The organism is Paenibacillus suaedae (assembly GCF_032337355.1).
Classification (GTDB): domain Bacteria; phylum Bacillota; class Bacilli; order Paenibacillales; family Paenibacillaceae; genus Paenibacillus_B; species Paenibacillus_B suaedae.
The window spans coordinates 922747-1038089 of the sequence record NZ_JAVYAA010000002.1 but is presented as its reverse complement, the minus strand read 5'-3'; the positions used below and the strand labels follow the sequence as shown (position 1 = coordinate 1038089).

At 48.8% G+C, this 115343-nt stretch carries 102 protein-coding genes, 1 other RNA gene and 1 other annotated feature (2 of these 104 only partly in view); of the genes, 94 read left to right on the top strand and 9 right to left on the bottom strand.

Going from position 1 to position 115343, the window contains the following annotated elements; translation table 11 throughout:
* The 15 genes from spoVAD to leuS all read left to right on the top strand — a co-directional run.
* Window positions 1–892 carry the 3' portion of a stage V sporulation protein AD gene (spoVAD, locus tag RQP50_RS12530; RefSeq protein ID WP_021256861.1) on the top strand. Its footprint begins 131 nt before the window's first position, so 892 of the gene's 1023 nt are visible here — the last part of the coding sequence; its start codon lies beyond the left edge, outside the window; its stop codon occupies window positions 890–892.
* 6 nt (window positions 893–898) lie between these two features.
* Entirely contained in the window at window positions 899–1249 is a 351-nt protein-coding gene (gene spoVAE, locus RQP50_RS12525; RefSeq protein WP_021256860.1) for a stage V sporulation protein AE, read from the top strand.
* 276 nt (window positions 1250–1525) lie between these two features.
* Window positions 1526–2482 carry an AAA family ATPase gene (locus tag RQP50_RS12520; RefSeq protein WP_072728932.1) on the top strand — a complete coding sequence of 319 codons (957 nt, stop codon included), beginning with the start codon at window positions 1526–1528 and terminating at the stop codon, window positions 2480–2482.
* Between the two features lie 3 nt (window positions 2483–2485).
* Window positions 2486–3760, top strand: coding sequence for a DUF58 domain-containing protein (locus RQP50_RS12515; RefSeq protein ID WP_315745646.1), 1275 nt, complete (start codon window positions 2486–2488; stop codon window positions 3758–3760).
* The gene (locus tag RQP50_RS12510; protein WP_315745645.1) at window positions 3757–6024 is read left to right on the top strand and encodes a transglutaminase TgpA family protein; all 2268 of its coding nucleotides are present in this window, start codon (window positions 3757–3759) and stop codon (window positions 6022–6024) included. The genes RQP50_RS12515 and RQP50_RS12510 overlap by 4 nt, the downstream gene beginning before the upstream one ends.
* A gap of 176 nt (window positions 6025–6200) precedes the next feature.
* Window positions 6201–6725 carry a YqeG family HAD IIIA-type phosphatase gene (locus tag RQP50_RS12505; RefSeq protein WP_028531308.1) on the top strand — a complete coding sequence of 175 codons (525 nt, stop codon included), beginning with the start codon at window positions 6201–6203 and terminating at the stop codon, window positions 6723–6725.
* Window positions 6726–6736: 11 nt separating this feature from the next.
* Window positions 6737–7840: a ribosome biogenesis GTPase YqeH gene (gene yqeH / locus RQP50_RS12500; RefSeq protein WP_315745754.1), complete on the top strand. Its 1104-nt coding sequence runs from the start codon at window positions 6737–6739 to the stop codon at window positions 7838–7840.
* A 45-nt stretch (window positions 7841–7885) separates the two neighbouring features.
* Window positions 7886–8776 carry a shikimate dehydrogenase gene (aroE, locus tag RQP50_RS12495; protein ID WP_072728929.1) on the top strand — a complete coding sequence of 297 codons (891 nt, stop codon included), beginning with the start codon at window positions 7886–7888 and terminating at the stop codon, window positions 8774–8776.
* Between the two features lie 120 nt (window positions 8777–8896).
* Window positions 8897–9187: a ribosome assembly RNA-binding protein YhbY gene (yhbY, locus tag RQP50_RS12490; protein WP_021256853.1), complete on the top strand. Its 291-nt coding sequence runs from the start codon at window positions 8897–8899 to the stop codon at window positions 9185–9187.
* Window positions 9188–9208: 21 nt separating this feature from the next.
* Complete coding sequence (gene nadD, locus RQP50_RS12485) at window positions 9209–9817, top strand: nicotinate-nucleotide adenylyltransferase (RefSeq protein WP_315745644.1); 609 nt, start codon at window positions 9209–9211, stop codon at window positions 9815–9817.
* Window positions 9789–10382 carry a bis(5'-nucleosyl)-tetraphosphatase (symmetrical) YqeK gene (gene yqeK / locus RQP50_RS12480; protein ID WP_315745643.1) on the top strand — a complete coding sequence of 198 codons (594 nt, stop codon included), beginning with the start codon at window positions 9789–9791 and terminating at the stop codon, window positions 10380–10382. Before nadD ends, yqeK begins: the two co-directional genes overlap by 29 nt.
* 63 nt (window positions 10383–10445) lie before the next feature.
* The gene (rsfS, locus tag RQP50_RS12475; protein ID WP_021256850.1) at window positions 10446–10793 is read left to right on the top strand and encodes a ribosome silencing factor; all 348 of its coding nucleotides are present in this window, start codon (window positions 10446–10448) and stop codon (window positions 10791–10793) included.
* Window positions 10790–11773: a CvfB family protein gene (locus RQP50_RS12470; protein WP_072728926.1), complete on the top strand. Its 984-nt coding sequence runs from the start codon at window positions 10790–10792 to the stop codon at window positions 11771–11773. The genes rsfS and RQP50_RS12470 overlap by 4 nt, the downstream gene beginning before the upstream one ends.
* A gap of 78 nt (window positions 11774–11851) precedes the next feature.
* A complete protein-coding gene (locus RQP50_RS12465; protein WP_021257759.1) occupies window positions 11852–12613 on the top strand; it encodes a class I SAM-dependent DNA methyltransferase in 762 nt (253 codons plus the stop codon).
* A gap of 218 nt (window positions 12614–12831) precedes the next feature.
* Window positions 12832–13061, top strand: a binding site (T-box leader).
* Window positions 13062–13165: 104 nt separating this feature from the next.
* Entirely contained in the window at window positions 13166–15616 is a 2451-nt protein-coding gene (gene leuS / locus RQP50_RS12460; protein WP_174810700.1) for a leucine--tRNA ligase, read from the top strand.
* Here the strand turns inward: leuS and comER are convergent.
* Window positions 15597–16442: a late competence protein ComER gene (comER, locus tag RQP50_RS12455; RefSeq protein WP_315745642.1), complete on the bottom strand. Its 846-nt coding sequence runs from the start codon at window positions 16440–16442 to the stop codon at window positions 15597–15599. The genes leuS and comER overlap by 20 nt on opposite strands.
* A 165-nt stretch (window positions 16443–16607) precedes the next feature.
* Between comER and RQP50_RS12450 the strand changes: the two genes are divergently transcribed.
* The 6 genes from RQP50_RS12450 (at window position 16608) to holA (ending at window position 24025) form a co-directional block, all read left to right on the top strand.
* Window positions 16608–17222 carry a ComEA family DNA-binding protein gene (locus tag RQP50_RS12450; protein WP_315745641.1) on the top strand — a complete coding sequence of 205 codons (615 nt, stop codon included), beginning with the start codon at window positions 16608–16610 and terminating at the stop codon, window positions 17220–17222.
* Between the two features lie 115 nt (window positions 17223–17337).
* Window positions 17338–17859, top strand: a complete 522-nt coding sequence (locus RQP50_RS12445) for a deoxycytidylate deaminase (RefSeq protein ID WP_021256844.1) — start codon at window positions 17338–17340, stop codon at window positions 17857–17859.
* Window positions 17860–17995: 136 nt separating this feature from the next.
* Window positions 17996–20620, top strand: coding sequence for a ComEC/Rec2 family competence protein (locus RQP50_RS12440; protein ID WP_315745640.1), 2625 nt, complete (start codon window positions 17996–17998; stop codon window positions 20618–20620).
* Window positions 20621–20848: 228 nt separating this feature from the next.
* Window positions 20849–21397: an RNA polymerase sigma factor gene (locus RQP50_RS12435; protein ID WP_021256842.1), complete on the top strand. Its 549-nt coding sequence runs from the start codon at window positions 20849–20851 to the stop codon at window positions 21395–21397.
* The gene (locus RQP50_RS12430) at window positions 21394–22716 is read left to right on the top strand and encodes an anti-sigma factor family protein (RefSeq protein ID WP_315745639.1); all 1323 of its coding nucleotides are present in this window, start codon (window positions 21394–21396) and stop codon (window positions 22714–22716) included. Before RQP50_RS12435 ends, RQP50_RS12430 begins: the two co-directional genes overlap by 4 nt.
* A gap of 256 nt (window positions 22717–22972) precedes the next feature.
* Window positions 22973–24025, top strand: coding sequence for a DNA polymerase III subunit delta (gene holA, locus RQP50_RS12425; protein WP_315745638.1), 1053 nt, complete (start codon window positions 22973–22975; stop codon window positions 24023–24025).
* Window positions 24026–24085: 60 nt separating this feature from the next.
* On the opposite strand, the gene rpsT is transcribed toward holA, so the two are convergent.
* On the bottom strand, window positions 24086–24358 hold the full coding sequence (rpsT, locus tag RQP50_RS12420; RefSeq protein WP_021256839.1) for a 30S ribosomal protein S20: 273 nt from the start codon (window positions 24356–24358) through the stop codon (window positions 24086–24088).
* A 272-nt stretch (window positions 24359–24630) separates the two neighbouring features.
* On the opposite strand from rpsT, the gene gpr reads away from it, so the two are divergent.
* Complete coding sequence (gpr, locus tag RQP50_RS12415; protein WP_315745637.1) at window positions 24631–25632, top strand: GPR endopeptidase; 1002 nt, start codon at window positions 24631–24633, stop codon at window positions 25630–25632.
* A 211-nt stretch (window positions 25633–25843) separates the two neighbouring features.
* Here gpr and RQP50_RS12410 read toward each other — a convergent pair whose 3' ends face one another.
* On the bottom strand, window positions 25844–26875 hold the full coding sequence (locus tag RQP50_RS12410) for a M23 family metallopeptidase (RefSeq protein ID WP_315745636.1): 1032 nt from the start codon (window positions 26873–26875) through the stop codon (window positions 25844–25846).
* Between the two features lie 243 nt (window positions 26876–27118).
* On the opposite strand from RQP50_RS12410, the gene RQP50_RS12405 reads away from it, so the two are divergent.
* The 20 genes from RQP50_RS12405 to deoC all read left to right on the top strand — a co-directional run bounded on the left by RQP50_RS12405 (window position 27119) and on the right by deoC (window position 49283).
* On the top strand, window positions 27119–27898 hold the full coding sequence (locus RQP50_RS12405; protein WP_072728992.1) for a response regulator transcription factor: 780 nt from the start codon (window positions 27119–27121) through the stop codon (window positions 27896–27898).
* The gene (locus RQP50_RS12400; RefSeq protein ID WP_315745635.1) at window positions 27895–29655 is read left to right on the top strand and encodes a sensor histidine kinase; all 1761 of its coding nucleotides are present in this window, start codon (window positions 27895–27897) and stop codon (window positions 29653–29655) included. The genes RQP50_RS12405 and RQP50_RS12400 overlap by 4 nt, the downstream gene beginning before the upstream one ends.
* 151 nt (window positions 29656–29806) lie before the next feature.
* Entirely contained in the window at window positions 29807–31156 is a 1350-nt protein-coding gene (locus RQP50_RS12395; protein WP_315745634.1) for a stage II sporulation protein P, read from the top strand.
* Between the two features lie 18 nt (window positions 31157–31174).
* On the top strand, window positions 31175–31648 hold the full coding sequence (locus RQP50_RS12390) for a translation initiation factor 2 (RefSeq protein WP_174808593.1): 474 nt from the start codon (window positions 31175–31177) through the stop codon (window positions 31646–31648).
* A 126-nt stretch (window positions 31649–31774) separates the two neighbouring features.
* A complete protein-coding gene (gene lepA, locus RQP50_RS12385) occupies window positions 31775–33592 on the top strand; it encodes a translation elongation factor 4 (protein ID WP_021256832.1) in 1818 nt (605 codons plus the stop codon).
* Window positions 33593–33685: 93 nt separating this feature from the next.
* Entirely contained in the window at window positions 33686–34888 is a 1203-nt protein-coding gene (gene hemW / locus RQP50_RS12380) for a radical SAM family heme chaperone HemW (RefSeq protein ID WP_021258158.1), read from the top strand.
* A gap of 445 nt (window positions 34889–35333) precedes the next feature.
* Entirely contained in the window at window positions 35334–35795 is a 462-nt protein-coding gene (locus RQP50_RS12375; protein ID WP_044356348.1) for an N-acetyltransferase, read from the top strand.
* Window positions 35796–36658: 863 nt separating this feature from the next.
* On the top strand, window positions 36659–37687 hold the full coding sequence (hrcA, locus tag RQP50_RS12370) for a heat-inducible transcriptional repressor HrcA (RefSeq protein WP_021256828.1): 1029 nt from the start codon (window positions 36659–36661) through the stop codon (window positions 37685–37687).
* Window positions 37688–37713: 26 nt separating this feature from the next.
* Window positions 37714–39309 (top strand): TCP-1/cpn60 chaperonin family protein, encoded by a 1596-nt coding sequence (locus RQP50_RS12365; protein ID WP_315745633.1) that lies wholly within the window; start codon window positions 37714–37716, stop codon window positions 39307–39309.
* A gap of 53 nt (window positions 39310–39362) precedes the next feature.
* Window positions 39363–40004 carry a nucleotide exchange factor GrpE gene (grpE, locus tag RQP50_RS12360; protein WP_065290474.1) on the top strand — a complete coding sequence of 214 codons (642 nt, stop codon included), beginning with the start codon at window positions 39363–39365 and terminating at the stop codon, window positions 40002–40004.
* A gap of 101 nt (window positions 40005–40105) precedes the next feature.
* Window positions 40106–41944: a molecular chaperone DnaK gene (gene dnaK, locus RQP50_RS12355; RefSeq protein ID WP_021256825.1), complete on the top strand. Its 1839-nt coding sequence runs from the start codon at window positions 40106–40108 to the stop codon at window positions 41942–41944.
* 110 nt (window positions 41945–42054) lie between these two features.
* Entirely contained in the window at window positions 42055–43176 is a 1122-nt protein-coding gene (gene dnaJ / locus RQP50_RS12350) for a molecular chaperone DnaJ (RefSeq protein ID WP_036592446.1), read from the top strand.
* 257 nt (window positions 43177–43433) lie between these two features.
* Entirely contained in the window at window positions 43434–43631 is a 198-nt protein-coding gene (locus RQP50_RS12345) for a YfhD family protein (protein ID WP_021256823.1), read from the top strand.
* Complete coding sequence (locus RQP50_RS12340) at window positions 43628–43825, top strand: hypothetical protein (RefSeq protein WP_315745632.1); 198 nt, start codon at window positions 43628–43630, stop codon at window positions 43823–43825. Before RQP50_RS12345 ends, RQP50_RS12340 begins: the two co-directional genes overlap by 4 nt.
* Before the next feature lie 160 nt (window positions 43826–43985).
* Entirely contained in the window at window positions 43986–44966 is a 981-nt protein-coding gene (prmA, locus tag RQP50_RS12335) for a 50S ribosomal protein L11 methyltransferase (RefSeq protein ID WP_021256821.1), read from the top strand.
* 17 nt (window positions 44967–44983) lie between these two features.
* Window positions 44984–45667 (top strand): site-2 protease family protein, encoded by a 684-nt coding sequence (locus RQP50_RS12330; protein ID WP_315745631.1) that lies wholly within the window; start codon window positions 44984–44986, stop codon window positions 45665–45667.
* 119 nt (window positions 45668–45786) lie between these two features.
* Entirely contained in the window at window positions 45787–46566 is a 780-nt protein-coding gene (locus RQP50_RS12325; protein WP_315745630.1) for a 16S rRNA (uracil(1498)-N(3))-methyltransferase, read from the top strand.
* 3 nt (window positions 46567–46569) lie between these two features.
* The gene (gene mtaB / locus RQP50_RS12320; RefSeq protein ID WP_021256818.1) at window positions 46570–47910 is read left to right on the top strand and encodes a tRNA (N(6)-L-threonylcarbamoyladenosine(37)-C(2))-methylthiotransferase MtaB; all 1341 of its coding nucleotides are present in this window, start codon (window positions 46570–46572) and stop codon (window positions 47908–47910) included.
* A 194-nt stretch (window positions 47911–48104) separates the two neighbouring features.
* The gene (locus tag RQP50_RS12315; protein ID WP_028531296.1) at window positions 48105–48536 is read left to right on the top strand and encodes an NUDIX hydrolase; all 432 of its coding nucleotides are present in this window, start codon (window positions 48105–48107) and stop codon (window positions 48534–48536) included.
* A gap of 33 nt (window positions 48537–48569) precedes the next feature.
* Window positions 48570–49283 (top strand): deoxyribose-phosphate aldolase, encoded by a 714-nt coding sequence (deoC, locus tag RQP50_RS12310; protein WP_072728909.1) that lies wholly within the window; start codon window positions 48570–48572, stop codon window positions 49281–49283.
* Here deoC and RQP50_RS12305 read toward each other — a convergent pair.
* On the bottom strand, window positions 49216–50181 hold the full coding sequence (locus RQP50_RS12305; protein ID WP_072728908.1) for a Na/Pi cotransporter family protein: 966 nt from the start codon (window positions 50179–50181) through the stop codon (window positions 49216–49218). The genes deoC and RQP50_RS12305 overlap by 68 nt on opposite strands.
* A gap of 105 nt (window positions 50182–50286) precedes the next feature.
* Between RQP50_RS12305 and RQP50_RS12300 the strand changes: the two genes are divergently transcribed.
* Window positions 50287–51669, top strand: a complete 1383-nt coding sequence (locus RQP50_RS12300) for a class I SAM-dependent rRNA methyltransferase (protein ID WP_072728907.1) — start codon at window positions 50287–50289, stop codon at window positions 51667–51669.
* A gap of 156 nt (window positions 51670–51825) precedes the next feature.
* Here the strand turns inward: RQP50_RS12300 and RQP50_RS12295 are convergent, their stop codons facing one another.
* Window positions 51826–52803, bottom strand: a complete 978-nt coding sequence (locus RQP50_RS12295) for a DUF1835 domain-containing protein (protein WP_072728906.1) — start codon at window positions 52801–52803, stop codon at window positions 51826–51828.
* 282 nt (window positions 52804–53085) lie between these two features.
* On the opposite strand from RQP50_RS12295, the gene addB reads away from it, so the two are divergent.
* The 28 genes from addB (at window position 53086) to rnpB (ending at window position 89107) form a co-directional block, all read left to right on the top strand.
* Complete coding sequence (gene addB / locus RQP50_RS12290; RefSeq protein WP_072728905.1) at window positions 53086–56688, top strand: helicase-exonuclease AddAB subunit AddB; 3603 nt, start codon at window positions 53086–53088, stop codon at window positions 56686–56688.
* Entirely contained in the window at window positions 56666–60997 is a 4332-nt protein-coding gene (locus tag RQP50_RS12285) for a UvrD-helicase domain-containing protein (RefSeq protein WP_315745629.1), read from the top strand. Before addB ends, RQP50_RS12285 begins: the two co-directional genes overlap by 23 nt.
* Window positions 60998–61032: 35 nt before the next feature.
* Window positions 61033–62232, top strand: coding sequence for an exonuclease SbcCD subunit D (locus RQP50_RS12280; protein WP_315745628.1), 1200 nt, complete (start codon window positions 61033–61035; stop codon window positions 62230–62232).
* A complete protein-coding gene (locus RQP50_RS12275; protein ID WP_315745627.1) occupies window positions 62229–65828 on the top strand; it encodes an AAA family ATPase in 3600 nt (1199 codons plus the stop codon). The genes RQP50_RS12280 and RQP50_RS12275 overlap by 4 nt, the downstream gene beginning before the upstream one ends.
* 395 nt (window positions 65829–66223) lie before the next feature.
* Window positions 66224–66565: a histidine triad nucleotide-binding protein gene (locus RQP50_RS12270; protein WP_315745626.1), complete on the top strand. Its 342-nt coding sequence runs from the start codon at window positions 66224–66226 to the stop codon at window positions 66563–66565.
* A gap of 189 nt (window positions 66566–66754) precedes the next feature.
* Window positions 66755–66928 (top strand): 30S ribosomal protein S21, encoded by a 174-nt coding sequence (rpsU, locus tag RQP50_RS12265; RefSeq protein ID WP_005547957.1) that lies wholly within the window; start codon window positions 66755–66757, stop codon window positions 66926–66928.
* Window positions 66929–66943: 15 nt separating this feature from the next.
* A complete protein-coding gene (locus tag RQP50_RS12260) occupies window positions 66944–67387 on the top strand; it encodes a GatB/YqeY domain-containing protein (RefSeq protein ID WP_021256807.1) in 444 nt (147 codons plus the stop codon).
* Between the two features lie 233 nt (window positions 67388–67620).
* Window positions 67621–68988, top strand: a complete 1368-nt coding sequence (locus RQP50_RS12255) for an NfeD family protein (RefSeq protein ID WP_315745625.1) — start codon at window positions 67621–67623, stop codon at window positions 68986–68988.
* A 76-nt stretch (window positions 68989–69064) separates the two neighbouring features.
* Complete coding sequence (floA, locus tag RQP50_RS12250; protein WP_028531291.1) at window positions 69065–70072, top strand: flotillin-like protein FloA; 1008 nt, start codon at window positions 69065–69067, stop codon at window positions 70070–70072.
* A gap of 10 nt (window positions 70073–70082) precedes the next feature.
* Window positions 70083–70634, top strand: a complete 552-nt coding sequence (locus RQP50_RS12245) for a hypothetical protein (RefSeq protein ID WP_315745624.1) — start codon at window positions 70083–70085, stop codon at window positions 70632–70634.
* Window positions 70635–70890: 256 nt separating this feature from the next.
* Window positions 70891–71184 (top strand): sporulation protein YqfC, encoded by a 294-nt coding sequence (yqfC, locus tag RQP50_RS12240; RefSeq protein ID WP_021256803.1) that lies wholly within the window; start codon window positions 70891–70893, stop codon window positions 71182–71184.
* Window positions 71181–72413, top strand: a complete 1233-nt coding sequence (yqfD, locus tag RQP50_RS12235; RefSeq protein WP_065290489.1) for a sporulation protein YqfD — start codon at window positions 71181–71183, stop codon at window positions 72411–72413. Before yqfC ends, yqfD begins: the two co-directional genes overlap by 4 nt.
* A gap of 20 nt (window positions 72414–72433) precedes the next feature.
* On the top strand, window positions 72434–73402 hold the full coding sequence (locus RQP50_RS12230; protein WP_021256801.1) for a PhoH family protein: 969 nt from the start codon (window positions 72434–72436) through the stop codon (window positions 73400–73402).
* Between the two features lie 15 nt (window positions 73403–73417).
* Window positions 73418–75688 (top strand): HD family phosphohydrolase, encoded by a 2271-nt coding sequence (locus tag RQP50_RS12225; RefSeq protein ID WP_072728897.1) that lies wholly within the window; start codon window positions 73418–73420, stop codon window positions 75686–75688.
* A gap of 57 nt (window positions 75689–75745) precedes the next feature.
* The gene (ybeY, locus tag RQP50_RS12220) at window positions 75746–76246 is read left to right on the top strand and encodes an rRNA maturation RNase YbeY (protein ID WP_021256799.1); all 501 of its coding nucleotides are present in this window, start codon (window positions 75746–75748) and stop codon (window positions 76244–76246) included.
* On the top strand, window positions 76246–76632 hold the full coding sequence (locus RQP50_RS12215; RefSeq protein ID WP_072728895.1) for a diacylglycerol kinase family protein: 387 nt from the start codon (window positions 76246–76248) through the stop codon (window positions 76630–76632). Before ybeY ends, RQP50_RS12215 begins: the two co-directional genes overlap by 1 nt.
* 84 nt (window positions 76633–76716) lie before the next feature.
* A complete protein-coding gene (gene era / locus RQP50_RS12210) occupies window positions 76717–77637 on the top strand; it encodes a GTPase Era (protein ID WP_370510413.1) in 921 nt (306 codons plus the stop codon).
* Window positions 77638–77870: 233 nt separating this feature from the next.
* Window positions 77871–78011 (top strand): YqzL family protein, encoded by a 141-nt coding sequence (locus RQP50_RS12205; RefSeq protein WP_072728894.1) that lies wholly within the window; start codon window positions 77871–77873, stop codon window positions 78009–78011.
* Between the two features lie 36 nt (window positions 78012–78047).
* Entirely contained in the window at window positions 78048–78812 is a 765-nt protein-coding gene (gene recO, locus RQP50_RS12200) for a DNA repair protein RecO (RefSeq protein WP_021256796.1), read from the top strand.
* Between the two features lie 301 nt (window positions 78813–79113).
* Window positions 79114–80001 (top strand): glycine--tRNA ligase subunit alpha, encoded by an 888-nt coding sequence (gene glyQ, locus RQP50_RS12195; protein ID WP_021258134.1) that lies wholly within the window; start codon window positions 79114–79116, stop codon window positions 79999–80001.
* A complete protein-coding gene (glyS, locus tag RQP50_RS12190) occupies window positions 79994–82063 on the top strand; it encodes a glycine--tRNA ligase subunit beta (RefSeq protein ID WP_072728893.1) in 2070 nt (689 codons plus the stop codon). The genes glyQ and glyS overlap by 8 nt, the downstream gene beginning before the upstream one ends.
* Window positions 82064–82311: 248 nt before the next feature.
* Window positions 82312–82791, top strand: coding sequence for a YaiI/YqxD family protein (locus tag RQP50_RS12185; RefSeq protein WP_028531288.1), 480 nt, complete (start codon window positions 82312–82314; stop codon window positions 82789–82791).
* Window positions 82792–82829: 38 nt separating this feature from the next.
* A complete protein-coding gene (gene dnaG, locus RQP50_RS12180; RefSeq protein ID WP_315745623.1) occupies window positions 82830–84677 on the top strand; it encodes a DNA primase in 1848 nt (615 codons plus the stop codon).
* Window positions 84678–84712: 35 nt separating this feature from the next.
* Window positions 84713–85843 carry an RNA polymerase sigma factor RpoD gene (gene rpoD, locus RQP50_RS12175; RefSeq protein ID WP_021256791.1) on the top strand — a complete coding sequence of 377 codons (1131 nt, stop codon included), beginning with the start codon at window positions 84713–84715 and terminating at the stop codon, window positions 85841–85843.
* A gap of 94 nt (window positions 85844–85937) precedes the next feature.
* Window positions 85938–86849, top strand: a complete 912-nt coding sequence (locus RQP50_RS12170; protein ID WP_315745622.1) for a hypothetical protein — start codon at window positions 85938–85940, stop codon at window positions 86847–86849.
* Window positions 86797–87564, top strand: coding sequence for a tRNA (adenine(22)-N(1))-methyltransferase (locus RQP50_RS12165; protein WP_072728891.1), 768 nt, complete (start codon window positions 86797–86799; stop codon window positions 87562–87564). The genes RQP50_RS12170 and RQP50_RS12165 overlap by 53 nt, the downstream gene beginning before the upstream one ends.
* Window positions 87540–88655, top strand: a complete 1116-nt coding sequence (locus RQP50_RS12160; RefSeq protein WP_315745621.1) for a Nif3-like dinuclear metal center hexameric protein — start codon at window positions 87540–87542, stop codon at window positions 88653–88655. Before RQP50_RS12165 ends, RQP50_RS12160 begins: the two co-directional genes overlap by 25 nt.
* A gap of 54 nt (window positions 88656–88709) precedes the next feature.
* Window positions 88710–89107, top strand: an RNA gene (rnpB, locus tag RQP50_RS12155) — RNase P RNA component class A.
* Between the two features lie 202 nt (window positions 89108–89309).
* On the opposite strand, the gene RQP50_RS12150 is transcribed toward rnpB, so the two are convergent.
* Window positions 89310–91265 (bottom strand): S8 family peptidase, encoded by a 1956-nt coding sequence (locus RQP50_RS12150; RefSeq protein ID WP_065290498.1) that lies wholly within the window; start codon window positions 91263–91265, stop codon window positions 89310–89312.
* 257 nt (window positions 91266–91522) lie between these two features.
* Between RQP50_RS12150 and RQP50_RS12145 the strand changes: the two genes are divergently transcribed.
* The 12 genes from RQP50_RS12145 to RQP50_RS12090 all read left to right on the top strand — a co-directional run bounded on the left by RQP50_RS12145 (window position 91523) and on the right by RQP50_RS12090 (window position 101107).
* Entirely contained in the window at window positions 91523–92023 is a 501-nt protein-coding gene (locus RQP50_RS12145; protein WP_028531285.1) for a DUF3907 family protein, read from the top strand.
* Between the two features lie 128 nt (window positions 92024–92151).
* A complete protein-coding gene (locus RQP50_RS12140) occupies window positions 92152–92370 on the top strand; it encodes a DUF1540 domain-containing protein (RefSeq protein WP_028531284.1) in 219 nt (72 codons plus the stop codon).
* A 29-nt stretch (window positions 92371–92399) separates the two neighbouring features.
* Window positions 92400–92756, top strand: a complete 357-nt coding sequence (locus RQP50_RS12135) for a hypothetical protein (protein WP_315745620.1) — start codon at window positions 92400–92402, stop codon at window positions 92754–92756.
* Between the two features lie 239 nt (window positions 92757–92995).
* Window positions 92996–94162, top strand: coding sequence for a cysteine desulfurase family protein (locus RQP50_RS12130; protein WP_315745619.1), 1167 nt, complete (start codon window positions 92996–92998; stop codon window positions 94160–94162).
* Between the two features lie 49 nt (window positions 94163–94211).
* Window positions 94212–95525 carry a tRNA uracil 4-sulfurtransferase ThiI gene (gene thiI / locus RQP50_RS12125; protein WP_315745618.1) on the top strand — a complete coding sequence of 438 codons (1314 nt, stop codon included), beginning with the start codon at window positions 94212–94214 and terminating at the stop codon, window positions 95523–95525.
* Between the two features lie 95 nt (window positions 95526–95620).
* Complete coding sequence (locus RQP50_RS12120; RefSeq protein ID WP_315745617.1) at window positions 95621–96280, top strand: TerC family protein; 660 nt, start codon at window positions 95621–95623, stop codon at window positions 96278–96280.
* Between the two features lie 252 nt (window positions 96281–96532).
* Window positions 96533–97021 carry a hypothetical protein gene (locus RQP50_RS12115; RefSeq protein WP_021256780.1) on the top strand — a complete coding sequence of 163 codons (489 nt, stop codon included), beginning with the start codon at window positions 96533–96535 and terminating at the stop codon, window positions 97019–97021.
* A gap of 173 nt (window positions 97022–97194) precedes the next feature.
* The gene (typA, locus tag RQP50_RS12110) at window positions 97195–99042 is read left to right on the top strand and encodes a translational GTPase TypA (RefSeq protein WP_021256779.1); all 1848 of its coding nucleotides are present in this window, start codon (window positions 97195–97197) and stop codon (window positions 99040–99042) included.
* A gap of 40 nt (window positions 99043–99082) precedes the next feature.
* The gene (locus tag RQP50_RS12105) at window positions 99083–99367 is read left to right on the top strand and encodes a YlaH-like family protein (protein WP_021256778.1); all 285 of its coding nucleotides are present in this window, start codon (window positions 99083–99085) and stop codon (window positions 99365–99367) included.
* A gap of 60 nt (window positions 99368–99427) precedes the next feature.
* Window positions 99428–99706: a hypothetical protein gene (locus RQP50_RS12100; RefSeq protein WP_028531282.1), complete on the top strand. Its 279-nt coding sequence runs from the start codon at window positions 99428–99430 to the stop codon at window positions 99704–99706.
* A 12-nt stretch (window positions 99707–99718) separates the two neighbouring features.
* Window positions 99719–100864: an LCP family protein gene (locus RQP50_RS12095; RefSeq protein WP_072728882.1), complete on the top strand. Its 1146-nt coding sequence runs from the start codon at window positions 99719–99721 to the stop codon at window positions 100862–100864.
* A gap of 81 nt (window positions 100865–100945) precedes the next feature.
* The gene (locus RQP50_RS12090) at window positions 100946–101107 is read left to right on the top strand and encodes a hypothetical protein (RefSeq protein ID WP_155987174.1); all 162 of its coding nucleotides are present in this window, start codon (window positions 100946–100948) and stop codon (window positions 101105–101107) included.
* A gap of 73 nt (window positions 101108–101180) precedes the next feature.
* On the opposite strand, the gene RQP50_RS12085 is transcribed toward RQP50_RS12090, so the two are convergent.
* Complete coding sequence (locus RQP50_RS12085; protein WP_065290505.1) at window positions 101181–101714, bottom strand: YhcN/YlaJ family sporulation lipoprotein; 534 nt, start codon at window positions 101712–101714, stop codon at window positions 101181–101183.
* Window positions 101715–101870: 156 nt separating this feature from the next.
* On the opposite strand from RQP50_RS12085, the gene RQP50_RS12080 reads away from it, so the two are divergent.
* Window positions 101871–103208, top strand: coding sequence for a PhoH family protein (locus RQP50_RS12080; RefSeq protein ID WP_072728881.1), 1338 nt, complete (start codon window positions 101871–101873; stop codon window positions 103206–103208).
* A gap of 154 nt (window positions 103209–103362) precedes the next feature.
* Window positions 103363–104727, top strand: coding sequence for an extracellular solute-binding protein (locus RQP50_RS12075; RefSeq protein WP_072728880.1), 1365 nt, complete (start codon window positions 103363–103365; stop codon window positions 104725–104727).
* 88 nt (window positions 104728–104815) lie between these two features.
* Here RQP50_RS12075 and RQP50_RS12070 read toward each other — a convergent pair whose 3' ends face one another.
* A complete protein-coding gene (locus RQP50_RS12070; RefSeq protein WP_072728879.1) occupies window positions 104816–105928 on the bottom strand; it encodes a coiled-coil domain-containing protein in 1113 nt (370 codons plus the stop codon).
* Between the two features lie 165 nt (window positions 105929–106093).
* On the opposite strand from RQP50_RS12070, the gene RQP50_RS12065 reads away from it, so the two are divergent.
* Window positions 106094–107227 (top strand): class I SAM-dependent methyltransferase, encoded by a 1134-nt coding sequence (locus RQP50_RS12065; protein ID WP_072728878.1) that lies wholly within the window; start codon window positions 106094–106096, stop codon window positions 107225–107227.
* A gap of 115 nt (window positions 107228–107342) precedes the next feature.
* Here the strand turns inward: RQP50_RS12065 and RQP50_RS12060 are convergent, their stop codons facing one another.
* Window positions 107343–107579: a DUF2626 domain-containing protein gene (locus tag RQP50_RS12060; RefSeq protein ID WP_021256770.1), complete on the bottom strand. Its 237-nt coding sequence runs from the start codon at window positions 107577–107579 to the stop codon at window positions 107343–107345.
* Window positions 107580–107915: 336 nt separating this feature from the next.
* On the opposite strand from RQP50_RS12060, the gene RQP50_RS12055 reads away from it, so the two are divergent.
* From RQP50_RS12055 to rsmH, 8 genes are all read left to right on the top strand, one after another.
* On the top strand, window positions 107916–108560 hold the full coding sequence (locus RQP50_RS12055; RefSeq protein WP_315745616.1) for an RsfA family transcriptional regulator: 645 nt from the start codon (window positions 107916–107918) through the stop codon (window positions 108558–108560).
* Window positions 108561–108681: 121 nt separating this feature from the next.
* Window positions 108682–109671, top strand: coding sequence for a ketopantoate reductase family protein (locus tag RQP50_RS12050; RefSeq protein ID WP_315745615.1), 990 nt, complete (start codon window positions 108682–108684; stop codon window positions 109669–109671).
* Window positions 109672–109718: 47 nt separating this feature from the next.
* Window positions 109719–110105 (top strand): DUF3397 domain-containing protein, encoded by a 387-nt coding sequence (locus tag RQP50_RS12045; protein ID WP_021256767.1) that lies wholly within the window; start codon window positions 109719–109721, stop codon window positions 110103–110105.
* A 176-nt stretch (window positions 110106–110281) separates the two neighbouring features.
* Entirely contained in the window at window positions 110282–111913 is a 1632-nt protein-coding gene (bshC, locus tag RQP50_RS12040; RefSeq protein ID WP_072728876.1) for a bacillithiol biosynthesis cysteine-adding enzyme BshC, read from the top strand.
* A 99-nt stretch (window positions 111914–112012) separates the two neighbouring features.
* Window positions 112013–113299 carry an adenosylhomocysteinase gene (locus RQP50_RS12035; RefSeq protein ID WP_315745614.1) on the top strand — a complete coding sequence of 429 codons (1287 nt, stop codon included), beginning with the start codon at window positions 112013–112015 and terminating at the stop codon, window positions 113297–113299.
* A 196-nt stretch (window positions 113300–113495) separates the two neighbouring features.
* Complete coding sequence (locus RQP50_RS12030; RefSeq protein WP_083545099.1) at window positions 113496–114560, top strand: DUF4349 domain-containing protein; 1065 nt, start codon at window positions 113496–113498, stop codon at window positions 114558–114560.
* 190 nt (window positions 114561–114750) lie between these two features.
* On the top strand, window positions 114751–115182 hold the full coding sequence (gene mraZ / locus RQP50_RS12025) for a division/cell wall cluster transcriptional repressor MraZ (protein WP_044356991.1): 432 nt from the start codon (window positions 114751–114753) through the stop codon (window positions 115180–115182).
* Window positions 115183–115246: 64 nt separating this feature from the next.
* Window positions 115247–115343 carry the start of a 16S rRNA (cytosine(1402)-N(4))-methyltransferase RsmH gene (gene rsmH / locus RQP50_RS12020; RefSeq protein ID WP_138184891.1) on the top strand. Its footprint extends 857 nt past the window's final position, so only the first 97 of its 954 coding nucleotides appear in the window; the start codon lies at window positions 115247–115249; the stop codon falls past the right edge of the window.

Below are 115343 nucleotides of genomic sequence, written 5' to 3'. Positions count from 1 at the left end.
TATGCAGGAGAAAAGCTGGGAGAAAGCCGAACGTAAACTATTGGAGCAGGCGACGCAGCTTGCAATTGTTAATTCCCATATTACGCAGGACGATCTGAACTTTTTTGTCGGCGGGGATTTGCTTAATCAGATTATTAGCAATTCCTTCGCAGCGCGTACCCTGGGAGTTCCTTATATTGGCGTATTTGGTGCTTGTTCGACATCGATGGAATCGCTTGCGATTGCCTCTCTGCTTGTAGATTCGGGCAATGCGAACAAGGTGATGGCAGCTACTTGCAGCCATAACTGCACAGCGGAGAAGCAGTTCCGCTATCCGACCGAATATGGTTCCCAGAAGCCGCCTACGGCGCAATATACAGTAACAGGTGCTGGAGCAGCTGTAGTTGCCAAGGCAGAGAAGCAATACTCATCCATGCCTCGTGTGATTGCAGCTACGATCGGCAAGATTGTCGATCTCGGAATTAAGGATCCATTCAATATGGGGGCGGCAATGGCTCCAGCCGCAGTCGATACGATCCAGACTCACTTAAGCGATCTGGATCGCAAGCCTCAGGATTATGACTTGATTGTCACGGGCGACTTGGCATCCATCGGTCTGTCGATCGCCAATGATCTGTTCCAACAGAACGGACTGCATATGGAGCGGACAACTTTCAATGATTGCGGCCTTATGGTCTATGACTTGAACAAGCAGGCCGTACAAGCAGGGGGCAGTGGCTGCGGATGCTCGGCAGTCGTTACATACGGCCACATTCTGAAGCGTTTGCGCGAACGGAAGCTGAGACGTGTGCTTGTAGCTGCTACGGGAGCACTGCTCTCGCCGCTATCCTTCCAGCAAGGGGAGACGATTCCTTGCATTGCACACGCAGTAACGATTGAAATGAAGGGATGAAGCAGGATGATATATGTATGGGCATTTGTCATAGGCGGGTTAATCTGTGTAATCGGTCAGCTCATGTTCGATGTTGCCAAGCTGACTCCGGCGCACACGATGACGATTCTTGTTGTCGCAGGAGCGATTATCGACGGACTTGGCTGGTATGAGCCGCTTATTAAATTTGCAGGAGCAGGGGTAACCGTTCCGATTACGAGCTTCGGCAACTCTCTTGTACATGGAGCCTTGACCGAGATTAAAGCTTCCGGGTGGGTAGCACCTGTCAGCGGTATGTTCAAGACAACAAGTGCAGGCATTTCCGCTGCGATTGTGTTTTCCTTTTTAGCTGCTCTTGTCATTCGACCTAAGGGATGAGTGGAAGTTCTATTCAGATCTCGTCAATCGAATAAGGATACATGTAAAGTTCTGACGCTATTTCGATGGTGTCAGAGCTTTTTTTGTTGGTGATCACAATCCATGGTTTTAGCGATAAAACGAAGATATTTGACAAGATTCACCATGAATGGACATGTACGTTATTCCTTGAATGGTGTAAAATGAAAAAATGCATGAATTTTTAAAACGTTATCACGTGGAAAGTTACTAATTCTTCTACAAAATAATGAATGAACCCAATAGGAGGTCGTTGCCATGTCATCCTACCAATCATTGCATGCCCTAATGCGAAAGATGCAATCGACATTGGAACGATGTATTTTAGGTAAATCCCAAGAAATTGAACTTCTGCTGACAGCGATGCTGGCCGGAGGGCACGTTCTTATTGAAGATGTTCCCGGGACAGGCAAGACGCAACTTGTCAAATCATTAGCTCGTACGATGAATGGTTTATTTCGGCGAGTGCAGTGCAACCCGGATTTGCTTCCAACTGATATTACAGGTGTATTCATCTTCCATCCTAAGGATCAGCAATTTGTCTATCGTCCGGGCCCAATCATGGCGAATGTCCTGCTGGTAGACGAAATTAACCGTGCTACTACAAAGACACAATCTGCATTGCTTGAAGCAATGGAGGAACATCATATTACGGTAGATGGGCAGACTTTCTCTCTTCCTTCACCTTTTGTTATGTTTGCAACACAAAATCCGATTGAATTTGAAGGTACTTATGTACTTCCGGAAGCACAGCTGGATCGTTTCATGTTCAAGCTTAAGCTGGGGTATCCGGATGAGCAGACAGAGCGTACGATGCTGATTCGCCATGCGGAAGGTCTGCCATCGGAGAGAGCGGAGACTGTCACGGATATTGCCTCCATCAAGCTGATGCAGGAGGAAGTTCGCAATGTATATGTGGATGATGCAGTCGCGGCCTATATGATTGAGATCGTGCGGGCTACACGTGAACAAGCACATGTCCTGCTCGGAGCGAGCCCGCGCGCTTCCGTTGCCTTGATGCAGGCTGCGAAGGCGAGAGCATGGATGCATGAGCGGAATTTCGTTACGCCTGATGATGTGAAGGAACTGCTTCCTTTTGTATTGACGCACCGGATTGTATTGCGCATGGAGGCGAAAATGGAGGGCATTACAGCTCAGCATATTGTAAGCGGTATTACGGAGCGTGTTCGTGTACCAATCCGATTGGGGACGTAGCATATGAATCATTCGCAACGTATGTGGCAACGCAAAGGAGCTCGCAAGCGAACGATTATAGCTGTAGCCAGCATGTACGTCTCGTGTTTGTTCTATTTCTTATTTCAAGGCGGCAAGACGTCAGTCATGCTGCTAGCTATGGCGACTGTGCTGCTAGTGTATTGGGGTGTAGTGTTAGTTGGCGGCATTCGCAGCGTACGGGGAACAAGAATGCTTGGCGATGGATCAGGTGTCTTCTTTCCCGCCAATTCGCAATTATACGTTAACATCCGAGTCACTGTACCAGGTTGGCTCCCCATTCCTTACCTCGTCGTCCGTGATGAGCTCTGTCGCTTCGGCAGCAGCTGTAATACGATGGAGTCTGCAGTTGCTTTAGGTGCTGGCCGTTCGGCTGCAGTCACTTACCGGACTCCGTCTTTGGCAAGAGGATATTATGAATTTGCTCCAGCGATATGCAGTTCTAAGGATCTGTTCGGGTTGTTCGAGCAGTGTAGAAGCTTGAATGCGCCATCCGCCTTCTATGTGATGCCAACTGTCATACCTATTCCGAGGTGGACACACGCGGAGCGACAGGTAGGTCACGGTGTGCATGCAGCATCTTCTGTCCGTCATCACAGAGAATCTTCACAACAAAACGGTGTGCGTGAGTATGTGTACGGAGATAAATTATCTCGCATTCACTGGAATGCAACTGCGAAGACGGGGATGTTGAAGACAAGACAGTTCGATCCAGAGTCCCAATCGCCTATCATTGTTGTGTTGGATTGCCGTTCACTTTCCTATGAGGGAAATAAAACAGTGGCGGATGAAAAATTTGAAGCTGCTGTATCTACGATGGCATCTCTTGTACAATACGGTGCTCAGTGTCAACGCCCAACCTATGTGGCGGCTATCGGGGAGCGATTGAATTGGTGGACGGCTGATCAGGCCAAACCAGAAATTGCTGTATTTCGACAATGGATGTCTACTGTGCAGCTGGAATCATCAGAAGAGCAAGAACAACTGCTTGCAGCACTTACTGAGCATGCATTGATGCTTCACGGAGCCTCACTTGCTTTCATTAGCGGACATGCCTCTTCAGATGTGTTGATATATACGCGGACATTATCGAAGCTGGGGTGTTCCGGGAGCTTTATTCATGTGAAGGAAGAGGTGTCAGCCCCGCATAACGAGAGGAGTCAATCTCTTATACGCTTGCTGGCCTCTCAGCGCTTGCACTACATTTCCTTGTCTCAAGTACAAGATCTGCCGAAGCTTCTAGGAGGTGGGGCCGCATGAAGACGGAACAGCCGTACTCCGCTCCTTCACGTACCTCAACCGTACAGAAGGCTGCAGATGATCGAATACAAGTGTGGTTATCCTCCTATTGGACAGAGCGGATGATCTGGACCTGTATGATTGTGATGGTCTGGCAATGGCTTGTCATGCTGGAACCGTATTGGTACGACGAGACGTTAGCCATGTCGCGCATGTTCATGATTGGATTATGGGGTGCAGTTATGCTCTTCCCATGCCAATTCATAGGTAGACTGATCATAGCCCTCCCAGCTTTATGCTATATCGTGTATCGGAACCTCGTACAATTTGATATATGGACAGATGGTGGTGAACGGTGGGACAAGCTCCTTCAATTTCACCCTTACATCTGGTTTCTGCTAGGACTGTGGTTATGCTGCGAATCTCTTGTAGTGCTCGTGCAAGGCAAGGCGCGTGTTCTCTTATGGCTGCTTGTCCAAATTATGATCTTCGGCATACTGGATTCATTTACCGACGAAATATTGTGGATGCAGGTGGCGTGGATTGTTGGCGCGTCATTGATTTGGCTCATTTGTATTCACTATAAACAAATGAACACGGACTATCCGAACATATGGCGCGGATCCGTACGTTACCCGCTGCAAATGGGGCTGCTCGCTGTGTTCGTGATTTCTCTCATTATTTCTGTAGGGGTTAGTGTACCGGAAGTCAAGCCAATCTTGACTGACCCGTATACCGCTTGGAGCAATCGCTATGGCGATGGGAATAACCCGATGTCGGATCTCGTATCGAAGGTTACGGGTAGCGGGAGCGGATCTCGTACGAGCACGTCCGGTTACAGCCATTCGGATGCAGAGCTGGGCAATGGCTTTAACATGGACTATATGCCTGTTATGTCCGTAACAACGGAAATGCGCGGCTACTGGCGAGGGGAATCGAAGGACTGGTACACTGGACAGGGCTGGGATAAAACACCAAGACGCAATCCCATTTTTAGTCTTCGACAACAGCTCACAGCAGCGGATCAGCCTGCTCGAAACATTCCTACAAGAATGATTCAACAAACAATTACGATGCAAAATAAGGACTTGTATCCCGTGTTATTCGGTTTAGGAATGATTGAGTCGGTGGAGTCAATTAGTAATTCTCTTGAGGCGGTTCTGCGTTGGAACGAGCAGGAAGGGGAAGTCAGGTATGAAGATCCGAAGACAGATAAATACCCGACTAGCTACACTCTAACTTCGCGAGTCCCGATTTTTACCGAGGAAGATTTGCGCAAGTCATCACAGACAATATCTACAGATGCGGATCGATTCCAGAGATATTTGCAAATTCCAAATACGCTTCCGCAGCGAGTCAAGGATTTGGCGCAGGAATTAACACATGACGAAACTAACTATTACGACAAGGTAAAAAAGGTAGAAAATTATTTGCGTACGCAGTATCGATATACGAATGCGCCGAATTTATCCTTGCGCAAGAGCGAGGATTTCGTCGATGCCTTTTTGTTCGAAATCAAGGAAGGGTATTGCGATCACTTCTCAACATCGATGGCCATTCTTCTTCGTTCTGCTGGCATCCCAACACGCTGGGTGAAGGGATACGCACCAGGAACGCGTCAGAACGGGGACGCTCCCACTCATGAGCTGGCCGAGCAATCGCAGGACAGTGGAGCTGGCACGTATCAGGTGACGAATGCAGAGGCTCATTCCTGGGTCGAAGTATACATGGGTGACTATGGCTGGGTTGCGTTTGAGCCGACGCCTGGCTTCACCTATCCGCGTCTGCAACAGGAAGAGAAGAAGCCGGAGCCAGAGAAGAAGGAAGAACAGAAGCCGGAAGAGAAGCAAGAGGAGAAGAAGCCAGAACCGAAGCAGGAGCGGCAAGACGCATCACTTCCAGCTTGGCTCGTTCAGGGGGCGAAGTGGATTGTTATCGTGATGGCGGCCGTATGTTTTCTTCTATTATTGTGGAAATGGAGAACGATCGGCTTCTCCCTGCGGTTCTTCTGGCTGCTGAAGCGTAATTTAACCTACAAGGAACAGATCATTTTGCATACAGACTTGTGGCTAAGCTATTGCAGATGGAAGGGCATGCGCAAGGGAGCGCATGAGACTGTGCGTGAAGCTGCCAAGAGATGGTCGGATCAGCGAGAGGGCAGAAGCGCTCCAGCGGCAGTGATCGTCAATAAGTTCGAGCAGGCGAAGTATGGCGGGCATCCTGTAATGGAATCAGATGTGAAGCAACTGAAAGAAGCAATTCGGGCGTACAAACACATCGGATAACAGGTTATATAGCATGTGACCATTTTCCAATAAGTAGTTGTTTTTGCGAATCCAATGCGAGGAAGATGTATCCGTAAATGTGGCAAATGAAAGTCGTTCCGCATAGGAACGGCTTTTTTTTGCACGAAAAACAAAGAATATGGTATAGTTTTTCGTATGAAAACGAGGTGACCGCTTTGTTGGAAAGGCTTATTCCCCGTCTTCGGGTTCGTACGGTGTACGATATTAACCTTGCGGAGCTGATGGACAAAGGATACAAGGGAATTATTACGGATTTGGATAATACGCTTGTAGGCGCGAAGGAACCTTTGGCAACGCCCGAATTAACGGCTTGGCTTGAACAAGCCCAGCAAATGGGGTTTCAAGTGGTGATTGTGTCGAATAACGATCATCCGCGAGTATCCCGGTTTGCGACGCCGCTCAATATTCCGTTTGTGAATTCAGCACGGAAGCCTTCGCAACGGGCCTTTCATCAAGCATTGAAGCTGATGGGGCTGACACCTGAGCAAGCGGTGGTAGTTGGAGATCAAATGTTGACCGATGTGCTCGGAGGCAACCGCATCGGGATGTATACGATATTAGTTGATCCAATCGCAATCCAAGATGAGGGTTGGATGACACGCATTAATCGGCGAGTCGAACGCATCGTAACGAAACGTTTTCGTAAAAAAGGAATGTGGCACGAGGAGGAACGACATTGACAGAAGAACAAATGGCACGGAAATGCAGCGGCTGCGGTACAGCTCTGCAAACGGAGAGTCCGGAAGCATCCGGGTACGTGCCGGCAAAAGCGTTGGAACGGACGCCTGTAATTTGCCAGCGCTGCTTTCGGATAAAAAATTATAATGAAGCAATATCCGTCGCATTCGATCAGGACGAGTTTCTTCGCCTATTGGGACGTATCGGCGAGGAAGACGCGCTCGTCATACACATTGTCGATCTATTCGACTTTGACGGCAGTATTATTTCCGGCTTGCAGCGATTTGTGGGGACTAACCCAGTACTGCTCGTCGTGAACAAAATCGATTTGCTGCCGAAGGTAACGAATTGGAATCGCATCATCAATTGGGTACAGCGCCAAGCGAAGGAACACGGCATTCGGATTGTAGACATTGCGCTCGTGAGCGCGAAGCGCAATCTTGGCTTCGACCGGTTGATCGATCAGGTTTCCGAGTGGCGCGGCAATCGCGATGTCTATGTCGTTGGTGCAACGAATGTAGGCAAGTCAACATTAATTAACCGCTTGATTCGGGACTATAGCGATTTGGACGGCGAGCTTACCACTTCTCGCTACCCGGGAACGACGCTTGATATGATCCATATCCCGCTTGACGATGGTAAGCATATCATTGATACACCGGGGATTGTGTACAAGAGCCGCTTGACGGAGCTTGCGAGCCGTGAGGACTTATCTTCCCTGCTGCCGGACAAATCATTGAAGCCACTGGTATACCAATTAAATGAAGGGCAAACGTTGTTCTTTGGCGCGTTCGCTCGATTTGATTTCGTGGAAGGCGAGCGTCAATCCTTCACTTGCTACTTGTCGAACGATCTTCCGATCCATCGGACGAAGCTGGAACGTGCGGACGAGCTCTATCGTGATCACCGCGGCGAGCTGCTCGCTCCACCGACTCGCGAACGAATTGACGAGCTTCCAGCATGGACGAAGCACCAGCTTCGCATTGGGCGTGGAGGAGATACAGACGTGTTCATTTCCGGCTTGGGCTGGATCAAGTGCAACGGTACAACTGGCGCGCTGGTTGAGATCCATGCGCCTAAGGGAGTTAAGGTGCTGGCACGCCACTCCTTAATTTAATTTTCGAAAGAGAAGAGACAGTCAATAAGCAGGGGGATGGGGTTCATGCCGGATAAGGATGCATCATATTCGAACAATCTTGTAATGAACATGAATAGCAGTTCCAAGGTGTATGCGGTAATCGGGGATCCGATTGCACATTCCAAGTCGCCGCTCATGCACAATGCAGCCTTGCAGGCGATGGACGTGAACGGGATATATACTGCATTTCATGTAAGGCCAGAACAGCTTGAATATGCCGTAGCAGGCATTCGCGCACTTGGTCTCGGAGGGGTGAACGTTACCATTCCGCATAAGGAGCGGGTGATGGCTTATTTGGATGAGGTTGATGGCAGCGCTCTGGTGATTGGTGCGGTCAATACGATTGTCCAACGTGACGGCAAGCTGCATGGTTACAACACGGATGGTCTTGGATATGTTCGTTCCTTGAAGGAAGAGATGCAAGCAGATATCCCATCCTCCCGCATTGTAATTATAGGGGCTGGCGGTGCGGCTCGGGGGATTGCGCACGCTCTTCTTACAGAGGGCTGCAAGGAGCTCATCATTGCAAATCGTACGGTGGAGCGAGCGCAGTCACTTGCGGACGACTTGTCGGGACTCGGCAATGTAAGAGCAGTTATGTTGGGCGATGCGCCTGCAATTGCGCCGAACGATGTTGACATCGTCATTCAGACAACTTCCGTCGGTATGCATCCCCATATAGAGGCGTCACCCGTGTCCGCGGAATGGCTGCAAGCCCATATGCTTGTAAGTGACATCATCTATAATCCACTAGAGACAGCCCTGCTGCAAGCAGCAAAGGCGAAGGGGTGCCGGATTCATAATGGGCTCGGCATGTTCGTTCATCAAGGGGCAATCGCATTTGAATTGTGGACAGGCTTGAAGGCCCCGACAGCGCTTATGCGGCAGCGCGTACTTGAGACGCTGCAATCCTAATTTCAAGATGTGGATACTCTAATACAGAAGCCATTAAGGCACGAAGGAGTCGCACGTTCCAGATATGGAGAGTAGGCTCATTACTATCACTCATGAATAGATAAGGCAGGTTAAACTTATATGCTAACGGGTAAACAAAAACGCTATCTTCGCTCTCTTGCACATCATCTGCAGCCTATTTTCCAAGTAGGCAAGGGCGGTATGAATGATCAACTCGTACGTCACGTTGAGGATGCAATCGAGAAACGCGAATTGATGAAAGTATCGGTATTGAACAATTGTTTGGAAGATCCGCGCGAAATCGCAGAGGAGCTTGCTTCACGCTCCGGATCCGAACTTGTTCAAGTCATAGGCAAAACGATCGTGCTGTACAAGGAATCGACAGATAACAAGCAGATTGAACTGCCATAACGATCACTGGAGGGCTACCGAATGAAGTTCGTAGGGATCATGGGCGGGACTTTTGACCCTATTCATCTCGGGCATCTAGTGGCAGCGGAATGCGCTAGGGAGACAGCTTCCTTAGATGAGGTATGGTTCATGCCAGCGCATGTGCCGCCGCATAAAGCGCATCGACCAGCTGCTTCTGCGGAGCAGCGCTTGGAAATGGCGAGGCTGGCGGTGCAAAGTAATCCGCATTTTCGAGTGTGCGACTGGGAGATTAAGCATGGCGGTGTATCCTACACGCTAGACACTGTCCAAGGGTTGCGCCGGGAGTATCCCGACGTCAAGTGGGCGTGGATTATCGGCGGCGATATGGTCGCTTACTTGCCCCAGTGGCATCACATCGATGAGCTGATGGAACAGATTCGATTTGTTGGATTGCATCGTCCTGGATCAAGCTGGGATGCTGCCAAGCTGCCTGCTGCGTGGTCTTCTCGGCTCATCGAGAGCGAGATGCCGCAGATGGATATCTCATCGACCGATATTCGGCAGCGATTGGCCGAAGGGCGATCGATCAAGTATATTGTGCCGGACGAGGTTCAACAGTATATAGCAAGGTGGGGTCTATATGAATCGGACGCGCGAACAACTGATTGAGGCTGTACAATCCCAGATGCCAGCTGTAAGATGGCAGCATACGCAAGGGGTTATGACAACAGCCGTTCAACTGGCCAAGAAGTATGGAGCAGACCCGAATAAGGCGGATATCGCGGCCATACTGCACGATGTAGCAAAGTACTGGCAGACAGATCGAATGGAACAGATGATTCGGGAACATAGCATGCCATCCGAATTGCTGGAGTATGACAAGCAATTATGGCATGCGCCTGTGGGCGCACATGTGGCGCAGCATGAATATGGAATTGAAGATGTAGAAATACTGGATGCAATCAAGTACCATACTTCCGGCAGAGAGAAGATGACCCTGTTGGATAAGGTAGTGTGTCTGGCAGATTACATCGAGCCGGGGCGGGATTTCCCTGGAGTTGATCATATACGTGAACTGGCGGAGCAGAATCTAAATACGGCGTTAATTGCCGGATTTGACTCGACCATTCGATTCTTGATTGAGCGCCGCCGCCGGGTATTCCCGCTGACGATCCTTGCTCGCAATGGGCTGATCCTCGAACTGGAGGCAGAACTTGAACTGTCAGCAACTTAATCACGAAATGGGCTTAGAAATACAAGAATAAGAATGGCTCAAACACAATGTGGAGGTAATTGAATGGCAGACAACATTAAACAATTGCTCGAAATCGCCGTAAGTGCGGCTGAAGATAAGAAAGCGATGGATCTTATTGCGCTTGACCTGCAAGGCATATCCCTTATTGCAGATTACTTCGTAATCTGCCACGGCAACTCGGATACACAAGTTCAAGCGATTACGAACGAAATTCGCAAGCGTGTGCATGAGGTAGGCGGACATGTGCGTGGTACAGAAGGATTTGACTCCGCACGCTGGGTTCTCATTGATTTGGGTGACGTAATCGTGCACGTGTTCCACCGCGAAGAACGCGAGTACTACAACATTGAGAAGCTGTGGTCCGATGCGAAAGTTGTGGAGTTTGCATGATTTGGGAAGCAGGAACGATTCAACGATTAATAATCGACCGTGAAGTATCTCCGTACGGATATTTCTTGACGAACGGAGAGCAGGACGTGTTGCTGCATTATACAGAGCTTACGGGCAAAGTAGAGCCTGGCGATTACGTGGAAGTGTTTTTATACTATGACACGGAAGATCGCATTGCTGCGACAATGAAGCGTCCGCTGTTGACACTCGGAGAGATTGCTAAGCTTACGGTAGCGGATATTCATCCGAAGTACGGCTGCTTCCTGGAGATGGGGATTGGGCGTCAGCTGTTGCTTCCGAAGGGAGAGCTTCCCGAGTTCGAGCCGCTTCACCCGAAGGTTGGCGATGAGGTATATGTCCGGATGGAACAGGATCGCTACGGACGACTTATTGCACTGCCAGCTCGTGAAGATGATTTGGTTCCTTATATGTTCGCAGCTCCTGAGTCTTGGAACAACACATGGCGCGATGCGGTCGTGTACCGTCCTCTCAAGATGGGAACGTTCGTAGTTGTAGACGGCGCGCCTGTTGGAGAAGGTGTTATTGGATTCATACATGAATCGCTTCGTCCGCGCCTGCTTCGTCTAGGTGAGTCTGTCCGTGTTCGCATTACGCATGTGCGTGAGGATGGCCGCGTTAACGTTACGATGGCAGAACGCAAAGAAGTCGGCATGGATCAAGATGCTGAACGCTTGTTCACCTTCTTGAAGGAGCGTCCGAACGGCACAATGCCATATTCCGATGAGACGCCTGCCGATATTGTGAAGCAGCGCTTTGGCATTAGCAAGTCAGCATTCAAGCGTGCTATCGGCCGCTTGCTGAAGGCAGGTCTCATTCGTCAAAATGGGAATTGGACCGAATTGACGGAAACGGCTGCTGCAATGGATACGGCACAGCTTCACAAGGCACTGTCGGCGGCACAAGCCGAAGCGCGTGAAGCACATAAGGCTCGCTCGCACGGCACCGACAATGCACGCTAAGTCCTTCGTTCAACATGCATTACGAATGATGGAATGATGGAATGAGGGAACAACCTCCGGCAGGGGAAGTGAAAATAGATGATTTCATATGGGCGTGTAGCGGAGGTCTATGACCGCTTAATGGAGGACATGCCATACGACCAGTGGGTGTCATTTGCTCGGCAGGCCTGGGAACGATTTGGAAGCGGCGAGGTTCGTTCTATCGTTGACCTTGGCTGTGGAACCGGGAGTACGGCATTGCCACTGGCGAAGCTCGGTTATGATGTAATCGGCATCGATATTTCAGAATCGATGCTGTCAATTGCGAGCAGCAAGGGAATAGAGGCTGGACCGCTGAAGGGCGACGTGCGTTGGGTGAATCAGGATATGTGCGATTGGGCCATGCCTGGAGAAGCGGATGCCGTCGTTTCGTTCTGTGACAGCTTGAACTATGTGACAGAAGAGGACGACGTGAAACGTGCTTTTCAAGCTACCTATAACAACTTGAGATCTGGCGGCGTTTTCTTGTTCGATGTGCTTCATGTCCGTCAATTCGAACATTATGCGGAGACCCAGCCTTTTGCCTATGATGATGAAGATATCTCTTACATTTGGTTTTCGGATTATGATGAAGAACGCCAGGAGATTGAGCACCAGCTGACCTTGTTCGTTCGTCAGCAGTCCGGAGGCTTGTACGAGCGTATTGACGAGGAGCATGTTGAACGCGCCTATGATCCAGACTGGTTAGAACGTATGCTGAAAGAAGCTGGTTTCGATCATGTCGAGCAATTTGCGGACTTTGAATGGCAGTCGCCGGACGAAGAGTCGCGCCGAATCTTTTTTGTTGCAGTGAAGCCATAAAGATAGATGTGCATAGTTTCTGAAGATGCATGTGATATGCACATTGATCCGTCGTGAGATGTAGAATTCGGTGTTACTTTCTCAATTCAAGGCGAATGAACAAGAAAGATTTGGAGTTGCATGGCGATCATTGACAATAAGAAAATTTTTCATTATGATATAGCTACTTGCATCTATTTGGATGCATCATAATCATATTCAAGCTGAATAGGTAGAATGGAAAGACTTCGAAGAGGAATAGTACCTTAGGTCCCATCTTCAGAGAGCCGGCGGTTGGTGCAAGCCGGTGATGGTGCAGAAGCGAACTCGCCTCAGAGTCGCGCAGCAGAATCGGGAGCGGTAAGCTGCGACGTATTGCCAGCGTTAATGGTGTAAAGGGAGTGGATAGCAAAGCATGCTGTCCGCTAACTAGGGTGGTACCACGGGAATAATGCCTCTCGTCCCTAGCGATAATCGCTAAGGATGGGAGGCTTTTTTAATCACATTTATTCATTGCCACAAGTATGACGGACATGCGCGAGCAGCCGTCTGGGCATCGTAGGAGGAGTAAGCATGAGTCAAGAAGCGAAGCAGCCGCACGGTTACGTGCCGCAGCAGATCGAGCCGAAATGGCAATCCTATTGGGATGAACATAAGACATTTGCAACGACAGAAGATGAGAACAAGCCGAATTTCTATGCACTGGATATGTTCCCATATCCATCTGGCGCCGGACTTCATGTAGGACACCCGGAAGGATATACGGCTACAGATATCATGTCTCGTTACAAGCGCATGCAAGGATACAATGTCCTTCATCCGATGGCATGGGACGCATTCGGCCTTCCAGCTGAGCAATATGCGATCGATACGGGACAGCATCCGCGTGAATTCACGGTAAAGAATATCGACAACTTCCGTCGTCAGATCAAGTCCTTGGGCTTCTCTTATGATTGGGATCGTGAGTTCAGCACAACTGATCCGGAATATTACAAGTGGACGCAGTGGATCTTTATTCAATTGTACAAGAGAGGACTCGCTTACGTTGCAGAAGTTCCTGTTAACTGGTGTCCAGCCCTCGGTACAGTACTTGCGAATGAGGAAGTCATCGATGGCCGTTCGGAGCGTGGTAACCACCCAGTTATTCGTAAGCCAATGCGTCAGTGGGTATTGAAGATTACGGAGTATGCAGAGCGTTTGTTGCAAGATCTGGATGAGCTTGACTGGCCGGAGAGCTTGAAAGACATGCAGCGCAATTGGATTGGGAAGTCCAAGGGAGCTGAAGTTCGCTTTGTAATCGACGGTCACGAAGAGGAACTGGTTGTATTTACAACTCGTCCAGATACGCTGTTCGGTGCAACTTACTGTGTCATGGCTCCTGAGCATGAGCTTGTCGAACGCATCACGACAGCTGAACAGCAGGCTGCTGTGAAGGCATATCAAGAGCAGGCGGCACGCAAGAGCGATCTGGAACGTACGGATTTGGCGAAGGATAAGACGGGTGTATTCACAGGCAGCTATGCGGTGAACCCGGCGAATGGAGCGAAGCTTCCAATCTGGATCTCGGATTATGTGCTTGCTGGATACGGTACAGGTGCAATTATGGCTGTTCCTGGACATGATCAGCGCGACTGGGAATTTGCGAAGCAATTTGACCTGCCGATCATCGAAGTGATTGAAGGCGGCAATGTGCAGGAAGAAGCATATTCCGGCGATGGAGCTCATGTGAATTCAGAATTCCTGAACGGAATGGACAATGCGGCTGCAATGGCGCGCATGATTGAATGGCTTGAAGCAGAAGGCAAGGGCGAAGGCAAGGTAACGTATCGCCTGCGCGACTGGTTGTTCAGCCGTCAACGCTACTGGGGAGAGCCGATTCCAATTCTTCATCTGGAAGACGGAACAATGAAGCCTGTACCGGAATCCGAACTTCCGCTTACACTGCCGGATGTCGATCAGATTCGTCCATCGGGTACTGGAGAATCTCCGCTTGCGAACGTAGACGAATGGGTGAACACAGTTGATCCGGAGACAGGCATGAAGGCTCGCCGTGAAACGAATACAATGCCGCAATGGGCGGGAAGCAGCTGGTACTACCTGCGCTACATCGATCCGCACAATAACGATGAAATCTGCTCCAAAGAGAAGCAAAAGAAATGGCTTCCAGTTGATTTGTACATTGGCGGCGTTGAGCATGCGGTTCTTCACTTGCTGTATGCACGCTTCTGGCACAAGGTATTGTTCGACCTTGGTGTCGTAGATACGAAGGAGCCATTCCAGAAGCTTGTTAACCAAGGGATGATCCTTGGTACAAATGGTGAGAAAATGTCTAAGTCCCGCGGCAATGTCATCAATCCAGATGATATTGTGAACGAGTTCGGCGGCGATACGCTGCGCATCTATGAAATGTTCATGGGTCCACTGGAAGCGACGAAGCCATGGAACACGAATGGTGTAGAAGGAAGCTACCGATTCTTGAGCCGCATCTGGCGCTTGTTCATTAACGAGGAGACAGGAGCCCTGAACAGCAAGATTGCTGACGGAACGGATGGAGCAGATCCGGCCTTCGTTCGTACATGGCACAAGACCATCAAGAAGGTGACGGAAGACATCGAAGGATTCCGCTTCAATACGGCAATCAGTCAATTGATGATCTTCATCAATGAGGCGTATAAGACAGAGGTTCTTCCACGCCAAGCGATGGAGAACTTCGTTCAATTGCTGGCACCGCTCGCGCCACATATCGCGGAAGAATTGTGGCAGCGTCTTGGCTACCAAGAGTCGATTACGTACGCTGCGTGGCCGACTTATGATGAGTCGCTTACAGTTGATGCGGAAGCAGAAATTGTTATTCAAGTGAATGGCAAGATTGTATGCCGTGCAAATGTAGCAGCAGATGCTGACGAAGAAGCAATGCAGCAAAAAGCGATGTCCCTCACGAACGTTCAGGATGCCATCGCTGGCAAGACGGTTCGCAAAGTCATCGCAGTAAAAGGCAGACTTGTTAACATTGTGGTCGGTTAAGTTCTTCGCCAAATAGTTGGGATTCGACCTTGTGTAGATCCTCCTCATATTTGGCATGGGTGACTTGAATGAGCTGCTGGAATACCCCATCCAGCTCACCATCCAACAGACGGAGCGCCTCGGCGGTAATGCCGCCGGGGACTGCTACCCGCTGTCTCAAGTGCTCAAGGCTGAATCCTCCCTCCGTTAGCAGCTTGCCAGTACCAAGCAGCATCTCGCTGGCCAGGCGCTCTGCCTCATTCCTTTCGATTCCTGTAACTTCAACTGCAGCCTCTATCCATTTCTGCGCGAAAAAGGCGATAAATGCCGGCCCACAGCTTGAGATATCCGAAGTGATGCGCGTATACTGCTCGGATACCTGAACTGGACGGCTAATGGACATCATCAACTGTTCCAATAGCAGCCTGTCTTCTGTTTGAATTCTGCTTCCATACATACATAAGGATGCTCCGCTCCATACATAATTCGTAACACTTGGTATAATTTTTGCTATCTTGCAGGACAGCTGCCGCTCCAAATGGCTAATGAGCACTGGACTCGTTATCGATACAACGATGAGAGAAGGCTTTACATATTGTGCGATTTCGTTCAGAACGGCTTTGAATTCTGAAGGCTTCACACATAAAAAGACGATATCGCTTTCTTGTACAGTTTCTACATTGCAGCTGGCCAATTGCAGCCCAGGATATTGTGCAGCCAGCTGTTGAACCTTATTCCTCGTGCGATTGCTTGCGATAAGCTGAGATGGTTCCAATGCACCTGATTGAATAAGTGCTTCAATGATCGTAGACCCCATGCTTCCCGTACCTATAAACCCGACTTTCAAGTACGTTCCCTCCCTTTGCTTCTGCCTATTCCGCTGTTGTCGTAGGACGTGATTATGTTCACTTCGTATTCATTTGTGATGAACACAAGTTTATCAAGCTTATTGATCCATATGATGACATGGTTGACCATTATGCCGTCATTCGCTGACGAAGGGTGTGGTGACATGAGAGAAGGAATGAGGAAGACCAGTGCATTGCCAATGCGCTGGCTAATTGCAATGAGTCTAGCAGTAATCGGTGTTGCAATCTGTATGTGGATATGGGTGAAGCCGCAAGGGTCACTGCAAGCAGGGACTTGGGCGGATTTGAATGATGAGATTGAATCGATAATGGCTGCTGAAGGGAAGGAAGCCCAGATCACGGAATCGAAGATGTCTTCGAAGTCGATTCCCGCTGCGGAACAACATGCACAGAACAAGCAGCAGTCTTCCGTATCGACAGTAGCCCATAAGGATAATGGTGCTGATGCGGGAAAGGGAGAACAATCGGAGGCCGCTAGTTTACTTCCTTCAACGGATGTCCTTAAGACGGAGAAGGAGCATTCCAGTGCATCTGGGAACAAGGGAGCTAAGGGAGCTGAATCCCAACTTCTTAACATTAATGAAGCTGATGCATCTGCACTGGTGACACTTCCAGGTATTGGCCCGAGTAAAGCGAAAGCAATCATTGAATATCGCGAGAAGAAGGGGGCCTTCCGCCGCGTTGACGATCTCATGAAGGTGAAGGGAATCGGCAAGAAGATGATGGCCAAGATCCGGGATCAGGTACGTGTGGAATAAAATGCGTGAAATGTGCAACATTGTGATGTCTTTAGTTGCATGAATGCGCAGGCCTGCTTACAATAAGGGTAACATACACAACATAGACAAAGGCAGAAGAATGGGGATTGGAGTTATGACAACGACTATGCGCAAAGACTGGGATACGTATTTTATGGATATTGCCTATATGGTGTCTACTCGCTCGCGCTGTCCAAGGCGGCATGTGGGCGCTGTGCTCGTACAGGGCAAGAAGCTGCTTGGTACCGCTTATAATGGCGCTCCGATGGGGATTCCTGACTGCAGTGAGGCTGGCTGCATGATCGCAGAACAATATGAGAAAGTTGTCGTAGACGGCGAAGCGCAGATGGTTAAGAAGCAGCGCTGCATTCGCACGATCCATGCAGAACAGAATTTGCTGCTATTCACGGATCGGAATGATAGAGAGGGATCTACGGTATACGTGACGGATCAGCCTTGCTGGACATGTGCCAATATGCTCGCCAACAGTGGTGTTGTCGAGATCGTATATCACCGTCCTTATTTGAAGGACAGCGATAAAGTGGCTGCGATGATGGAGCATAAAGGAATTGTGTTCCGTCAACTTGATCATTATCATCCGCCGGCAGAGTCGGTAATGGATGAAGTTAGCGAATAAATGATAAATGTATCGTTGTGAATAGGGATGAGGAAGAACCTCCGTGCTCGAGCAGCACTGTTCGTTTCGTATTTAAATGCGAAGAGCAGTGCTTGCGAGTATAGAGGTTTTTTTGTATATGGGCAGGGGGGATGATATGCTGGCACGTCGACCGTTGGTTGTGGCTGCCTGTATGATTGCCGGAGGCTTCCATCTAAGCGCAGTTCTCCCGAATGGAGAGGCTTGGATTGCAGCTCTCGGAATTGTGCTAGTATTGCCGCTTTGTGTCATAGGAGGCTGGTGCAGACGTATGCAAGCAGTCTTGTATGCGCTGCTGCTGCTTATGGCTGTACTCTATTATCAGTTGACGGTGAACAGTGGAGATAGTGTCTGGTCGTATGAGGGAGTTAGTTCTTATGTAGATCAGGTACAGGAAGTGAACGGAGAATGGGAAGGGGTGATCCTAACCCCGCCAGAGCTGGACGGAGATCGGATGCAGTTCCAATTCGGAGTTACAGGCTGGAGAACACCAGAAACGAAGCGCATGGAAAGTGTAAGGGAGACGCTGCTAGTTCAAATCAAGTTATCTAGTAAACAGGAACTGCAACAGGTGCATCAATGGAACCGAGGGCAATTGGTGCGTATACAAGGTAAGCTTGAGGCTCCCGGCGATGCGGGGAACTTTGGCGGATTCAGCTACAGAGACTATTTACATAATTTACAAATCGACTGGTTGTTAAGGGTGTCGGGTTTACAGCATATGACCTCGCAAATAGCACTTGAGACGATCTCTTCCTATGCACCTACTATCATGTGGAATCGAATGCTGGCATATGTGGATCAAGGCAGGGAGCGTCTGGCGGCGATATTGGAGCATATGTACAAGCAGCCTCATAGCGGCTATATGCAAGGGCTTATCCTGGGAACACGGGGAGATATGGATCCGGATATTTATCAACAGTTCTCGCAGTTGGGACTTACCCATATACTCGCCATATCTGGATTGCACGTAGGTGTACTTATCGGAGCTCTATTGTATCTCTTCCGATTGCTGCGCATGACGAAGGAGACGGGCATATCGATCACGATGGGGTTCATCCCGATGTATGTATTGTTGACGGGGGCGTCGCCATCGGTTATTCGTGCAGGTATGATGGCTTTCCTAGCCCTTTATGGGGCGAAGAGAGGCTGGTTGAAGGATGGGCTGCATCTTCTGGCAGCTGCCTTCATTTTCATGGCGGCATGGCAGCCTCGTTATGTACTGCAGGTCGGATTTCAATTGTCTTTTATTGTCACGGCTGGGCTGATTCTATTTGTCCCCCTCGCTATGAGGCTAATGGCTTCTTTGCCGCGGACATTGGCCAGTTCGCTCTCGGTTACACTGGTTGCACAAGCTGTTTCGCTGCCTCTTACTGTCTATTACTTTAATCAATTTTCGCTGTTGTCCTTTTTGGCTAATTTTGTTATTGTCCCCCTCGTCAGCGTTGTTGTGCTTCCAATTGGCTCAGTATCGTTGATTGTCGGTTCACTATATGAACCTGCGGCAGTACCGATCGTTTGGCTTGTTGAACGGTTGAATGAGGTTACGTTCCAACTAGTGTATTGGCTGGCACAAATGGAAGGTGCTACGATCATATGGCCGACCCCTCCATTATGGTGGATCGCTCTTTACTATCTCGGATTCGCCTTGGCGCTGACTTCTGTTCGGCGTTGGTGGGATGCGAGGCAGATTAACCGCAGAGAAAGAGATCGAGGGCATAATTTGAACCATGCTGATGATACACAACCGCTCGATTTTATCCAGCTCCCGGCAGGCGGATATCGATATAGAGGAGCAATTGCGCTTGCAGCCGCTTGCTTGCTCGGGTTCATCGTGCTGCAAGGATATTCCATGGGGCGTTCGAATGATGCAGTTGTTAGTCTTATCGACGTCGGTCAGGGTGACAGCATCTTAATCTCAACGGCTTCGGGTAAACACATGCTTATTGATGGCGGGGGTACTGTGAATTTTCGCAAGCCAGAAGATCGCTGGCGGGAACGCAGAGTGCCCTTTGAGGTAGGGGAGAAGGTAGTTGTTCCGTTGTTGAAGCAGAGAGGCATCAGAGAATTGGATGCTGTTCTGTTAACGCATGCCGATCAAGACCATGCTGGGGGATTGCAAGCTGTACTGAAGCATATCCCGGTGAAGCAGTTCATTATGAACGGGACATGGAAGTATTCCGCCTCGATGAACAGTCTATACCGCACTGCGATTGATCAAGGGATCCCTATTCGCAAATGGGAAGCAGGCCAGCAATGGGAGCTAGATTCGTGGAGCTCCATAGAGGTGATGTATCCTTATCCTTCGACGGATGGTTCTACCCTCGACTTTCAAGACAATCAGAACGAGGCCTCCCTTGTCGTCCAATTGACACTTACCCATCCAACAAGTAGGAAGCAGGCGGTATTCATGCTTACAGGAGATCTGGAAGCCGATGGAGAGAGGCAGATGCTCGAGCGTGTTGCATTGCAGCAATCGAAGTCTATCGACGTCTTGAAGGTGGCTCACCACGGAAGCAAAACCTCTACTACACCTGAATGGCTTGAGCAATGGAAGCCCCAGATAGGGGTCATATCGGCAGGGCGCAATAATCGATATGGACACCCTCATCCGAAGGTGCTGGATACACTGCATGATGCGAAGGTTCCTGTGAAACGAACAGATATGGAAGGGGAGATCCAATTCAAGCTGACGCCTAGTGGTTTGAAGGTGAGGGCGAAGCGTGATAGGATACATTTATAGAATGGAGCAGACAGCACGTCATGCGACGTGCTCTTTTCCTGTTTCTTTCTTCTATTTTTTAAGTTTCGTGACAATTTGATATGCTTTTCAGGGTGTTTTTTGCTATGCTAATCTTGAATTATTGAAGGGAATATCAAGTATTAAAATTAATCTACAAATTGGTAACGATCATCTGCAACCATTTCAGACGTTCTCACGTCAATGGATATGCAAGAGAGGGGGATCAAGGTGGTAGAGCCAGGACTCATTCGATCCGCTCAGTCTGGCGATAGAGACGCGCTTATCACTCTTTTGCGGGAAATCGAACAATATGTGTATCGAACTGCTTATTACATACTGAATAATGAGCAGGATGCACTGGACGCGTCCCAAGAGGCCTTAATCCGGATATATACTAAAATTCAATCGTATGAGGAGAAAGCACAGTTCAAGACTTGGGTACAGCGCATCGTGACGAATATTTGCATCGACAAATTCCGCCGCACGAAGCCGACTGTATCGATAGAGGAGCATAATCTCACATTCCTTGGCAATGAAAGCGTAGAGAGGGATGTCCTATCCTCCCATGCAGCGCAGGATATACGAGAAGCGATTGATCAACTGCCGGAACATCACCGTGCTGTCGTTGTTCTTCGCTACTTGCAAGATTTCTCGTATAACGAAATTGCTGATAGCTTGAACTTGCCTCTCAATACGGTGAAATCATATCTATTCCGCGCCAGACAACAGCTGCAGACTATGCTGCAAGATTACGAGAAAGGTGGTGTGCGAGGATGAACTGTTCAGAGGTGATGGAACTTATGCAGCGGAAATTGGATGGAGACTTGAATGATTCGGAACAGCACCTTCTGACTGAGCATATTAACCATTGCCCCGCCTGCAGTGAGATGGCTAGGCGATTGGAACGACTCCATACGGAATTAGTTCAGCTGCCTAAGGTCGAGCCGAAATTCAGCCTAGTTGATGCGATTATGCCAGCGCTGGATATCATTGATCGAGATGAGCAGCTAGCTGCGGTCGAACCAAATGCAGAAGCATATCCGCAAGAGGCTGTGTCAGCGGGCCATGCAGCGACTGGATCGCCTATCAAGCCGCGTATCGTCAAGGGAACTGCGACGCCTCAATCAACTCAGCAACGTTGGTTCGAACGAATCCGCTGGCGTGCGACCAGCGCTGTCATCGCAGCAGGGCTTGTGCTTGGTCTATTTATTGTCAACTTCAAGCCGCCTACAGAGGAACAGGCTGGCGAGTTTAGTGAGCTTAGGAACGAGCAGCTCATGAAGACCGAGACTGCAGACAAATCCGATAGTTCTCAAGTTACGAAATCCGAATCTAGCTCTCCGATGAAGGAAAAACCGTCGAATAACGATCCACAGAACAATTCAACCGAACCTTCTTCATATGCGACAACAGAGGAAACGGGAGAAGCGGATAAGGAGAAGTCTACTCAAGATAGACAGAAGGAAATGAATGACTCATCCCAACAGAAGATCGGCATTCCGACACCGAAGGATGTGGAGCCGAAAGAAAGCACTTCTCATCCTAAGAAGGATCAGGAGACAGTTTCAGCAGATCGTTCTGTGGCAGGTGGACAGACGCGAACAAGACCGGATGCAGACAAACAGCCGCCAAATCAAGATTGGCAGAAACAAAATGCGAAGAAGGATCCAGAGCAGAAGGATACAAAACAGGTTATAGCAGAAGAGCCGCCGAAAGAGCCTCAGAAGGATGGAAGCGATAAGATGCCAGAACAGAAGGAAATTAATTCCCTCGTCGGCCCTTCTATTACATCTGTAGCCGAAGCGACGGCACCGAACGGCAGCCTTATGGCGACATGGGACAATGGACAGCTGCTGCTCTATAAGCTGAATGGTCAGGAGCGAACGAAGCTGCAGACGATTGCTGTGGCAGAGAAGCCATCTGAGCTGATCTGGTCGGCAGACAGCTCGAAGCTGACGGTTGTCGCATCCGGAGAGGATGGGAAGTCGAGTAAGCTCCAGTATGAACTAAAGAATGATGCGCTCGAGCCGATTGTGGACGCAGGCAATCCAGCGGAGAAAGAAGTCATTCAAGGATCAATTCAACAATCGAAATAAAAAGGGCTTACATGCAGGGCTATCATGCACACATTGTTACGTCCTTGCGTATAGTATGGTATCAAGAAGACAGAATGCTTTCCCGTACGTCGAATGACCATTTGTGCGGAGTTTCTAGAGCTTCGTGGCAAATGTTTATTATAGATGTTAGGGGACAAAGGGACTCGCGCAACAGTGATGTTGTGCCAGTCCCTTTGTTTTTGTGTCAAAGTCTGCTATGATGAGGTTCGTTATATCGTAAGGGGAGGCTAGCAATTTGGTAGATATTAAAGCAGCCGTCAAGGAAATTAAGCGCGGCTTTCCGCGCCCTATCTATATTCTGTACGGTACTGAAAAATATCGGATTCAGGAGTTCGTACAATTCTTAATAGAGCATGCAGTCGGAGAAGATAATCGTGAATTAGCAATTATGAAGATGGATACTTCGGAACACCCGGTTGAGGCAGTCGTTGCAGAGGCGGAGACGATGCCGTTTCTAGTTCCGCGCAAATGTATTCTCGTGAAGGATTCGACAGTATTCGCATCTGGGAAGGATGGCAAGATTGAGCATCAGACGGAGCGATTGCTTGAGTATATGGATAATCCAATGGACACGAGCATTGTTGTATTTCTCGTGCAGGCGGACAAGCTGGATGAACGGAAGAAGACGGTTAAGAAAGCCAAGACAGCTGGAGCAGTGCTTCCTTTCCTGCCGCTTAGCGCAGACGAGCTGACGATGTGGGTTCGCAAGGAAGCGGAGAAGCATGAGTGCTCGATCGAGGATGAGGCTATCCGTGCAATTCTGAACAGTGCAGGGACGAATTTGCAGACATTGTCGGCTGAAATTGAGAAGTGCTGTCTGTTCACAGGGAGAGGCGGAACGGTTATGGTAGAGACCATCCACTCCTTGATTGCCAAGAACACAGAACAGAATGTTTTTCAGCTTGTTGAAGATATTATCAAACGGCGAGCGGATCAGGCGCTCGATACTCTGCATGAATTGTTGAAGCAAAAAGAAGAGCCTATTAAGATTATGGCGCTTATCGTACGGCAATTGCGGATTATGATACAGGTGAAGGAATTGACGAGCCGCAGCTTCAGTCAGCAGCAGGCAGCTTCCCAACTTGGGCTGCATCCATACGCCGTCAAAATGGCTTACGAGCAAGCGCGTGATTATGATGGAAATAAGCTGACGCAATGGATAGCGGAGGCGGCAGAACTCGACTATGAAATGAAGTCAGGCCGAGTAGAGAAGGTACTAGGCTTGGAGCTCTTCATTATGCGGATGTCTAAAGGAATAGCAAGAATACAAAAAGAAACCAGAAGATGAACGCCGAGGCGTTCATCTTCTGGTTTCTTCGCTTCTAGCTAAGTATGAAAAGGCTCCAGCTTACGCTTGTGCAAGCAGAGCGTTCAATTTCGTCGCCAAGCGAGACTTTTTGCGGGCAGCCGCGTTTTTGTGTACCAAGCCTTTTGTCACTGCTTTGTCCAATTTCTTGGAAGCCAAAGCGACAGCGGATTTAGCTGTTTCTGCTTCGTTGTTCGCCAAAGCAGTGTCAGCAGCTTTAACAGCTGTGCGAAGTGCTGATTTTTGGGAAGCGTTCAACAGACGGCGCTTGTCGTTTGTTTTAACGCGTTTAACAGCGGATTTAATGTTTGGCATTGATTTCACCTCCGTTGCATCGTAGTGCGACAACAGAATCCAATTCCCTCGTTCATAAGAAAAATAGATTCACAACTTAAAGTATTCTATCACGCCACAACTTAAAAAGCAATACATTTACCATGTTGGTATCGGAATACACGAACGATGGATAAGGAACGTTCAAAGCTCTGTCACGGTTGGCTTTAGCTTACATCATGATTCGTATAAGAAATGCGTCTGTGCGCAAAATATACGTTAGAAAATGATGTGCGTAGCGGGAGGCGTTTACCATGACAGCAGATTTGAAATCTTATTCAGTTCGAACCGACTTAGCATTAGAATCGAGAGAAATTGCTCAGCCGGACAGTGCAATTCCAATACCTGGGGTATCCGAAGAAATGGAGGATGTTCGCGGGATTAAAGTAACGAAGATTCATGTTCAGACCGAGGAAGGATCACGAGCCATTGGCCGTCTCCCAGGACGATATATTACGATTGAAGTACCGGGTTTGCGGCGCAAGGATAGTCAGCTGCAGGATCGAGTGGCAACCAAATTCGCACAGTTGTTCGAAGGATTTTTGGCAGAGGTCGGGGTGAATCAAGACTCCAAGGCGCTCATTGTTGGTCTAGGCAACTGGAATGTCACGCCGGATGCGCTTGGTCCTCTTGTCGTTGAGAACGTACTTGTTACTCGGCATTACTTCGAAATTATGCCGGATCAAGTAAGTCCCGGGTACCGAGAGGTAAGTGCAGTTGCACCTGGAGTACTTGGAGTAACAGGGATTGAATCAAGCGAAATTGTACAAGGGATTGTAGAACGGACGAAACCTGATGTCATCATTGCGATAGATGCATTGGCGTCCAAGGCGCTCGAGCGAGTGAACACGACCATCCAAATTGCAGATATCGGTATCCACCCAGGTTCCGGTGTAGGTAATAAGCGCCGTGGATTGACGAAGGACATTCTTGGCATACCGTGTATAGCAATAGGGGTGCCAACTGTCTGCTATGCATCCACGATTGTGAATAATGCGATTGATTATATGAAGGAGCATTTCAAACAGGAAACGAATCAGACGAGAGAAATCCTTGGCATGCTTGACGATATTAACGAACAGGAACGGTTAATGCTTGTCAAGGAAGTACTGGAGCCGCTAGGCCATGATTTGGTCGTTACGCCGAAGGAAGTGGACGAGTTCATGGAGGATATGGCGAATATTATTGCGAGTGGGTTGAATGCTGCACTGCATGATGCAGTCGATACGGAGAATGTGAATGCGTATACGCATTAAGTCGTCGATACAAGTATGACGTGGTCATGCAATGGAATAACGCCACGACTATAACGAAAAAGATCGAGTTCTGGCCTGCTCAGTGTGCCTGCACTCGATCTTTTCGCTTGTTCTCTGACGATCCTATTAGTTACTCTCTTTCTATGAAGAAACGATATCTCATTTCATAGAAGTAACCTATATAAAGGAATAAGTGATCATTCGTAAGTGCTTACTTCGTTGCGACAGCGCTTTGGCCTGTAATCGTTTGTCCGTACACAGGGTCAATCTCGCCTTCAAAACGAATGCGGATCGACATACCCTCTTCAAATTGTGGTGTATCAGACACTTGGAAATGAATGTGCGGTTCGCTTGAATTGCCTGAATTGCCGCACTCTCCTAGCAGCTGGCCTTGCTTGACAACGTCGCCCTTTTTGACAACAACACTGCCTTTTTTGAAATGAGCAAGCATGCTGTATTCCCCGTTGCCATGATCAATGACCACGTAATTCCCCGCCATTTCTTTCTCATTCATGACGCCAACAGGACTATTGTCTGCAACATTGTTCTCCACTCGGACAACAGTCCCATCTCGCGGAGCTACGACTGGTTGGCCAAATGCGTAGTAGCTTTCATTTTTCGTCGGATCTCCTTTGTAGCTGAATCCATCACGCTCCATAATCAGATCATAGGCATACCGCTGTACTAATGATTCGTAATGATAGTTTAAGAACTCATTATTGCCGCCCCAGAGCACAAACCATTGTCCCACAAATGGTGGCTTATAGGCTTGTTTGGTTGGATGAAGATCAGACTCCCATTTGTGAAGCGGGTACATCTGTAATGTTACGATCTGATTGCCCGCTATTCCTGTTTGCACTCCTCGCATCCCAGTTGCATCTGTCCACACATAGGATTCAATTCCACTGAAGCTCTTGTGGGCGACAAGGGTTGGACGCTCGCCCTCTTTCCATAGTGCTTGAAGCAGCTTTGGTAGGTAACCTTCCGGTATTGCTTCCTTCAGTTCCTTGGACAAATAGCGGTACAATTGCGAGCCATTTCGTTCTTGGATCCATGTTGAGACCAGTTCAGCTGTTAGTTTATTAGCTGTTTCTGGTTGTACGGATACGATCAGTCCAGTTACGGACTTCTCAATCTCGGCTGTGCCTCCTGTTTTTTGTTCAGCTTGTGCAGGCAATGCTACAATCAGGCTCATTGCGATGCAGGCGGTCAGTAAAGCAACTTTTCGTTGGGGTGCTCTCATCGTTTTCATCCTCCCTATTTTAATAAAATAAAGCTCGCCTTTTATTGCTATTGTAAAATGCAAAGCTGAACAGAAAGAAAACAGGAGCTCATTAGTTTCTTAATTTTGAAGCCATTCTGCCTATAGAGTTAAGGTTGCGTTAAGAAAGCGGTGATAAAGGGGACAGAACGGTGTGATACAATGGGCACAAAAGTAGGATAGAAATATAAATCTCACAGTGAATGGGAGATGGGGGATATGAATTTGCAAGAGGCACGCATTCTCATCGTTGAGGATGAACTCGCGCTGAGCAAGATGGTTCAAGCAGTGCTGCAAAAGGAAGGCATGGAATACATAACTTGTGTCTCGACGGGGGAAGAGGCAATCCGTTGTATCGATAATTCACAAATGGATCTGATCATATTGGATGTGATGCTGCCGGGCAAGAGCGGTTTTGATATCGCTCCTTTTATTCGCCAGAAATGTGATGCCCCAATCATTTTTGTGACAGCGAGAACGACGGATTTAGATAAGCTAACTGGCTTTGCACTAGGTGGAGATGATTACGTTACGAAGCCGTTTAATCCATTGGAATTGGCTGCGCGAGCCAAAGCATTGTTGAAGCGTTATATGACGAATAAGGGGAAGCCAGAGCCTTCAACTGCTACTTCTTTCCCGGAGGTGAAGCGGATATACCGCTATGGTGACTTCCAGCTTGATGCAGCTGCAGGAGAGCTTCGTGTTCGGGGGAAAGTTACGGAGTGTCCGGCAATGGTATTTCAATTACTGTTGTTCTTTTGCGAACACCCGAATCGGATTTTCTCGAAATCTGAATTGTATGAGCGAGTATGGGGGTATAATTCGCTCAGCGATGATAACACGGTCATGGTTCACATTCACCGAATACGGGAGCGAATTGAGGATCAACCGAGCAATCCGCGTCTGCTGGTCACGGTTCGAGGACTAGGATACAAGCTTGTCCCGCCTGAGAAGGAAGAGGATGATCAATCAGAGCCAATATACGCACAGGGAGACAACAGATGAAGACGGGGAAGCGTTTGGCGTGGCATTATGGTGGTCAATGGATATTGATTGGGGTAATTTTGCTGTTCTTCGTGTTGATTACCTTCGGCTGGATGGTCGATCGGATGAATGAGCTTGAACTTAATCGCAATTTTATGCGTAATGGGTGGGGGTTCATCTCAGAATCAATTTCAATTGATGATGAAGGTAGAGTTACATGGGATGATGAATTGCTAAAACGCGTCCATACAAGCGGGGGCTGGCTGCAAATTGTAAATGAGAAGGGGGACGTAATCAAGTCATATCATGTACCGCCGGATGTTCCGAATCATTATTCGACTGGAGAGATTACTGCTTACTCGGAGAAGAATGTTCCTTTCCCTTATCATCTAGGTGTCTATGTAACAAGTATTAATAACCATATGATCACCGTATTATTTGGTGTTGATTCCTCCAAAGACATATTGCTTGAACGATGGCTGGCTGCCAGAGCGAAGGGAACGGAAGATGCATTCGGGGAAGCTGATAAGATGCTGCGTGATGAGAGAGCTTGGGTTCAACATATTAATAGGGACGGTAAAGAACTGCAATCATGGCGCAAGCCGGGAGAGTGGATTACACAGTATGCCGCATATGATATCGGCCTTCGTAGTGCGTATCCTGAACGATACGGCTGGAGTCTATCCTACCGCTATGAACCTCAGACGAAGGAAACATGGCTGCTGTACCGCCCTCACATTTCAACAGAGTCATCAATCCATGTGGCAGGATTTGCAGTAAGCAGCAACATCCAGTTAATCTGGATAGCCGTATCAGCTGTCATTGTCCTAATGATCCTTGTTTTTATTGGAATGGCATGGTGGCAGAGTGCCCGGCTTGCTAGACCGCTCCAGCATATTATGAATTGGACGGGGCAGATCCAGATCGGGAATTATAAGGAGCCAGTAAACGCGCGTGGAATCCCTCGTTCGCAGAAGTCCAATGGCAAATGGAAACGGAACTATCGGATTTACGGGGATGTAATTCATGCGCTAGAACGCATGGCCCAGCGTTTGCAGGAAGCGGATGAAGCGCGGAAGGGGAATGAGAGACTGAGGGAAGAATGGCTCGCGGGCATCTCGCATGATATGAAAACACCGCTTGCATCCATTATAGGATATGCGCATCTCTTAAATGCCCCTCAATATAGATGGTCAGAGCAAGAAATCGCTGAATTCGCAAATATGATGAAACAGAAGGCAGAGGTAATGGATGAGCTCATTCAAGAGCTGAATTTAACCTATCGACTTCAAAGCGGGAGTCTCCCCTTGCAGTTGGAAATCGTGGATTTGCGGGATTGGCTCCGAGAAGAACTGAGACATTTGCAGCCGCTGCCCGAAAATGCGTCCGAACGTATCGTCTGTTCGATGCCAGAAGAAGAGGTTCTATTCTCGCTAGATCCGCGTTATTTCCGGAGAATGATCGATAATGTATGTGCAAACGTCTTCTTGCATAATCCGCCGGAAACGAAGCTGCATGTACAGGTAACCCGTAAGGAGCAAGAACTAGAGGTAATGTTCAGTGATGATGGGAATGGGATGGACGAGCAGACTTTATCAAACCTTTTCAATCGTTATTATCGAGGGACTTCTACGGATGAATCTGTACGCGGGTCGGGATTGGGGATGGCGATTGCTAAACAATTGGCAGAATTGCATGGGGGTACGGTGATAGCCAGAAGCATACTTGGCGAGGGAACATCTATCATTTTCACCTTCCCAGCTTCGGTAGACTCATAGAGTCTATTGTTATAGTGCTTATGTTGCTTATTTTACAATTATTAATTGTTCTATTTCATAGATTGTCCTCATAGATTCTAGTAAACGTACTCTCTTAGATGAATCATCCTTAGCTGAGCTGAGAGGGGATACGGATGAAGGAGGACAGCACATGTTTCGGACATTTAATGTAGGAAAGTGGAAGCGGAAATGGCTGCAGGCGCTTGTCATGGGGCGGACGTTTGCATTGTTGTCTATCGGAACGGCTATGTTTTTTATCGTATTAGGTCTAGGAGGAATGGCGGAGAATAAGCTGAATTCCTCTCCCTTGTCTTCCATGAAGGGTGTTGCAGCACAGCTCTCGACGCGATTCTTCGTAGACATGATGGCTTTGGAGATGCCGAGTCTTCCACAAGGGGAAGGGGAGGCCACACTCACACGCAATCAAGTGGCTCAATTCCTTGTAAGACTTGCAACGAATGTGAATCCGCTTGACCCGAAAACGCTGCTAGCTGGTGAAGTGCCAGGGATTAATAGAGATGCCGCAATTCCACTTCGTCTAAGTATTGGCAATCAGACAGGCATCGAACCGCAGGATTATCCAACGTCCTTAGACAAAGGTGGGAATGCACAGGGTGAGCATGGCGGAGAGCCTCCACAAGATGTGACGCATGGTGAAGTTATAGACGAGAACGATAATGGGACAGAAGAACCGCCTAAGTCCACAGATCCACCAACAAAACCAGGAACAGATAAAGGGGATTCTCCCACGCAAACAGAAGGAGACTCGAAATTACGCAAGGTTGTGTTCATCTATCATTCTCATAACCGTGAATCCTTCAATCCTTTGTTAAAAAAAGAAAGCAGCAATCCGAATGATCCCAAGAAGAATATTACGCTTGTAGGCAAGCGTCTGCAGGAGCAACTGGAGAAGAGAGGAATTGGAGCTTCCCATTCCAACAAAGACTATTCTTCCAGTGTAGAGGGCTACAACTGGAACATGTCCTATAAGTATTCGAAGCAGACGGTGAAGCAGGCAATGAGCGCGAATCAGGAACTGCAATTTTTCTTCGACATTCATCGGGATTCGAATAGACGCAAGGAATCCACTGTAACAGTTAAAGGGAAGGATTATGCAAGGGTTTATTTTATAATCGGACACTTAAATCCAAATTGGAAGAAGAATGAGCAGTTTGCAAATGAGATCCATGAACGTCTCGAGAAGAACTACCCAGGGATTTCCCGGGGAATATTCGGCAAGACTGCATTACAAGGCAATGGAGAGTATAATCAATCGCTTTCACCAAATAGTGTCGTTATTGAAGTTGGCGGTGTGGATAACACAATGGAGGAATTATACCGTACTGCTGACATATTAGCTGATTATATCGCAGACATTGTCCAGAAGAAAAAGGATGCCAAACCAGTCAATAAGCCAATTCCAAATCCAACGAACGGGAAAGATGTCGGCAAAACAGTGATGGGTAAAACGCAGTCGAAATCTGTAGGGACGAAGGGATAACCCAAGGAGGGCGCTTGCATGACACGGTTTATGAAACAACTGATCGGCATCGTGGTATTGCTAACGCTTGGTGTATTTATCGGCATGGAAATCACTACTTCAGGGATTGAGCGTATATATGGCCCGATCAATCCATCCCGCATGACAAGCGCCCCAGAGTCGACTGAACGATATTCCAGGGCTAATTCGAATCGAGACAATCTGCCGACGGATAATCGCCGAATGAACGAAGATGCTGCCGCTCAAGATAACTCGCGTTTGACAGTTAACGAGTCCGCTCCTATAGAAGAGTATCGTAATACATCAGCAGATACCGAGCGTAATACGACGAATAATCATGAAAATGATATCAACAATACGAATGTAGCGCCTCTTCCTCCGGTAAAAGATGCTACTGTGAATCAATTGGCGGACAAGACGGCGGGTATGCTGCAGCGTGCATCGCAAGCTGGTATTCAAGCGGTTGTTGGCTTGTTCAATGGACTATTCTAAGCGACATGTGTGTGCCTTAAAGGTTACCAGGATGAGAGGATTGCATGCCCCCATTGCTGTTAGAGGGTCATTCCGGTATAATAAATAAATTGAATCTTGGCATAGTGGTGGGGGTATTGAAATCGAATGACGGAATTGCTGTCACGACAAAAGAAAATTCGGAATTTTTGCATCATAGCACATATTGACCATGGTAAATCAACACTCGCCGACCGGATATTAGAATATACCGGGGCGTTAACGTCCCGTGAAATGCAAGCTCAAGTACTCGATCAGATGGATCTGGAGCGTGAGCGTGGGATAACCATTAAATTGCAGGCTGTGCGCTTGAACTACACAGCAGATGACGGTGAAGAGTATATCCTGAACCTGATTGATACACCGGGACACGTCGACTTCACGTACGAAGTATCCCGCAGCTTGGCTGCTTGTGAAGGCGCCTTGCTCGTTGTAGACGCTGCGCAAGGGATTGAGGCTCAGACGCTGGCGAACGTATATTTGGCGCTAGATAATGATTTGGAGATCATCCCGGTTATTAATAAGATTGACCTTCCAAGTGCAGAGCCTGACCGTGTGAAGCAGGAGATCGAAGAAGTTATCGGTCTGGATTGCTCTGAGGCGGTTCATGCTTCTGCCAAAGCAGGTATCGGAATTAAGGAAATTCTGGAGCAAGTGGTGCAGAAGGTCCCTGCTCCAACAGGGGATCCAGAAGAGCCGCTTAAGGCGCTTATCTTCGACTCCCATTATGACCCGTATAAAGGCGTAATCGTGTACGTTCGCGTTATCGACGGTGCAATTCGCGCGGGCAGCAAAATTAAAATGATGGCAACGGATAAGACATTTGAAGTTATCGAGGTTGGTGCGTTCAAGCCGCGCATGTCAATTGTCGATGAACTTAATGTTGGCGATGTTGGCTTTGTTGTAGCTGGTATTAAAAATGTAGGGGATACTCGTGTCGGTGATACGATCACGGATGCGAAGAAGCCGACTCTGGAGCCGCTTCCAGGTTACCGTCGGATCAATCCAATGGTATTCTGCGGCTTGTATCCGATCGAAACATCGGATTATAACGATCTGCGGGATGCGTTGGAGAAGCTGCAATTGAACGATGCGTCTCTTACATTCGAACCGGAAACTTCCTCAGCGCTTGGCTTTGGTTTCCGCTGTGGCTTCCTTGGTCTTCTGCATATGGAGATTATCCAGGAGAGAATTGAGCGTGAATTCAATATTCCGCTCATTACGACAGCACCAAGCGTTATCTATCGCGTTACGTTGACGAATGGCACTTCTCTAGACATCGATAACCCGTCGAATTATCCAGAGCAGGGAAAGATCGATTTTGTAGAAGAGCCTTATGTCAAAGCATCTATTATCGTTCCTAACGATTTCGTCGGAGCGATTATGGAACTGTGCCAAGGCAAACGCGGTGATTTCGTGGATATGCAGTATCTGGATACGACTCGGGTAACGATTACGTATCAAATTCCATTGTCGGAGATCGTATATGACTTCTTCGATCAATTGAAATCAAGCACAAAAGGATATGCATCCTTCGACTATGAATTGTCCGGTTACCGCAGGTCTAATCTTGTGAAGATGGACATCATGCTTAACAACGAGCAAGTCGATGCGCTGTCTGTTATCGTGCACAAGGATCGTGCCTACCATCGTGGTAAACTCATTTGTGAGAAACTGCGTGGACTGATTCCGCGTCAAATGTTCGAGGTACCAGTGCAGGCGTCTATCGGAACGAAGATTATTGCGCGTGAAACGGTTAAGGCAATGCGTAAAAATGTACTCGCGAAATGTTACGGCGGCGATATTTCCCGTAAGCGGAAGCTTCTTGAGAAGCAGAAGGAAGGGAAGAAGCGCATGAAGCAGGTCGGCAGCGTTGAGGTGCCGCAGGAAGCGTTCATGGCCGTATTGAAAATCGACGATAACTAATTCGGAGGAGGGGGCGGAACGCCTCCTCTTTTTTAGAAAGATCATTATTATAGATAGGCTGGTGTCATACAGCCATGAAAGGAGGGTCTCGCCATGCCGGCGAATCAACCTTCACCAGAGCAAGCATCAATACCGGCACGTGCTCCACGCGCGGTATATATTCATATTCCATTTTGTACGAACAAATGCCATTACTGTGACTTTAACTCCTACGTACTGAAAGGACAGCCTGTTATGGATTATTTGCGGGCGATGGAGCAGGAGATGGCATATACAGTGGAGCAGTATCCTCCAGGCGTCATTGACACGATATTTGTAGGCGGCGGTACCCCAACGGTCTTGACGCCAGATCAAATGTCTTACTTCTTGGAGTCCGTTCGTAAGGCATTTCCGAACTGGAGTCCCTCGATTGAGTTCAGTATGGAATCCAACCCGGGTACGACGGATTTAGACAAGCTGCGGGCGATGCGAGACGGAGGAGTGAACCGGATCAGCTTCGGAGTCCAGTCGTTTAATAACGACCTTCTTCATGGCATTGGCCGCATCCATAATACGGATGATGTGTATCGCAGTATTGAGAATGCGCATAAGGCGGGCTTCAGCAATATGTCCATCGACTTGATGTTCGGCTTGCCGAATCAGACGGTCGAAATGCTTGATCATAGCGTGACGAAGGCCTTGGAGCTGAATTTGCCTCATCTGTCGATATATAGCCTGAAGGTAGAGGAGAACACTTTGTTCCATGCCATGTACCATCGCAATGAGCTTCCGCTGCCTAGCGAAGAGGATGAGCTGGATATGTATATGCTCATTATGGATCGGATGAAGGCAGCTGGATATGAGCAATATGAGATCAGTAATTTTGCGAAGCCTGGCTATGAGAGCCGTCATAACACCGTCTATTGGCGCAATGAGGATTACTATGGCATTGGCGCAGGTGCGCACGGTTATGTGAATCGGGGACGCCATCTGAACATTAAAGGCGTTAATCCTTATGTGGAGGCCTGCAAGCAGAGCTTGCCGAGACTCGATTCGTTCACCATTGAAGAGAGTGAAGCGATGGAAGACTTCATGATGGTTGGTCTTCGCTTGCTGGAGGGTGTGAGCAGCACACGCTTCGCGTCGCAGTTCAATGGGGCGCTGCTGGATAAAGTATTCTCGGATCCGATTCGCCGACTGTTGAAACAGGGGTTAATCGAAGCTACAGATGACGGATACCGTTTGACGGAGCAAGGACTGCTGTTTGGCAATAATGTGTTCGGAGAGTTTGTAGGTACACTCACTGCGAAGGAATAACAGCTGCACGATACGATAGGAATGGCTAGTCTCTAAACGGGCAACGGCATCGTAACCGTATATGTATTGTAGCAGGTACAGTAATAGATACAATGATTGATAAAACGAGCTTGAGAACATGGATTTGTTTCTCTTGCTCGTTTTTTTATTTGTTGTAAAAAGAGAAGGAAGAATTCCGATATGGTGCCTGCCTGTAATAGTAGCTATGTCTGTAGAGGTATCATCAGAATCTGCTCAGGCCTCTCTTCGTTTACGTATTTTACATAAAGAGTAATGGACATGATGTTGCTTGAAGTCGCTAATATGGCGGTTACACATAAGGAAGAAGCAGGTAAAAATAGTCTTGATAATATATGCAGTTGGTTGTATATTAATACGTACATATTTTGGAGTCGAACAGAGATGTACATCCATATATAGAGATTGGGTTGGAGGGACTATACTTATGGTAGCAACGATTCGCAAGGCAGATGAGAACGATATTGAATCACTGGCAGAGCTTATTCAATTTTATGCACAGCAAGGAATTATGCTTCCTCGTTCCAGAGAGGTGCTGGCGAAGCAGATTGAGCATTTTGTCGTTGCTGAATGGGAAGGGGAGCTAATTGGCTGCGGCTCGCTCTGCCAGCTTGGAGCTGACTTGGTTGAAATTCGCTCATTGGGCATATCGCCTGATTTTAAAGGGAGAGGCATCGGAACAATGCTAGTGGATGAACTGCTAATAGAAGCAAAGGCGCGAGCTATCCCCAAAGTTATGGCCTTAACCTATGAATCGAAGTTCTTTCAGAAAAATGGCTTTGATATTGTAGAAAAAGAGATCTTCCCAGAGAAGGTATGGACGGATTGCATTCATTGCAGCAAGCTCCATTGCTGTGATGAGATCGCAGTGATGAAGGTGCTGGATTGAATTGGTGAAGATCCGGAAGTGGTTGCATTTGAGGCCCTAAATCAGGTGCAAAAGGACTGACCTCGTCAAGTAGACAGTACAAAAAAATAAGAACCAATTAAGCGGTCTTGATCTTGAGTTCCATCGGACTGAGACCGTTTAACTTTGCTTGTAATCGTTCGTAATGTAAAAATGGATGTACGCCTGAGAAAGCCCTAATACATAGGAGACAACTGATTTATAATGAAGGTTGTGAGTTAATTTTATATTTGATGCACGTCTGGTTTCTTGTAAAAGTTCCCCGATTTTTTTGATGGCCGTAACTTCCAATCCCCTCCCCCCTTCCAATCAATTTATTGCCTATATTTTACCATGTTATGAAGGTTAGAGTAAATTGTAGGATGACATTAGAAGCAAAGATAAGAAACGGAGTGAGATAATTCTTCCTCTCTTGTTTTGGGTGGTAAATAGGTTCGATTATAGAACTTCCTCTTCTTCGCATCTGGATTAATCAATGATACAAATGATTTTTAAGAATACACAATAAAATACTTTTACCTACTTAGAGAGGATAAGCAGTGTTTTTTACTTTATTAAATATTGTAAGGACACTAAACTCTTTCCCTAGTCTACTATTCAGGCAATTCAAGCCACTATATAATTGAAGATAAAGCCCTTACGATATAGTGGTTTGGCAACAATCATGTCGGATTCGATCAATAATACTGCTGAATACGGTTCTATATATAAAATAGGCATGCCCAAAGTACCGAACTGACTTGACAATGGTCTCGTCCGTTTGGTATTTTTGTATTAACGGTTAGCACTCGACGTTGATGAGTGCTAACGACTACAGCTAGAACATTCACGAGGAGGGAATGCGCATGTTGACGGAACGACAACGTATGATTTTGAATGCCATCATTGATGATTATATCCGTTTTGCGGAACCGGTGGGTTCCCGCAGCATCTCCAAGCGCGGCGATGTCGGATTTAGTCCGGCGACCATTCGCAATGAGATGGCCGATCTGGAAGAGCTCGGCTTTTTGGAGCAGCCGCATACGTCTGCAGGTCGCATTCCTTCCCAAAAGGGATATCGCTACTATGTTGATAACTTAGTCCAGTTGGATAAGTTGTCGAGTGAAGAGGTTGGCCGATTGAAATCCGCGTTCGCGGAAAAAATAACGGCAATGGAAGAAATCGTGCAGCATACGGCTTCGATATTGTCGCAGATGACGAACTATACGTCGATTGCGCTCGGCCCAGAAGTATTTGAAGCTTCCTTCCGCCATTTTCAGCTGCTTCCGTTGAACGAGGATACTGCAGTAGCTATTGTTGTTACCAATACGGGGCATGTTGAGAATAAGACAGTACCGATCCCTCCGGGGATCTCGGTGTCGGAGCTTGAGCAGGTTGTGAACTTGCTCAACGCGAAGCTCGTCGGTGTTCCATTATATAAGCTTCGTTCTCAATTATATACCGAGGTCGGCAATGAGATGGGCAGATACGTCTCTCATGTGCAAGAACTGATGACACTGGTTGAGAGTGTGCTCATCGGGGATGACAACCATCGTGAAGTATTCTTGAGCGGAACAACTAATATGTTGGCGCAGCCTGAGTTCAAGGACGTTGATAAGATTAAGACGATCTGGGAACTGCTTGAGGAAACACCGACGCTTATCAAGGTCGTAGGCAGTGCGCCCACCGGTATCCAAGTCCGTATCGGGCAGGAAAATCCACATGAGGCGATTGCCAATTGCAGCTTGATTACGGCGACATATACGATAGATGGCCAGACGCTGGGAACGATAGGCGTATTGGGGCCAACTCGCATGGAGTATGCGAAGGTCATCAATTTGATGAATCATTTAACGAGTCAATTTGCGTTGCTGCCGCAGCGCTGGAATAAATAACGAATCAAGGTAAAGGAGGCGTCGTCATGACTCAAGCAAGCGGACATGTGCAGGAGACCGATGAGCGTTATGCGACGCTTCTCAATAATGCAGGGGCTGTTCGTGCCTTGTGCGCAGCAGTAGAAGGAACGCTAGGTCCCAAGGGTCTTGATGTCATGCTCGTTGGGGGGGACGGCGAGGTCATTATTACGAATGACGGGGTTACGATTCTAGAGAAGATGGACGTATCCCACCCGGCTGCCAAGCTGCTCATTCAAGTGGCGCGTGCACAGCAGCATGAAGTTGGCGATGGCACGACTACGGCTACCGTCCTTGCAGGTGCATTGGTACAAGAGGGAGTAGCCCAAGTCACACGCGGTGTTCCAGCCGCTAAGGTGGTTACAGGACTTATGCATGGGATTGCGGCCGCATGCGAGGAACTTCGCCATCGCGCGGTGCCGCTCAGCGGATGGAGTGATGATCGGCTCCATCGCGCTGTACATATAGCAGGACGAGAGCAAAAGGATATTGTGCAGCTCGTGCTTGAAGCCGGACAGGCGGTAGGCTGGGAACAGCTAGGACAAACGAATTATCGGTATGCAGACAGTATTGTCGCGCATGAGAAGGCAGAGAATGAATGGTTCCACGGTGTAATGCTCAAGCAGAAGCCGCTGCAGCGGGATTGGCTGCCAGAGCGATTGAACTGCCGGGTACTCGTATTGCAGGACAGCTTGGAGCCAGTGGCGCTTGATGAGCAGCTGCTGACGACGGAAGCTGGCTTCCAGCAGTATATGGCGGAACAGGCTCGTTTTATGCATATGCTCGAACAACTTAACGAGCTTGGTGTAGGATTTATCGTACTGGAGCGCGGTATTCATCCCGATGCGGAACAATATTGTCTGGATCACGATATGATGGTCGTGCAGCGCGTTAGCCGCGAGGATATTATACGCGTCTGCCGGCTAAGCGGTGCCAAGCCGCTGAAGCGCACAGCGCTTGCGAAGCAGCGCAGCGAGCTGGAGCCGCTGCTCGGGCGCACCGCCTGCGCTCGCTACGATGAGCGCCTGGAGCGCGTACGGCTGTATGCCCCGGCACCGCCGGGCCACACAGCCCGGAACGCCGAAGCCGGCTCCGTCCCGGATCCAGCTTCGGCGCCGCAGCGCCCGCAGGTGACGCTCATCGTCGGCGCAAGCACGCGCGAGGTGGTGGGCGAGCGAGCACGCATCGCCCAAGATGCCGCCTCCGCGCTGCAGGCCGCCATTCAAGGCGGCGTGCTTCCTGGCGGAGGCACGACAGAGGTAGCGCTCGCCTATCGGCTGGAGCGCTACCGCGAGAGTGTGCGCGGCATGGAGGCATTCGGCATCGCTGCCGTCGCACAGGCACTGCGCAAGCCAATGGCACAGATCGTGCTCAATGCCGGATTCAATCCGCTTGAGAAGCTAGAGGAGGCGCGCGCGGCGCAGCTTGCCTCGAACAATGATGCAATCGGCATTGACTGCGATTCAGGAGCATTGCTCGATTATGCACAGGCGGGCATTTATGACCCGGCAGCCGTGAAGCTGCATGCTTTGCGTGCTGCAGGAGAAGTAGCCGCAGCGGTGCTTCGCATCCATACGGTAATTAAGATGAGAGCACAATCCTGATTGGAGAACGCTCGCCTGAGCTAAAACTAGGTAACAATGTATATCAACTATAGATGAAAGTATTGAACTACGAAGGGGAGGTGAAGGGGTTGAACCCAGAAAAAGAAGAGAACATTGCAACTGAAACGATGAATGAAGAGGCGGCACAAGCTGCCCATAATCATACAGAAGACATTCCTGCTGCTGATAACGCGACAGCGGAGTCCAGCGAAGGGAATACTTCTTCGAGCGAAGGTGCAGTGGAGGATGCTGAGCTTGCCAAAGCAAAAGCAGAAGCAGAGGAATACCAGCAGCGCTTCTTGCGTGCGCAGGCAGACTTCGATAACTTCCGCCGCCGCACACTGAAGGAGAAGGAAGATCTCGCGAAGTATGCTTCTGCGAAGCTCGTTACCGAGCTGCTTCCTGTGCTCGACAACTTCGAGCGCGCACTTGCAACTGAGCAAGCGGCGAGCGAAGCTGAATCATTCATCAAAGGGGTAGACATGATCTTCCGCCAGTTGGGCCAAGTGCTGGAGCAGGAAGGTGTGAAGCCGATGGAAGCTGTCGGCCAGCCTTTCAATCCAGAATTCCATCAAGCGGTAATGACAGTCGAAACTGATGAATTTGAAGAAGGCACTGTAGTTGAAGAACTGCAGAAGGGCTACTTGCTGAAGGACAAAGTATTGCGTCCGGCAATGGTCAAAGTTAGCGGATAACGTGAACGTACAAGCCGGATTACACGGCCAATGTATGAGCACATCACATTAAGAAATTCATGATAAATGAGAATCGAAGTTAGTTAGAGGAGGATATATTCATGAGTAAAGTAATTGGTATTGACTTAGGTACAACAAACTCTTGCGTTGCGGTTATGGAAGGCGGCGAAGCTGTCGTTATCCCGAACCCAGAAGGTGCGCGCACAACCCCTTCCGTATTAGGTTTCAAGAAGGATGGAGAGCGCGTTGTTGGTGAAACAGCGAAGCGTCAAGCGATCACAAATCCTGATCGTACCGTGATCTCCATTAAGCGTCATATGGGAACAAACCATAAAACATCAATTGATGGTAAAGACTTCACACCGCAAGAGCTTTCCGCAATCATTTTGCAAAAATTGAAATCCGATGCAGAAGCTTATTTGGGTCAACCGGTGACTCAAGCCGTAATCACAGTTCCTGCATACTTCAACGATTCCCAACGTCAAGCAACGAAGGACGCTGGTAAAATCGCAGGTCTTGAAGTTCTTCGTATCGTCAACGAGCCTACAGCGGCAGCACTTGCTTACGGCGCAGACAAAGAAAACGATCAAACGATCCTCGTATACGACTTGGGCGGCGGTACATTCGACGTATCGATCCTTGAGCTCGGCGACGGCTTCTTCGAAGTTAAAGCGACAAGTGGCGACAACCAATTGGGCGGCGACGACTTCGACCAAGTGATCATCGATTACTTAGCTGCAGAATTCAAGAAAGAGCATGGCATTGACTTGGCTAAAGACAAAGCAGCTGTGCAACGCTTGAAAGATGCTGCTGAAAAAGCGAAAAAAGAATTGTCTGGCGTAATGACAACAACAATCAGCTTGCCGTTCATCACGGTTGTTGATGGAGTGCCTCAGCACTTGGAAGTAAACTTGACTCGTGCGAAGTTCGAGGAATTGTCTGAGAACTTGGTTGAGCGTACACTTGGCCCAACTCGCCAAGCGATGCAAGATGCAGGCATGACTCCTGCTGACATCGACAAGATCGTTCTTGTCGGCGGTTCTACTCGTATCCCAGCGGTACAAGAAGCAATCAAGAAGCTTACAGGCAAAGAGCCTCACAAAGGCGTTAACCCGGATGAAGTGGTTGCACTTGGTGCAGCCGTTCAAGCTGGCGTATTGACTGGCGACGTGAAGGACGTTGTATTGCTCGACGTAACACCATTGTCCCTCGGTATCGAAACAGCAGGCGGTGTATTCACGAAGATGATCGAGCGCAACACTACGATTCCTACAAGCAAGTCGCAAGTGTTCTCGACTTATGCAGACAACCAAACGAGCGTAGAAATCCATGTGCTTCAAGGTGAGCGCTCCATGGCTGCTGACAACAAGACACTTGGCCGCTTTATGCTGGCGGATATCCCACCAGCTCCACGCGGAGTGCCACAAATCGAAGTTAGCTTCGATATCGATGCGAATGGTATCGTAAAAGTATCTGCACAAGACAAAGGTACTGGTAAGACTCAAAACATCACAATTACTTCCTCCAGCGGCTTGAACGATGAGGAAATCGACCGCATGATGAAGGAAGCAGAAATGCATGCGGAAGAAGACAACAAGCGCAAAGAAATGGTCGAAGTGAAGAACAGCGCTGACCAATTGGTATACACAACGGAGAAAACAATTAAAGACTTGGGCGACAAGGTTGACCAGGCTGAAGTAGATAAAGCAAACGAAGCAAAAGAAAAAGTGAAAAAAGCACTCGAAAGCAACAACGTTGACGAGATCAAAGCAGCAACAGAAGAGTTGACGCAAATCGTACAGCAGTTGTCTGTGAAGCTGTATGAGCAAGCTGCTCAAGCTCAGCAAGCAGCACAAGGCCAAGAGCCAGAGCAAGGCGCAGCGAAGAAAGACAACGTCGTTGATGCTGATTATGAAGTCGTAGACGAAGACAAGAAATAAGCTTTTCGATGGTGAGGTCAAAGCCGGGAGCACTCGGCTTTGACTTTCCTTTTGCAGTGAATTCGTATAGTCTTCTATAGAGGTATGCTACGAAAGCGTATGGGGGTGGAATAGTGGCGAAACGAGATTATTATGAAGTGCTTGGCGTTGCCAAAGGTTCTGGCGACGACGAGATTAAGAAGGCGTATCGCAAGCTCGCACGCCAATATCACCCGGATGTCAACAAGGCCGCGGACGCAGAAGACAAGTTCAAGGAAGTCAAAGAAGCGTACGATGTGCTAAGTGACAATCAAAAACGGGCAATGTATGACCAATACGGTCATGTCGATCCGAACCAAGGTATGGGTGGCGGCGGAGGCGACTTCGGCGGATTTGGCGATATCTTCGATATGTTCTTCGGCGGCGGTGGCCGCAGCAAGGATCCGAACGCGCCTCAGCGTGGCGGAGATTTGCAGTACACGATGACGATCGAATTCAAGGAAGCTGTATTTGGCAAAGAGATGGACATTACCATCCCGCGTACCGAGCAATGCGACACATGCTATGGTTCTGGAGCGAAGCCGGGAACGAAGCCAGATGCATGTACGACTTGCCACGGAACAGGACAGCAAGAAGTCGTGCAGAATACGCCGTTTGGCCGCATGGTCAACCGTCGTGCATGTTCGACATGTCAAGGCCGAGGCAAAATTATTCGTGAGAAGTGTGGAACTTGTCACGGTGCAGGTACTGTGAAGAAGCAGCGCAAAATTCATGTCCGCATTCCTGCGGGTGTCGATGATGGCGCACAGCTGCGCATGAGCGGCGAAGGGGAAAGTGGACTTCGCGGCGGGCCGAGTGGGGATCTGTATATCGTAATCCGTGTGAAACGCCACGAGTTCTTCGAGCGTGACGGGGACGATATCTATTGCGAGATTCCGCTTACGTTCGCGCAAGCAGCGCTCGGCGACGAAATTGAAATTCCGACGCTGACGGAGAAGGTGAAGCTGAAAATACCGGCTGGTACACAGACGGGCACGTTCTTCCGCCTGCGTAACAAAGGGGTTCCTCGCCTGCGCGGTTCCGGTCAAGGCGATCAGCATGTGAAGGTTGTTATCGTGACACCGACGAAGCTGTCTGACGAGCAGAAGGAGCTGCTTCGCCAATTCGCGGAGAAGAGTGGCGAACATCCGAACTACGGCGGGAATGAAGAATCGTTCTTTGATCGGATGAAGCGTGCTTTCCGCGGAGATTAACAATAATTTCATACAACTGCGATTGGCCGATTTGTCTATACCATTTATCATTCATGTATATGTTCATAATTTCGGTCGGAGCATAGAGAAGGATCACAACGAACGTAATGAGATTTTCAATGCGTATGTTGTGATCCTTTTTATTGTTTCTTAGAGAACTATGTACGACTGTATTTACGCCATATGCATAATCCGATGGGAACTGACTCAAGTTATGGAGGAGATATATTGATGACGAACCCGAAGGAGGCGCACCGATGAACAATTTCCATGATACGCATAACCGCCCCTCAAGCGCTTATAGCGAGCAGGCAGATGCGGACGTTAATCAACAGGTTGTCCCAGCGGACGGCAAGTTTGAAGATGTGGAATTTTCATATGAAGAGGCGGATCGCGATGACTTGAAGGCATTGGAGCGTGCGAATCAGGCCGATGAGCGTGCGGAACAGTCGTGACACGCATAACAGGTACTTTTGAGCATGCTTCGGCTGCAGATGTATGTGAGCGCAAGCTGGAGGCATTAAGAGGGCAAGACATACGTATTACGGCAGGCGACGACTATTACATGGTCAGCGCGGATGTTAAAGAGGACGTGCTGGATCGGGCCTATGCGCTCATCCGCGACCATTTAGGCGAAGCCTCCAAGTGAGCGCCGACAACTGAATAATGCGTTGAATGAATCAACATAAAGAGGCAAAACTCCACAGCGATAGCGCTCCTTAGTGAACGCTCGTTGTATGGAGTTTTGTTTTTGTGTACAATAAATAGAATGTGTAGCTATTTTAAGATGTATAGGAGGATGTACGATCGTGCATTGGCATGAATTAACGATACATACAACCGAAGAAGCAATTGAAATGATATCGAACTTTTTGCATGAGGCTGGCGCTGGGGGCGTGACGATTGAAGAATCGGGGACGCTTAACAAGCAGCGCGATACTACGTATGGGGAATTGTATCAATCTCCACTGAACGATATCCCTGAGGGACAAGCAGTCGTACAAGGATATTTTGCAGATGGAACGGATTTGAAGGAAGTAGAAGCAGTCATTCGTGAGCGTATTGAAGAACTCAGAAGCTATCAGATCGATCCGGGTGAAGCTCTAATTTCGTGGAAGACCGTTCATGAGGATGACTGGGCAAATGCATGGAAGCAGTATTTCAAGCCAGCGCGTGTTACAGAGCGATTGACAATTAAACCGACATGGGAGTCCTATACGGCGCAAGAAGGTGAGCAGATTATTGAGCTGGATCCAGGGATGGCATTCGGTACGGGAACACATCCGACGACCTCGCTCTGCTTGCGTACCTTGGAAAGTGTCGTTCAAGGCGGAGAAGATGTCATTGATGTTGGGACAGGCTCAGGCATATTGGCAATTGGAGCCTGCAAGCTTGGCGCCAAGCATGTGCTTGCGATTGATCTGGATCCGGTTGCGGTATTAAGCGCGAAGGAAAATACCAGCTTGAACGGTCTAGCCGATGAAATAACAGTGCGAGAAGGCGACCTGCTTAGTATTATCAAAACGAGCGGTACCGATGAGGAGCAGGAGCTTGGCGTGCAGCTTCCGGTTCAGATCGTAGTAGCCAATATTTTGGCGGAGATCATTCTGCTGTTCGTCTCGGATGTCTACGAAGCATTGCAGCCAGGCGGAGTTTACATCGCATCAGGCATTTACAAAAATAAAGAAGACGTCGTGGAGCAGGATTTGCTCGCGAAAGGCTTCATTGTTGAAGCGAAGCACCGGGAAGAAGACTGGATTGCATTCGTTGCGCGCAAGCCGTTTGAATAGAGGAGAGGGGACAATTTATGGATTTTCTAAATAGCCTGCTGGTAGTCAAGCTGGAGTTGCTGCCCTTTCTCGTACTGTCACTGTTGATTTCGTTCACTGTTCACGAATTTGCACATGCTTACTCCGCATGGAAATTTGGTGATCCGACAGCGAAGATGCTCGGCCGCGTCAGTTTGAACCCGACGAAACATATTGATTTCCTTGGTATGCTGTTGTTCGTCATCGCTGGCTTCGGATGGGCAAGGCCTGTTCCGGTCAATCGGGACAACTTCAAAAAGCCGCGTGCAATGGGGATTGTTGTATCCGCAGTCGGACCGCTCAGCAACTTGCTATTAGCATTCATTGGTACATTGGTGCTTCATCTTGGATTTAAATTGGGGTTTGTCGATGTGGGATCTGGGAATCGGATCCACTTGGCATTATTTTATTTCTTTTCCTTCTTGATCTCGAACAATGTCCTGCTGTTCTTGTTCAACTTAATTCCACTGCCGCCGCTTGACGGCTATCGCATAGTGGAAGATTTGGCGCCGGCTCATGTACGTTCCCGGTTGCAGCAGATTGAACAATGGTCGATCTTTATCTTCTTGATTATCGTGTTCATCCCTGTGTTGCGGGATAAGACGCTAGGGCCTTTGTTCAGCTTGATCCAGCCGATCATGAGGGAGATGTCCCGAGCAGCTATGTTCATCGTAGGCAGTTAAGAATGCCTGCGCAGCAAGCTGTCCACGCTGTCTAAGGAGTAACCAGAATACGAGTGAAAAATGTTGACAATGCTGGCGAATGCCGCTTAAAACGTGTATGATGAGGAATGTTGATTACGATGCAGAAATATTTTGTGCCCTCCGCGCAGTTCGGAGATCAAAGCATACAAATTACGGGCAATGATGCCCACCATATTATGAACGTAATGCGCCTCAAGCCTGGAGCTGAGATATTGGTCAGCGATGGGGAGAAGCGTGAGGCGGTCGTCGTGATTGAGCAGTGTGGTGCGGATGGGGTAGAAGCTCGAATTGTCGAGATGAGGGACTTCGACCGAGAGCCGACCGTACAAGTAACCATTGCGCAAAGCTTGCCGAAAGGCGATAAAATGGAGCTTATCATTCAGAAATGCACGGAGATTGGTGCCGTGCATTTCATGCCGTTCATCTCAGAACGGACAGTTGTTCAATATGACAGCAAGAAGGAAGCGAAGCGCTTGGAGCGTTGGGGCAAGATTGCGAAGGAAGCAGCTGAGCAGTCTCATCGGAATGTTGTCCCGACGATCGCAACATCAATGAGCTGGAAGGCCTTGACGGCCCAGTTCGCATCCTATGACCTTGTTCTTATCTGCTATGAGGATGAGCGAGGGACGATGCTGCGCGACGTATTAGAAGCGTTCGCACCTACACAGGGCGACATGCAGGGAAGTATGGCGAAGCAAGCTCGAATGATGGTTGTCATCGGGCCTGAGGGTGGATTTGCTGCGCAGGAAATTCATTCCGCTGTGGAAGCTGGAGCACGATGTGTCAGCTTAGGCCGCCGCATATTGCGAGCAGAAACGGCAGGAATGGCTGCATGTGCCTGCATCATGTATCAATTCGGAGAAATGGGGGGAATGTGAACGATGCCATCAGTAGCATTTTACACATTGGGCTGCAAAGTCAATTTTTACGATACAGAAGCGATCTGGCAATTGTTCAAAAATGAAGGCTATGAGCAGGTCGACTTCGAGCAGACGGCAGATGTATACCTGATTAATACGTGTACCGTAACCAATACAGGCGACAAGAAGAGCCGTCAAATCATTCGTCGCGCTGTGCGCCGCAATCCTGACGCAATTATTGCGGTAACAGGATGCTATGCGCAGACATCGCCTGCGGAGATTCTTGACATTCCAGGCGTTGATCTCGTTATCGGCACACAGGATCGTGAGAAGTTGATGGATTACATTCGTGAGCTGCATGAACAGCGCCAGCCTATTAATGCGGTACGCAACATTATGAAGACACGTGCGTTCGAGGAGTTGGACGTGCCTGATTTCGCAGAGCGGACGCGTGCGTTCTTGAAGATTCAAGAAGGGTGCAACAACTTCTGTACATTCTGTATTATTCCTTGGTCGCGTGGTCTATCCCGCAGCCGTGAAGCGGAGAGTGTGTTGAATCAGGCTCGCCAGCTCGTAGCGGCAGGCTACAAGGAGATCGTGCTCACAGGGATTCATACCGGTGGATACGGCGACGATATGGAGAACTATGACTTGACCGATCTGCTGTGGGATTTGGACAAGGTAGAGGGGCTTGAGCGTATTCGTATCAGTTCCATTGAAGCCAGCCAAATTGATGATCGCATGATCGAAGTACTGAACAAGTCCTCGAAAATGTGTCGTCATCTGCATATTCCGCTTCAAGCGGGCAATGACGAAGTATTGAAGCGTATGCGCCGCAAATATACGACACAGGAATTCGCGGAGAAGATTGCTCGTATTCGCGAGGCAATGCCGAATGTGGCGATTACGACAGACGTCATTGTAGGCTTCCCAGGTGAGACGGATGAGCATTTCCGTCAAGGCTATGAATTTATGAAGCAAGTGGGCTTCTCTGAAATGCATGTATTCCCGTATTCGAAGCGTACAGGTACTCCGGCTGCGCGCATGGAGGATCAAGTGGATGAAGAAGTGAAGCATGCTCGCGTTCATGAGCTGATTGATCTGTCTGAACAAATGCAGCTGGAATATGCACAGAAGTTCGTTGGAGAAGTTGTCGATGTGATTCCAGAACGGAACACGAAGGGCGATGAAGGTGCTGGCATGCTGATGGGCTACTCGGACAATTACCTTCAAGTAATCTTCGAAGGAGATGAGTCCTTGATTGGCCAATTATGCCGTGTGAAAATTACAGAAGCGGGCGTGAATGAGAATCAAGGTATTCTTACACGCGTCATTGGCCAGGAGCCAAATGTTGCTTCCTAATCGCCTTGTCTAACCAGGATAGGCTATTGGAAATAGAGAAAAATGCAATAAGCTAGAGAACGAAACAACCGAAACTACTGAATAAAGAATCGAGGAGGATTCTCCGCTCAGCAATGGCTGAATGGATGAAATCCTCTTTCTTTTCGGTTAGGATATATACATAGGAGTAACGAACATAAATGGAGGTGCGCACGATGAAGGAAGTATCCGCAGGAGGAGTCGTTTACCGTAGAAGAGGAGAAGGAATTGAGATCCAACTGATCCAAGATCGGTATGGCAAGATCTCGCTGGCCAAGGGCAAGATGGAGGCCGGAGAGACGATTGAACAGACGGCGTTGCGTGAAATATGGGAAGAGACGGGGATTCATGGACGAATCGATACCAAACTCGATACCATTTATTATCAATATGTACAACCACAAGCGGGTACAATTGATAAAGAGGTGCATTATTTCCTCGTTGAGGCAGAGGAAGGCAAGCTTCATGCGCAAATTGAGGAAATTCGCAGCGTAGAGTGGTACAGTCCGCAAGAAGCGTGGGAGAAGCAGCGTGAGTTCGGATATGATAACAACGACCACATCCTGCAAAAGGCATTTGAGGAATTGTCCATATCCGTAAATCTTTAATTCTCTGCACATTGCAGGAAGGAGAGAGTTTGCATGACGGATCAGCTTCAATTGGCACCATATATCGATCACACCCTGCTTAAGCCGGAAGCGACAGCGCGCGATATTGAGAAGCTGTGTGCGGAGGCGAGCCGATATCACTTCTACAGTGTGTGCGTGAACGGAGCTTGGGTATCCGTTTGTCGCGATCTACTGAATGGAACCGGCGTGAATGTGACGGCGGTATGCGGGTTTCCATTGGGGGCTAGTGCCAGTCAAGCCAAGGCATTTGAAGCGGCTCGGGCGGTAGAGGACGGGGCTGCTGAGATCGATATGGTGCTGCAGATTGGAAGCCTGTTAAGCGGAGATGTGAAGGCTGTTGAACAGGATATCGCCAAGGTTGTCCGGATGGTTGAGGGAAGCGCGATCGTCAAGGTCACCTTGGAGACAGGCATTCTCCATACAGAGCACAAGATTGCGGCATGCAAAGCATCGGAAGCGGCAGGTGCCCGCTTTGTCAAAACGTCGACCGGCTTCGGCAAGGGCGGGGCAACGCTGGAAGATATTCGTCTGTTGCGGGCACATGTACCTGTGCATATGGGCGTTAAGGCTTCCGGCGGCATTCGGGATACCGCCGCAGCGCTCGCAATGATTCAAGCGGGAGCAACGCGCATCGGCACGAGTTTCGGTATTGCAATTGTTAACGGATCCGGTTCCAAACCGGCAGGTAACACAAAGGCAGGGCCAGGAGGGAACTTGCAATATTAAAAATGGTCTGGGCGTGTGCAATTTGACCGGCGGCGTCGGAGCCAAATACGGCGCTAAGCTGTCCGATCTGGCTGATAAAAGGATAGAATAGGACAGCGCCGCCAATGTTCAGCACGACATGGGTCCAGGCGACGAACTGTCCGCTTCTTGTCCCGCCAAGTGAAGCAATGACGGCTGTGAAGCAGGTGCCAACATTCGATCCAATTGCGATCGCAATGCCAACTTCAACGGGTAATGCCCCGGTAGCTGATAATCCCATGGCCATTGCAATAATAGCTGCACTGCTGTGCACGAGTGCTGTTATGACGACGCCCGCTGCCAAGGCCCAGAGCAGACTGTCGCTTGATCGTTCCAAGAACCAAGTGAATAATCCGCGCTGCTGCAGCGGCTCACTAATCTGCTTCATCCATTCAATGCCGAGCATAATGAAGGCGAAGCCAGCTGCGGCAAGGGAGCCGAATTGGAGCGGTCGCCACCAAGAGGCGATGCGGTGCAGCAGCTTAGGCTGATATTCGTCGGCCAATGCCCCAATGAACCATCCGGCTAAGGACAGGAAGAGGAGGGGCTTGGCGAATTGGCTTATATTTAGACTAATCAACTCGGTTGTCAGACAAGTGCCGATATTGGTGCCTAGAATGATGCCGAGCGTGCGGGAGAAGTTCATAATACCGGCATTGACCAGACCTATCGTAATGACCGTGATGGCCGTGCTGCTCTGCAGTACGGCTGTCATGCCTGCGCTGAACAGCATTCCATGTATAGGGGTGCGGGTAGAACGGTATAGAAACCGCTGCAGGTAGGGGCCAGCCCAAGCATGCAGGGCAAGCTCCATTGTTTTCATTCCGAATAGAAACAATGCCAATCCGCTAAGGAGCGGGAACCAAATTTCTTTAAACATGAAGGGCTCCTTTGTCATCCATAATTCGTCGCAATAAGCTATTCCATTCTATGCTTGCGAGTGGACAACCATGACATGCCATTGGAGCTGAGAGGAGAACTGTAATTGAATAGGCCTTATGTGAAATTAATCCGTTCGCGGAAAAAGAGAATTGAACGCTCCCATCCTTGGGTATATCAATCAGAGATTGAAACAGTCGAAGGAAATCCTCAGCCGGGGATGCTTGTCGATGTCCAGAACGCTCAGGGGAAATACATTGCAACAGGCTATTATAATCCTGCCTCGCAAATTACGGTGCGCATCGTATCCTATGAGCCAATTGAAGCAATGGATGAAGCCTTCTTCAAAGAGCGAATCGAACGTTGTGTTGCACATCGTCAGCGCTTCTTGCCTGGAGCCAAGGCTTATCGCCTCGTATACGGCGAAGCAGACTTTCTGCCAGGACTTATCGTGGATCGCTTTGGCGATGTTCTCGTCGTGCAGATTGTGACGCTGGGCATGGATGTCCATCGGGAAGCGTTGGTGGCAGCCCTAGTCGATGTCATGCAGCCGCGCGGCATCTATGAGCGCAGCGATGTGCCAATTCGTGAGCGTGAGGGTCTTGAACTGAAGACAGGCGTGCTGTATGGAGATTGTCCGCGCCATGTCCAAGTAGAGGAGAACGGGCTTATCATCGAAGTTGATATCGTAGAAGGGCAGAAGACAGGCTACTTCTTCGACCAGCGTGAGAACCGCGCTTCCATTGCGCCGCTTATGACAGGCTGGGGAGCTCGAAGCGGTATCCACATGGGTGAAGTAGAGGCCGAGGATGGAACCGTGCAGAGCTTGCCACTTAATGCGAAGGGAAAGCCGGTTACATTCCCATGGTGGGATGGTGCGACGGTGTTGGAATGCTTCTCTCACACAGGAAGTTTCACGTTGAATGCTTGTAAATATGGAGCCAAGAAGGTCACTTGTCTCGATATTTCCGAGCATGCGATCGAGAGTGCAAAGCGCAATGTCGAACTGAACGGCTTTACAGACCGTGTTGAGTTTGTCGTTGCGGATGCCTTCGCCTATTTGCGTGAGCAGGTTCATGGCTTGGAGGAGCGCACGCAGCGGGCAAGCGGAGAATCTAGTGCGAAGAAGGTGGATACTTCGAAACCGATGACTGCTGGAGGCGGACGTACGTGGGATGTCGTCGTGTTGGATCCTCCGGCCTTCGCGAAGACGCGAGGTGCTGTCGAAGGCGCGTACCGGGGCTACAAGGACATCAATCTTCATGGTATGAAGCTGGTCAATGAAGGCGGCTATCTTGTGACAGCAAGCTGCTCCTATCATATGCGTCCGGACATGTTCATGCAGTCCATATTGGATGCAGCCCAGGATGCAGGCAAGGTGCTGCGCCTTATCGAATGGCGTCCTGCCGGCAAGGATCACCCGCAAATTGCGGGAGTGGATGAAGGTCATTATTTGAAGTTCGCCATCTTCGAGGTTCGCTCGAAGTAATCTTCCTAAAGTATCGATAGGATAAGGAAGAGTAAACAAGAAAAGCGCCATTCATTGCAGACAGGTTTGGGATCGTCTGCAATGAATGGCGCTTGCTGTATTTATGGGATAAAGTCAGCAGTTAGCATATATTCGAGTTTCTTCGGTTTCTTCACTCTATGCTCTTATTCCAGCTGTCGATCGGGTAATAAATGCGCCGCCAAGCCAGCGTCCATATCCACCAGTCTGAGCCCAGTTGAGAGTACCATCCAGTACCTGCTGACCGCTTTTGGTTAAGAGGAGGTGACCAGCATCGGCTAATGGAGACATGAGAGGTTCCGGCAAGGAGGATGAAGAGGGAGAGAGCTCAAGCAACGGAGCGTCTCCGCGGGTCATTCGGCGCAGGTATCCCCAGAACTGCATATCCCCAAGTCCGTATTGCGGCAGTTGATTGCGAACAATCTCGAAGCAATTCTGAAATGTAACAGCCCCATCTTGAACAGCGCCTAGCGTGGATCGCTCGACAATCCCGATTCCATCCTGTGTTGAGGGGTAACGGGAGAGGTGGAATTGAAGCGCTTCCGTAATAGCGCAAAATGGAGCAGGGATACTGCTTGATTCCTGAACCCATTGTGCAATTTTCTGTGGGTTTGGACTTGTATACGCAATCCAAGCAGAACGCATCCATTCGATGCGCTCAGCGGATAACCGTATGGCGGCATCTCGATAAGGGGCCAACTGCTCTCCCGTAAGCACCCCAAATCCGAGATAGCGATCATGTTCAGCAATGGAGGCGATGTCGATCCAATATAGCTTGGCATGCGCATTCTCTTGTGTCAGGCGATCTACTAAGCGGAGCAGCATGGTAATGTCGAACAGATCGTGTTCGAACCATAATGCAATCTCTTGAGCAGGCAAAATATCTGATTTCCACGTGCGTTCCTGTTCATTTCCTCTTTGCAAAAAAACAGTGGAAGGCAGCCCGCACATTCGCTCCAATTGCAGCGCTCGATAAGCCAGATACTGCTCAAGCCTAGCGTATACGGGGCCTTCGGTCAGCAGCTCTGAATATACCCATACCTGCTCATTCCACAGCTGTTCGGCGACTTTGGTTAGCTGCATGGCAGTACAATCTCCATTGACAATATGTATCATGACAATCAGCCTCCTTATTCGAATAGAGGGTAGGTTGAACATGAGCCTCGCCTTCGATTACGAAGTTACATGATGCACTGCAACTCACAAGAAGCAGATGGCGAATATCGGCATCGTTTCCAAACATGTGTTCTATCGCTAGTTTGAAATATGATATAATGAAACCTAATGCTAGAATCGGGTGTAACCGAAATTATATACCAATTATTGGTTTGATCATAGTGTATCATATCGTGGCAAGTAGATGCCATGAATCGCATTTAGGGAAATGGAGGGATCACTTTGCCGTTGCATTTTGTCATCGGTCGTTCCGGCAGTGGCAAGACGGAGCATGTGTTAAGAAGCTTACGAGATGAGCTTCGCAGCCAAGCGGACGGGGCACCGATTATATGGATAGTCCCCGAACAGGCAACCTTTCAGGCAGAGCATGCACTCATTCGTGAGGATGGAATCGCTGGCATATTGAGAGCGCAAGTACTAAGCTTCCGGCGACTTGCGTATCGCGTCATGCAAGAGGCTGGCGGCACTGCACTAACAGCGATCAATGAAGAGGGCAAGAAGATGCTGCTCTACAAGATTTTGCAGCGCCGCAAGTCAGATTTGCCTTTATTTGCGGGTGCAGCAGAACAATTCGGATTTATCGAGAAGCTTAACGATCTCTTTGATGAGATGAAGCGGTATCGAGTAGAGTCCAGTGAAGTTGAGGAGCATCTTGCTTTTTTGGACGCTCACATGACAGGACAACCGCTGTTATCCGCGAAGCTTCGCGACATTTCCAGCATCCTGCATGAGTTTGAATCGGAATTGGCTGGTCGTTACTTGGATGGGGAAGACGTGCTTGCTCGGTTGTCCGAGGGTGTTGCAGCATCGGAGTACGTGAAGAACGCTGATATTTGGATTGACGGGTTTCACGGATTTACCCCACAAGAATATGCGGTTCTCGCTTCGCTCATTCTCCATGCGCCGAATGTAAGTGTGACGCTGTGTTTGGATAAGGCTTATGCGCTTGGCGAAGTTCCGCATGAGCTGAATTTGTTCCATCCAACGGCAACTACTATGCTGAAGCTGTTAGAGATGGCCGATACGCTTGGTGCGGACATCGGAAGCATAACGCATCTTGACTCGAAGGAAGCGCCACTTCCTCGTTATACAGCTTCTCCGAAGCTTGCTCATCTGGAGCGGCATTTTGAACGCAAAGTGCCCTATCGTGAACCGGAAGTTAATGTGAAGAGCAAGGATAGCCATGCGTCCGATCACGATACGAAGCGAGAGGTTACGGTGCAGGCGGCAGTACATCGCCGCGCCGAGGTTGAAGCGGTTGCTGGGGAAATGCTGCGGCGTGTGCGCAACGAGCAGGTACGCTGGCGGGACATGGCGGTAATGGTGCGGAACATTGCACATTATGGTGAGCTGATTGATACGGTATTCACCGAGGCGGGGATTCCCTATTTTACGGATCAGAAGAAATCAGTACTGCATCATCCATTTGTTGAGATGACGCGAGCGGTGCTTGATATCATAATAGGCAATTGGAAATACGACGCAGTATTTCGGTTTGTTAAAACCGATTTTTTGCTGTCCGAAGATGGTTCGATTACAAGAGAGCATTTTGACAAGTTGGAGAACTATGTGCTTGCATGCGGCATCGAAGGGGGCAGGTGGACAAGCAAGCGTCCATGGCCTGCAATGCCGGAAATGTCGCTTGATCCTGATCATGCAGATGGAGCAGCGGAGGGCACAACTGAAGAAGCTGAGGCTGTTGAACGGCCAAGACATGCTCCAGAGTGGGTGGAGCAATGCCGCAGCATCATTGCCGATCCGATTGCTGAGCTTGCACGCGCAATGAAGGCGAGCTCGAACGTTCGCGGCATGTGCGAGGCTATGTATGCGTTCTGGATGGCGCTTGGTGTGCCTCATAAGCTGGAGCGCATGAGCCAAGATGCATTGCTTGACGGAGAGGTTCAACTATCACGGGAACATCGGCAAATATGGGGGGCTCTCTTAGATATATTGGATCAAATGGTAGAGATGGTCGGCGAAGAGAAGATGAGCATTGAATTGTTCGGCGGCATGCTGGATACCGGATTTGAGAGCATCAAGATGGCGCTTGTTCCGCCAGCGCTGGATCAAGTGCTCATTGCTTCGATGGATCGGACAAGACCCGGCCAAATTAAGCACTTATATATGCTTGGCGTGAACGATGGCGTTATACCGGCTCGTCCGATTGAGGATGGCGTGCTTACGGAGCATGAACGGGACACTCTGCAGCAGATAGGCATGGAGCTCGCGCCTGGCGTCCGCCGCAAGCTTCTGGACGAGCGGTTCTTAATTTATCAGTCCTTCGCGACGCCTAGCGACAGTCTGTGGATTAGCTACGCACTCGCTGATGAAGAAGGGAAGACATTGCTGCCGTCCGAGGTGGTTCGGCATGTACGCGGCATGTTCCCACGTGTACAAGAGCGGCTCGTCATGGCTGAGCCGAATGAATTCATGAATGAGGAGGAGCAATCGGAATTCGCTGTCTATCCGGAATCTGCGCTGAAACACCTGATTGTTCAGCTGCGACAGTGGCGCCAAGGAAGACCAATGGCGAATATATGGTGGGATGTATACCGCTGGTTCGCCGCGCAGCCAGCATGGCATGATCGGCTGAAGGTGCTGATGGGCTCGCTATTGTATCGGAATCAAGCAGAGACACTTACTCCGACCACAAGCCGTCACTTGTACGGTACTGCCTTGCGAACCAGTGTGTCTCGCATGGAGCGCTTCGTAGCCTGTCCGTTCTCGCACTTCGCCTCCCATGGCTTGAAGCTGAAGGAACGTCGGGTATATCGATTGGAGGCTCCAGACATCGGGCAGTTGTTCCATGCAGCGCTCAGCCGCTTTGCCATAGATTTGCAGAGCTCGAATCGAACTTGGGCAGCACTGTCGGCGGATGAATGTCGAGCAGAAGCAGATCGTATCGTGGATATGCTTGCCCCAAAATTGCAAGGGGAGATTCTGCTTAGCTCGAAGCGTTATGAGCATATCTCGCTCAAGCTGAAGCGAATCGTTGGCCGTGCTGCTTCCGTGCTTGGAGAGCATGCTCGCAGAGGTCAGTTTGAGCCAATTGGACTGGAAATGGATTTTGGTCCGGACAAGCCGCTGCCGCCGCTTCGATTTACTCTAAGCAATGGATGTACGATGGAGATCATCGGGAGGATTGACCGGGTAGACAAGGCGGACAGTGACCACGGCGTGCTGCTTCGCGTCATTGACTATAAATCGAGTTCGACAGATTTGAAGCTGCAGGAAGTGTATTACGGTCTGTCGCTGCAAATGCTCACTTATTTGGATGTATTGATTACGTATGCGGAACTGTGGCTCGGCTCGTCGGCATTGCCTGCTGGCACACTCTATTTCCATGTTCACAATCCTTTGTTGCAGGCGGCGAATGGAATGAGTGTGGAGCAAGCTTATGAGCAAATGATGAAGAAATATAAAATGCGCGGACTCGTCCTGGCGGATCGCGAAGTTGTGTCCTTGATGGATGAGCCGCTTGAAAAAGGGTATTCAGACATTCTCCCGGTTGCGGTGAAGGCGGATGGGTCGTTCTACAGCAATGCATCTGTTGCGACTACGGAGCAATGGGATATGCTGCGGGGGACGGCTCGTCATGTGATCCAAGATATCGGAACCCGGATTACAGATGGTGATGTTCGGATAGACCCTTATCGCCTTGGGACGAAGAAGGCATGTGATTTTTGCAGTTATAAGCCAGTTTGTCAATTCGATGAGTTGACCGAAGGCAACGACTATCATGTATTGCCGCGGATGACGAAGGACGAAGTGTGGATGAAGATGGAAGGAGGAGCAGCGGACAATGAATCAGAACGAGAATCATAATGGGGACGAAGCGCTCGGCGGCAAGCGGCAGCAGGAGCTGGAGTTCGATCTGCTGAATCTGAATTGGACACAGTCTCGTTCTGTAGAGGCATCGCCTACAGTAAGGGTGCTGCCAGATAAGCCGGAAGGAAGCACCTGGACAGATGAACAATGGCGTGCTGTCGTTGACGGGGGACAAAATGTGCTTGTCGCAGCTGCTGCTGGATCAGGGAAGACAGCGGTTCTCGTGGAGCGTATTATTCAGACGATTAGTGATGAAGAACACCCCGTTCATGTCGACCAGCTGCTTGTCGCAACCTTTACAAAGGCGGCTGCATCCGAGATGAGAGAGCGTATTCGACTTGCCTTGGAGCGGGAATTGGAGGCGAAGCCTGATTCTGAGCATCTGCGCCGTCAACTGGCGCTATTGAATCGCGCTTCTATCACGACACTGCATTCCTTCTGTCTAGAGGTTATTCAGCGCCATTTCCAATCGGTGCAGCTCGATCCGGCCTTTCGCATAGCAAATGACACGGAGACAGAGCTGCTGCGGCAGGACGTATTGGAGGAATTGTTTGAACAGCGCTATGCGGACGGTCACTCGGAATTCAAGCGAATGGTTGATTGGTTCAGCGGGGAACGCAGCGATGAAGCCGCATTCCGCTTAGTGCAGCAGTTGTTCGACTTCTCGCGCAGTCATCCATGGCCGGATGAATGGCTGAAGGAGATGGCCGCTTCGTTCGAGGTGCAATCGGTGGAAGAACTGGGCAAGTCACCTTGGACGACAAGTGTTATGCAGGATGCACGCCTGACCTTGAATGGAATTGTAGAACTGCTGCGGCAGGCGTATCGATTATTGGACGCTCCTGGAGGCCCTGAGCCCTATCGGGAGGCACTAATTCAGGAATTGTCAGGTGCTGCTGCATTGGCTGAGGCCGCTGAACATGAACCATGGGAGAGGCTTTTCTCCTCATTTGACTTATTGGCGTTCGGCCGTTTGGCTGCTTGCCGGGGAGATAAGTACGATAAATCACTGCAGGAGCAGGTGAAACGTCTTCGCGACCAAGCAAAAGCGAGGCTGCAGCAGCTGCGGGACGAATTGTTCCGCAGAACACCTGAGCAATTTCTACATGAACTAAGCGTGATAGCCCCAATCATGCATACGCTGGCTGATGTTGTCATTGAATTCGGTGAACGCTTTGAGGAAGCAAAGCGCAAGAAGGGTTGGCTGGATTTTTCGGACTTGGAGCATTACTGCCTTCGAATATTGCGCCATCCAGACTCGACACCAGCGCATACGATTCCTTCAGAAGCAGCTAGACAGTATGAAGAACAATACGTTGAGATCCTGCTCGATGAATATCAGGACACGAACATGGTTCAAGAAGCGATTGTGAATCTGATTACGCGTTCCGGCGCTGGCAACCGCTTCATGGTAGGGGACGTTAAGCAGAGTATTTACCGCTTCCGCCTTGCTGAACCAGGTCTGTTCTTGAGCAAATATGAATCTTATTCTTCAGACAGCTCCGAGCAGAAGGGGATACGCATTGATTTGGCACGCAATTTCCGCAGCCGACAGGGTGTAGTAGATGCGGTCAATATGCTGTTCCGCCAGATCATGAATGACCGAGTAGCTGAGCTGAAATATGATGAAGCTGCTGAGCTCGTTTGCGGGGCGACTTATCCAACTTTGGAACAAATCAGCGATGAATTGTGTGCTGCTCAGCGCGAGCCGAATATGGAGCAGCTTGCAGAACGCCAAAACTATGCAACCGAGCTGGTGCTCATTGAGAAGGCTAGTGCAAGTTCTGATGCAGAGCTGGCCTCCGATGAAAATGAGGATATTGATTCAGATGTGGAAGCTGCGGCTGTCGAAGCGCTTGATCCTGCTGAAATGGAAACAGCACGCCTTGAGGCGCGGGCAATTGCGGCAAAAATCCGCAGGCTGCTCGGGGATGAAGGAACAGAACCGTTCCTCGTGTACGATAAGCATTTGAAGCGAATGCGTCCAGCGACGTATCGGGATATTGTAATTTTACTTCGGGCGACGCAAGCATGGGCACCGCTCATGGTAGAAGAGCTGAGATTGGAAGGCATTCCTGCTTACGCCGAGTTCAATACGGGCTATTTTCAGGCTACGGAGGTAGAGGTTGTACTCTCTTTGCTTCGTGTTATTGATAATCCGCAGCAGGATATTCCATTGGCGGCGGTTCTCCGCTCTCCGATTGTCGGACTTACGGCAGAAGAGCTGGCACAAGTTCGACTTCAGGGAAAGGGTATTTCTTTCTATGATGCTGTGTGTAAAATGATGCAAACCGAAGCGGGAGAACAAGAAGCTGAGGAGGTATCAAGCGACACTGACTTGCAGGATAAGCTGTATCGCTTTCTGTACAAGCTGGAGCATTGGCGGTCGGCGGCACGTCAAGGAAGTCTATCGCAGCTCATATGGCGGCTGTACCGGGAGACGGGGTATTACGAATGGGTAGGCGGCTTGCCAGGAGGTATGCAGCGTCAGGCCAATCTGCGAGCGCTATATGATCGGGCACGTCAATACGAATCCTCTTCCATTCGCGGTCTGTTCCGGTTCCTACGCTTTATTGACCGCATGCGCGATACAGGAGGAGACTTGGGAACTGCTCGTGCGTTAGGGGAACAAGAAGATGTAGTTCGCATTATGACGATTCATAAGAGTAAAGGGCTGGAGTTTCCAGTTGTTTTTGTTGCAGGACTGTCGAAGCGATTCAATCAGCAAGACTTGAACTCGCCATTCTTGATGCACAAGCGGCTCGGATTTGGGCCGAAGTTCGTAGATGAAGAGCTCCGAGTTTCTTACCCGACACTTCCGAACTTGGCAATTCGCAGGCAAATGAAACTGGAACTGCTTGCTGAGGAGATGCGGGTGCTGTACGTTGCCTTGACAAGACCGAAGGAGAAGATGATTCTAATCGGTACTGTCAATGATCCAGAGAAGTCAATTCGGGAGTGGGGAGAAGCACTCGATGTAGAGTCCTTGCTGCTGCCTGATTATATGGTGGCACGGGCACGTTCCTACATGGATTGGATCGGGCCATCTGTTATTCGACATATGTCCGCGTCGGAATGGCGCCGATTCGCGGGGCTTCCGAATCGGAACGGGGAGTGCCTGCATGATGATCGCTCGGAGTGGAGACTGTCAATTATGTCCGCCGCGGTTCTTGCATCTGGTACAGCACTCGGCGGAGTGGAACTGGATGAGGATAAGGCGCAGGTGCTTGAGGCATTGGAGCGGTTGGAAGTGCAGGAGAACATGCCGTCAAGCGATTGGCAAGCTGCGCTGGATGAGCGGCTTCGCTGGCGGGATCCGAATCGGATTGCAACTTTACTACCAGCGAAGACTTCAGTCACGGAAATGAAACGGATGTCGGCGTCGGATGAATGGCCAGCCGACCAATGGATTTCAGAGCCTCGTACCGACGAGCATGAGCCGGTCGATAGAGCGATGGCTGGAAATGAAACAACTATGGACAATGGCCATTCCTTGGTGACATCAGGGGGAAATGGCTCCGCTACATCTTCTCCCAGGAGTGAAGAAGGCTTCACGCTGCATCTGCGCCGTCCTAAATTTATGGAGGCTAGCAAGGTGACGCCAACGGAACGGGGGACGTTATATCATCTCTTTATGCAGCATATGCCTCTGCATTCGGATGTGACGATAGATACTGTTCGCAATACTCTGCTTTATTTGGTACAGCATCAATATATGACGTGCAAGCAAGCGGAAGCGATTGATCAGGCTGCGGTAGCTGGCTTTTTCGAGAGTGAGGTTGGCCGTCAACTGCTGCAGGCAACATGGGTGAAGCGAGAGCTTCCGTTCAGCTATGGTCTGACAGCTGCTGAAGCTTATACGATCGAACTGACGAGACAGCTGCATCTCGGTTCCGGAAATAGCAATCTCGCTCAGGAGAACCCTGCTCATGAAGATGTGCCGGTAGCTGAGCCAGTTTCTAGCGAACAACCAACGCTGGACAACGATCGGTCGGGGAAATCGTCGATGGAGCGGTTTGTCGCAACTTCGACCTTCGCGGCACGAGATACATCTGGCTTGCTTGATCAGGAGACGGTACTTGTTCAAGGGGTCATAGACTGCCTGTTCGAATGGGAAGGGCAGCTCGTGCTGCTCGATTATAAGACAGATAAGGTGCTTGCACATCGAGGCGGCCTAGAGGCACTAACGGAGCATTATCGTTTCCAGTTGAATTTATACGCACGTGCAATCGAACAGATATGGCATCGTCCAGTCGACCGTAAGGTGCTGTACTTTTTCGATGCTAAGCAAGCGTGTGAACTATAGTCTATTAGAATCGCAGGAAGAAAGGAGAGACAACCATGCGTATTTTGCATACAGCGGATTGGCACTTTGGGCGGACGCTGGAAGGCAGGAGCCGTCTAAACGAACAGGCTGCTTTCGTAGAAGAGTTCATACAGCTGGCGGATGAAGAGCAGGCAGACCTGATCCTGATCGCAGGGGATGTATATGATTCGGTTAACCCACCGGCAGCGGCAGAGCAGCTGTTCTATGAGGCTGCTGCCAGATTGTCGCAGCAGGGCAAGCGCCCGGTCGTAATTATTTCCGGGAATCATGACCACCCAGATCGCTTATCGGCATCAGCGCCACTCGTGCATGAGCTTGGCGTGACGCTAATCGGGCAGCCTAGTCTGGAGCCAGTGACCATTCATTGTGCGAGAACGGGGGAAGATGCAGTTATTGCAGGGCTGCCTTATCCATCTGAGGCGCGATTAGGAGAGCTGCTTACAGCCTCCAATGAAGAACATGAGCTGCGCAGTGCATACAGCGCGAAGGTAGGGAAGCTGCTGCTTCATCAGGCCATGCGTTTTCGACCTTCTACCGTTAATTTGATTATGAGTCATTTGTACGTTCTTGGCGGACTGGAGAGTGATTCTGAGCGCCCAATTCAGGTGGGTGGAGCTTATACTGTTGATCCAAGCGTGTTCGCTTGTATGGGAGCTCCTGCTGCACCGCAGTATAGTGCACTTGGCCATTTACATCGGCCACAGGCAGTGAAGGGGCCGGGGGTTATTCGCTACAGTGGATCGCCGCTCGGCTACAGCTTCTCAGAGGCGGGTCAGGCGAAGTCGGTCACTCTGCTGGATTTGGCACCAGGTCAGGAGGCTGTTCCTCAGGAGCGATTCCTCTCTTCCGGCAAGCCACTCATGAAATGGAATGTTCGCGGTGGGTATGAAGAGACGCTTCGCTGGATTGAGGAGGGCAAGGATGTTGGTGCTTGGCTGGATGTCTGCATTCATCTTACAGAAGCTCTGACGTTAGAGCAGATTCAGAAGCTGCGTCGAAATCATGAAGGTATCGTCAATATTCGTCCCATTTATCCAGAGATTGAACGAATTGCGGCTGAAGAAGGACGCCGTAGTGAACTACCGGTACATGAACTGTTCCGGAGGTTCTATGAGCGTCAGACTGGAGGAGCCAAGCCTGATGATGCATTAGTGGACTGCTTCTTGGAATTGATCGGAGAAGATGGGTTGGAGAAGGAAGGTGAAGGCGCATGAAGCCAATCGAGTTGAAGCTGGCAGGATTGCAAAGCTATCGAGAAGAGCAGTGCCTCGACTTCCGAACACTGTGCGAGACAGGTTTATTCGGTATATTTGGCCCGACAGGAAGCGGCAAGTCTACGATCTTGGATGCGATGACGCTCGCACTGTATGGGAAGGTAGAGCGAGCTACGAATGGCACGCAGGGCATATTGAATCAGGCGGAAAATCAATTGTCTGTTGCGTTTACATTTGAGTTGAACGGTGCTGGGGAGCGTAGAACGTTCCGCGTAGAGCGCAGGTTCAAGCGGACGGGCGATATTACAGTAAGCAACTCGGTCAGTAGGTTTGTTGAGATTACGCCTGAAGGCGAGGTCGTCTTAGCTGACAAGCTGGCTGAGGTAACTCGCTGTGTTGAACAGCACATTGGATTGAAAATGGATGACTTCACAAGAGCGGTCGTTCTTCCTCAAGGCAAGTTCGCAGAGTTCTTGTCGCTTAAGGGCAGCGATAGACGTCAAATGCTTCAGCGTCTCTTCTCGCTTGAGAAATACGGAGATGAGCTGTCTGCTCGTATATCTCGTCGTGCCAAGGATGCTGAAGCTGAACTGATGGCTTACTCGGCTGAACAGCAGGGATTGGGTGATGCCTCGCAGGAAGCGCTGGCGAGTGCAGAACAGGCATTGACAGAAGCGGCGGAACAGGCGGAACTGGCCAAGGCGTCCAAGCAGGCTGTTGAGCAGGAGTATCACGCTATGGCTGAGCAGCGTGAGCTTCAACAGGAGCATGCACGAATATCGAGAAGAATGTCTGAGCTGCAGAATGAGGCGCCGAAGCGCGCTGAAGAGGAGACGAAGCTGAATCGTGCGAGAGAGGCAGAGCGGATTGCACCTGTTGCCTTGGAAGCGGAGCAGTTGATTGTAAAGCGGAACATGGCTGTGGCAGAGCATGCATCTCGTGAAGAACAAGCGGGTATCGCTGCATCGGATGCACAGAAGGCTGTGACTGCTGCCGAGGAGGCGAAGCACGTTCAAGAGCGTGAAGAGCCGGAATTGCTCCGTCGGAGTGAGCAGCTTCAAGAGGCAGTTCGCCTGCAGCAGGAATGCGAGCGTCTGCGCAAGGAGGAGGGCGAATGGAAGCTCCGCTTGGAGAGTGCCCATGCACGTTATGACTCTGCAGCGTCTGATATTGAACGATCAGAGCAGCTGCTTAAGAAGGCGGCGGCACGTCAAGAGGAGCTTCGAACGACGCTTGCGGCACATGTCAAGACTGCCGAGGAGCAGGAACACTTCCATCAGGCGATCTCTTACTATGATAAGATCACGTTCATGGAAGGACGCTCCAATGAGTTGAATAACCATCGAATGAAGCATGAAGCACAGACAGAAGCTGTCAATCGCAAGCTTAATTATAAGCTTGAAGAGCTGTTGTCCGCAGCTGGGACGATTCGGCATAAACTGGAAGAGGGGCTTCGTTCAAGAACATGCTGGAGACGGCTTCGCGAGCAAGTGACCCATCTCTTTGCACAGGTCGAATCGGCAATGGATGATGAGCGCCAGAAGCAGTGGATGGAAACAGCGGAGCAAATGGCTGTCCAGTTAGCATTGTCATTGGTTAATAATGAGTCCTGTCCGGTATGCGGATCGAAGGAACATCCAGCCCCCGCCCATGTACATGCGAGTGCTAAGGTCAACTCCACAAATGGAGACGAGCGCTGGCGGCAATGGGAGCAACTGAAGAACATATCGAGCCGATTGCTTCTGGATGTGGACGCTGAAGCAGCTCGTAGTCGTGAACAGTTCTCGACCTGGATGCAGCGTCTGCAGGAAGTGTCCGAGCGAGCGTCGCAACTGATACGCGATCAGTTGTCAGCAGTGGCTGAAGAAGACCAACTGAGAGGCGAACATCCTTCGTGGAGAGACTCTATGACCGAGCTTGCTGCCGCGCAATCGTTCGGTTTAGATAACAAGGACATGCTGTTGGAAGGTGAATCGCCGCTGCAAGCCGGCGAAGGAGCAGCATCTGAGCAAGCAGGATCACACACGTGCAAAGATGTTGAAGAATTGGATTTGGCTGCCGTGGAGAATCAGTTGACAGCTCTACAGCAAGACGTGCAGTCATTCATCCAGAATGCTCGTGCAATGGAAGGCCTTATGGAGCAACTGCTGAAGGATGCTGCAGGCAAGCAATGGGAGCTGCAGCAATTGTCGTCTAGCTACCAATCTTCATTTGTGGCGTTGCGTGACGCCAATCGTGCATGGAAGGAAGCAGAAGAGGCTCTGGCCAAGCAGCATGAGGAATGGAATCTTCGTTACAAAGCGTTCCAATGGGAATTCGCGCTGATGCCGTCTTTGCAGCAGGAATGGACTGCAAGAGAAGCAGTCGTGAGCGATTGCCGGGAACGACTGGAGAAGAGTGCAGTTTATATAGAGGAAATGAAAGAACGAATTCTTCAATACACGAAAGAGCGTCAAGCTGCTGAGGTTGAGCGTGTCAATGCGCAAGCGGAGTGTAATGGTGTTGCCCGTCTACTAGGGGATTACGAGACTCGGTTGAAGCCATGGTTGCAGAAGCAATCCATAGAGGAGCTTGCAGCAGCTACATCAGCTCGTCTAGCAGAGCTTCGTGAACGAGTTAAGCGAACAGCGGACGAGGCTGAAAGGTTACGGGCTGCAAGCGAAGCTGCAGGCCGTCAGGCGGCTCTTGCTGCGCAAGCCTTGACGAGTCTTGCCGAGCAGGTAGAAGTGAGCGGTCAACGTCTTCAAGATCTGCTGTCGAAGTCTTCCTTTACAGAAATTTCAGATGTATATGCCGCTCGGATGACAGAAGAACTCACCTCACAATTAGCGCAAACGCTGCTCGCTTATCACGATGCAGTTCGGGATGTTAGTTCGCAGCTGAATCGATTGCAAGAGCGAATAGGTTCTTCAGTGGTTACGGACGAGCAGTGGAACGCTTGCAGCGAGAAGAAAGTGGCGGCCGAAGCAGCGGCAGAGGAAGCCCTTGCTCGGAAAGCAAAGGCAGAGCGGGACGCGGAGCAGTTACGTAGCAAGCATGCACGCTGGACAGAACTTGAGGAAGCACGCTCGCGCACCGAAGAATATGCGGGCCGATTGCACCAGCTGCAGGCTGTATTCCGCGGTAACGCCTTCGTCGAATTTATTGCGGAAGAACAGCTTATGCAGGTTAGCCGTGCTGCGTCAGAACGATTGAAGGTATTAACGAAGCAGCGCTATGCGCTGGAAGTGGATTCTGGCGGGGGCTTCGTCATCCGCGATGATGGCAATGGAGGTATCCGCAGACCGGTATCTACACTATCGGGAGGAGAGACCTTCTTGACTTCGCTTGCACTGGCTCTTGCACTGTCCTCTCAGATTCAATTACGGGGCAAGTACCCTCTCGAGTTCTTCTTCCTTGATGAAGGATTCGGGACACTCGATCCTGAGCTTCTTGATACGGTTGTTACCGCACTGGAGAAGCTGCATTCGGATCGCTTGTCAGTTGGGGTAATCAGCCATGTTCCGGAGCTGCGTGCTCGCTTGGCGAGAAAGCTGGCTGTCATACCGGCAGAACAAGCAGGAGAAGGGTCACGAATCGTAATGGAAACGAATTAGATAGTTGTGAACTAGCTCACAGTAACAGTTTCAACAGGCTGTTATAATACAGACAGCCGACATCAATAATTTTCCTATTTGCACCTCGGTGATCGTATTGTGTCTGCAAACAGTCGTGATCAATGAACCAGAGTCGCGATGCTTGCAGCAACAGTACGCTCACAGCGCTCACGCGCTGCCCGCAATTGCGGGGTACGAGGTGCTCTTTTTTTTGTCCTTTTTTTAATAAATTCCAACCTCATAGTACGGTATGTGCGCATACAAACGCTATTGCTTTTTATAGATCACTTGGACAGGCTTCTTTTTTTTGCTATGATAAGGGTACGCCAAATTAAGAGACATACAGCCTGAAATCAGGCTCAGAGCGAATACATATAAGGGAGGAATGAAAAGAGATGGATTGTATTTTTTGTAAAATTGTCGAAGGCTCCATTCCTTCGAAAAAAGTGTATGAGGATGATACGGTAGTAGCCTTTCACGATATTACTCCCCAAGCTCCAGTACATATTCTCGTGATTCCGAAGAAACATATTGCAACAATGAACGATGCTGAAGGCGAGGATTTCGCCCTAATTGGAGACATTCATCGCGCTGCTCAGCAAATTGCACGTGAGCTAGGCATTGCAGAATCGGGTTACCGCTTGATTAACAACTGCGGCAAGGATAGTGGACAAGTGGTATTCCATATCCATTATCATATGCTTGGCGGCGAACAGCTGGGAGCATTGGTTGGATAAATCGCGTATTATAGCCATATAGTGGTAGATAAACATGTGGGAAAATGCCGCTGTGCAAACATTTCCAACCATGAAATGTCGTTATAATCTGTTCACATGGTTGACACCTAGTTTTACAATCACATATAATGTAATTTGATGAACCGTGTTTTTGTTCTTGGACGGTCTGTTCGGAGGGAGGGATAACTGGTGTCTGAAACGAAAGTTCGCAAAAACGAGACAATCGATGCTGCACTTCGTCGCTTTAAGCGCTCCATCGCGAAGGATGGCGTATTGGCTGAAGTTAAAAAGCGCAAGCACTATGAGAAGCCAAGCGTTAAGCGCAAGAAGAAGTCCGAGGCTGCCCGCAAGAGAAAGTTTTAGGAGGATTACGCACCAATGGATCTTAGCCAAAGATTGAACGAAGATATGAAGCAAGCGATGAAAAGTCAAGACAAGTTCAAACTCTCCACCATCCGAATGGTTCGTTCGGCGATCAAGAATGTTGAGATAGATGAAAGAAGAACTTTGAATGACGATGAAGTGCTTGAAATTCTAGGTCGTGAGATCAAACAGCGGAAAGATGCCCTCCACGAGTTCGAAAAAGCAGGTCGAGGCGATTTGGCAGATGGGGTTCGGGCGGAAATTGATATCTTGACGCCTTATCTTCCTGCTCAGCTTTCCGAAGAAGAGATAAAAGTGATTGTACAAGAGACCATCCAAGAGACCGGTGCTTCTTCGAAAGCCGACATGGGGAAAGTAATGGGTGCCCTCATGCCAAAGGTGAAGGGGCGCGCAGACGGCAAGTTAGTCAATTCTGTCGTGCAACAATGTCTGCAATAAACGATCTCTTTACGTCTATTGACGAAACGATAAAAAACACTCCTTATTCATAAGGAGTGTTTTTTTCTATATATCTAAAGATGAAACGCAAGGCATGATCAGGACGTATTATTATATGTGTTCAAAAGGGCTGTTTTCACAATGTGAGTCATGCCACAATTGTCAGCAAGCTTTTTGAATAGCACGTATCGCATTTGTCGACAACAGAATAAGAAAGGGGGTAGTCATTCACCATGCGGTATTTTCGAGGGAAACCACTAGGATTAGCCACCTTAGTTTTGACAGCGATCATGCTCCTGTTCTCCTGCATCCCATTTGTAAGCGCTCAAGTGAAAGCGGAAGGCAGTTCGGTACACAATGTGATTGTCCTTCCACTGAAGGGAACGGTGAATCCAGTTATGGAATCCTTCCTGTTCCGTGCACTTGATGAGGCAGAACAGCTAAGTCCTGAAGCAATTATTATCGAGATGGACACACCGGGTGGACAATTGGAATCTGCGGGCAATATCAGCCAGAGAATTATCTCCATCCCTGTGCGTACGATTATGTTCGTAGAGGGCAATGCAGCATCGGCAGGCAGTTATCTTGCACTGAGCGCCAATGAGATCGCAATGACTCCAGGCAGTGCAATCGGATCGGCAGCATTGGTTGATGGAGCTCATAATTACGTGAATGATCCGAAGCTGGTCGCCATGTGGGTTAGCAAAATGAAAGCCGTTGCACAAAAAAATGGCAGAGATCCGCTCGTTGCACAAGCAATGGCTGATTTGCAAGGCGCTTACGAAATTAAGGAGCTGGGACGGACAATACCATCGGGTGAGGTGTTGTCATTGAGCTCGGAGGATGCGCGCAAAGCTGGCTATGCGGAATATGTAGCTTCCAATACGGCAGATCTGTTGAAACAGTTGAAGCTGGATCAAGCAAATCTTGTTCAGATTGAGCCTTCTACCTCAGAACAAATTGCAGCCTTTGTTGTTCATCCAGGGATTGCGACATTGCTCCTGTTCCTAGGAATCGCAGGTGTTGCAATTGAACTGTTTGTACCAGGCTTCGGTGTCCCAGGAATACTGGGGATTGCTGGATTTTGTTTGTATTTCTTCGGTCACTACATTGCAGGACTAGCGGGGGTGGAGACCATCGTACTATTTATCATCGGGCTAATACTGCTAGCACTGGAGTTGTTCATCCCAAGCTTCGGCATATTGGGTATACTAGGATCGTTAAGCTTGATTACGGGTGTCGTGCGAGCTGCTAATGATACTGCAGATGCGCTGATGTCGCTTGGCATTGCCTTTGCAGCTGCTCTGGTTGTGGTTATCATTGTCGTTCGTGTGTTCAAGCACCGCGGCATTTGGAATAAGTTCATTCTCCGCGATTCCTTGACGACAGATGAAGGTTACGTGTCGAATATAAATCATACAGAGCTGCTCGGGAAGACAGGGCGTGCATTAACAACATTGCGTCCATCAGGAACGGCTTTGATTGGAGATATCAAATATGATGTCGTCACAGATGGCGGTTTTATAAGCCGTGACGAAGAGATTGAGGTTGTTGAGGTGGAGGGCGTACGAATTGTCGTACGATCGTTGACCAAAGATTGACCCCTTTATGTATTTTTGACTATAGGTTCTAACTCTTGCTTCACACATATAACAAAATATTGGAGGATGATTGAATATGGATCCATCTACGGTAACTGCGCTATTAATAGGGGTTGTTATTGTTATTGCACTAAGTGTATTCTTTAGCTTCTTCCCAGTAATGCTCTGGATCTCGGCTATTGCATCCGGGGTGAAGATCGGGATTATCTCACTCGTCGCTATGCGTCTGCGCCGTGTAACGCCAAGCCGTATCGTCAACCCAATGATTAAAGCTACTAAGGCCGGTCTTGGACTGAATATTAACCAATTGGAGAGTCACTACTTGGCTGGCGGTAATGTTGACCGTGTTGTTAATGCGTTAATCGCTGCACAACGTGCGAATATTCATCTTGAATTCGAACGCGCAGCAGCAATCGATCTTGCAGGACGCGATGTATTGCAGGCGGTGCAAATGAGTGTTAACCCGCGTGTTATTGAAACGCCTATCGTTGCCGCTATGGCGAAGGACGGTATTGAAGTAAAGGTTCGTGCGCGCGTTACCGTACGTGCGAACATCGAGCGCCTAGTCGGTGGTGCTGGGGAAGAGACGATTATCGCGCGTGTTGGCGAAGGTATCGTTACAACTGTAGGTTCCAGCGCATCCCATAAAGACGTTCTGGAGAATCCAGATCTTATCTCCCGTACTGTACTCGGCAAAGGTTTGGATGCAGGAACGGCCTTTGAAATCTTGTCTATTGATATTGCAGACGTCGATGTAGGTAAGAACATCGGTGCACATTTGCAAACTGAGCAAGCTGAGGCGGATAAGCGCATTGCGCAAGCAAAAGCAGAAGAACGCCGTGCAATGGCAGTCGCACATGAGCAAGAGATGAAGGCACGCGTCGTTGAAATGCGTGCACTTGTTGTTGAGTCGGAATCTCAAGTGCCCCTTGCTATGGCTGAAGCGCTTCGCGGCGGCAAATTGGGTGTTATGGATTATATGAATTTGAAAAACATTGAAGCTGATACGCAAATGCGCGGTACAATCGGCAAGGTATCCGACAACAATCCCAACAATAATCACGACAACAAATCAGAAAGCTAGGCGATGAGCCATGGTGATCATTGAGAAGATTATTCATTTCGTCACAAGCAATCCGTTAATAGCGATTATTATTTTGGGAGCTCTTTTTTCTTCACTGGGCGGCTCGAAGAAAAAGGACAAAACCAACCGGATGCCTGATTTTAGTGGAGGGGCTGCAAAAAGCAGCGATGACAAGAGGTATGAGGATGCAGGCGAGGAGGAATATGAGGAGGTAGAACGCAAGCCAGAACGTCAGCCTGTGTTTACGACCAGCGCTGAACGTCCAGCGCCAGCAGGGATGGCTTCAAGTCCGGATAACTCGTATGATTTCATTGACTCGGATGAGGCGCGTCTGACGGAGCTAGAGCAGCGTCTGGCTGCAATCGACCGAATGGCGAGCTCGATCTCGTCCGGATCAGCTTCCAGATTCTCTAAGCGCCATACTTCATCAGCTGCTTCACCCGAACAGGGGCAGGGTTCTTCAAGCCGTGCAGTTACACCTGATGAAGTGATGCAGGGAGTCATTTGGGCGGAGGTACTCGGCCCACCGCGTGCCAAGCGTCCCTATCAGCATCGCCGCTGAATCTATAAGTATTAATACAAGTCCTTGCTGTTCCGTTCAGGAACAGCTGTAGGTGAAGAGAGAAGTTCCACATACAGGCTTAGTACAATACGTGCTAAGCCTGCATAGTGGGGCTTTTTTTTATTTCTGCAGTTCCACAGACAATCATTAACATGGAATATTCCTCGAGGATCTCGCGTGAAGGGTCGCTGCAATCGTTATAATCGCGTCATTCTGCGCATAAATTGTAACGAATAGGAAGGGGGCCCGTCGCAAAATGAGTCGCTTTGGCCGCAAATTAAGCAACTGGACAGCGAATTGGCTGGATCTGCCGCAGGATACATTATCGGATACGCCCCGGTTAGCCATGATTGGAAATCGGCATCTTATCGTTGAGAACCACCGCGGGATTGTGCATTTTTCGAACGAGCTGGTTCGTTTGGCGCTAACCAATGGAGAACTAGAGATATCCGGATCAGAGCTTGTTATTCGGGCGATATGGACGGAAGAGATACGTATTGAAGGAATCATACGCAATATCACATACAATGGAACGGGGGAAATGAAGTGAAGGCACCTACGTTGGCCAATGCTCGCGGCTATGTTCGGGTTCGCATTCGAGGAGGGAATGCGGAGTCTTTTATTAATGCTGTCGTCTCCAAACAAATCCAAGTGTGGGATGTGCAGCGGACTTCGTTCCAAGACTTCCAGTGCTATGTACTGCTGTCTGATTATTTTAACCTGAGGCCCATTTTGAAGCAGACAGGCTGTCGGGTTCATGTGGAGCAGCGGATAGGATGGCCTTTTGCGTTGAGACGAGTTCTCCGCCGCAAGTTCTTCTTGATTGGCTTCGCTATGTTTATGCTTGGATTGTACATGCTCTCCTCGCTGGTATGGTCCATTGATGTGAAGGGCAATGATCGCATACCAACAGAGCAGGTGCTTGCGGCTGCGAAAGAGCAGGGGATATATCCTTTTCAGTGGACATTCCGTCTGCGTGACCCTGATCTAATTGCGAAGGCGATGCACACGAAGCTGAAAGAGGCATCATGGGTGGGAGTCAATTGGGAAGGGACCAGGGTATCAATTCAAGTGATTGAAGCAACGAAGCCCGATTCATTGAAATTGGTTAATCCAAGACATATTGTTGCTTCAGAGGATGCAATCGTAACTGATATTATCGCGGAGAATGGACGAGCTGTCGTTGCCCGCAATGCCCGCGTCAAAAAAGGCGCTGTACTTATTTCCGGGGCCGTTGGAACTGAAACTGAACCGAAGGATGTGGCGGCCAAGGGAGAAGCAAGAGGGCTCGTCTGGCACCAATATGAGATTTCTTCGCCGCTCGTCATGAAGCATAAAGTATACACAGGGGAAGAGAAAGAGAGAAAATATATCGTGACAGGCAACCGGAGGCTTATGGTCTCTGGATTCGGAGATATTCCTTATGCTCATTATGAGCAACTGCAGGAGGACAACACGCTGAAATGGAGGCAGTTGTCGCTGCCTATTGGCTGGACAAATGAGAAAATTAAGGAAGTTCAGTTCGCATCTGAGGAACGAACGGAGACGCAAGCTGCAGAGGCAGGACTGAAGCAAGCTAGGGCGGATGTGCTCGGCAAAAACGGACCAAATGCCCGCATTCATTCGGAAAAAATTTTGCATCAGAAGACGGACAATGGTAAAGTGGTCATGAAGGTGCTTTTTGAAGTGGAGCAATCAATAGCGGAAGAACTTCCGCTTGTTCGCCAGTTTGAACAGAAATCACAACCGGAATCAGAACCACATGAACAAGGACACTGAATACAAGGAGACTGAGGTTTTTGTCGCAACAACAGACTGTTAAAATTTCACTACAAAATGCTGCTGAAGGACTAGCCCTGTTCGGGCCGCAAGATAAGCATCTGCGCTTGATTCAAAGCCGTACAGATGCACTAGTGACATCGCGCGAGGCGGAGGTTGTCATTACGGGGGAAGCGGAAGAAACTGAAAAATTGGAGCAGTTATTCCTCGTTCTGCTCGAGCTGATTCGCAACAATATTATCCTGTCTGAACGGGATATCATGTATGCAGTCGATTTAGCGCAGGAATGGAAGGTTGACGAGCTGCTTGATTTATTCAGGGGCGAAATCGCACATACATACCGCGGCAAACCGATCCGCGTTAAGACAATAGGTCAGCGGCATTATGTATCAACGATTAAGAAGAGAGACATCGTATTCGGTGTAGGGCCTGCAGGTACAGGGAAAACGTATCTTGCCGTTGTACTTGCCGTCGTTGCGTTGAAAGAAGGAGCCGTCAAGCGAATCGTTTTGACTCGGCCTGCAGTAGAAGCCGGAGAGAACCTTGGTTTCTTGCCTGGAGATTTGCAAGAGAAGGTAGATCCGTATTTGCGCCCTCTCTATGATGCGCTGTATGACGTGATGGGCACGGAACAGGTTGCTAAGGCTCTTGAGCGTGGATTGATTGAGATTGCGCCTCTCGCCTATATGCGGGGACGGACGTTGGATGATGCGTTCATCATATTGGATGAGGCACAGAACACGACGCCTGAGCAAATGAAGATGTTCCTGACACGACTTGGTTTCGGATCGAAGATGGTCATTACCGGGGATATTACCCAAATTGATTTGCCTCGCGGTAAGAGATCTGGTCTCGTGGAAGCAGGGCGAATCTTGAACGGGATTGAGGAGATCGGATTCGTGCATTTTGCCGAGCAGGATGTCGTTCGTCATTCCTTAGTGCAGAAAATTATTACAGCTTACCAGAAGGAAAGCGAAAACCAAGGATAGAGAGGACTGTTCTCTATGCTACAGACAAATCGTTCCGGCAACGGAAATAGCAAACGTCAAGTGAATATGACGGGATGGAAGTATAGCGTAGGCGTACGTTTTCTTCTATTTTTCTTATTAACATTATTATTTTATTTCAGTTTGGCGCCGAGCATTCTGCCAGAGAAGCTGGATATTGAAGTCAATGCGAAGAGTGAGAAGGATATTATCGCACCGATTCAAATCCCAGATAAGAAGGCAACGCTTAAAGCCCAAGAGCAGGCTGCCGAGCGCGTACAGCCCATTTATGAGATTATCTCGCTCAAAAATGAGCGCTTAATCGATTCTCTGTTCGAGCGTATCGACCAGTTAAATGACGATGAGCTCATATCGTACGCACAGAAGATCAGCTTATATCGCACCGTCATCCCTGATGAGGTCAATAAGTATCTTAGGGAATTTCTGACGACAAGCCGCAATAAGGATACATATTCGAGTACACTGCTTGACGAAGTAAAGAAACGCATTGACGAGCAGAAGTACGATATCCCTGAAGAAACGTATCTGAAAATTGCACGCTTGACTAAAGAAGACGTCGCACAAATGAAGCCTGTTGCTCGGGAACTAGTGTCTAAGCTGATGGCTGACGCGGTTCCAGATGCCTCTGTGCCGCGTGCCAAGGTACCGGAATACGTCAATGCAAGCTCGCTGGATAAGCGCTCTGCTCGCGAGGTGGTGCAGGAGCTCGTTCGCCTCTGCATTACGCCGAACAAGTTCTACAATGATGACGCAACGAAGGATGCAAAGGTTCAGGCGCGGGAGAATACGCAGCCAATCTTCATTAAGCAGGGCGATATCTTTATTAAAAAAGGGCAGGTTATCTCTCAAGAGACTTATGATTTGCTGAAAGAGAACGATCTTTTGAAATCAGAAGTTAACTACTGGCCGCAATTTGGCTTGTTGCTTCTGTCGGTGATGTTCTCGCTCGTCTTGTTTATGTTTATGCGTCAATCAAGCCATACTCATTTCAAGTTCAACAACGTGCAGTTGCTGATGCTTGTGTTGATTTTCATAATCAATATTATTGCGATTCATATAATCGGCTACGCGCAGACGAAGGAAATCCCTTATATTGGGTATGTTGCACCAACTGCGATGGGGGTTATGCTGATTACCCTGCTCATCGATCTGCCGCTAGCGTATATATGTGCAGTCGTTCTGAGTATCCTTGCGGGGATGATCTTGAACACCAACCAAGGCACGTTGTTTGATTTCCATTTTGGATTTTTTGCGCTCGTGACCAGTTACGCAGCAATATTCGCCATTCATCGTGCAAGCCAACGCTCCACGATCTTGAAGGCAGGCATTATGGTATGTATCTTCGGCAGTGTAACGGCTTTAACGCTGTCCATGCTATATGGAGAGCCAATGAATCAGAGTCATACGATGCTGTCGGCTGCATTTGCTTTTGCCAGCGGACTGCTCACATCAGTCCTTGTACTCGGACTGATGCCGTTTTTTGAAGTTACATTTGGCATTTTGTCTGCACTTAAGCTGGTTGAATTGTCCAATCCGAACCATCCATTACTGCGCAAACTTCTGACAGAAACACCGGGAACCTATCATCATAGCGTGATGGTAGGGAACCTGTCTGAACAGGCTGCGGAATCGATTGGTGCGAATGGACTGCTGTGTCGAGTAGGTGCCTACTATCATGATATCGGCAAAACGAAGCGTCCAAGTTACTTTATTGAGAATCAGACGAATATGGACAACCCGCATGATCAAATCGATCCGAAGCTGAGTACGTCCATTATCGTTGCTCATGCCAGGGACGGCGCTGAGATGCTGAAGGATTACAAGCTGCCGAAGCCGATACGAGATATTGCTGAGCAGCATCATGGTACAACCTTCTTGAAGTATTTCTACTTCAAAGCGAAGAAGCAGGCGGAAGAACAGGGTATTGAGCCTGACTTTACTGAGGATGATTTCCGTTATCCTGGGCCTAAAGCCCAATCGAAGGAAGCGGCTATTGTAGGGATAGCGGATTGTGTGGAAGCTGCAGTGCGTTCACTTCGTCATCCGACGGTCGAGCAAATTGAATCGATGATTCATAAAATTGTGAAGGATCGGATGGACGACAATCAGTTCAACGAATGTGATCTGACACTGCGCGAGCTGGATATTGTTGCTCAGTCACTGAAGGAGACTGTAATGGGAATCTTCCACTCCCGTATTGAGTATCCGGATGACTCGAAGTTGAAGAATAAGGACGCGGGTGCTGCAGCGGAAGCTCCGAAGTCGTAGCCTGCGATTGATTCGGTTGAACGTACATCTTAAAACTGCAAGTGAGGAGCAACGAACATGTCGAGTATGAAGCTGGAATGGAATGACGATCAAGACATTTACCCGATAGATCCTTCCCTAATTGAGCTGCTGGAGCGTATCCTACAGGAAGCTGCGGCGATGGAGGGCATTCAAGAGGGAGAGGTCGCGTTAACGTTCGTTGATAATGAGCAAATTCATGAGTTAAATCGTGAATATCGAGGAATTGATCGTCCGACAGATGTATTGTCCTTTGCCTTGAACGAATCTGTTGAAGAGGAATTGGACATTCTATACGAAATTGAGGATGAGCAAGAATTGGATGAGATGAATGATCTGCTTGGCGATATCATCATCTCAACAGAACGCGCCAAGGAGCAGGCGGATGAATATGGCCACTCCTTGGAGCGTGAAATTGGATTCTTGTTTGTTCACGGCTTCCTGCACTTGCTCGGATATGATCATCAGGATGAGCCAAGTGAACAAATTATGATGGACAAGCAGGAAGCAGTGCTGGAGAAGGTAGGTTTGCGCCGCTAATGAAGCGTCCGTGGAGCGATACCTTTCGTGTTGCCTTCGCAGGAATAGCCTACGCAATACGAACGCAGCGCAATATGAGGGTACATGCAGCAATGAGTGTGTTGGCACTTCTATTAGGGGCTGTACTGCAAATATCGACTTCGGACTGGCTGTGGCTAGGACTCGCCATTACCATCGTAATCTCAGCTGAACTATTGAATACCGCAGTAGAATCTGTCGTCGATCTCGTGATGCCGAAACCGCATCCATTGGCGAAGGTAGCCAAAGATACCGCCGCAGGAGCCGTGCTCGTGACGGCGGTATTCGCCGTTATAGTTGGCGTTGCTATCTTTTTCGAACCGGGAATGAAGCTGCTTGGTGCGATTCTGCGCGTTATGCACGGATGAAGACATTCATACACGGCGCTATTGTCGTTATTGAACGGCAGAGCGCCGTGTATGCACATACAGAGAAGTTTTGGAGGGGAATTCATGTTTCATAATCAAGATCAAATGAATCGTAATACGTATAAATCGGGCTTCGTCGCGATTGTAGGTCGCCCAAATGTCGGCAAATCTACACTGATGAACCATGTGATCGGCCAGAAAATCGCCATTATGTCAGATAAGCCGCAAACGACACGCAACAAAATTCATGGCGTGTACACAACGGATCACTCGCAAATTGTATTTTTGGACACTCCTGGTATCCACAAGAGAAAGTCGAAGCTCGGCGATTATATGAACAATGTGGCACTGAACACCTTGAATGAGGTAGAGGCTGTCCTCTTCCTTGTCGATGTATCTGCTGGGCTTGGCGGCGGAGATAAATATGTGATTGAACAATTGAAAAAAGTCCGTACTCCTGTCATACTCGTCATGAACAAAATCGATCAGGTTCATCCAGAGGCTCTACCGCCGATGATTACAGAGTACAATGAGCTGCACGACTTCGCAGCGATTGTGCCGATCTCGGCGATAAATGGAAGTAACGTCAACCGGCTGCTGGATGTGCTCGGAGGCTATTTGCCAGAAGGCCCGCAGTACTATCCAGATGATCAAATTACGGATCATCCGGAGCAATTCGTCGTTGCAGAATTGATTCGCGAGAAAATATTGCACCTGACGCGAGAAGAAATTCCTCATTCTATTGCGGTAACGATCGAGGATATGCGTGTGCAGGAGAATGGCGTTGTATATATCTCGGCAGTTATTTTCGTGGAACGGGATTCACAAAAAGGAATTGTTATCGGCAAGCAGGGTGCCTTGCTGAAAGAAATTGGAAAGTTGGCGAGACAGGATATCGAAAACTTGCTCGGTTCCAAGACATTCATGGAGCTATGGGTGAAAGTCAAAAAAGATTGGCGAAATCAGGATCGAGTCTTGCGCGATCTTGGTTTTAGACACGAGTAAATCAAGCGAGGAACAGGCTGGTCTAAACCATACACTCCAATTTTTGCAATGGATATTCCCTTCTAAGCAGCACAACCTAAATGATGACGCATAGTCTTACTGGTCTGTATCCGAAGATATTGCCTCGAACGTTCGCTTCAGGTCAGCAACTATAACTGCCACTATTGTTGCTTGCGGGCATCATAGGAGCATGTCATTGATTAAGGTTCTCTTAACGAAAGGGGATTGTAGCAATGCGTGATTTTTCATGGAATGTATTTGCGAAGACGGGGGATGTCGACGCTTACTTGCTATATAAGCAGGCAGGAATGACTGAAGAGCTTGAGGAGCACCCAACAGAGATTGCGCCAATCGTGGAGCAATCTACAGATTAATAATGATTATGCAGCGTCAATCATGGGAGGACGAGAGTGTTATATCGGGTTGAAGGAATTGTCATCCGCAGCATGGACTATGGGGAAGGCAATAAGATCATCACACTTTGTACGAAATCTCACGGCAAAGTCGGTGTTCTTGTTCGCGGCGCGAAAAAGGTTCGTAGCCGACATGCTGCGGCGACTCAGTTGTTCACTTATGGGGAGTACGTGTTCTTTCGTGGAATGGGGCATATTGGTACTCTTAATTCTTGTGAGATAGTAGAGGCGAATCATCAGCTTCGTGAGCAGCTCCATCTGGCAGCCTATGCGTCCTATGCGGCTGAATTAGTGGATAAGGCACTGCATGATGAAGAAGCTGGGGGGCCAATGTTTGATCAATTCCATGCCTACTTGCAAGCTATTGCCCAAGGCAAGGATGTACAGGTGACAACCCATCTCTTCGAGATGAAATTGTGGCAGCGAACTGGCGTAGCTCCTCAACTGCATGCATGCGTCGCTTGCGGTACAGAGGAGAGGCTTGCTGCTTTTAGTTGGCGGTTAGGTGGTGCGCTGTGTGCAAGCTGTAAGCCGAGGGAACATGCGAATTACGTCGCCAATCTGCAAATGCTTGCATTGCTTCAAAAATTCGAGATGACAGACTTGCATCGTCTGGGCAATATTACATTGAAGCCTGCAACTAAGCTGCAGCTTCGGGCTTGCATGCGTGGTTACATGGATACGCATGTTGGGGTACGTCTGAAATCATTGCAGTTCCTTGAGCAGATGGAGAAATATGATCTGGCGCAGCTTGACGAGTAATATCCATTTCGCTATAATAAATCAATAAATTGAGGTATACCTTGTGTTGAAGAAGAAAGTAGTTCGCAGCGTTTGAATGCAGCGATTCAGGGGCAGTGGAAGCCTGAACGAACGAACGAATGAAATGGCACTTTGGAGCAAGGCTCATGTGAAAGTGGATCGGACTTTATTTCGATCAAGTAGGGTGGAACCGCGGGAATATAACTCTCGTCCCTACGTCTGGCATCAGGCGTAGAGGCGGGAGTTTTTTGCATTCTCCCATACGTCAATGCCGTCAATATGAGGCAAAGGAGTCCTGACTGTGAATTTTCAACAAATGATCTTGACGCTGCAGCAATTTTGGGCTGAGCAGAATTGCATCATCGTACAGCCGTATGATGTAGAGAAGGGTGCAGGGACGATGAACCCGATGACCTTCCTTCGTTCCATCGGGCCAGAACCATGGAATGTAGCTTATGTAGAGCCATCTCGTCGTCCAGCTGACGGCCGTTACGGGGAGAACCCGAACCGATTGTACCAGCATCACCAGTTCCAAGTTATTTTGAAGCCATCTCCAGACAATATTCAAGAATTGTATCTGGAGAGTTTGAACCGCCTGGGGATCGATCCAACAATCCACGATATTCGTTTTGTAGAGGATAACTGGGAATCGCCAACCTTGGGTGCATGGGGTCTAGGTTGGGAAGTATGGCTTGATGGTATGGAAATTACGCAGTTTACTTATTTCCAACAGGTGGGCGGTATCGATGCACATCCAGTGGCTGTAGAGATTACGTACGGCTTGGAGCGCCTTGCGTCCTATATTCAAGACAAAGAAAATGTGTTCGACTTGGAGTGGGTAGAAGGCGTAGCTTATGGCGACGTATTCCACCAGCCTGAATTCGAGCATTCGAAATATACATTCGAAGTAAGCGATACGGAGATGTTGTTTACGCTGTTCAATATGTATGAGAAAGAAGCAAATCGTGCGATGGATGCTCATTTGGTATTCCCAGCATATGATTATGTGCTGAAATGCTCCCATACATTCAACCTGCTTGACGCACGCGGCGCGATTAGCGTAACGGAGCGTACAGGGTACATTACACGCGTGCGCAATCTTGCGCGCCATGTGGCTGCGACTTACTATGAAGAACGTGAGAAGCTTGGCTTCCCACTCTTGAAGAAAGGAGAGGAACAAGATGCCTAGACATTTATTGCTCGAGCTTGGCTTAGAGGAAGTGCCTGCACGTTTCATTCGCAGTGCGATGGAACAACTGAAGGAGCGTACGGAACGCTGGATGACAGAATCGCGGATTGCATACGGAACGGTATCTGCGTATGCAACACCAAGACGTCTCGCAGTGCTCATTCAGGACGTTGCAGATAAGCAGACAGACGTTCATGAGGAAGTGAAGGGGCCAGCCAAGAAGATTGCTCACGATGCGAGCGGTGAGTGGTCGAAGGCAGCCCTTGGATTTGCACGCAGTCAAGGCGTAGATCCGTCGGAATTCTTCTTCAAAGAGTTGAACGGAGTCGAGTATATCTACGCGAATAAGAGCAGCCTTGGGACGAATACGGCGGATGTTCTTGTTGAGGGATTGACTTCAATTATTCATGCAATGACTTTCCCGAAAAACATGCGTTGGGGTGCGAAGGATATGCGCTTCGTTCGTCCGATTCGCTGGATTGTTGCTCTGCATGGCGAGGATATTATCCCACTTGAAATTGCAGGCGTAAAAGCGGGCCGCACGACTCGTGGTCATCGTTTCCTTGGTGATGAGGCGGTTATTGATGCGCCGCTTCAATACGTGGAGCGCCTTCGTGAACAGTCCGTCATCGTTGATGTGGCAGAACGCGAAGCAAATATTAAGAACCAAATTCAAGAGCTTGCAAAGAGCAAGGATTGGCACATTGCGATTAAGGAAGATTTGCTGGAAGAAGTACTGTTCTTGGTTGAAACCCCTACCGTATTGTTCGGTGGATTCGATGAAGCGTTCTTGAACATTCCTCAAGAAGTGTTGATTACTTCGATGCGTGAGCATCAGCGTTACTTCCCTGTATTGAATGCAGAGGGCCAGCTCCTTCCTTACTTCGTAACCGTGCGCAACGGTGACTCCAAGGGATTGGAGATGGTTGCAAAAGGGAACGAGAAGGTGCTGCGCGCACGCCTGTCTGACGCGAAGTTCTTCTATGAAGAAGATCAGAAGCTTAAAATTATCGATTGCGTGCACAAGCTAGATTCAATCGTGTTCCACGAGGAGCTAGGCTCGATCGGGGATAAGGTGCGCCGCATTCATGCAATTGCGGATGCATTGGCGCTGGCGGTTCAGACGGATCGTGAGACAGCGCTGTGGGTAAGTCGTGCAGCGGATATTTGCAAGTTCGACCTTGTTACGCAAATGGTCTATGAATTCCCTGAATTGCAGGGGGTTATGGGTGAGGATTACGCTCGCAAGGCAGGGGAACCAGAGGCGGTAGCCCAAGCAATCAACGAGCATTACAAGCCTAGATTCGCTGGCGACCCAGCACCAGCTTCACTTGTCGGTTCGATAATCAGTATGGCTGATAAGATGGATACGTTGACTGGCTGCTTCGGGATCGGCATAATCCCGACAGGGTCGCAGGATCCATATGGCTTGCGGAGACAGGCGACAGGTATTGTGCAAATTCTACTGGAACGCAATCTTCCACTTACTTTGCATACGATCTTCAACATTACGCTTGATGTATATGAACAAGCAGGATTGTTGAAACGTGAACGTGAGGAAGTTCGTAAAGAATTGTATGAATTCTTCGGCTTGCGGGTGAAGAATGTATTGTCTGATTCCGTTCGATACGATGTTGTTGATGCGGTAATGGCTGCTGGCTATGACGATGTGAAGCTCACAGTAGCTCGTGGAGAAGCACTTATGCGTGCTGTACAGGCAGATGAGTTCAAGCTGACGGTTGAATCGTTCAACCGTGTGGGCAATTTGGCTGCTAAAGCAGACAGCAAGGAGATACGTTCTGAGCTGTTCGAGCAGGATGCAGAACGCAATCTTCATGAGAGCTGGCTGCGAGTGCATGAAGCTTATGAAGCAGCTTATAGCAATCCATCAGAGGCACTGAGCGTATTGTCCCAGCTGAAGGATGAAGTCCATTCGTTCTTCGAACAAGTGATGGTTATGGCTGAGGATCAAGCGGTGCGGGTGAACCGCTTGGCTTTGCTTGCGAATATTGCAAATGACATTCAGCGCTTCGCAGATTTCTCCAAGCTTGTCTGGGCGTAATAAGCAACAATGAGATTTATCGTCTATGGACAGTAGGGTAGTTGTTGTAAATGGATGGAACATGAAGAAGGGATTCTTCGGATTCTCTTCGACATGTTCCATCCTTATTTTCATCGATTCGACAAAAACTGAGTTGATGTAGAGGAAATCCGGATTTCGAAGCAGGAATTTTAAACGATACAGCGTATATAATATAAACGGTGAAACGATTAATGAAAGTTCCGACGCTTTACGAAAATGGTGAGAACATGTCTTCTAAACTTCGAATCGTAGTAGACGCCGATGCTTGTCCTGTGAAAAATGAAATTGTTGCCGCAGCCATTGAAATGGGTGCAGGAGTTATTTTTGTAGCTTCTTATGCTGCATTTGCTCCAGACTGGCAGCTTATGAATCTTGATATTCATACTGTTTTTGTGGATCAAGCGTTTCAAGCGGCGGATATTTATATTGCCAACACAGCGCGGTCAGGGGACGTAGTGGTTACGGGCGACTACGGGTTGGCCGCGCTCTGTTTGCCAAGAGGTGCATCCGTACTTACGCCGAGAGGCAGCGAGCTGACCGGCGATAATGTAGATGAGTACCTGACAAGGCGGCATATCTCAAGCAAAGCGAGAAGAGCAGGTTTACGAACGAAAGGTCCGCGAGCGATGAGTGAAGAGGATCGCGAAATTTTCCAACATAAACTGACAAAACTTTTGCTTCGTGAGCAGGAGAAAATGCGCCCATAGCGAATTAGTAATACGTGTTCAGATGAAGGTGATTGACGATGAACGGATATGGACTTATTCCTGACGAAGTTCGCGATGAAGTATTGAAGCGCAACGATATCGTCGATATTGTTGGACAATACGTCCACTTATCGAAGAACGGTAAATATTTGAAGGGGCTCTGCCCTTTTCATTCAGAGAAGACACCATCGTTCACGGTCACGCCGGAGAAGCAAATTTTCCATTGCTACGGCTGCGGGAAGAGCGGGACAGCCATTCAATTTGTGATGGGCCTTGAAGGATATTCCTATCCTGAAGCGATTACCCATCTAGCTGAGTTGGCGGGCATTCCTATAACATGGGGAAGCGGTGACTCGTATGCTGAACGCAATCCGCGGAATGAAGCGAAAGATCGGCTGATTGAAGCACATGAACTGACTGCGAAGATGTATCATTACATATTAATGAATACGACGGAAGGTCAGGAAGCGCTTCGCTATTTGCGTGAACGCGGCATTAATGACAAGCTCATCGAACAGTTTCAGATTGGATACGCACCGCCGAATTGGGATATGATCGTGAAGTTTCTAACGAAACGGCAGTTCGACCTAGCTCTGGTAGAGAAGGGCGGTATCGTATCGGCTAGAACGAATGGTGAAGGGTATGTCGATCGTTTCCGTAACCGGGTCATGTTCCCGATAAGGGATCGCCGGGGACGCATTGTTGGATTTGCAGGTAGGGTACTGGACGGAAGTCAGCCCAAATACTTGAACTCACCCGAGACTATGCTATTCAACAAATCGAAGCTGCTGTACAATGTGCATCAAGCAAGACCGCACATTAAGCGCAGCGGAGAAATTGTTCTGTTTGAAGGATTTGCAGACGTTATTCAAGCGTGGGAAGCCCAAGTGATGAATGGCGTTGCAACAATGGGAACTGCGTTAACCTCTGAGCATGTCCAGTTGCTGAAGCAGCTCGGGGATAGTGTTACATTATGTTATGACGGCGATGATGCTGGACAAGCAGCCGCCATGAAATCGATTGACCTATTAGAGGGAAGCGGCCTTCATGTTGCTGTCGCCATGCTTCCTGATCGGATGGATCCTGATGAATTTATTAAGGCACACGGAGCTGAACGGTTCAGGCATGCGATCATCGCGTCAGCTGTTACGCCAACCAAATTCAAGCTTATATCTTTACGTCGAAATCATATACTGCTAGAAGATGATGGCAAACGGCGCTTCAAAGATGCGGCGTTGCGTGTTGTGGCGCAGGTTGAATCTCCTGTCGAACGGGAGATGCATTTGAAGGAGCTCGCTTCACTGCTTGAATTATCAGGGGATTCTGCGATTGCTTCTTTGAAGCAAGAATGCGCGAATATCCGTCAAAAACTGCAAAAAAACAACCAAAACGGGGATAATCAAGACAATTGGTGGAATAATGTTAGGAATGATAAACAAGTTATCTCCCCGCCCGTGTTGCGTCCAGCATACGTCTATGCAGAACGCAGTCTGCTGGCGCTAATGTTCCAAGATATCGAAGTGTCCAACTATGTGGAGCGGAATCTTGGTGAGCAATTCAATGTAGATGATCATGCGGCACTTGCCGCTTATCTATATGCTTATTACGCGCAAGGCAAGGAGCCTGATTTCAGTTGTTATTTGGCGACATTGCAAGATGACCGATTAGAGAAAACGGCTGCATCCATATCGATGGCTGAAGTGCCATTGCGAAATGACACCGCCTTATTAGACGATTACATCGGTCAGATCTTGAAAGTGCCTAGGCATCGTGAAATTGAGCGTAAAAAGGAAGAAATGGTGCAGGCGGAGCGTTCTGGAGACATCTTGCGTGCCGCGCAAATTGCACAAGATATTATAGCCCTAGAGCAACAACTGAAGCGGTAGGAAGCAGAAGTTTCTAGGGAGGAGGGAGTCGGAAAATGGCGAATGATCAACATACTGGACTAGATGCCGAAGCAGCGTTGGAACATGTGAAGGATCAATTGATTGAGCTCGGTAAAAAGCGCGGCTCGCTCAGCTATAAAGATATTACTGAAAAGTTATCGACGTTCGATCAAGACCCTGAGCAGATGGATGAGTTTTATGAACAGCTATCTGATTTGGGCATTGAAGTGGTAAATGAAACGGAAGATGGAATGGGCAATCGCAATAATGGTGATCGGGAGAATGGGGATAACGAAGATTTCCATTTCGATGATGACTTATCGCTGCCACCGGGAATTAAGATTAATGACCCGGTTCGGATGTACTTAAAAGAGATCGGCCGTGTTCCGCTCTTGTCAGCAGAAGAAGAGATCGAACTTGCGAAGCGAATTGAGCAGGAGGACGAAGAAGCGAAGAAACGCTTGACGGAAGCGAACTTGCGCCTCGTAGTCAGCATTGCGAAGCGTTATGTTGGACGCGGAATGCTGTTCCTCGATTTGATTCAAGAAGGAAATATGGGACTGATTAAGGCTGTTGAGAAATTCGACTACAGCAAAGGATACAAGTTCAGTACGTATGCAACATGGTGGATTCGCCAAGCGATTACAAGAGCGATTGCCGACCAAGCGCGTACAATCCGTATCCCTGTTCATATGGTAGAAACGATTAATAAGCTTGTCCGTGTATCCCGTCAATTGCTTCAAGAACTTGGACGCGAACCAACTCCAGAAGAAATTGCAGCAGAGATGGAACTTAGTGTTGAGAAAGTACGCGAGATCATGAAGATTGCTCAGGAACCGGTATCGCTTGAGACACCAATTGGTGAAGAAGACGATTCTCACTTGGGAGACTTCATTGAGGATCAAGAAGCATTGGCACCTGCTGATGCGGCAGCATATGAGCTGTTGAAGGAGCAGTTGGAGGATGTCCTTGACACATTGACAGAACGTGAAGAAAATGTGCTTCGTTTGCGCTTTGGTCTCGATGACGGCCGTACTCGCACCTTGGAAGAGGTAGGCAAGGTATTCGGTGTCACACGCGAACGGATTCGCCAAATTGAAGCGAAAGCACTTCGTAAATTGCGTCATCCGAGCCGCAGCAAGCGACTTAAAGATTTTCTTGAATAGTGGCTAACGACGAGACCTTCTTGCGCGCAGTATGCGTGGGGAAGGTCTTTTGTCGCCATGTAAGGCATTCCCACACAGGAGCGTGACAAGCCTCATGGATCAGAAGCAGCGCCAATGGATGTCGCAGGAAATTGCACGTTGGAGACATAATCGATTATTGCCGGAACGCTATTGCGAATTCCTTGCTCAATTGTACCAACTGCCAGAATCAACAGAAGCAGCTGAGCCGTCTGTGGTATCTAACAGACGCTTCGCGGAATGGCTGGCCGATCTTCCTGCCGCCAAATGGCTGGCGTTATTTATCATTTCTGGTTTGTTCTGTACTGCTGGATTTCATTTTACCGCTTTTGACATTCCAATGCAAATTGGAGCTGTCGCCTTATTTGCCCTTATTAACTATGGGCTTGCCGTCTTCAATTCAAAGTATGCGACAAAGAAAAGTAAAGTGCAAATCGCGGTATTTATAAGTCTCGGCAACGCTGTAAGCATGCTTGGCGCGCTTGCCATTCTCATGCTGCATCAATGGCTTTCCTGGTATGGCGTGGCGCTGTGGTTGATTGGAGCAGGGCTCTTATGGATCATAACAGGATTGCTACTGCGGCGCGGCGGAATGCAGGGGTTCGGTTGGCTCCTGCTGGCGATCGCCTATGCGGTAATTCTCTATTCAATGGGGGGAGAACTTACGCTCATTGAGATGCAGTGGTTGTGGCTTCCAGAGAGCTTATTATTCATCTGGATGGCTTGGGTGATGCACAGTGTTCTTCCTTCAGCTTCAGCAGGGCTACTGATAGCTTCCCTGATTGCTTGGCATATGCCTGAGGCCGCTTGGCTTGGCAGAATCATCACACTGAAGCTTAATGCTGGTGGCGAGGTTCTGCTATTTATGCTAATGAAGCTTTTTATTACGTTTTACATGGGATATTACTTTAGACAACAGTGGGTGAAATGGATTCGTGAACATCAAACTGTCCAAACGACTACAATGGATTGCGGATTGGGTGCCTGAAGGCAGCAAACTTGCAGATATCGGTTCTGACCATGCGCTGCTGCCATCTTATTTGGCGAAGCAAGGCATTATTTCTTATGGCGTCGCAGGTGAAGTGAATCAAGGTCCGTATGAAGCAGCTAGACGCCAAGTGCTCGGATCTCGCTTGGAGAATATCGTACAGGTCCGGCTTGGTGATGGGCTTGCCGTATTGGAGCCTAATGAGGTGGACTGCATTTCTATCGCTGGAATGGGGGGGAGCCTCATTGTCAGTATATTATCAGCTCAACCTGAGAAGCTTGAGGGGGTCAAGCGACTCATCCTCCAGCCGAATGTGGGCGAGGATATCGTTCGTCGCTGGCTTCGCAAGGAAGGCTGGGCACTGCTTAAGGAGCATATTTTAGAGGAAGACGGCAAAATTTATGAGGTTCTGCTTGCAGAGCGCCAGTTCGAATCAGCAGAGACACATAACGCTCGTCTGTACGAGTCTCGGCCTTTATTATGTGGGAAGATGCTGTCAGAGGAGTGGCTGCTGCAATTCGGCCCACTGCTGTCGCAAGCTCCTACAGATGTATTCTTTGAGAAATGGAAGCGTGAAGTAGCGAAGCGGGAGCGTGTACTGCGTACAATGGAACAGGCCGAGAGTGAAGAGGCGAAGCAGCGTCGAGAAGTATTCGTTCAGAACAAAGCGGAACTGGAGGCGATTATTGAATGTTTGCGAAAGGGTCAACAATAATTCAGTGGATGGAGCAGCTGGCGCCTAAGTCATTGGCTGTACCAGATGATCGAATTGGGCTTCAACTAGGTTCGCTAAATAAGGAAGTAGCGAAAGTACTCGTTGCACTCGATGTGAATGAAGAGGTCGTGGAGGAAGCTATCGCTCAGCAAGCGAACCTCATTATCGCTCACCATGCAATCATTTTCCGACCTTTGAAGCATTTACAGACAGATACCCCTGCCGGCCGATTATATGAGAAGCTCATCAAGCATGACATCTCGGTATACATCTCACACACGAATTACGATGTGGCAGTAGGGGGCATGAATGATTTGATGGCGGAACGCCTCCAGCTTACGAATGTCCGTGTCCTCGAAACGCTGCAGCAGGAGCAGATGCACAAGCTGGTTGTATTTGTACCGCAGACGCATGCAGATGAAGTTCGTGCTGCAATATTGGATGCCGGGGCTGGGCACATCGGGAACTACAGCCATTGCAGCTTCAATAGTGAAGGCTTCGGCACGTTCAAGCCTGGCGACGGCACGAATCCGCATATCGGACAAGCGGGCAAGCTGGAGAATGTACCAGAAGTACGAATTGAGACAATTATTCCGAAGTCGGTTCGAAGCCGTGTGCTGCAAGCGATGTTTAAGGCGCATCCATACGAGGAAGTCGCTTATGATCTCTACCCTGTAGATATTCAAGGAACAGAGTATGGCTTGGGCCGAGTAGGCAAGCTGACTGAAGCTGTAACTCTTCATCAATTGTCAGAGCAGGTGAAGAGCAGCTTCGAGGTATCGAATGTACGCGTGGTCGGCAATCTGGAGCGTTCTGTACGCAAGGTTGCTGTCCTCGGCGGTTCAGGCGCCCGATATATCCATCATGCGATATTCCACGGAGCGGATGTGCTCGTCACGGGAGATGTGGATTACCACACTGCCCACGATGCACTCGCTGCAGGTCTTGCAATAATTGATCCGGGCCATAATGCAGAGAAGATGATGAAGCAGGATGTCGCAGGACGCCTGCAGCAGGTGGCATCTGACAAGGGAGTATCGACGCAATTCGTAGCTTCTTCCACAAATACCGAGCCATTTCAGTTTTTGTAAAAGTTGACGGTTGAGTTTCTTGCGCGAAACTTGTATACTAACGAATGTTGACGGAAAGTTTGACAGACAATCGCTGGTGACTTGGTCACGAGAGGAAAGTCCGGGCTCCATAGGGCAGGGTGCTGGATAATGTCCAGTCAGCGCGAGCTGAAGGATAGTGCCACAGAAATGGACCGCCGATGGCTGCTTCGGCAGCACAGGCAAGGGTGGAACCGTGGTGTAAGAGACCACGAGGAGCGTTGGTGACTTCGTTCCTGGTAAACCCCATCTGGAGCAAGACCTAATGAGATGCATGCCCGCAAGGGCAGCCTTAGCCCGAGGTGCGTCTGGGTTGGTCGCTTGAACCGTGCAGCAATGTACGGTCTAGATAGATGATTGTCACTTTGTAGTGGAAGGGTAGCTCCCGTAATACCACGATCAGTACAGAACCCGGCTTACGGCAAACTTTCCGGAGCTACAACACTTATTGTTCGAAGGATGCATTGTGTACGGAGTGTATAATGCAGATGTCTAACAAGAACGAGTCAACTCAGCTGCTGCATTTGGTTGCACAGCATCAATACAAGATTATAAGAACCCCCGCACACAAGCTGTGCGGGGGTTTTTGGTTGGAGGACATCAGCTACAATGTCCCATCCCATGGCCATAAGTCGTTTACGGCTGGGAAGCGGGGATTATTGAAGATGGCGTAGATGGACGCTTCACATATTGAGCAATCGTGCGCTTGATTTCGCGTGCAATATTTTGCGGAAGCAGCGACAATGATGTTGTTCCTTGCTCTGCAAGGCTTAGGGCCTGTGCGACATCAATTTCACCATAGCCATAATACATATCTTTACCCGGTGTTCCTAAGTCGACTACACTCTGCCGCATAATATCGTACACCTCCGTATTCTTTAACGAAGGATTCACGGAGCGAATAAGTGCAGCCAATGCGGATACATGCGGGCAAGCCATTGAAGTGCCTGACAATGCCGCATATTGATTGTTCGGATACGTGCTTGCAATCGACGTGCCGGGCGCCACAACATCTACGTAGTTGCCGTAGTTGGAGAAGGAAGCGCGCTTCTGATTCGCATCCGTAGCGGATACGGCAAATACTTCAGGATAAGCAGCAGGGTATCCAGGACGCCGGGTATTGTCATTGCCCGTTGCAGCGATCAGCACGACATCGCGATCATAGGCATACTTGACTGCATCATGCAGAAATGCGCCATCGACATAGTTGCCTAAGCTCATGTTGATGACCTTGGCTCCATTGTCAGTCGCCCAAATAATTCCTTCCGCAACAGAGTACGATGTACCTGATCCGTTATTGTCAAGCGCTTTGACTGGAAGAATCGGATTGTACCATGTAATCCCGGCAATGCCTTCACCATTATTGACAGTAGCGCCAATAATGCCGGCTACATGAGTACCATGTCCGACTTCATCTTTTGGAGGCTGGTTTTTATCAAAGACGTTATAACCCTTCAGCAGCTTGCCTTGCAAATCACGATGATTGGAATCGACGCCGGTATCGACAACCGCCACAATGACATCTTTGGCCCCTTTGCTCGTCATCCATCCTCGGTTCGTATGGATATTCGGCAAGTTCCATTGATAAGCCTTGTACAACGCATCATTTGGCTCCTCAGCAGCATCCCCTTGTGTCGGTTCATTCAATGTCTTGGGGCGAGCTTGAGAAGAAGGAGTCGATGGAACTGGTGAGGGCTTCTCATTTGTCATATATAGAAAATGAGGCTCACTGTATATCGGATTGAATTGTTTGAAATAAGAAGTTAATTGCTTAACACTCATCTTATGAGAACGAAACACATACGTGTAACCGAGCTTGCGCGGGTGTGCGCACCCAGTATCCCGCATCATACGCTGCAATTGAATGGAGTCGGGGTCAGAACGGAAGCGCACGACGATTTCATTCTCATAATAATGGCTTGTGCCGGCGTTATCTTCTCCGTCTTGAACCTTTACATCCCGCATCGAGTTGGAATCGACAGACTTGACACGGTACTTGGATTCAGGCGGGTAAGGTACAAGTCGAAGATTTTTTTGCTGATGCTTGCGTACGGTCTGGATGACATCTTGATTCACGATTGCGACAATCCCCTGCTGCGATTGGGGAGAGGCAATGCCAATGACCATATGGCTTTTCCCATTCACTAACACTTCAGGAGAGGAATATGACTGCTGCTTCGTTACGTTCATGGTAGCAGTCCGAACATAACTCTCGAGCTGCTTGTTGGCGTCCCAGCGCTCATCCTTCGGTACATTTCCTTTCTCCCAAGCGGTTGAACCACCTTCGACCCATTTCATGTACACGAAGTGGGGATGGGATTTCATAAATTGCTGAACGGTATCCTGCTTCTGGGCATGAGTCTTGGCTCCCCAATTGGCAAGCGCATCTTCCAGATCACGTCTGGAATCAATGGCGAACATCCGGCTTGTGCGTGTAACGTCCTGATTCAGGATTTGTTTTTTCATGCTCTCTTCGTGTGCGGCTGTCGTCATGCCCCTTGGCTCGGGATGGCGATCTGGAGCCCACAATAGCGGAATCGTAAGTACGGCTGCACAGAGAGCAACTATTCCAACCACATATCGTCGCTGCATACAACTTCCTCCTCTAGCGTTCCTTCCTAATTGTCCTGCCTTTTGATATCAAGCGCCTCTCGGCTGCAGATATCGTATCGTGAACAGACCTGTTTATAGGTTGAGAATTGGTACACGAATTTATTCGGGACGCGGCGGAAAATGATACCCATCATGATCGGATTGTGGTAGGATGAAGGGGAAATGAAAATGATTCCAAATCGGATGCCCGAAGAGTTGAAATTCCAAATGGACGAATGGGGTAAGGGGGAGCTTTCATGCCAGCATCCAATGTGAAGCAGCAATGCGAAGTTTCGAAGGACAAACTTAAGGAAGCGATTGATAAGCTTGAGCAATTTTTAAATGAGTATTCGCTAACTGCTCTTGTTCAAGGGAATGAGGAAGACGAGACTGTTAGTTTCTATAAAGGATTCCTGACGGATATTCGGCATTTGCTCGTATTCACGGAGCAGAGCTATGAACGGCTGGGTGTTGCGTTAAGAAGAGCAACCTTTGATACGGCATTTGGCGAGCGCTGCTTGTACGAAGTGTATCATCATTGTGTGAATGCTTTCTTCTACCCGAAGAATGAGTGTTATTCAGAGGATGGTCGATACGCGTATACGGGTCAAGACGCAATTCGTTTCCGGAAGAAGCCTGTTCGAGCAGCGAGGGATATTGTTCTGTCGGTTGTGAAGCTGTTCGAAGATCTCCGCGATGAGCTGGCCTATTATGAGAGTGACTATTTAACGCAGCGTCGTATGCAAGGCTCGAAATAAGGAATTCCAAATATATCAATTACGAAGACGTTCCGTTTATGCCACGGAGCGTCTTTTTCGTTAGATCATGGCAGGAAGAGAGCAGGATATGACATCACGGACTAGGACATGCTGATAACACGGAGGTGATGGATGTGAGTGAAAAACCTGTAGTTCGCTGCAGCGTATCCAACTGTAAATTTTGGGGGGATTTTCGCTGTCAAGCTTCTGAAATTATGATTGATATTGATGCACATGCTAATGTAAAGGCCAATTCAGAGTTCGCGGACGAATCGTTCCGAGGCGATCATAAGGATACAGCCTCTAAGTCCTCTTCAACATGCTGTCAGACGTTTGTGCCCAAATGATCTTGAACGGAAGCTAGGAGTGAGGTGTGATGTTAGGTCACAAAGCACGCAATTCACGCCGTTTGAAGCGGCACCGGGTTAGAAGTCATACCGCGAGAAATCGAGAACAGCAGCAGGATGTAGAATTTGGGCAAGAAGCGGGAACTCTCTCAGACACGCTTCGCATTGCAACACAGCATTCGAAGATCAATCATTGGTCGGGTATTGGCATGCTGGCCGTTATTTTCTCGATTATCGCCTTCTTTCTATTTCCAATTCCGATGGGGATTGGGGCCGCCGCGTTAGGTGTTCTTGCCTACTTGCAGGGAAGTCGTTCATCTGGAATCTTTGCGACCGTTGCTGGGTTATTAGCCGTCCTTGTCCAATTCATAACGATGTCATCATAAGTGAGTATTCAAGCTTGAACCGGTAAGTTGCCCCGGATCAGGCTTTTTCTATATGGGGAGCAAGGGAGCATTAGCTGCATGAAGGATCGATAAGAACATGGGATTAGGGATGGTGCTTTTATGTTGAAACGTGTAAAATAAGTAACATCTTATTTCGTACATGAGATCAACAACGGTGAGGAGCCGATTGCGCCTCGATCCGATTTTGATCTTTTTTGTTGTCATGAGGAGGGAATGTGGTGAGCGCAACTCAGTTGTATTTCGATCATTGTGCATCGACTCCCCCCCATCCGGATGTTATTCGGACGGTTGCGGAGGTGATGGGGCAGGTGTATGCCAACCCTTCATCGATTCATGGTGCTGGGGGGCAAGCAGAGCAGCTTATTCGACGCTCGCGCGAGGTTGTAGCTCGTGCCCTGGAAGTGGAGCCCGAAGATATACTGTTCACATCAGGGGCGACAGAGAGCAATAACATTGCTATATTCGGTATTGCGAAGGCCTATCAAGCTGCAGGCAAGCCAATCCATATGATCGTATCTGAAGTTGAACATGCATCCGTATATAAATGTGTTCAGCAGCTAGAGCAGGAGGGGATTGAGGTTACCTACCTTCCTGTGGATGAGAACGGCCGAGTCCGTCCTGACGAAGTGGAGGCTGCAATTCGGCCTCATACAATACTCGTTAGTATCATGCACGTCAACAATGAAATGGGTGCTATACAGCCTATTGGAGAAATTGGAGATATGCTGCGCCGCTACCCAAAAGTAACGTTCCATGTGGATGGGGTGCAGGGCCTAGGGAAGGTTCCCGTTCGTCTTGCTGAATGGGGTGTAGACCTATATAGTCTCTCGGGACATAAGATTCAAGGGCCACGTGGGGCTGGCGTGCTCGTTAAGCGGAAGCAAGTCGCATTGAAGCCGCTAATGTATGGAGGTTCTCAAGAGGGGGAGCTTCGTCCTGGTACAGAGAATGTCCCCTGCATTGTAGGGCTTGCTAAGGCGGTCAGACTAGCGGTCGAAGGGCAGTCTGAACGCTATGACAAGCTTGTTCGCCTGCGTCAATTCGTACTTGAACATTTGTCACAGATGAAGCCGCTTGTTGTGAACAGTCCTGCTGTTCCATATGGCGCTCCACATATCATCAATGTATCATACCCTGGAATGAAATCAGAGGTTGTGGTTCACGCCCTCGAACAGCGTGGCATTATTGTATCAACACAATCCGCGTGTTCATCGAAGCTCCATAAGCCCAGCCGTGTGCTGCTGGCGATGACGCATGACTCTCAAGTTGCTGCAAGCGGAATCCGCATCAGTCTGGATACGAACTGCTCTGAGGATGAGTTGAAGCGGCTTGTACAGAGTTTCAAGCAAATGACAGAACAATTGCAATCTCTTGTGCAGCGATAATATAGGTATTGGAATCGATAGCAAGCGAAAGGCAGGGAAAGAGAAAATCATGGAATACGATATGATTCTTCTTCGTTATGGGGAAATCACAATTAAAGGCAAGAACCGCAGCAAGTTTGAAAAGGCAGCTTACCAGCATGTCAATGCAATGCTTAGTCCTTTTCCTAATGCTAAAGTCATTAAAGAATACGGTCGACTCTATGTTGAGCTGAATGGTGAGCCATTAGACGAAATGATTCAAGTGCTCAAGCATGTGTTCGGTGTGGTGTCCATTAGTCCAGTTAAGCGAACTCCTTCTGAGCTAGAGCCGATTATTGAAACGGCCGTCCAATTAATCCGTGAGATGAATCCTGCGGATGGGACAACCTTTAAAGTTTCTGCGAAGCGTGCTTGGAAGGGATTCCCGCATGGCAGCCAGGAGATGAATTACCTTGTTAGTGCGCCTGTGCTGCGCGAGTTTGAGGGGCTTAAGGTCGATGTGCGCAAGCCTGAAATTGATTTGCGCGTTGAGGTTAGAGAAGAATGGACCTATGTGTATAGCGAAGTTGTACAAGGTGCGGGAGGCTTCCCATTGGCATCCAACGGCCGCGGCGTGCTGCTTCTATCTGGGGGGATTGACAGTCCAGTTGCCGGCTATGAAGCATTGCGCAAAGGGCTGCAACTGGATGCGATTCATTTCCACAGCTATCCGTTCACAAGTGAACGGGCGCAGCGGAAGGTGCTCGATCTTGCTCAAGTGCTTGCGAACTATGCAGGACGGATGCGTGTGCATATGGTTCCCTTTACAGATATCCAGACTCGCCTTCATCAGAGTGGACATGATAACTTACTTATTACGTTGATGCGCCGTGCCATGCTGCGCATTGCCACACAAATTGCAGAGCAGCGCAATGCGCTGGCAATCGTAACGGGAGACAGCTTGGGTCAAGTTGCGAGCCAGACGCTTGGCAGCATGAATGTCATCGGCCGTGCGACAGATCTGCCATTGCTTCGTCCGCTTGTTACGGTGGACAAGGATAAGATCATTCGTGAAGCAGAGTATATCGGAACTTACGACTTGTCCATTCTTCCCTATGAAGATTGCTGTACTCTATTCATTCCGAAATCGCCGGCGACGAATCCGAATTTGAATATCGTTGAGCATGCGGAACGTTCTATCCCCGAGCTGGATGATCTCATTAAAGCTGCTGTGGAAAACACGGAAGCGATCCTGCTGAAGGCGGGCGGCTCGCCTGATGATGCAATCGTGTTGTCGGGTAAAGACAAAGACAAGGTAGCGAATGCGAATGAGCCTGCTCAGGTTGTACAGATAGCAGATGAGTCTGCTGGGCCGGCAGCGCCAGCAACTGGAGATTGGTTCTAAACAATTGGATTGACTTGTTCTGCGCATTGGCTAGCGAATTGCGGAATAGCTCGGCCTCCTCTGTCATAGACCTAACTACAGGGGAGGGACGGGCTGTGGAATCGATATGGTTGTTAGTGGAGATTATGCTGATTAACTTGGTGCTTAGTGGAGACAATGCAGTCGTAATTGCCATGACGAGCAGACGCTTGCCTAAGCAACAACAGCAGCAAGCCATCTGGTGGGGCGCCGCAGGCGCGGTTGTACTTCGTATTGTGCTGACTGTAGCGGCATTATGGTTAATCAACATTCCGCTCCTGAAGGCAGCGGGAGGGGTTATGTTGTTCGTTATCGCGGTTCAACTGATTGCTGAACAGGAACCTGCAGATACCCGGGATAACGAGGCCCACTCCTTATGGGGGGCTATTCGAATTATTCTATTAGCCGATGTGGTCATGAGTCTCGACAATGTGCTGGCGATTGCAGCGGTAGCCAAGGGAAATCTGGCATTTGTTGCAATCGGCATAGCGCTAAGTATTCCCATTATCGTGTGGGGAAGCGGGTTCATCAGCATATGGCTTCAGAAAATGCCGCTGCTTCTGTATGCGGGTGCAGGGATACTTGGCTATACCGCGGGCGAGATGATTGCGTCTGATGAACGATTGGCGGTATGGCTGCCCGCCATGTGGATCAAGCTTCATTACGGATTCCCGTGGATCGCTCTTGCGCTCGTCGTGCTGCTCGGATTTTGGTTTCGGCGCCAGGTACGTTATTAGCTCTTTTTGATCTTCTGCAATAGATAGTCGGAACAGATGCTTTGTACCTGCCGTACGCTGATGGCAGGTTTTTTCTATTATGAATAGAGGGCGGTTATGGAAGTCTCAGGAGGGTTTGGTAAGGGTATTGTGTTTTTTTCAAGGAGCAGGTAGTAATTTTACGAACTTTCATATACACTAGAAAAAGTAAAAAACGACGCGAATTGCGTCACATCGTGTCCGAATCAGAAATCTGGACATGGAGGTTGACCTATGCCTAGAAACCAACAAGTGATTGGCATTGCTATATTGGCTGCAGGCTTATTCATTTTGCTTGGGAAAATGGGAGTGTTTGCTTTCATCGGCGGTACGATGTGGCCGCTCCTCATGTTCCTTATTGGTATTGCCTTGTATGTATTTGCACGAATGGCAATCCTGCCGCCTGTAATGATGGTTCCAGCAGGTATGCTGACGATGTATGGCGTCCTGTTCATGCTAAGCCACTGGATCAATTGGAGACTGTTCGGGTATTTATGGCCACTGCTTCTCATTGGGATTGGCGTGGGCCTGTATGGATACTACGCATACGATCCATACCATCCGAGAGGCGCATGGCAAGGCGCGCTGTTGTTCGGTGGGGTCGGTGTATCCATGCTGATCTTGATGCTCGTATTTGCAATTGGTACGTATATGATTGCCGTTGCACTCATACTTGCCGGAGCAGGGCTTGCATTTGGCGGACTCAGAAATCGATTCCGTTAATGGAAGCACTAGCTGGCGAACATGTAAGCGTAAAGTTCTGAAGTGTCCGTGCTAACATGCTTCAGAATGACCTATCGTAGGAATAGATGCCGCCCTCTATGGCGGCTTTATTCGTGGTTAGCTTGATTTGGATTTTTGGTATGATTCCACACCCAGAAAGGAAAGATTTTACGATGCAAGACAGAAGCTTACTTCGCAATATCGCAATTATCGCACACGTTGACCACGGGAAAACGACGTTGGTAGACAAACTGCTTCAACAATCCGGTACATTCCGTGAGCATGAAGCTATTCAAGAACGCGCAATGGACTCCAATGACTTGGAGCGTGAACGCGGAATTACGATCCTGGCTAAAAATACAGCCATCACGTACAAAGATAACCTGATTAACATTGTAGATACACCAGGCCACGCTGACTTCGGCGGCGAGGTAGAACGCATAATGAAAATGGTTGACGGCGTATTGCTCGTCGTGGATGCATTTGAAGGCTGCATGCCGCAAACGAAGTTCGTACTTCGCAAAGCGCTTGAGAGCCAATTGACGCCAATTGTTGTTGTAAACAAAATTGACCGTCCAAATGCTCGTCCAGAAGAGGTCATCGACGAAGTGCTTGAGCTGTTCATCGAGCTTGATGCGAATGATGAGCAATTGGACTTCCCAGTTGTATATGCATCTGCGCTTAACGGTACATCGAGCATGGAATCCGATCCTGCGAAACAGGAAGAGAACATGCAGGCATTGTATGAGACGATCATCTCCCACATCCCTGCACCAACTGAAAATCCAGAAGAGCCATTGCAATTCCTCGTTACTTTGCTCGATTACAACGAGTACATGGGACGTATTGCGATTGGTCGTGTGAACCGTGGTACGATCCGTCAAGGTCAATCTGTAGCGGTTATTAACCGTGAAGGGAAGACGAAGCAGGCACGCATCGAGAAGCTGTTCGGTTTCCAAGGGTTGAAGCGTGTTGAGCAAGAAGAAGCTGGAGCGGGCGATATCATTGCCATTGCCGGCATTAAGGATATTAACATTGGTGAGACGATTGCAGATCCGGCGAATCCAGAAGCACTTCCGGTTCTTCATATTGATGAGCCTACTCTGCAAATGACGTTCCTCGTGAACAACAGCCCATTTGCAGGGCGTGAAGGGAAATGGGTTACATCACGTAAGCTGCGCGAGCGCTTGATGAAGGAACTGGAGACAGACGTCAGCCTTCGTGTTGAAGAGACCGACAGCCCGGATGCATTTATCGTGTCAGGTCGTGGTGAATTGCATTTGAGTATTTTGATTGAGAACATGCGCCGTGAAGGATACGAGCTGCAAGTTTCGAAACCAGAAGTTATCATCAAAGTTGTGGATGGTAAGAAGACGGAGCCGATTGAGCGCTTGCTTATCGACATTCCAGAAGAAGCTACAGGCCCGGTAATGGAAAGCTTGGGAACGAGAAAAGCAGAAATGGTCAACATGATTAACCATGGCAATGGCCAAGTGCGTTTGGAGTTCTTGATCCCTGCACGTGGTCTTATCGGATACAGCACGTACTTCTTGACGCTGACACGCGGATACGGCATCATGAACCACGCGTTTGACAGCTATGGCCCATATGCTGGCGGTCAAGTTGGCGGACGTCACCAAGGCGTTCTCGTATCGACAGAAACAGGAAATTCAACACTGTACGGCATTATGTCCGTTGAAGATCGCGGTACGTTGTTCGTAAACCCAGGTACGGAAATTTATGAAGGTATGATCGTTGGTGAGCACAACCGCGACAACGATATCGTCGTAAATATTTGTAAAGAGAAGGCGTTGACGAACGTTCGCTCCGCAACCAAAGACGATACTGTCAAAATGAAAACTCCTGTTCTATTCTCTTTGGAACAAGCTTTAGAGTATTTGAATGATGATGAATATTGCGAGATTACACCGTCTTCTGTACGGTTGCGCAAAAAAATACTGAACAAAAGCGAGCGTGAACGCGCAGAAAAGACGCGCAAAGTATCCGAATCCCATGTATAATGGGATTTGGACAACTTTGGCAAAGGAGTGAGCGTTTACGATGCAGGAATGGTTGGCTTCCCATCCCTTTGTAAGTTATGCGCTTATTTATCTGTTAATCGTGTATGTGTTCAATAAAGTCTTCCGTGTGCAGAAACTCCCGATATTGAAGGAGGTACTGATCTATTTGCTGATGGGATTGGGCGCGTTTGTTCTGCTCATCTTTCAAATAGACAAGCTGCCAATCATTCAATGTTTGTTTGTCGCGGTCGCTTTAATGTTCATGGTACGCATTCGCTATTTTATGGAAGCTCGCCGCAAGAAGGCGACAGATTCAAAGAACTAATGGATTGTGCGTCATCGTTATCACCATCACCGACACGCAAAGGGGAGAGAAGGCCGGATGATGAAGCTGCAAGTTGCACTATTCAATTGGCTGCAAATTCATATTGTGTCTGAGCAGCGCCCGGATGATGGGGCAGCGAAGGAGACGGTACAATTTTTTGAGACAATCTTGAAGGAGGATCATCAACTGACCTCCTTCGAGGCTTGCTTGGATGGATCGGATGAGCGATATGTCATTACGTATTGGCGGGAAGAAGAAATGAGCACAGAAGTATTCGACCGCGAAGATGCAGAGCGATTATGGCAGGACATCGAAGCGAATCCGAAATACAATGAGTAAGTGAGGTAAGATATGAATTCATCGACACCATTGCCACCTAGAACGAAGCAGAAACGGCGGAAGTCGCCTGAGAGGAAGCCCTCCGAAGGGAAGTCTTCCACGAAGAAGCGAGGGATGCCGAAATGGTTGAAGGTGACCCTTATCACCGCGCTTATCGCAGCTGTTGTCGTTATATTCATTGTCGGATATTTTGCTTGGTATGCGAACAACAAGTTGAACGATATTTCTACAGTTGCTAAACAGGGCGGCGGCAGTTCAACGGTGCAAGATACGCTTTCACCGAACAAGGAGCCTTTTTCCTTCATCTTGCTCGGTATCGACTATCGGCCAGAGCTGCCTGGACGTCGTACTGATGTTGTCATGGTCGGCGCAATGCATCCGGAAACACAGGAAGCGGTGCTTGTTTCTTTGCCGCGTGATACGTATTTCGAACTGCCCGGCTATCATCCGGATAAGCTAAATCATTATTATCCGAAGTTCTTCACACTTAAGGAGCAAGGCAAGTTGGACAGCGCTACTCCAGAAGATGAGATGAAACTGATGCTTGGCAAGTATATGGGCATGCCGATCGACTATGCCGCAGTGATTAACTTCCAAGGCTTCTCTGATGTCGTGGATGCAGTCGGCGGCGTCAACGTGAACGTGGATCAGAATATGTGCTATAACGATAATGCGGATGGAACTCATATCAAACTGAAGACAGGCCAGCAAACGCTCGATGGCAAGAACGCCCTTGACTTCGTTCGCTACCGCAAATCGAACTGCCGTCCGATGACGAAGGGCACGACAGATATGGACCGCAACGTCCGCCAGAATGCAGTGCTGAAGGAAATCGTCGGCAACATGCAATCGCTTGGCGGTCTAACAAAGGTAACAGGCGTTATTGATGCGATGGCTGATAACTTTAAAATTGATATGACACCGGACCAAATTCGCAGTTCCATTTCTACGTACTTGGGAATTAACCGCGATAACATCCACTACATCTCTGTAGATGGGAATTGGGTTAGCCCGTACATCTATCCGGACACGGTGAAGTTGGAAGAGGGCAAGCAGGCGATTAAGGATGTACTTGCCGGCAAATCATTGAAATCAACCTTATCCGGAGAAGGCGGAGCGGACTCGCAGCATGCGAATACAACCCAACCTGGCTCCTAATGGATAAGGGTATGCAATTTTTGAAGCATCATTAATATAATAGAGTAAAGCTGCAATTATGATGTGGAGGAGGTCTGAGTGATGTCCGAAGCTTTGATGATGGGTAATCCCTTATTGCAACATAAGATGTCCCAAGGGTCTCATCTGTTATCCGATCAAACAGGCATCGGGACGGCCTATTGCCCATCTGCAGCTGTTATGCTGGATCATGAATATGACGATGTCTTCATGCGAAAAGCCTAGTGGAACCCCACTAGGCTTTTCGTGCGTCAATATGCTTGTCCGGTCTTCACGCGGCCGTGCGGCAATCATGCAGCTACATCTGTTTTTTCAGTTTAGGCTGGTCTGTATTGCGGGATGGATCAATATGTTGGACGTCGCTTGGCATCTGCGGCACGATGCGGCCCATAATATCTGCAAGTTCTTCTGTAAAGCCAGAAATAGGGTGGCCTTGCCGAATATCAACCGCCATCTCATGAAGACGCTGATTCAAATCGATATCTGCGGTAACAAGTGCATGGGCGCCATATTTGTCTTTGCTGAGAACCTCTGCAACGGAATATTTGACAGTTCCGACTCGAGAGCGTTCTAGGCTCGCATCGACGTCAATCCCGACAATTGCGGTATTGCCGAATACGACACAGTTAACGTTGCGAACCCCCGGCACCTTCCTAGCCAGCGCAGTTAAGTGTTCGCGAACGGCTTCCCGATCGTGAATGACCGGTTTTCCATTATTCGTCGATCTCGCCTTAACTTGATTGGAGGAGTTATTCGTAGCAGCGTGCTTATTCGCGTTGCCGCATCCGGCGATGAGTCCGATGACAAGCATGGCAATTAGCAACATACGCATGAATTCATCGTTCCTTTCTTTGTTCGTTGGTCAAATAAGTAGTGCGGCATGTGTACTGACTATAGTGTGAGCGGTGCCTGCATTTTTTATGTAACACCGAGCGCGGCTGTCCGCTGGTGTTGCAAGTACGGGCATGCGAACTGAAAGGGAGATCGTATGAGTAAAATTTTTGTACTGGATACGAATGTGTTGCTGCATGATCCGAACGCATTATTTGCATTTGGCGACAATGAAGTGATTATCCCGGCAGTTGTACTGGAAGAGATTGATTCGAAGAAACGAAATGCAGATGAAATCGGGCGCAATGCCCGTACTGTTTCCCGTTTGCTAGACGGGCTTCGCGATGTAGGCCATCTTCATTCGGGGGTTAAACTGCACAACGGTGGAACGTTGAAGGTGGAGTTGAATCATCGCAGCTTTGTCAAAGTACAGGAGATGTTCGGGGAAGTATCGAATGACAATCGGATCTTGGCCGTGGCATTGAATTATCATTTAGAGCAGGAGGAACGGCAACCCGAGCCAGCAACTGTCATTCTAGTAAGCAAGGACGTGCTTGTGCGAATCAAGGCAGATGTATTGGGATTGCATACAGAGGACTATATGTCAGATCGTACCGTACAATCTGGCGATGAGTTGTATAATGGCTGCGTCACCTTATTCGTTCATCCTGGGGTGATCGATGAATTTTATTCCTTCCGGCATCTCCCCATCCGCAGCTTAAATGTCAATATGTCATTTCACCCGCATGAATTCGTCATCTTGAAAGATAACATGGGGACGAGTAAGTCTGCTTTGCTCAAGGTGAGCGCAGACGCCAAGAAGCTTGAGCCGCTATTTCTCAGTAATGATCCCGTGTGGGGCATTACTGCACGGAACGCTCAGCAGCGTATGGCGCTTGAGCTGCTGCTCAATGACGATATTCCCCTTGTTACTATGGCAGGGAAGGCAGGTACAGGCAAGACGTTGTTGGCGCTTGCAGCTGGCCTCATGAAGGTGGAAGATGAGCGCAAGTATAAGAAGCTTCTCATTGCAAGGCCAGTAGTGCCAATGGGGAAGGATATCGGGTACTTGCCAGGGGAGAAGGAAGAGAAGCTTCGGCCTTGGATGCAGCCGATTTATGATAATTTGGAATTTCTGTTCGATACGAAAAAAGCTGGGGACATTGAGAAAATATTGCTGGGTATGGGCAATATCCAAGTTGAGGCGCTCACTTATATTCGTGGCCGTTCCATACCAGGACAGTTCATCATCATTGATGAGGCTCAGAATTTGTCCAAACATGAAGTGAAGACAATCGTATCCCGAGTCGGGGAAGGAAGTAAAATTGTCCTCATGGGAGATCCAGCGCAGATTGATCATCCTTATCTGGATTCAGCAAGCAACGGTCTCACCTATCTGGTGGAACGGTTTAAGACAGAAAGTGTAAGCGGCCATGTCACCCTTGAGAAGGGAGAACGCTCCCGACTCGCTCAGCTTGCAGCTGATCTCCTATAGAGTCATTAGTGAGCGACAGCCCTCAGAGCCTCTGGATAGTCCCAGGGGCTTATTTTTTTGCTCTAATGACGCATTCAGATAGGGACAGCTAGTGCGTTCGGTGCTACAATAAGGATGTGGAAAAGTCAAAAATGGTAACGTGGGAGGAGAATGAGTGCCGAACTTAAAAAAGCTGCTAGTTGCGGTTATTATGATTTTCGTTTCGTTACTCTTGCTGTCCCAATTTCATATAGATGATCAATTATTCGTACCATCACAGCCCTCAACGAATGAGGTAGCCAATCGCCCGCCTAAGGCGAAGAAGAGTCCAGAAACGTGGAAGCAGCTAAGAGTGCAGGTGAACCTGTCACCTATATCATTTATCCAACTCAATCAAGCCAATCAGACTTTTATTGACGAAACGGGCATCTATGTAGAGCTTGTCAATACGACAGATAAATTGACTGATGCTGATTGGTTCAATCAGCTGGTTCAGGAATATAGTGCGGACATTATGCTGTCAGACAGTGTTTCCGTAATGGGCTTTGCCAAAAAGGGGTGGCTGCTGCCGATTGAGCAGTCATCGAATGCTGGTTTCTCCTCTCCGGCATGGCTAATGAATCAACTGAAGTGGAATGGGTATACGTGGGGAGTACCTGCTCAGATTGATCCTTATGTGCTGGTATGGAACAAGGAATTAATGGCCGGCAGAACCAAAGAATCCTTGCCTTCTAATTGGGAGGAGTGGAAGAGGATCCTTGACCCTAGCAGTCAGGAGGGGGCTTCTGCTCTGCTTGAGCGTGGTACAGCTGCTGTAGAATTGCGTGCTATGCCTCAAGCCTGGTTTGCCTGGCATGATGGAGATAAGGAAGCCTTCTTATCGTTAATTCGGCGGTTGGGCTTGCTATGGCCGGAAGTGAATCAAGCGCCATTGATGCGTGCCGATTGGTATGCGAAGGGAGTTGCCGACAATGCGCAAGGATCCGGTCTTAAGTGGAACCAACAGTTAGCCCAGCTGGAGTCTTATCGAGCTCATTTTATACCTTGGGGAGAGAAAGCGAGCAAATCAGATACGTGGGATTTGCTGCGTGCCGGTCGAGTAGCCTTTGGGATCGTTCCCTATTCGGAAGCAGTGGCCGAGGTTAGTGAACCGCTAGCGATTGAAGCGCCAGCCGATGTACATCTTCCTGCTGGGCAGTGGGCAACGAGCAGAAGCTATATGATTGCTTCCAGTTCACAGCATGAAGCGGAGGCAAGGCAATGGATTGATTATATGACGAGTCTTGCGGTTCAGCGAGAATGGTACGATACATTGTCTGTGCTGCCTGCTCACGAACAAGCATACATAGATCGCTGGAGAGATATCCGTCGCTGGCTGCCAGATATGTTCCTGCCTCAAGCCAATCAAGGAGCGGCGTTATTTCATGCAATGGAACCGATTTATGGATGGATTGGGACAGCTGAGCTTTGGCTGAAGGGGGCTGCAACAACAGAGCAGCTCCAGAAAGAATGGAATCATTCAAGCACGATCAGCAGATAGCGGGATTGAGTATCCATCCATGGTACAATGCACTGGATACGGCCATCTGCTGATTCTCTGAACGAGGAGAAGCCCTAGCCTTACCGCCTTACCAGCTGAGCGCCAGCTTGACGGTAAGGCTTTTGTCTTCAATTGTCACTTCTTTGGCTTCAATAAAAGATACGAGCTGCTTCGGGTAGAATCCAAGATCGAATTTTTGCTCCAACTCTGTACGCGTCGACTCGGGCAGTTCAAGCCCATTGAACAACATTCGATCAACATGGAACAAGATTCGATTCTCAGGTTCCGATTCTATCGTATAATGTCCTTCGATACGTACGCTCATGCCAGAGCGCGAGCCTTCAGCGGCGATCATGCCTTCCTTGAATTGGAATGCAAAGGTTTCGAACATGGGATCCTGCTCACGGAGAAACTGATTGAGTTGTTCTTCCTTGACTGTGATCGTATAATTAGTACCCTCGATGCTAAGGCTTCCACTATTTTTGACAAAATCGGGGAGCTTGTTCATCGCATTCGCCAATGCTCGGAAATAATGACGAACTTCATAAAGTCCAACGTTCTGCCAGTAAGTTGTAAACTCTTGTATAAGTGCATTCATCGCTTTAGGATCATTGCTGGCCGATATGTCAGCGTCCAGCTTCTGCTGCAGCCGCTTGAGCCGATCGCGCTGATCAATCAGCTGAGTGCGTACCGTTGAAAGCTCCCTTTCCAGACGCATATGCTGATCTCTTGTCTGACGCAAGGCTTGCGTTTGTTCCTTATAGTCATTCATAATGTCCTGATCAGACTGGAAGAGGATCTGGAAATATTCGAATAACTGAAACATATCTTGCAGCTGATCCGCAGAAAGAACAGCCTGGAGCATCATGTCTCGTTCTCCAATATAATAAGCGCGAAGCACACGACCGGCTTGTTCTCGCTTCTGTTCCAAGGCGGCTTCGCGGGTCTGAAGCTCAGCTTCCGTTCGTGAACGTTCTTTGGCTGTCGATGCTTCCTGAACGGAGATACGATCGATCTCCTTATCCAGTTCTGTGATAGAGAGACTCTGTTGAAGCAGCTGCAGCTCTTCAGCGGTAGGCTGAATGCTCCATTGTACAGGTGAAGCTGGCTCCGCACCTGTCGCACACGGAACGATCGCGATGAGCTGCATCGATAGTAGAAGTCCGATAAGCGAGCGCCATGCGCGTGTCGTTGTGGTCATGAGGCGACCTCCTTAAATAGTTGCACAACATTATCGTATGTTCAGATCGGGTTGGACATGACCTGAACCCGTGGTTGTGTACATAGAGTTGTATACATGGATGATACTTGCATGACTTAGCAAGATACTTCTATTGAACCTGCATAGATAGAAAGGAAGGACTGTATGTCTCATTATCAGCCGAATCCCGTCCTCATTCAATACTTAATTAACCAAATTGAACAATCCGATAGCAGCTGCATCCCTTTCTCGCAGTTTATGGGCACCTGTCTGTATCACGCAACAGACGGATATTATATGTCAGAACGACCGAAGATCGGGCGTAATGGCGATTTCTATACAAGCTCGAATATCGGCTCAATCATGGCTGAGATGCTTGCTGTCTATGTAGAACGACGCACAAGGGAGCGTGGCTGGGATGCTGATTCCATCACGCTGGTAGAATGGGGAGCTGGTACAGGACGACTCGCACTGCAGATGAGCCAGCGGCTTAAGTATGATCGCTTCGAAGGCTATAAGCATGTCATTGTGGAAAGAAGCCCTCATCATCAGAGACTAGTATCCGAATTGCTCGGAGGAGAGCGGGTTCCAATTACTTGGTGGGATGAACAGGTGTTTGAACAAGAGGCTCCTACACGGCGCCTGTTCGTTGTAGCCAATGAACTGCTTGATGCATTCCCAGTCGAGCGCATCCGGCATCATGATGGCCGGTATGAACAGTGCTATGTGAAGTGGGATGAGGAGAAGGAGCAATTCATGCCGCTATGGCTGCCCGCAACGGAAGATATTCTCCTATGGCTAGAGGAGCATGAAATTCAACTTGTGGATCAGCAAATTTTCGATGCGGGGATTGCGATGACGGCTTGGATGACCTCAATTTTAAGTCAGGTGGGGGAAGCAGAGTTCATATTTATTGATTATGGGGATGGAACGAATGAGCTGACAGCAGCACATCGGATGGAGGGGACACTGATGTGTTACCATCGTCATCAGGCTCATGACAACCCTTGGATTCATATTGGCGAGCAAGATATCACGTCGATGGTGGATTTCGATATTTGCCAGCGTGTTGCGAAGCAAGTGAATGCTGCGATCATCGGTTATATGACACAAAAGTCATTTTTACTCGAACAGGGGTTGCTAAATGAATTGCAGCAGCATACCAACCCAGATCCGTTCAGTGCGGAAGCGCGTCGCAATCGTGCCATTCGACAATTGCTGCTGAGTGATCAGATGAGTGAACGGTTTCATGTACTCCTGCTGTCTTGCGGTTCGGAACCGGAAATTGGAATATTATAAGATTCAACACAAAAGAAGCGCCATGAGATCGCCGATCTCTTGGCGCTTCTTTCTGTATCTATTCATTCTTTCATTCATTATCCGTCCGCAACAAGTCAACAGACAGTGATGCTGCTTAGTAAGGGTTTTTCATAACGAAGACGCTCCAGTACGAAAAGCCGCTGAAGCATACGACCATGTACGCCCAAAACAGCATTGTATATGTACGTTCGGACAATTTCAAGTAACCCAGCAATACAAAAAAAGCAGTCTGCATGAAGAACAGGAGCGCCATCTCAATCATGTCTCCTGCGAACGCCATCAGACCGATTACTAATGTCCAGAAGCCGAGTACGCGATACATCCGTGCCACGATTCATCCCCCTCTCGTTACGTTCAACCCAACATTTACTATTGACATTATAGCGTTCTAGCCATCTGGTGTAAACTGCCAATCTTGATGGATTAACGAACTTTTTCGGAATCTCCCCTTCATTGTGATCTATTGTATGGACAGGCATACGTATGATTCATAGAAAAAATGGATATACATTTTAGTATCCGATAGATTCTATGAACTCTACCATGGGCATAGAGATGGAATAAGCGGTTGATTACCGACTGATCATCCTTCGTCACTTGCTTCAATGCATATGGCGTGGGTGCTGTATACAACCGAATTGAATGAGTGTCGTTAGGAGGGTATCGCATGACAGCAATTAGACAAGATGCGTGGACAGCGGACGATGATTTGATTTTGGCAGAAGTGACGTTAAGACATATTCGAGAAGGAAGTACTCAGCTAGCTGCTTTTGAAGAAGTAGGGGAAAAGATTGGCCGCACCTCTGCGGCTTGCGGATTCCGCTGGAATAGCTGTGTCCGTAAAAAATATGAAGCTGCCATTCAGCTTGCAAAAGCACAGCGTCAAAAGCGAAACTATATGAAAAAGCAGTCTATTGGTGCACAGGTGGCCTCTATTGCATTGGCGGACAGTGAAGAAGTCGGCCTTAAGCCAGAGCTCATTACCGAAGAATCACTTTCCATGGATATGGTGATCCGCTTCTTGCGTCAATGGCGCAACAGTTATCAAGAGCTGTCGCGTCAATTGAAGCATACGGAGAAAGAACTGCATGAGAAGGAAGAGCAGTATCATCGTCTGCGTGAAGAGAATGAGTATCTCTCCAAACAGGTGAATGCCGTTCAAACGGATTACCGTACGGTAAATGATGATTATAAGGCGCTCATTCAAATTATGGATCGTGCTCGCAGATTAGCGATTTTAAGTGAAGAAGAGGACGACTCCAAAACTCGCTTTCGGATGGACGCCAATGGCAACCTAGAGCGAATTGAATAGTTCCATCCGCTTACAGAAAGCGTGAAGGGAGAGCATTGCTCACTCTTTGCGCTTTTTTGTGTTTTTGCATTCGGTTTGATATAACAAATAGGATACTTGTACACAAGGGAAGGTGCCTGATATGGTTATCGATATTATTGGCGGGGGGTCATTGGGGCTGCTTCATGCAGCGATGCTGATGAGAACACGTAATTCAATAGATAGCAGCAATACGAAGGTGAGGATGTGGACACGAACTCCGGAGCAGGCGGAGCTAATTCGTAGTCAAGGGATTCATCTCGAGGATCTGGATGGGAGGCAGGCCCATATCTATCCAGTACATGCCTATCCGTTGGCAGAAGCAGGAAAAGTACTTGAACGGACAGGTATGAGAGCGAGCAGCATATGGTTGTTCGTGAAGCAGACACATATTGATTCTGAGCTTCTTAGTCAGTTAGAGAAGTTTCCTAGAGAGCAGACAGCTTCATTGGTGTGCTATCAGAATGGGGTTGGTCATATGGAAGCACTTAGTGCGATATGGCCGCACGAGCAATTAATATGGGCGGTTACAACGGAAGCGGCTAAGCGAGTAAATTGCAATGAGGTTGTACATACGGGGCACGGGCATACGTCAATTGGCATCTGGGAGCCTGCTGGAAGCCGAACAGAACAAAAGGAATTAGTCAATTCTTTATGTTTGTCAACAAAGAAGTTGCTAGAAAATGCAGGATTTCAAACGTTTTTGTCGAACAACATCGAAGGTATGGTTTATCAGAAATTGCTTGTCAATGTCATTATTAATCCATTAACGGCTGTGCTGCGCATCAAGAACGGTCAACTGCTGCTGCAAGAGGACAGGCTGTCTTTAATGAAGGAGTTGTTCGGCGAGGCTGCTGCGGTATACCGAGCGGCTCATATTTCTATCGATGAAGAGAAGGATTGGGAGCGGGTTGTTCAGGTGTGCCGGATGACTTCGTCCAATTCGTCGTCCATGCTTCAAGATGTAGAAGCGGGAAGAAGGACAGAAATAGAGGCAATAACGGGGGCACTTATCCGAATGGCTGATCGATATGAGGTTGCAGTACCGCTTCATCGTATGATGTACCGTCTTATTCTAGCAAGTTGCGAATAACATTTCCCGTGCTGATCCCTTGTTGAGAGGAGTGAGTCTACCCGAATATGTTTCAACTGATGTTTGACGGATTCGTTCTGCTTTCTTTACTGCCCTTCTTTCCATTTCTTATTACTTGGCTAATTGGTAGGGGGCTGCTTAAACCGAAGAAGAGGGCAATTAAGCTGGCAATGGATATAACGACGGTGTTTCTCATTGCCTCGGTAGGTGGTTTATATAATACGTTGTTTGACTCTAAGGCAGGATTTTATTGGATACTGTTCTTTCTGTTAATCGCAGCAGGGTTAATCGGTGGGTTGCAACAGCAGAAGTATGGCAGGTGGGATCCGAGAAAATTGATTCGTGTCATTTGGCGAATAACTTTCTTCTTGCTTGGCGTACTGTACGTTTTCTTGCTATTGATTGGAATAATTATTTATTCGGCAAGCATGTAGGATAAGCTATACTCATAAAGGTAGATTATTGATAGGACTCATGCGCCAATATCAATGGATGATGGCAGCTAGTTGTTGAATTGTGCATGAAGGAATGGAATACATAATCTTTGTTTTGACGGTCAGAAGCCGCATTGTGTACAATCGAGACGAGGCAAAAAGGGAGGCGGCTATCTTTGAAATGGCCAATATTATCTATTCCGGTTCAGCAACCGCTGACCGTACAGTACATGGAACGCGAACCATCTGTTGTCGAGACGTTCTACGAATATCATCCGGACTTGGATTGGGAGAAGAGAGCGGATTGGGTGGAGCGTTCGGGACAGCTAAGAGTGAATCGCACACGCTTGGCCGATGTGCTTACCCGCTATAATGAGCGGTTCAATAACAGCCAAGCTGTACGAGATTCCATAGAACGACTGAAGGATGAGCGGTCGTTAGTCGTTGTAGGGGGACAGCAGGGCGGCTTGTTTACGGGTCCGCTGCTTGTTCTGTATAAAGCAATTTCCATTATTCGAATGGCGCAAGAAGCAGAAATCAAATTAGCAAGACCAGTGGTTCCTGTCTTCTGGATTGCTGGAGAGGATCATGATTTTGATGAGGTTGATCATACGTATGTGGTAACCTCCGATCCTGCTGTACAGCGTATACGAATGGAGAAGCCAGGTGATCGACGTGCCCCTGTGAGCCATGTGAAGCTGGATGCTGCTGCATGGGAATCTGTTCTTACAGAGCTAGAGAGTTCCTTGCCCAAGACGGAGTTTACACCTGGGCTGCTCGAGCACCTGCGCGAATCAGTGGCTACTTGTGCCACGCTGTCAGATTCCTTCGCAGCGACTATGGGCCGACTATTTGGTGAATATGGACTCGTGCTCATCGATTCGGCAGATGACGGACTGCGCGAGCTTGAAGCGCCTATGTTCGAGGCAATCCTCCAGCACAATGACCGACTGGAGAAGGCTTACGACACCAGTGAGCAGCAGCTTGCTTCTTATGGCTATAGCCCTCAGGCGATACGTTCCGAACACAGCGCGAATGTGTTCCTCGTGCGTGACGGGGAGCGACACTTGCTGCATAAGGAGAACGGGCAATTCGTCAATCATCGCCAAGGAATATCGTGCACGATGGAGCAGATGTTGGACATCGCACGGAATTCACCGCAGGAGCTGAGCAATAATGTATTGACGAGACCGCTTATGCAGGACTATTTATTCCCAGTACTGGCTACCGTGCTTGGACCAGGAGAAATTGCTTACTGGGCGCAGACGAAGCAGGCATTCAGAGAGCTGGGCATGAGAATGCCAATCATATGGCCACGCATGGGATTTACTTGTATTGAGGGGACACTAAATAAGCTTCTGGATAAGTATGAGTTGTCGGTTGAAGATGTTGTGTATCATTACGAAGCAAGAAGAGCTTCGTGGCTGCAAGCGCAGGATGCACTTCACTTGGATGAACGCTTCGAGACGCTGCGTGCAGAAGTGGATACCAGATATACGGAGCTGCTGGAGGACCTTGTCGCATCGCTTCCTGCACTTGGGAAACTTGGTGCTACGAATCATAATAAAGTACTTGAACAGATTGATTTCCTTCATCACCGTGCTAAGGACGCGATGGCGAAGCAGCATGAATCAGGTTTGCGGCAGTGGGAACGGCTGCATGTCTCCCTTCATCCGCTTGGCAAACCACAGGAACGTGTATTGAATATGCTAGGGTATGCCTGCCGTTACGGTGAGAATTGGTTTGCGATGTTGATGGAGGCTCCTGTCGTATGGAGAGGGGAACATCGCATCGCCCTGTTGTCATAAGCTATGTTAAGAGCATGAGCTGGAAAGACCCGATTTCCTGAAATCAAGACGGATCATGAAATGGCTTCTTAATCCAAAATGGGAGAGGATGAACTGTCCATGAGTAATACACCAACTCGTAATACAAATGCGGCAAACAAGAGCATCATCCGAGATATTGCATTGGCACCAGAAGGTCATTTGAAAATTGAATGGGTTCAAGCGCATATGCCTGTGCTTAACCGCATTCGGGAACAATTTGAGGCGGAGCAGCCGTTCAAAGGACTCAAAGTAGCAATATCGCTTCATTTGGAGGCGAAGACCGCTTATTTGGCGAAGGTCGTTCAAGCTGGCGGCGCAGATGTAACGATAACAGGAAGCAACCCGTTGTCGACGCAGGATGATGTATGCGCTGCGCTAGTTGAAGACGGCATTACTGTATACGCCAAGTACAACCCAGATCCGGAAGAATATAAGCAGTTGCTTATTCACACATTGGAGACGAAGCCTGATTTGATTATCGACGATGGCGGAGATTTGGTCTCGATTCTGCACGCTGAGCGCCCTGACTTGCGTGATCAAGTGAGAGGCGGCGCGGAAGAAACGACTACAGGCATTCTCCGCTTGAAGGCGATGGAGAAGGATGGCACGCTTCAATTCCCGATGGTTGCCGTTAATGATGCGTATTGCAAGTATTTGTTCGACAACCGTTATGGTACTGGTCAGTCGGTATGGGATGGCATTAATCGTACAACGAATCTGGTTGTAGCCGGCAAGACGGTGGTCGTGGTCGGGTACGGATGGTGCGGCAAGGGTGTTGCCATGCGTGCCAAAGGTCTCGGCGCGAATGTCGTTGTTACCGAGGTGGACGCGATCAAAGGCGTAGAAGCCTACATGGATGGATTTACAGTGCTGCCGATGATCGAAGCCGCTCGTGTAGGAGATATCTTTGTGACCGTCACAGGCAACCGTGATTGCATCCGTGGTGAGCATTATGACGTGATGAAGGACGGTGCCATCTTGTCCAATGCTGGACATTTCGATGTTGAAGTGAATAAGCCTGAGCTTGAGGCTCGTTCCACATCTGTACGTACGGTACGCAAGAACATTGAAGAATACATGCTGCAAGATGGCCGCAGTATCTACTTGCTGGCTGAAGGCCGTCTAGTCAATCTGGCTGCAGGGGATGGCCATCCAGCTGAAATTATGGATATGACATTTGCGCTTCAAGCAATGTCCTTGAAATATGTAAATGATCAATATCAATCCATTGGGAAAAAAGTTGTCAATGTGCCGTATGAGCTTGACGAGCAAGTTGCACGCTACAAGCTGGAGTCGCTCGGAATCTCCGTAGACACGCTTAGCAGCGAGCAAAAGTCTTACTTGGAGAGCTGGCAAGAGCACTGATGGAATGAAGCGATGAAGCCTGTATCAGACAAGAAGGAAGAACCGCCATTAGCGATATGCTAGTGGCGGTTTTATTTTGGGTATGAAGCTTACCTATGCAACATATTTCTTGGCAATTCGTCTATTGATTGAGTATGGAGAACAAAGCCATTACATCCAAGATATCCATGCCAAGATGATAGAGGGGGCATACGGGATGAAAAAGAGAAATTGGGGATGGCAAACAGTCGTGCTGGCGTCGCTTCTGCTGTTGCTGCTTCTTGGTGGCTGTAGTTCGGCATCAGACAGCCAAGGGTTAAAAATGGCGGGGAATACAGCGCCAGAAGCGGCTCAGATGGAAGCGACTAGTAATGATGCTGCTGTAAGCAGAGAGGAACCATTACAGGTGGGTGCGGGGCAGCAAGTGCAGGTAAAGACCGATCGCAAGCTCATTTATGAAGCGCAGCTTCGCATGGAAGTTGCCGACTACGGGGCTGTGAAAGAGAAGCTGAATCGATTCATTGCGCAATCACAAGGCTATGTGCTGCAATTTTCGGAGACGGACAGCGAGCGAGGCGGATCCTATGTCATTAAAATTCCTGCTGTTGGATTTCAATCGTTCATTGATGAGCTAGGCAAGTGGGAGTCGATCTCCTATACTCGTCAATATTCGGCTAATGATGTGACCGAGGAGTATGTTGATTTACAGGCGCGGCTTAAGGCGCGCCGCACAGTAGAGTCAAGACTGCTGTCCTTCATGGAGAAGGCCACGAAATCGGAAGATTTATTAAACTTCTCGAATGAACTGGGGAATGTACAATCGGAAATTGAACAAATTGTGGGGAAAATGAGATATTATGATAACAATGTAGCGATGTCCACGATTACATTGGATATGGTTCAACGGCTTAAAGCGAAGCGTGGTCAAGCGCTTGAGGATGCATTTGGAACTCAAGTTGCGGATACCCTTGTAGGCAGTTGGGACGCTCTTGTAAAATGTGTGAAGTCTATTGTTCTCGTGCTTGTTGCGCTGCTTCCTTTTCTTTGTGCGCTGCTCATTATCGGAACTCCGATCTGGCTTATCACCAGAAAGAAGAGAGGAAGGAATGGAAACTTGAGCGGGAATACCGGGGAGAATGTGTTGGGATCAATAACACCAGCAGATGCTGAGGCGGCAGAGGCAGCATTAGAAGACGCAAGTAAAGACAAGGCTGCGGATTCTTCTGAAGTGCAGAGTGACACAGGCAACTCGGCTGTAGACAATGGCGAAGATAGAAGGTAAGAGCATGATTAGGCATGCTGATGTCCTGTCTTTGTATGTGTTAATGGAAACATATCCAAAATTTATATAGGCCTATTTCGCAATAAAATCCTGCTTTCTAGCAGGATTTTTTTCTTTTATGGCGAAGTATACATTCGTTGTGGAGGAAAGTGGGGCACTGTGGTGGATTTAGGGGGAGGAGTGGTGGCTGATGTTCATGGGCGAGTATCAACATAGCATCGATGACAAAGGCCGTCTCATCATACCTGCTAAGCTGCGTGACTCTTTAGGAACCACATTTATACTGACTCGAGGGTTGGATCAGTGTCTCTTCGTCTACCCTATGAATGAATGGGAAGCACTTGAGCAGAAGTTAAAGGCACTTCCCTTAATGAAGGCTGATGCTAGAGCCTTTACCCGTTTCTTCTTTTCTGGGGCAAGTGAATGTGAATGGGACAAGCAAGGTAGGGTTACAATCCCTTCCCATTTGCGCGGCTATGCACATTTGGAAAAAGAATGCATGGTTATCGGTGTCCAGAATCGGGTAGAGATTTGGAGCAAGGATGCTTGGGAACAATATGTAGAGCAGTCGGAATCCGCATTTAACGAAATTGCGGAGACGTTGGTTGATTTTAATTTTTAGGTGAACATCAGGACTATCATAACGCATCGCAGCTAGATGGGAACCGAAATTGGGAGGTATTGCGTTGTTTCATCATATTACCGTGTTGAAAGAAGAATCGGTAGAAGGCTTGCGAATACGTCCTGACGGCATTTATGTCGACTGTACGCTAGGAGGAGCTG

What these genes read in the sequence shown, in the direction of transcription:
- RQP50_RS12365 (WP_315745633.1), top strand. Translation starts at nt 37,714, where the DNA reads ATGACTCAAGCAAGCGGACATGTGCAGGAGACCGATGAGCGTTATGCG.
- mtaB (WP_021256818.1), top strand. Translation starts at nt 46,570, where the DNA reads ATGCCATCAGTAGCATTTTACACATTGGGCTGCAAAGTCAATTTTTAC.
- rpsT (WP_021256839.1), bottom strand. Translation starts at nt 24,358, where the DNA reads ATGCCAAACATTAAATCCGCTGTTAAACGCGTTAAAACAAACGACAAG.
- RQP50_RS12145 (WP_028531285.1), top strand. Translation starts at nt 91,523, where the DNA reads ATGCCAGCATCCAATGTGAAGCAGCAATGCGAAGTTTCGAAGGACAAA.
- RQP50_RS12055 (WP_315745616.1), top strand. Translation starts at nt 107,916, where the DNA reads ATGACAGCAATTAGACAAGATGCGTGGACAGCGGACGATGATTTGATT.
- RQP50_RS12185 (WP_028531288.1), top strand. Translation starts at nt 82,312, where the DNA reads ATGTCTTCTAAACTTCGAATCGTAGTAGACGCCGATGCTTGTCCTGTG.
- RQP50_RS12445 (WP_021256844.1), top strand. Translation starts at nt 17,338, where the DNA reads ATGACAACGACTATGCGCAAAGACTGGGATACGTATTTTATGGATATT.
- RQP50_RS12510 (WP_315745645.1), top strand. Translation starts at nt 3,757, where the DNA reads ATGAAGACGGAACAGCCGTACTCCGCTCCTTCACGTACCTCAACCGTA.
- grpE (WP_065290474.1), top strand. Translation starts at nt 39,363, where the DNA reads ATGAAAGTATTGAACTACGAAGGGGAGGTGAAGGGGTTGAACCCAGAA.
- era (WP_370510413.1), top strand. Translation starts at nt 76,717, where the DNA reads ATGTTTCATAATCAAGATCAAATGAATCGTAATACGTATAAATCGGGC.
- RQP50_RS12215 (WP_072728895.1), top strand. Translation starts at nt 76,246, where the DNA reads ATGAAGCGTCCGTGGAGCGATACCTTTCGTGTTGCCTTCGCAGGAATA.
- RQP50_RS12390 (WP_174808593.1), top strand. Translation starts at nt 31,175, where the DNA reads ATGACACGGTTTATGAAACAACTGATCGGCATCGTGGTATTGCTAACG.
- RQP50_RS12325 (WP_315745630.1), top strand. Translation starts at nt 45,787, where the DNA reads ATGCAGAAATATTTTGTGCCCTCCGCGCAGTTCGGAGATCAAAGCATA.
- RQP50_RS12140 (WP_028531284.1), top strand. Translation starts at nt 92,152, where the DNA reads ATGGATGTGAGTGAAAAACCTGTAGTTCGCTGCAGCGTATCCAACTGT.
- thiI (WP_315745618.1), top strand. Translation starts at nt 94,212, where the DNA reads ATGGAATACGATATGATTCTTCTTCGTTATGGGGAAATCACAATTAAA.
- RQP50_RS12050 (WP_315745615.1), top strand. Translation starts at nt 108,682, where the DNA reads ATGGTTATCGATATTATTGGCGGGGGGTCATTGGGGCTGCTTCATGCA.
- mraZ (WP_044356991.1), top strand. Translation starts at nt 114,751, where the DNA reads ATGTTCATGGGCGAGTATCAACATAGCATCGATGACAAAGGCCGTCTC.
- RQP50_RS12090 (WP_155987174.1), top strand. Translation starts at nt 100,946, where the DNA reads ATGTCCGAAGCTTTGATGATGGGTAATCCCTTATTGCAACATAAGATG.
- RQP50_RS12160 (WP_315745621.1), top strand. Translation starts at nt 87,540, where the DNA reads ATGTTTGCGAAAGGGTCAACAATAATTCAGTGGATGGAGCAGCTGGCG.
- hrcA (WP_021256828.1), top strand. Translation starts at nt 36,659, where the DNA reads ATGTTGACGGAACGACAACGTATGATTTTGAATGCCATCATTGATGAT.
- rpoD (WP_021256791.1), top strand. Translation starts at nt 84,713, where the DNA reads ATGGCGAATGATCAACATACTGGACTAGATGCCGAAGCAGCGTTGGAA.
- RQP50_RS12410 (WP_315745636.1), bottom strand. Translation starts at nt 26,875, where the DNA reads ATGAGAGCACCCCAACGAAAAGTTGCTTTACTGACCGCCTGCATCGCA.
- yqeK (WP_315745643.1), top strand. Translation starts at nt 9,789, where the DNA reads ATGAATCGGACGCGCGAACAACTGATTGAGGCTGTACAATCCCAGATG.
- RQP50_RS12100 (WP_028531282.1), top strand. Translation starts at nt 99,428, where the DNA reads ATGAAGCTGCAAGTTGCACTATTCAATTGGCTGCAAATTCATATTGTG.
- ybeY (WP_021256799.1), top strand. Translation starts at nt 75,746, where the DNA reads ATGTCGAGTATGAAGCTGGAATGGAATGACGATCAAGACATTTACCCG.
- RQP50_RS12205 (WP_072728894.1), top strand. Translation starts at nt 77,871, where the DNA reads ATGCGTGATTTTTCATGGAATGTATTTGCGAAGACGGGGGATGTCGAC.
- RQP50_RS12295 (WP_072728906.1), bottom strand. Translation starts at nt 52,803, where the DNA reads ATGATACATATTGTCAATGGAGATTGTACTGCCATGCAGCTAACCAAA.
- RQP50_RS12275 (WP_315745627.1), top strand. Translation starts at nt 62,229, where the DNA reads ATGAAGCCAATCGAGTTGAAGCTGGCAGGATTGCAAAGCTATCGAGAA.
- RQP50_RS12135 (WP_315745620.1), top strand. Translation starts at nt 92,400, where the DNA reads ATGTTAGGTCACAAAGCACGCAATTCACGCCGTTTGAAGCGGCACCGG.
- deoC (WP_072728909.1), top strand. Translation starts at nt 48,570, where the DNA reads ATGACGGATCAGCTTCAATTGGCACCATATATCGATCACACCCTGCTT.
- spoVAE (WP_021256860.1), top strand. Translation starts at nt 899, where the DNA reads ATGATATATGTATGGGCATTTGTCATAGGCGGGTTAATCTGTGTAATC.
- RQP50_RS12030 (WP_083545099.1), top strand. Translation starts at nt 113,496, where the DNA reads ATGAAAAAGAGAAATTGGGGATGGCAAACAGTCGTGCTGGCGTCGCTT.
- RQP50_RS12095 (WP_072728882.1), top strand. Translation starts at nt 99,719, where the DNA reads ATGAATTCATCGACACCATTGCCACCTAGAACGAAGCAGAAACGGCGG.
- RQP50_RS12080 (WP_072728881.1), top strand. Translation starts at nt 101,871, where the DNA reads ATGAGTAAAATTTTTGTACTGGATACGAATGTGTTGCTGCATGATCCG.
- leuS (WP_174810700.1), top strand. Translation starts at nt 13,166, where the DNA reads ATGAGTCAAGAAGCGAAGCAGCCGCACGGTTACGTGCCGCAGCAGATC.
- hemW (WP_021258158.1), top strand. Translation starts at nt 33,686, where the DNA reads ATGCCGGCGAATCAACCTTCACCAGAGCAAGCATCAATACCGGCACGT.
- RQP50_RS12045 (WP_021256767.1), top strand. Translation starts at nt 109,719, where the DNA reads ATGTTTCAACTGATGTTTGACGGATTCGTTCTGCTTTCTTTACTGCCC.
- RQP50_RS12170 (WP_315745622.1), top strand. Translation starts at nt 85,938, where the DNA reads ATGGATCAGAAGCAGCGCCAATGGATGTCGCAGGAAATTGCACGTTGG.
- RQP50_RS12465 (WP_021257759.1), top strand. Translation starts at nt 11,852, where the DNA reads ATGATTTCATATGGGCGTGTAGCGGAGGTCTATGACCGCTTAATGGAG.
- RQP50_RS12375 (WP_044356348.1), top strand. Translation starts at nt 35,334, where the DNA reads ATGGTAGCAACGATTCGCAAGGCAGATGAGAACGATATTGAATCACTG.
- yhbY (WP_021256853.1), top strand. Translation starts at nt 8,897, where the DNA reads ATGCTAACGGGTAAACAAAAACGCTATCTTCGCTCTCTTGCACATCAT.
- RQP50_RS12245 (WP_315745624.1), top strand. Translation starts at nt 70,083, where the DNA reads ATGGTGATCATTGAGAAGATTATTCATTTCGTCACAAGCAATCCGTTA.
- RQP50_RS12105 (WP_021256778.1), top strand. Translation starts at nt 99,083, where the DNA reads ATGCAGGAATGGTTGGCTTCCCATCCCTTTGTAAGTTATGCGCTTATT.
- dnaK (WP_021256825.1), top strand. Translation starts at nt 40,106, where the DNA reads ATGAGTAAAGTAATTGGTATTGACTTAGGTACAACAAACTCTTGCGTT.
- nadD (WP_315745644.1), top strand. Translation starts at nt 9,209, where the DNA reads ATGAAGTTCGTAGGGATCATGGGCGGGACTTTTGACCCTATTCATCTC.
- typA (WP_021256779.1), top strand. Translation starts at nt 97,195, where the DNA reads ATGCAAGACAGAAGCTTACTTCGCAATATCGCAATTATCGCACACGTT.
- RQP50_RS12440 (WP_315745640.1), top strand. Translation starts at nt 17,996, where the DNA reads ATGCTGGCACGTCGACCGTTGGTTGTGGCTGCCTGTATGATTGCCGGA.
- RQP50_RS12330 (WP_315745631.1), top strand. Translation starts at nt 44,984, where the DNA reads ATGGATTTTCTAAATAGCCTGCTGGTAGTCAAGCTGGAGTTGCTGCCC.
- RQP50_RS12315 (WP_028531296.1), top strand. Translation starts at nt 48,105, where the DNA reads ATGAAGGAAGTATCCGCAGGAGGAGTCGTTTACCGTAGAAGAGGAGAA.
- RQP50_RS12305 (WP_072728908.1), bottom strand. Translation starts at nt 50,181, where the DNA reads ATGTTTAAAGAAATTTGGTTCCCGCTCCTTAGCGGATTGGCATTGTTT.
- RQP50_RS12225 (WP_072728897.1), top strand. Translation starts at nt 73,418, where the DNA reads ATGCTACAGACAAATCGTTCCGGCAACGGAAATAGCAAACGTCAAGTG.
- RQP50_RS12035 (WP_315745614.1), top strand. Translation starts at nt 112,013, where the DNA reads ATGAGTAATACACCAACTCGTAATACAAATGCGGCAAACAAGAGCATC.
- RQP50_RS12270 (WP_315745626.1), top strand. Translation starts at nt 66,224, where the DNA reads ATGGATTGTATTTTTTGTAAAATTGTCGAAGGCTCCATTCCTTCGAAA.
- RQP50_RS12070 (WP_072728879.1), bottom strand. Translation starts at nt 105,928, where the DNA reads ATGACCACAACGACACGCGCATGGCGCTCGCTTATCGGACTTCTACTA.
- aroE (WP_072728929.1), top strand. Translation starts at nt 7,886, where the DNA reads ATGCCGGATAAGGATGCATCATATTCGAACAATCTTGTAATGAACATG.
- RQP50_RS12515 (WP_315745646.1), top strand. Translation starts at nt 2,486, where the DNA reads ATGAATCATTCGCAACGTATGTGGCAACGCAAAGGAGCTCGCAAGCGA.
- RQP50_RS12285 (WP_315745629.1), top strand. Translation starts at nt 56,666, where the DNA reads ATGAATCAGAACGAGAATCATAATGGGGACGAAGCGCTCGGCGGCAAG.
- rsfS (WP_021256850.1), top strand. Translation starts at nt 10,446, where the DNA reads ATGGCAGACAACATTAAACAATTGCTCGAAATCGCCGTAAGTGCGGCT.
- RQP50_RS12150 (WP_065290498.1), bottom strand. Translation starts at nt 91,265, where the DNA reads ATGCAGCGACGATATGTGGTTGGAATAGTTGCTCTCTGTGCAGCCGTA.
- RQP50_RS12450 (WP_315745641.1), top strand. Translation starts at nt 16,608, where the DNA reads ATGAGAGAAGGAATGAGGAAGACCAGTGCATTGCCAATGCGCTGGCTA.
- RQP50_RS12280 (WP_315745628.1), top strand. Translation starts at nt 61,033, where the DNA reads ATGCGTATTTTGCATACAGCGGATTGGCACTTTGGGCGGACGCTGGAA.
- RQP50_RS12085 (WP_065290505.1), bottom strand. Translation starts at nt 101,714, where the DNA reads ATGCGTATGTTGCTAATTGCCATGCTTGTCATCGGACTCATCGCCGGA.
- yqfC (WP_021256803.1), top strand. Translation starts at nt 70,891, where the DNA reads ATGAGTCGCTTTGGCCGCAAATTAAGCAACTGGACAGCGAATTGGCTG.
- RQP50_RS12430 (WP_315745639.1), top strand. Translation starts at nt 21,394, where the DNA reads ATGAACTGTTCAGAGGTGATGGAACTTATGCAGCGGAAATTGGATGGA.
- RQP50_RS12345 (WP_021256823.1), top strand. Translation starts at nt 43,434, where the DNA reads ATGAACAATTTCCATGATACGCATAACCGCCCCTCAAGCGCTTATAGC.
- RQP50_RS12470 (WP_072728926.1), top strand. Translation starts at nt 10,790, where the DNA reads ATGATTTGGGAAGCAGGAACGATTCAACGATTAATAATCGACCGTGAA.
- dnaG (WP_315745623.1), top strand. Translation starts at nt 82,830, where the DNA reads ATGAACGGATATGGACTTATTCCTGACGAAGTTCGCGATGAAGTATTG.
- glyS (WP_072728893.1), top strand. Translation starts at nt 79,994, where the DNA reads ATGCCTAGACATTTATTGCTCGAGCTTGGCTTAGAGGAAGTGCCTGCA.
- RQP50_RS12065 (WP_072728878.1), top strand. Translation starts at nt 106,094, where the DNA reads ATGTCTCATTATCAGCCGAATCCCGTCCTCATTCAATACTTAATTAAC.
- RQP50_RS12115 (WP_021256780.1), top strand. Translation starts at nt 96,533, where the DNA reads ATGCCTAGAAACCAACAAGTGATTGGCATTGCTATATTGGCTGCAGGC.
- RQP50_RS12395 (WP_315745634.1), top strand. Translation starts at nt 29,807, where the DNA reads ATGTTTCGGACATTTAATGTAGGAAAGTGGAAGCGGAAATGGCTGCAG.
- RQP50_RS12520 (WP_072728932.1), top strand. Translation starts at nt 1,526, where the DNA reads ATGTCATCCTACCAATCATTGCATGCCCTAATGCGAAAGATGCAATCG.
- RQP50_RS12260 (WP_021256807.1), top strand. Translation starts at nt 66,944, where the DNA reads ATGGATCTTAGCCAAAGATTGAACGAAGATATGAAGCAAGCGATGAAA.
- yqeH (WP_315745754.1), top strand. Translation starts at nt 6,737, where the DNA reads ATGGCACGGAAATGCAGCGGCTGCGGTACAGCTCTGCAAACGGAGAGT.
- RQP50_RS12255 (WP_315745625.1), top strand. Translation starts at nt 67,621, where the DNA reads ATGCGGTATTTTCGAGGGAAACCACTAGGATTAGCCACCTTAGTTTTG.
- RQP50_RS12400 (WP_315745635.1), top strand. Translation starts at nt 27,895, where the DNA reads ATGAAGACGGGGAAGCGTTTGGCGTGGCATTATGGTGGTCAATGGATA.
- floA (WP_028531291.1), top strand. Translation starts at nt 69,065, where the DNA reads ATGGATCCATCTACGGTAACTGCGCTATTAATAGGGGTTGTTATTGTT.
- lepA (WP_021256832.1), top strand. Translation starts at nt 31,775, where the DNA reads ATGACGGAATTGCTGTCACGACAAAAGAAAATTCGGAATTTTTGCATC.
- gpr (WP_315745637.1), top strand. Translation starts at nt 24,631, where the DNA reads ATGACAGCAGATTTGAAATCTTATTCAGTTCGAACCGACTTAGCATTA.